Source organism: Pseudoalteromonas maricaloris (genome assembly GCF_024746855.1).
GTDB lineage: Bacteria > Pseudomonadota > Gammaproteobacteria > Enterobacterales > Alteromonadaceae > Pseudoalteromonas > Pseudoalteromonas maricaloris.
This window is the reverse complement of sequence record NZ_CP024625.1, coordinates 3,855,172-3,970,514: the sequence shown is the minus strand read 5'-3', so window position 1 is coordinate 3,970,514 and position 115,343 is coordinate 3,855,172. Positions and strand designations below refer to the sequence as shown.

Sequence of the window (115,343 nt, the reverse complement as noted above, 5' to 3'; positions counted from 1 at the left end):
TTGTAATCAATAGCATGTTGAGCAAAAAAGAAGACGAAAAGCAAAGCGATGCAATAGTAGTAATAAATATCCAAAAACTGGTTTGGGCTACTAGCAGTCAACAGAACAAACGCAAACAGTGCAATGCTATGTGGCAGCGCGTTGCGGGCTTTCTTTATAGCAGCATATCCGGTAATTAATGTGCCTATTCCCATAGGCAGCAGTACTGATGCAAGCGTTTTTGATTCAAAATGATCCAGTAACAAGACAGATATAAGGGTTGTTACACAACCAACGGTTAAGGCTGTTTTTCTCCTTTGTGTTAAAAAGCGTTTACATACATAACTCAATAAAAAGAATGAAACTATTAAGCTTGAGCAAAGAATAGTTAGCATCCTGATCCCATTGTATGGGTAACTATAATCAAACAATCCGCGTGATATTTCAGCAATTAATTGGATAACTGCGAAAAGCGATGCAACAGGGATGAATAGATTTTGCTTGGTGTTATTACTTTGGAAGGCTAATACAGATGAATAGATAAAACCGATAATTAAAATACCAAGCGGGATAAACACGGGTAGGTAGTGGTTTGTAAGATAATCCTTGGGCGTTTGATAATCGGTGATAAGCAACCTTTGTATAGGCGGATCAATCTGTAATAGCCTGTTATGTGAAGATAACTCGATGACTAAAGTATTGTGTTGTTTTATAAGGAGGCTGTCGGGTAAATAGAAGCTCTTATCTATGCGGCCGGCAACTTCATTTTTTGCTTCCTCAGCTGGCGAGCCATTGCGGCCGATCTTTACTCCATTAAGATAAACCGTCGTAGATGCTTCGGCTGACAAAACCAGTCCAAGAGGGCGCTCCCTAGGTTGCCCTGCGTTTGCCACATCGAAATGAACTTGTATCCAAACTAATGATTGCTTTGGGTCGACCTGATTGATTGACACCGATCCACAGTTTTCGACTTTTGTCAGTGTTCCCTGTGTATTTTTAGATACATCCAGACAGACAGATACTGATGAGATATGAACGGGAGAGGTTGAGGTGGCGTTTACCATTATTGAATAAAATAGACTTATCACCACACAAAAACGTAAAACGTGGCCAGCACAAATTGAAGCATGTCTGGAAAAAAGACAGGTGACACCCTGAAAAAACCCTACCGTTAGCATAAAAAAACCGACCGTTAGCATAAAAAAGCGAGCAAAAAGGAATTTCGTAGATATATTCAAACGCACATTCTATATAACTTTCAGACACATGACAGCACAACTACTGCGGTCTGGACATTTATTAAAAGGAAAAGCAGTTTTATGAAGCTTTTAAGGTGTTTAATTTTATTATTTGCTTTGTTTTCAGTCGTGGCATCAGCAAAGCAACCTGTTAATTTTGCGAACGTAGACTTCGAAGCATTACTCAAGCAGCACAACTTGCCCGGGCTAAGTGTTGCGGTAGTGGAGAATTACGAAGTGGCATTTATCGGCTCGTATGGGAAAAAGGAATATGGTACTGGAGAGAACATAAATCAGTATACCGCTTTTGGCGCAGCTTCTATTTCAAAAGTGATAACTGCCATCATTGCAACTCAATTATCGGAACAAAACAGACTGAATTTAGATGTGCCTGTAAACAATTACCTGCGGAGGTGGAAACTTCCTGAAAACAAATATACAACCCAACAACCCGTGACGTTGCGCCACTTGCTCAGTCATAGCGGTGGGGTAAATCAAAGCGGATATTCTGCTTATTTTACGGGAGATGACATACCTACTCTGGTTGAAAGCTTAAACGGTAAAAAGTTAAAGAAGCCTGAGGACCCTATTACTGTTCAATCCTCTCCTGGAAGCCGCTTTAGTTATAGCGGAGGCGGTTTTGTTATTGCGCAGATGGTTATTGAGGATGTGGTAGGGCAACCCATAGCTCAGATAGCGCAGAATATGCTTTTTGAACCAATTGGAATGACCAATAGCACCTTGCTGCAATACGGTAGTCCAAATTTCCCAAAGAATGTAGCAAAAGCGCACAATTTTGACGGTACACTTGCCGGTGGGACTGGGCTTCCTATCTATCCGCAAGTGGCTGCTGCGGGGATGTGGACTACTCCGACAGATATGGCAAAACTGATAATTGATTTTCAACGTGCTTTACGAGATGAGTCTGGAACAGTAATTTCACCAAGAGTTGCAAGAGAAACAACTAAAATTCAGACACTAAAAAAGGCGGGTGGATGGGGATTAGGTTGGATGAGGTATATGGCTGACGGAAACCTCGAGTGGTTTTCTCATTCAGGCTACGGAGCGGGGTTTGGCGGACAAGTGATGGCGACGATGGAGGGAGGGCAAGCAATTATCATTTTTGGCAACGGAGCACACAAAAGCCGTATCCCTGTTATTGATGCCGTAATTAGTTCCATAATTAGCGAGCGCAACTGGGGACGAGAAATCAATGGCTCTAAAATTGCGTCAAATAAATCTCAGCATTTGGATATGGTGGGGCATTATTACAATATCAACAGAGGCTTTTTTTCACCGTTTAATGAAATAGTTACCGTCTTTGTAAAAAATGGAAGGTTACTTTTAGATAACTCATTTGGCACTAGGATGCCATACGAACTCCTACCAACAGAGAATGGCCGTTATCGAATAGATCAGTTTGTTAGTGCCGAGATTGGCTTATACAAAGGCAATCTCGCATTTTTTCACAAAGATGCTGACAAACCTGCAACTGCGCTCACACGCATAACCAAGGACACCCAACCTCCTTTTGTGCATGCTAGGAACAGTGGATATAAAGTAGGCTTAAATGCGTATAAAAGCTGGGCCGCAGCATACCCGAATACGCTATTAACGCGAGCAGCGACGTTTGAAAGGCTTGCTACTCATGCCCGAGGTGAAGGGCGAAAACAAGAAGTGATAACGTTTTATCAGTTAGGTTTACACTTCCACCCTGATAACGAGACTTTCCAAGCAGGGCTGAGCGCACTGAAAGTGAACAAACAACACTGACACCCGCTGTTATCTACACTCACCATGGTTATGGCAGTTTCGACTTAGCATTGTACAAGATTGTTTATTATTCGTATCAAAAGCGCTTCTAAAACAAGGTAGCTGTTTGTGTTTGCTCATTTCTCGATACTAAAACTAGTGTATCGCGCACGGCAACGGGGGAACACTGTGCCCCAGGCTATTAATGCGGTAATGATGTCTGCGTGAGCTTGTTCAAATTGAATCTTAAACTAGTTACGTGTTGTGTTAAAAAATATTTAAACTTGTTTTGTTTTATTTAAATTTATTATGTGTTAGGTTTGCAATGCCTTAAATTTCAAGGGCTTTTAAATTTAATAAATGTATAAAGGACTAATATACAATGAAAGTATTAAACAAAGTTTTGGGTGCAACCGTTTTAGCGCTAGGTGTATCTACTGGGTCGGCTTCTGCTGCTGAAGTAAAAATCACAGAAGTAGATTATGGTAGTGTGATCATCCAAACTGCTGATGTTGTGTTAAACCACAGCCAAGCAGGCACTTTCTCTATGAATGTGAGCGAAAACCATTTAACGGTAAATGCTCAAGACTCTAATGGACGTAAGTTCCGCTGCGTAATGAATGGCACTTCAAGCTACAGCGATCCTGCTACTCTTGAAAGAGTAACGAACATCGCAGCGACTATCTCAGAAGGTGATAGAGTACAAATTGAGGTGCAAAAAAATGTATTACCTCAAGTTTGTCATGTTAAAAAAATGCTAAACTTCTAAGCTTTGCTATTTCGCAATGGAAAGTGTGCGCACCTTCCATTGCTTTAAGTACTTCTATATTAGCTATCTTGACTACGCAGTGATAAAAGCTTTGGCAAAGTCATGACGGCTATATCTTATTAAACCACTGAATTATACAATGACCCCACTAAAAGTTGATTCAAGTAGGTAGGCAATAAATAAGTATCCTCTCGATCCTTTCAATTTTTTGATGATTCTCACTTTAATTACCATATAGGCGATAAAGGGATTATATCTACCGCTTTTGCCAACCATCCTTGATACAGTGTAAATACCCGTTTGGTGTAAGCTTGCTGGTGATGAAAATCGAACGCGGCTTGATCGATGAAGCGCTCAACTAAGGTAAGCTGGGTGCGGTTTTCACTTTCATAAAGTTCAAAGCGTAAACATCCGACTTCTGCTCGAGTGGCTGGCAAGATCTCTTGGATTGCGTTAATACAATCTTGATAGTGCTCGGTTTTAGGTGTGATATGGGCGATAAAGTTGACGTTATTGTGGCTGTTGGCCATGGTATTTCTCCATAATGCGTTTAGTAACGGCGGTAACTGGGGCTGATAAAACATAGGCGGCGATGAACGAGGCCGGCCAAGCATTGGCAAAGGCATGCGCCCATCGCGTAGTAAAGTCTGCCACTAATCCCAAATTGATGTACGTAACCCATCCAGACACCATAAACGACAGGCACAATGACAGCAGTAATGTAAAAATGAGTTTTTGCATGTTTCCTCCTCTGGCTGTTGGTATGATTGTAGGGAGTTGCCAGCCGATCAGAATGGCAAAAATGGAAAGCTAAGATTGCGGAGATAACCATGCTAGATGACTTACGACTCTTTGTTGAGGTAAGCCGCCGAGGAAGTTTTGCCAAGGCGGCAGAAGACCTTGGCATAGGCGCGCCGACCTTATCTAAGCGGATGTTAGCGCTGGAGGAGAAACTCGGTTATCCGCTCTTACTGCGTAGCGCCAGAGGACTTACATTAACTAATCATGGTCAGGCGGTGGTGGATAAAATGGCGGAGTCTTTGCTCGCCTTGCAAGCGCAAAGTGAGGCGCTATCAACACTAGAAGCGTCCACTTTCCATCTGTTATGTCCGCAAAACTTAATGATTGGTCCTTTGTATAATGCGCTGCAATCGTTTCAGGCCCAGCATCCTGAGATCCAATTGCATGTGGAGCCTGCCAATAGTGTGGCCTTACTTAGCCAAAAGCGGTTTGATTTAACCGTCCGAGTTGGGGACCTGGATGATTCAAGCGTCTATCAAAAGCGGCTGGGGCAAATTGCGGTAAGAGCGGTGGTCGCCAAGGAAATTGCGACTACACAAACCCTGTTTTTGCCCTTTAAAGCATCGCAACTGCCTGCAACTGATGCGTGGCGAGCACTGCTGGCACAGTTTAGTCACGTCTCTTATGTGGGTGATATTACCTTAGTGCGTAAATTGGTAGGCTCGGCTAACGGTGCAGGCGTATTGCCGATGACAGAAATTGCAGCGTTGGCAGCGCAACCTCAAACCGCATTTAGCTATATCGGTGACTGCCAATTTATACGCAGCATCTACGCGCTTTGGCCAAATCAACGAACTCCACCGACTTACACCAGAGATTTTATTGAGTTACTGCAAATGCGGTGTCAGGAGCTTGATTATCTGCAAGGGGCAGTGATAGCTCTGTAAAGAACACCGCACAACCGCATTTATCCTAAGCTCAGATTGCGCTCAAAATGCACGATATCGACATCAGGCTTTAGCTTATAGAGCTGTGCTAAACGTCCGCCTGACTTGACCTTTTCATCCAGTGCTTCAAACATGTTTGAGGCTTCGATGCGTCTTACCAAGCTCTTGCGCTGAATGGGTTTGGCGATAATGGCTTCGATGGCGGTTTTGAGTTGCCCAATGGTAAATTGATCAGGCAAACAATAAACCGGGATCATGGAATATAACGCCTTTTGCTGCAGCCTTGCCTTGGCCTTTTCAATAATATGCTTATGATCAAAAGCCACAGCAAGATCTGGGATCTCGCTAAGATCCACCCATCTCACATCATCTACCGAGTCTATTTGCGTTGCCACTTGCTGAGGTGAAATCAAGGCGTAATAAACCAAGGTGACACTAAAGCCTCGCGGATCACGGTTGATCCCAGAAAAGGCCTGAAGTTGCTCTAGATATTGTGGGGCAACACTGGTTTTCTCTTTGATCTTACGCAGCGCGCTCATATCCGTGTTGTCATCCAGCTCAACATCAACAAACCCTCCTGGTAATCCCCAGCGGCCTTTAAAGGGAGCGTTAGCGCGTTTCACCAGCAGCACTTTTAAGCTGTCCTGCAAAATTGTAAATAACACGCTGTCTACCGTGAACAGTGGGTTTTGGTATTGGGTTAAATCGTAATCAGGGCTCATGATATTTTTAGTTTGTGTCTTTTAGACACAATAAACAATTGTAGTCAGTATGGCAAATATACTGAATATCCTTATGTTAAAAATAAACATTAAATGTCTTTTAGACATAAAGTTGTTGATTGATCAAAAAATGTTTGATACCTTATTTGTGTCTTAGGGACATTATTAAGGAAAGGTTATGAAAGTCACGAGTTATGAATTCTCTGGAAACAAAAAAGATGTTCAATATGAAGCATTTACCTTCTCAGGTGGGGAAGAGCATATTCGTTTCAAAGCATTTGATTTCCGTGATTGCGAAAAAGTTCAAATCACAGTCAGAGTAACCAATTCTTCTCATATCATGCGTTTACTGATGGCGGTGGATGCATTGAAGCGACTTTGTTTGGCGCGGACGCCGATAGAATTAGTGTTACCCTATTTCCCCTACGCGCGCCAAGACAGAGTATGCGTAACGGGTGAGGCGCTAGGTGCAAAAGTGATGGCGTCACTTATCAATCAACTGGCGCTAGACAAAGTCACCGTGTGGGATGCACATAGCGACGTTGTACCTGCACTCCTTGAGCGAGTGGAGAATGTTGAGCAAACGACATTGATATCGCAGTGTCCGGCTTTACAGCAACAGTTGCAGTGCGGTGCACTCAGTTTAGTTTCACCAGACGCTGGAGCGAGTAAAAAAACACTGAAAATTGCGCAGCATTTTGGTGGTGAGGTTGAGGTTATCCAAGCACAAAAAGTACGAAATCTTAAAACGGGTGAAATTGTACAAACGCAGGTACTTGGTGAGGTAAAAGGTAAAGATTTACTGATCGTTGATGATATTTGCGATGGTGGTAGAACCTTCACTGAACTTGCTAAGGTACTAAAAGCACAAGGTGCTAACTCAATTGCGCTTTACGTAACACACGGTATTTTCTCTCAAGGATTAGGCGTTTTTAGTGGACTGATAGATACCGTTTACACGACTAATTCGTGCCGTGATCAAGGCGACTTGGTCGAACACCACGATGTGCAACTCAACATGATTGAATTATAAGGAATATAGCCATGACAATTACCGCAGCAAGTATGCAAAAAGACGTGTATAAAGAATTTCACAGCCGCGCTTATCACCCTGAAGTGACAGAGGTTTATGCAAACTTTACCTCGCGCAGCGGCAAACTAAGCAATGTTGCAAATAACGATAAAGTGGCTTTTGTGGGGCTGCAGTATTTTATCAAAAGTTACTTACAAGAAGAGTGGCAAGACTTTTTCGCAGCAGACAAGCATACCGCCGTGGCAAATCATAGACGGATCATGACAGCAATGTTGGGCTATCCGGTGGATGTGGGTTATCTCGAGGCGCTACACGACTTAGGCTATTTACCGCTGAGGATTAAAGCGCTGCCAGAAGGGACTTTAGTGCCGTATCAGGTGCCGCCCATCACTGTGGTCAATACCAAGCCTGGATTTGAATGGCTAACCAATATGATTGAGACGGTCTTAAGCTGCGAAAACTGGCCAATCCAAACGAGCGCTACCACCTCAGTTGCATATTTAAAAGTGTTCCAAGAATTTGCTCAAAAAACCGGTTTACCTCCGGAGATCGTGCCGTTTCAGGGTCATGACTTTAGTTTTCGCGGTATGTTTGGTAAGCACGCAGCGGCTATGAGTGGTTTTGGTCACCTTGCGTCTGGCCTTGTAGGGACGGATACCATCCCTGCGGTACTATTTGCTGAAAAGTACTATGGCGCGGATGTCGACAAAGAGCTGGTTGGCTGCTCAGTAGATGCAACCGAGCACTCTGTAACCTGTTCTTGGATCCAAGAAGGTGAAATCGAGTTCTTCCAATATTTGATGCGTGAGCAGTCACCGACCGGGATCCTCAGTGTGGTCTCTGATACTTGGGATTTTTGGAAGCTAGTCACCGAGTATTTACCAGAATTAAAAGCAGAGATCATGGCGCGTGATGGCACTGTGGTGATCCGTCCAGACTCCGGAGATCCGGTGAAAATCCTGACTGGGTATTGTGTCTCACCAGTATCAGAATATAGCGAGTTGGTTGACTCTCAGCAGCAAGCGCAAGAAATGGCAATGACAGATGGCTTTGAAGCGTATCGTTGGCAGGGAAATTACTATTCAGTTGAACCACACCCAACGCAGCTGCAGGAGTGTGAAGTAAAAGGACTGATTGAATGTCTCTGGGATACCTTTGGTGGCACTGTGACCGATAAAGGCTTTAAATTGCTAGATGAGCATATTGGCGCAATATATGGCGATGCAATTACTCTTGAGCGTCAGCGTCAAATTCTACAGCGACTGATGGATAAAGGGTTTGCGTCTAAAGTGGTGCTTGGCATTGGCTCATACAGCTACCAATATGTCACCCGCGATACCCATGGCTCTGCGGTAAAAGCAACTAGTGTGGTTAAAAATAACCAACGTGTGGCAATTTTTAAAGAGCCAAAAACCGACAGCAAAAAGCGCTCAGCAAAGGGACTGCTGAAAGTAGAACGCGTAAACGGTGAGTTGATCTGCAAGGACAATGTGACCGAGGAAGAAGAAAAGCAAGGCTTGTTGGAAGTGGTTTTTGAAGATGGAGAGTTACTAAAAGAAACCACTTTGGGTGAGATCAGAGCTTTGATCAGCGCGCAAATTAGTTAGATTCCATTGTTGTTCTCATTGTCTTTTGGTCGCGATAGGTTCCAGCCATCGCGACTTTTGTGCTTCACAATTGTCCATCTAATAATTACAATCAGGACAAAAAGCGCCTCCCTATGTCTGACCAATATACAGTTTTATATGTAGAAGATGACCCAAGCAGTGCTGAGATCTTACGTTTATATCTGGCACAAGCGGATATGCAGGTTGTCCATTTCGATAACGCCCCAGATGCCCATAGGGCACTGCAAAATTTAACATTTCAACTCGCTATTTTAGATGTCATGCTACCCGGCGGTGATGGCCGTGAGCTACTAAAAGAAGCCGTTGCGCGCAACATTCCTACCATTATGGTGACCGCCAAAGTATCTGAAACTGATCGTCTTGAGGGGTTTGAGCTTGGTGCGGACGATTATGTATGTAAGCCTTACAGCCCACGAGAAGTGATCTCACGAGCAAAGGCACTATGTAAACGTAGCTATCGTGGTCAGCAGAGTGCCGCTTTGTTGTTTGATGGCTTAAGTATCCATCTTGAGAGCAAATCCGTAACGGTAACACAGCAAACACCAGCGTTAACGGCTGTGGAGTTCGAGTTATTACTGACCATGGCCAAGCAGCCGCAACAAGTATTTAGCCGCGCGCAATTAATCGAACAAGTATGGGGAAGTGATGCGCCTATTACGGATCGGGCAGTCGATACTCACTTGGCTAACTTGCGTAAAAAACTTGGCGACAGTAAGGCTGAGCCCAAGTTTATCGCCACTCGTTACGGGCAAGGCTATCAATTTATCGCGCGTAAGGTGTCTTCATGAAGCTAAAAACCAAGTTTACCTTACTTGTGGCGCTTTGTACTTTTGCGCTACTCGGAAGCTTTTATCAACTATCTAAAAACTCAGCCGAGCGCACTTTTTTAGCATTTAATCAGCAAAGTGCGGTAACGTTTGGTCATTCATTGCTTGATGATGATTTAGTGGAAGAAGCATTAGCTGGCAACACCTTCACGAGCCCAGAAGCGACGTTAACGTTTTTAGCATCAACCTTTCCTGAGCAGCTATTTATTTGGCGAGATGCTAACTCAACAGCGGATGTAAAGATCCTCAATCCCGATCTCACCATAGACTATGAGCAGGTAAAATCCGGTCATCAATTTTCTATCCATCATCCCGGTGTTGCGGCGTTTGTGGTGCAATTTAATGAGGCGCAATATGTGTTATCACCACAGGGTGAGTTGTTTTGGTTGCCTGAGGTATTGCTAGATAGGTCGTTTGAAAAGGAAGCGCTGCAGCAAGCTATGTTGGATGATTTTATGCTTACTTTGGTCATCTTATCGATTATTGCTGCATTACTTGCTTGGTTGGGGTCGTGGTACTTTTTGTCGCCACTTAAACAGCTCAAACGTAGCTTCAAGGCGATAGAGTCGGGCGAGTTAGACACCCGCTTAGCGCTAAAACGCCATGATGAAGTGGGTGAAATCATCAATAGTTTTAATAATCTTGCGGCTTGGCTACAAGGTTTGCATCAGCAATATAAACAAATGAACTCCGACTTATCTCACGAACTTAGAACACCACTTAACGGCATTCGTTCGCGCTTGGAGGCGATGGAAGACGGTATAGTGCCGATGGATAAGGCTCAGTTAGCGGTGATAACCCAAGACCTTCACAACGTTAATCGTATTATCGACGACTTGTGTTTGTTGTCATTAACCGAGTCAAAGCAGCTGACGTTGTCATCAACACGAGTAAATCTCTCTGAGCTGTTAACATCGACCTTAGTGCGTTACCAAGCACAGGCCGAAGCGCGAGGCGTGAAATTGGACGCAGAGATTCAAGAAGGTGTGAGCGTGACGCTTGATGCCGGAAGAGTCAGACAGATAGTGGTGAACTTATTAGATAATGCCTTTAAATATGGTGCTGATGGTGGTGTTGTGACCTTAAAGCTCAGCTATCAAGACGATGAGCTGGTGATTACGGTTGCTGACTGCGGCCAAGGTATGTCGCCTAATCAACTCGATCAGGTGTTTGAGCGCTTTTACCGTGCACAGGGGTCGCGCCACGATACATCCAGTTTGGGGCTCGGCTTACCAATTTGCCGTCAACTTGCCGAGTTGATGGGCGCGACATTGACCGCGACTAGTGCTGAAAATCAAGGCGCAAGCTTTTCACTTCGGTTTTCTCGACTAACTTGATAATTGCTTGACAATTGCTCGGCATAGTTAGCTCAACAACGACATCAACAGTTTGAGAGCAAGATTATGAGAGCAATTATTTTATCAGCATTAGCATGTACCACCGTTGGTTGTGGGATCACCGCGTCTACCGCGCCACAATCGCTCACTTTACCGATGAAGTACACCGAGAAAGGTCATGCCTATGTGATGGCAACGCTTAACCGTACGGTTACCCATCCTATGATTTTAGATAGTGCTGCGAATGTTGGTATTTTACCGGTTAATTTGAAAACAGCACTTGCCTTGCCAGAAGACAAGCTAAGCAAAATGGACGTACAAGGCGCAAGTGGCAGCTCAGAGCTAGTATTGGCAACGATAGACCACACCAGCGTCGGCCACTTAGCAGCAGAGTCGCTTCCATATGTATTTAAAGATATGACCCGCTTAGATGTGGAAGGCGTCTTGCCTGGAATTTTGGGGCATGGATATATGTCGCAATATTGTAATGTGTTTGATTTTAAAAATAATGAGCTGAGTTTGTATCAAGGGGCTTGCCCAAGTAGTGTGACACAAGGCTTGGAGAGTGAAAGTTTTAAAATAGATAACAATTTCATCAAGCTGACAGCAAGTTTTAATGGCGAAGAGGTAGACGCCGTGCTTGATACCGGCGCTCCAACCAACTACATCAACTCACACTTGGCCAATAAACTAACATTAACGCTGGGCGAAGAAGACATCAGCCGCGGGTTAAACGACCAAGCAACTAAAAAGGTGGCCATAGGATCACTGCGCTTTAGCTTAGGAGGCAAGGAAATCATCAATACCGAAAGTCACTTATCGGATATGCCAGTGTTTGAGGTGCTTGGATATAAAGACGAGCCGTTTATCCTACTTGGTTTAAGTAACTTTAATGATGATAAGCTCATTATCGACTACGCTGAGAACACAATTTACTTTTGATCCCAACGCTGCTGGCTTGACGCTCGACCAGTCAGTAGCTAATTAAATTTCATATTAATTTAGACAGTTATGGTGTTTACTATAGCGAATAGTTATTTGAATGATCATTCAAATAAAGTTAGTCTAGCACCCGATGAGTAGTTAACCTGAGGTTTGGATAAGGAATGAGCTAACTCTTTATTCTTAAGCTCACATTAAATTTTTTCCTTATCTAGCCAGAAAGTTTTTGGGGATAACAAGGCGAATTTACGCCCCAATAGCTGGCTATTGGAAGTGAATTCAACGCAGTTAGCGCTAAAACTGGCTGCTAGAAAGGCATTAATTATCCGCAGCTCAGGTTAGTTAACCTGAGGTTAGTTAGAGCTCAGGTTATACCAATACAAAATGCACCAAGAGGAGCAACTGATGACTGACTTTACAATCCATACCGTAGAATCTGCACCGCAAAAAGGTAAACCATTACTTGAGAAGTCCCAGCAAGCATTTGGACGTATTCCGAACCTTCATGGTGTAATGGCGGAATCACCAGAGCATCTGCATGGCTATCAAGTGCTACATGAGGCTTTTTTAAATAGCTCATTTAATAACGATGAAAAAACTGTGGTGTGGCAAGCGATTAATGTAGAACATGAATGTCACTACTGTGTGCCGGCTCATTCTGCCATCGCAAAATCAATGAAAGTAAGTGATGAATTGGTCAAAGCGCTGCGTGAGCAAGCACCACTTGGCGATGAGAAACTAGAAGTGCTGCGTGCCACAACACTTGAAATGCTGCGCGAGCGTGGCAAGTTGAGCGATGCACAAACGAAAGCGTTTTTTGCCGCAGGTTATACTAAACAAAATCTGCTGGAAATTATCTTAGCGCTAAGTCAAAAGGTTATGAGTAACTACGTGAATCATATCGCGCATACTCCGCTGGATGATGCTTTTAAAGCGTTTAGCTAATTAGTAGAGAGGCATTTATTTTGCTATAAGTGAGGCTGTTTTACATCCATAGGAATGACTGATGGACGTGTAAAAATATAGCTGAGTACGGCAGCCTCAGTTATCGCGACAGACCATACGACCCAAACTGGTGCACTACTAAAACTCAAAGCCACTAAACCAACACTCATGCCAACCGCAGCGCCAATCTTGCCTTTTATAGGGATCACCTGATGTTGCCGCCATGCAACCAGACTCGGGCCAAATTTGGGGTGGGTGAGCAGCCAATTTTCTAATTTGGGAGAAGAGCGGGTAAAGCAAGCGAGAGCGAGAATAAAAAAGATGGTGGTAGGCATAACAGGCAGTGCCATGCCGATAAAGCCGAGACCAACGAAGACGATGCCAGCAACATGAAGCCAAAAACAACGATTGAATAAGGGGATTTTTTTACGCATAGGCATCCTCATATTTCGGGAGTGCTGAACTGACAGCGCATCACGATGACCTGAGCCAACATTGTTAACCAGAAGCCAATTATTAAAAGCATATCACAGCGGCTGAAATTCGCGAATTTTCAACTAAGCTAAAGCAAAGAGATTATCAGTCGGACGTTAGTGTTTAAAATAGCGAATCTGATCTCAGGTTAAATACAAGGAAGTAGTGCGACTGAAACGTTGAGGGGCAAAGTATGCAAGTAAATTTAGAACGTCTTAAGTCTACCTTATTTGCGCTCGCGGAGTTCGGCTATAACCATGAAGATAAGGGAATTTATCGCCAAGGTTTTAGCAATGAGGATTTTGCAGCGCGTAAATGGCTGATGGAATGCGCACAAAGCGAAGGATTTGTGAGTCGTATGGATGGCGCTGGCAATGTGATTATTGAAATGACCAGCCCGGATATTGCAGCAAAACCCGCGGTGATCATCGGCTCTCATCTTGATAGCGTACCGGCAGGAGGTATGTTTGATGGAACCTTGGGCGTCATTGCGGGGTTTGAGTGTATTCGTATTTTAAAAGAGCACAATGTGCAATTAGATAGGCCGATTTGGGTCATCGGTACCAGCGAAGAAGAAGGGCGCTTTGGTGGCATGATCGGGGCGCAAGCGCTCACTGGAAAATTAACGCCTCACCAATTGCTCACAAGTCATGATGCGGATGGCTGTATGCTTAGCGATGCCATGCGTGCGCAAGGGTTAGACCCTATGGATGCACTGAATGCAAGACTGGAACCTGAGCAAATAAATAGTTTTTTTGAATTACATATAGAGCAAGGGCCCGTGCTTGATCAAAAAGGCATTCAGATTGGCGTGGTGGAAGGGATTTCAGGGGTATTTAAATGGATGGTGAAATTAATTGGGAAAGCCGACCACGCAGGCACAGCCCCCATGGAGATGCGTAGCGACGCCTTTATGGGGCTGGCTGATTTTGCTTACCAGTTAGATCGCATTATTGCAGAGGACGGTACGGATACCACGAGGATCACCGTCGGTAAGGCGGAATTAAAGCCGGGTTTTGCACATACGATTGCTGGAGAGGTGGATTTCACCATCGTTGCGCGTGATATGGACGAAACGGTGATGGAGAACCTTGAAATTGCCTGTCGAAAAGCGCTTTCAGCCATCGCTCGGAAACACCATTTAATGTTTGAATACGAGCAGGTGAGTTGGTTGTCTCCAATGAAGTGCACACCTGAGATGGTTGAATTTATTAGTCAACAGGCAGAGGCCTTGTCGCTGAATTATCAAATCATGCCAAGTGGTGCTGGTCACGATAGCCAATTTTTTTCAGAAGTGTGTCCCACGGGGCTGATATTTATTCCATCACTCAATGGCGTTAGCCATGCGCCAGACGAATGGAGTCATTGGCATGATGTTGAAGCAGGGAGTAATTTGCTGCTGCAATGTGTTCAAAAAAGAGCAATAGAAACAAAAGAATAAATGTAAATTGAGGAACAAGCTGGGTGGCGTTTTACTAGACAAATTTGATCCTTGGGCTAGTCTTTGTTACTACTAGAATAATGTGGATAGCAAAACTTGCGGCGAATTCGGACTTGGATAACCGCAGTTAGGGATTATGAGGATGTGGATCGCCCGAGTAGTAACCTTAGTCTTACTTGCTGCGAGCTTTAATGGGCTTGCCGCCTCGCTGAGGGTGAGCGATGAGGTCGTGACTGCTGGGTTTATTACGCTACACATTGAGCGCACAGGTCCACCTCTACAGCAATCAACACAGCTATCTATTCAACATCTTTCAGAACCTTACTCCCTCTCCCTTTCGCTTCAGCCGACTCAACAAGCGGTAACCATTAGTGGCTTGGCTGATGGTGATTATCTCGCTACCTTAGGTGGGCTCTCAGCTAACTCGGCACAAACGTCGGTCTCATTTACAGTCAAACATCATCAGTTAACGCTGGCGCTTGCACTGTTTGTATTGGGCTTGTGCTTATTTGTGCTGCTTGTAGGAATGATTGTGGTGGGTAATAAGCAAACGCACGATAAGGAAAGCGTATGATAAATGCTTCATTGGCGCTCGGTCTCGCCCTGGCGTTTGCTTTGCTATGGGTATTTTTTGGCTGGTGGATTGGCAGGCGCGTACAGTCACATAATGAATTTGCGCTGGCCGGTAGAAATGTTGGGTTGGCCTTTGCTTGCGCCACTGCGATGGCAACTTGGGTCACCAGTAACACCACTTTAGTTGCGCCACAGCTCACTTATCAGTTTGGTATTTGGGGCATGATTGGCTACGCCTGTGCCGCATTCGGATTGCTGCTATTTGCGCCGCTTAGCCAACGTATCAAAACTTTACTGCCCCACGGCTACACCAGTGGCGACTTTATGCGGTTGCGGTTTGGGCGTTTCTCTTGGTGGGTCTTTTTGCTGATCTCTTTCGTGTATGCCATGAGTTGGCTCGTTAGCTTAGGCATGGCCGGTGGCATTTTGCTACACACCCTAAGTGGCTTAGATTATCACCTTGGTATGTCAATTATTCTGCTGATGTGTGTGGTCTACACGCTGTTTGGCGGTCTAAAAGCGGTGATCGCCACGGACTTTCTACAGGCCATTATTATTTTGGTAGGTGTCGTCGGAATTGCCATTGTCGTGGCGATGAATGTTGGGCTTGAACCAATTCATCAAAAACTCAGTAGTGACCATCCTAAACTACTCGACCTGCTTTTTCCTGCTGCTGTGATGTTTTTGTTCAACAATATCTTTTTTGGTTTAGGAGAGATTTTTCACAGCAACGTATGGTGGTCAAGGGCGTTTGCATTTAAAGGTGGAGTGGGCAAAAAGGCGTATTTTATCGCAGGTCTACTGTGGCTACCGATCCCCATCGTGACAGGGTTTATTGCGCTGGCAGCGCCGAGTTTAGGCTTGTATCCCGCTAGCGCCGATATGGTGGGACCCTTGGTTGCAAGCCAAGTGCTCGGCTATACCGGCTCGATCATTCTGTTCATTGTGGTGTTCTCAGCGCTGGCATCGAGTTTGGACTCCTTGCTCGCCGCAACGTCAGATCTCATCAATCAAGATATTTACCTGCAATACATCAAACCAAAGGCGAGCGATAGCGAGCGCTTAAAAAGTGCTAAGTGGATTATTGTCATCCTCGGCGTCGTGACTTGGCTCTTGTGTTTACCAAAAATCGCCACGCTGGGTGCCTTGTTGAACTTCGCTGGCGCTTTTGTCGCCAGCACTATTTGGCCTATCGTATTTGGTTTGTACTTTGCGCGAATGACGGGAAATAGCGCTGGCTGGGCTATGTTGCTTGGTACGGTATCAGGTTTGATTGGGTATTTTTATATTGGTTTTTATGTCGCTGCATTAGTTTCTTGTGCGGTGTCGTTATTAATTTGTGTGATTGCTTGGCGTTTTAGTCAGCAATCATTCCATTGGCAAGCGTTGGGCACGCAAAGCAAAGTGGAGGATGTATGATCTCATTGGGCGCATTTTCTAGTTTAATTTGGCTGGCCATAGTGCTCAGTTGTTTATGTCCTGTTGTCCTTGTCGTTATGTTCCTTATTGATTTTAAAAAGAGGCAGTTATGGTAAGTGCGCAGCAAGTAGAGTTTAATCGAGCGCAACCGGATGTTTACGGGGATGCACATCCCAAAGCATTACTCAGAGCGATACAAGAAGACGGTGACAGGCTGCATTGTTTGGAGAATAAGCACATTATCAGTGTCGACCATCTTGACCGAGATGTGCTGATCCAGTTGTTTCGCCTCGCCGCGAAGTATGAAAGTAATCCTGCAAGGTTCAGCTCGCCGCTTAGTGGCAAAATTTTGATCAGTGCGTTTTATGAACCCAGCACCCGCACCCGTCTGTCGTTTGAAAGTGCATGGCACCGCTTAGGGGGCGACATTATGTCGATCACTGATCGCTCCTCAACGGGCATCGCGAAAGGGGAGTCGCTGCAAGATGTCGCTGAGATGTTCAATAATTATGGCGATTGTGTCGTCTTACGCGACACCTCAGTGGAGTCTATTGAAGAGATGATCCACAGCCTACGCATTCCAATTATCAACGCTGGTAATGGCATTGATGAGCACCCAACACAAGCGATGTCTGATCTCTACACTATCTTCAAATGGCGGCCGTCGTTATTACTCCCTGACAGTGAAGCTTTTAGTCCTATAAAAATTGGCGTGATTGGTGTGCCGAGCCAAATGCGTACGGTGCGTAGCCTGTTGAAAATGTTTACGCATTTTCCGCGCATTGTGGACGAAATATTCCTGCTCTACGACGAGAGTGTCGAGGAAGCGGTGTCGAGCGAGCAATTAGCCCAGCTAGAGGAGGCGGGGGTCAAAGTGTCTATCGGCCATGACTTGAACGCCGTTTTACCTGAGCTTGATGTGGTGTATATCAATTCCATTGCATGGGTTGGTGAAAGCTTCGAAACCTATGGAAAGTCATTTAAATTAAGTGCAGATTCCCCCTTTAAGCCCGATGCGATAGTGCTTCATCCTCTGGCTCGAGGTGAAGAGTTGTGCACCAGTTTAGATGCCACGCCACACAATTGGTATTTTAGTCAGGCACGTGGTGCCGTCTTTTTACGCCAAGCCTTATTGACCTGTATGGTGCAGCGCGCCAGTACTGTGATGGATGTGATTTAGGGAGATATTATGTGCGGAATTGCTGGTATTTTTTCAACGCAAGCGCAAACACAAATAGATAATCAATTATTGGTAAACATGGCAGCCATTCAACATCATCGTGGTCCCGATGGTTTTGGCTATAAACAAATGGCTGGCGTGGGATTTAGTCACGCCAGACTATCGATAATCGACCTCGACGAGCAACGAGGTCGACAGCCCTTTATTAGTTCTGATAAGCGTCTAATGTTGGCGCACAATGGTGAGTTTTACGATTACGCGCGGATCCGAGCTGAACTAGTAGCAAAAGGGGCAAGGTTCCAAAGTAAGAGCGACTCAGAAATTGCTATGCACTTATATCAGCAGCTTGGTCTCGATGAGATGCTGACGCATTTGCGCGGTGAGTTTGCGTTTGCGTTGTATGACCAACAAACCGATACGTTGCACTTAGTGAGAGACCGCTTTGGTATTAAGCCTTTGTACTACACCCAAACAGAAGACGAAATTGTGTTTGGCTCAGAACTGAAGGTGCTGTTTGCCAACCCTAAAGTTAAGCGCCGATTCTCAAGTGAAGGCCTATTTCATCAACTGATCCAAGTCATGGTGCCCGGCAGCACGGCGTTTGCGAATGTACATCAAATCAAACCTGGACATGTTGTTAGCATCACCAGAAGCGAACAAGGTTTTAGCATTGAAGATAGACCTTATTGGGATGTTAACTTTCCAACGGCGCAAACGTATTTAAATAGCAAAGATGAAGCATACTACATTGATGGCGTGCGCAAACAGCTGCTAGAAGCGGTGCAGTTGAGACTCACCGCAGACGTCCCGGTAGGCTGTTACTTAAGTGGTGGCATAGACTCATGCGCCATTTTGGGCCTGTCTTCAGCTGCGGCACAAGCACCAATTAAGGCCTTTACCATAGGCTTTGATAGTGCAGAGTACGACGAAACGCCAATTGCAAAACAGATGGCACAAGCCACCAAGGCTGATCATCATATTATGTCGTTAAGTGGCGACGAGCTATATGGCCATTTTGAGCGAACTTTATGGCATACCGAACGAACCATTTATAACACGCTTGGTGTTGCTAAGTATTTGATGAGTCAGCAAGTTAACGAGTCTAATTATAAAGTTGTGATGACCGGGGAGGGCTCCGATGAACTTTTTGCGGGTTATCCCGCATTTAGAAAAGACCTGTTTTTATATGGTTTAGATGAACTTGACGACACCGAAAAAGCCCAGTGGCAAACCATGCTGGAAGACAGCAATAAATTATTTAAGGGTGCCATGCTCTCCCGTGAGCAATACGATAGTGCAGCATTAGACGAAGTTGTAGGCTTTACGCCGAGCTGTTTACAGCCTTGGCTGTCATGCAGTCACTTTGCCCATCAACTCGTTGCCGCCGAACACAGAGAACTACTCACGGGTTATGACGCAGGCAAAGCAATCGCTGAGACTTTAGATGATGCCATGTTAGAGTCCCGTCATCCACTCGACAAAGCCCAGTATGTATGGATTAAAACCATGCTTGAAGGGCAAATATTAACTTGGGGTGGAGATAGGGTCGACATGGCCAATTCGATGGAGGCAAGGCCTGCCTTTTTGGATCATCACCTCGCAGAGTTTGCCTTTACTATTCCCCCGCAATATCGCATTAAAGACCGTAAAGAAAAGTATGTGTTACGTGAAGCGATGAAAGGGCTGCTGCCAGAAGTACTGTATGAGCGTGAGAAATTTGCATTTATGGCGCCACCGGCGCACTCAGATGAGAAAAAGTGGGCTGCAATGCGCGTGTTGGCTGATAAGTACTTGTCTAGACAAGCTGTAGAAGCCGCAGGTTTATTAGACTTTGAAGCGGTAAATGCGCTATTTGAGTTACATGATTCACCAGACGCCGATAATTCACTCAAAGTGCAATTAGATGCCGTGATCAATCATTTACTTGGTGTGCAAATACTCCACAAACAATTTATTGCCGCAGATTTACCACAATTTGCCGCCACTGAAGCGGAGCGCCTAGGTTGGAGAGCAGCCACAAACTAACGTTGGTCTTATTGGTATTACAGGAAATAAGGTAATAAAAAGGCGATGCACCAACTAGTGCATCGCCTTTTTGATTTAATACCTAAGATTAATCGCAAAGATTAAAAGTAATAACCGAAGTTAATATTGAAGCGACGCTCGCTTTCGTCACTATCGCCTGCGATTGAACCACCAATAAACGGCTGGTTTTTCGCATGAACTAGATCAACATAGGTGAAGAATGCACCCGCAGCGAGTGACACACCTGTGACATTCATCCAAGTGTCTTCGGAATTATCAGATTTGTCGTAAATAATACCGAAGTCGTTATAAAACTGCAGATCAGTAATTGGACCGAACTCAACTGGCAGATTGTACGCTACATTAAAGTTCGACATAGTGGCTTCTGCTGCGATGGAATCATAAAACGCATAAGCACCTACTGCCATACGGTTTACATCGTCAATATCGTACTGGTACTCACCGTGTTGTAGCTGTAAATTCCAAGGGCCAATGTTGCTATTTAAATGCAGTGCCCACGCGTTGTAATCACCTGCTCGGTCATTACCATCGTGAAGGCCACCGGCAAGGCCAGAGACGCCAATTTCAGTTGTGCCACCGTTGTGTTCAATATGATACGCGTAGCGACCAACAAAGGTGTTGTATTCCCCGATTGGTTGCGTTGGGTCGTCATAAACGCCATCGCCCGCTTTACGGAAACCCACCACGTCATAAGAGTAGCGATCACTGCGGTCATCCACGTAACCATCGACACCACCTAGCTCATCGTTTTTGAAAAAACCAAGGTCAAGCTGCCAATTGTCCGCTACTTTACGTTTAAATACCACGCCCATGTCGTGGTCGTCTTCAAGACCAATGTAATAGGTGGTGTTAAAGAACCAGTTGTGCGAGTTGTAAGGTGAGTTACCAAAAGGCACTTTAGTCATACCAACCTGAGCTTGCCAATGGTCGGCAAAGTCATAGTCTAGGTAAGCGTATTTTACCGCAGTCATATAGTCGAAAAAGCGGATTTCGGCATTTAAGCCAAAGCCACCGACATTGCCAGAAAAGTTTAATCTGAAAATATCGAAGTCAAAATCGCCGCCACGGTTCTTGTTGTCATCGTCATAAGACGTATGGCTGTAGTTTGTTCTGATCGCGCCACCGACTTTGATGGTCGGTTTTGTTTCAGCTGCTGCAACTTGAGTTTTAGTTTCAGCTTTTGCTTCGGCTTTTTCAGCCTTTGCGATTTTTTCCTGTTGTGCTCGCGCCTGCTCTTTTTGTTCTAGCTGCGTGAGTTTCTTCTGAAGTTCAGCCAATTGGCGCTTTAACGCATCAATTTCTGAGTTTTCGGCAAGCACTGAATTAGAGCAAAGTGCTATACCTAATCCGAGTGAGATGGTTGAAAGTTTTAACATAGTTGTCCCGTTGTTAAATAGTTGAGCGCAAAAACCTCTTACAAATTGTAGACCACCAAAGCTATCATTGCAGAAAGCAGATAAATTTTATGATCCTTGATTGAATTATCTATAGTAACACTGTGGTCTATCTGACCTCAAAGTTACCCAACATTTAACCATACCTAAGATGAATATAAGACGAACAAGTGATCACATTTGTATGTAATTCTTGCCCAATAGCCTATCCCTCACTATATTTTTACTATCTGTGAAATGGTGTTTATTCATGAATATATCGCAAAAATTAAAGCTGTCTTTCGCAACGGCAATTGCACTTCCTTTGTTAATCATTGCGGGGCTTATTATCAGTCAAACTAGGCAGCAGGGGATAGAGACTTTCTCGGAGCTCAGTGATCGAGAGGCGCTACAGGTTGAGAATGGTATCCAGATGTTTTTTGATGAAATTGCAAAAAACGTAGACTATTTAGCAACCCATGCGCAGGTCTTGAGTGCGCAGCAAGACGTAAAAACTTATATGGATTCAACCAGCACCACTCGACTTAATTCCAAAGCTGGAAGCAAAACAGAGCAAGCAGCATATTCGTTATTTGAGCACTTTGGTAACACGCATCCCGGCATTGCCTATATCTACATGGGAAATCAGCAAGGTGGTTATATTCAATGGCCTCTAGGTGAAGTGAATGCAAACTATGACCCTAGACAGCGTCCTTGGTATCAAACAGGACAATCAGGAAATGGCGAGACGATCCGCACCAGCGCTTATTATTGGGCGCCGGATGATATGGTGATTGTATCGACGGTAAAAGCGATAACTGCCAATGGTCAAACCGTGGGTGTCCAAGGTATGGATGTGTCACTACAAGGGTTGACCAAAATCATCCGCAATATCAAGTTGGGCGAGACCGGCTATTTAATGCTAGTGGAAGACACCGGAAATGTGTTGGTCGATGCTAAGTTCTCCGAACATAGATTTAAAAAGTTGGCAGACATTGCGAACGGCCGCTATCGTGAATTGGCTCAAAATAAGGATGGGTTATTTGAGCTCGAAATTAACGGGCAAGACTATTTTGCCAACATCTATACAGCACCCAAATTAGGCTGGAAGTTTATTGGTTTAGTTGAAAAAAGTGAGGTAATGGCTGCAGCCAATGCGATGACGCTGACGATATTGATTCTAAGTGCCGTCCTGATCACCGTATTTTTATTGCTAGCAAGTTATATTTCTAAGTTGATCTCAGCGCCCATTGTAGAAGTGAGTGATGGCTTAACTGAAATTTCGCAAGGCGGTGGTGATTTAACGCAGCGTTTAGACATTAAAGCTCAGGATGAAACAGGCAAACTGGCGACGAGCTTTAATTTGTTTTTAAATCTCATTGCTGAGCTGGTAACGCAAATTAATGAGTGTGCGCAGCAAGTTAATGAAACCTCACGACAAACCGCTTCTCAGTCTGATCAGCTCACGGGCGCTACCAGTCAACAACAGCAAGCGCTTGAAATGGCTGCCACCGCAATTAATGAGATGGCGGCAACCGCAAACGAAGTGGCGGCAAGCTGCGCCAATGCGGCTGAGCTGGCAGGACAAACTCAGCAAGCATCTGAGCTGGGCCAAAGGGTGATCACAGAGTCTGTCGAGAGCGTCACAACATTATCTGAAGTGATCAACAAGGCAACCGCAGATATCATGCAGCTCGACACCGAAAGCGAAAATATTATGTCGATACTCAGCGTGATCCGAGGCATAGCTGAGCAAACCAATCTTTTGGCATTAAATGCCGCAATTGAGGCGGCACGGGCAGGTGAGCATGGCCGCGGTTTTGCTGTCGTGGCCGATGAAGTGCGAGCGTTGTCGCAGCGTACCTCTGAATCGACGGAAGAAATCGCTTCTCAGCTTGATAAGCTTAGAAAAATGACAGAAATGGTGTCGGGAGAAATGAAGCGCAGCCTAACGCGTACGGAGCAAACGGTTGAACTGACAAACTCAGCGCAACAACAATTTAGTGAAATTACCCAAGCGATTGTCAATATTAGCGACCTTAACACGCAAATCGCCACCGCAGCTGAAGAGCAGCAACATGTTGCTGAAGACATTAATCGTAACGTGGTGGAAATTAAAAATGCCGCGGATAGCGTGAGTGATATCGCTGTGAATACCAATCAAAATGGCGTGAGATTACATTCATTATCGAGCACACTCACAGAGCTGGTGGGCAAATTTAAAGTATAGCTTTAGCCCAACCCTCACGTTCCATAAACCGTGAGAGCAACACTCTCACGGTGCTACCGCATTGGTATAATTGAATAACTTTCAAATTGGATGGATAACAGTTTACTCGTAGTATTTAAGTGGTAAGGTAGGCATATCATTGAGTTGACGTAGGAATCACCATGGAATTATCACCTTCAGTTTCAATCGAGCGCACTGAGTCCGGACTTGAGTATATTTGGGTCGACAGTGCATTTTGCCAAGCAAAGATCTTTTTACAGGGTGCGCAACTTACCGAGTTTACACCAGCAGGAAAAGGCAATTTAATTTGGGTTTCTGAGGCGGAAGATTACCTTGAAGGCAAACCGGTACGTGGTGGTATTCCAATCTGTTGGCCTTGGTTTGGCGTTCATAGCAAAGCGGATTGGCCAATTCATGGGGTTGCTCGCAAGCTACTTTGGCGCGCGCACAGCGTTGAAGAAAAAAGCGATGAAATTACCGTTAAGCTCACACTACCGATGACTTTAGTTGAAGCGCAATACTGGCCACACACGTCACAATTAGAGGTCGAGTTTGTGTTATCAGACAAGCTTGAAGTGCGACTGACCAATACCAATACTGGTGATGCGCCATTTACGCTAACGCAAGCCCTACATACGTATTTCCCAACGCCAGAAGTAAGTAATACCACGGTAGACGGGTTACAAGGCGCGAAATATATCGAGTTTGATGAAGGTCCATTTGAGCAAACCGAAGTGGTTGGCTTTGCCCGCGAAACCGATATGGTATACACCCAAGCAAGCCCAGTACAAACCATCAACACGCCTGCGGGCATTATTGAAGTAAAACGTGAAAACTCAACTTCTTGTGTGCTTTGGAATCCATGGATTGAAAAATCACAGCGTTTAAGCAACTTTAATGATGATGAATACCACAAGATGTTGTGCTTAGAAGCTTGTAACGTAATGGACGATGCCGTGCAACTTGCACCGGGTGAAAGCCATACCCTAAGTACTATCATCCGTTGGTTATAATTTCATATTCGCGGAGCACACCTTGCTCCGCTGAAACCCATAAGAATAAAAATTCTCCCTATGGAAAAGTCCACAATACTGGTTATTGACGATAACGCCGAAGTACGCCTCAGCGCCGTATTCTTTTTAGAAGATCAAGGTTTCAATGTAATTGAGGCGGCAACCTTAGAGCTTGCCAAACCACTGCTCAGCGCTAAGCAAGTGTCATTAGCCTTGCTCGATATGAACTTCTCCCGAGATACCACTTCAGGCAATGAAGGATTGGACTTTTTGCGCTGGCTACGTGACTCCAATCTTAATGTGCCTGTGATCTGTATTACCGGTTGGGGAAATGTCGCGTTAGCGGTGTCCGCAATGCAGCTTGGTGCGAGCGACTTTATCGAAAAGCCGTGGGACAATCAGCAGCTGCTGCAAGCCGTGCAGCAACAACTCAAAATATCATTAAAGCAAGCGAGTATCGTAGCAAAACACAGTGAGCGCGGCGCGTTTCAATGGCGCTCTCAGGCGATGCAATCTTTATATAAGCAGCTTGCTAAAGTAGCAAAAACCGATGCTCGGGTGCTGCTTACTGGGCCAAGTGGCGCGGGCAAAAGTCATTTCGCTCAGTGGTTACACCAACAGTCTAATCGTTCAGCAGGACCTTGGGTTGAGGTGAATATGGGCGCAGTGCCAGAGTCATTATTCGAAAGTGAGATGTTTGGTCACAGCAAAGGGGCGTTTACAGATGCAAAGCAGCATCGTGTTGGTCGTTTTGCGATGGCAAAGCAGGGCACATTGTTTTTGGATGAAGTTGCGACTATTCCACTGCCTCTACAAGCAAAATTACTGCGGGTGCTGGAAAATGGCAGTTATGAAGTTGTGGGTAGCAGTCAGACGCAACAAGCGGATTGCCGCCTTATTTGCGCAACCAATACCAATCTAGACGCTTTAGTGAAAGCTGGTGAGTTCCGAGAAGACTTATTATATCGCATCAACACGATTGTGATTGAAGTGCCGAGGCTCGCCGAGCGGTTTGGCGATATCGTGCCGTTGGCTGAGTATTTTGTCGCTAAATTCTGTGCGCAGTATGGTGAGCCAATTCGTGAACTTAGCCCAGCGGTTAAAGCCGCATTGATTGAACACGCTTGGCCCGGCAATGTGCGTGAGTTAAGTCACGTTATGGAGCGTGCCGTGTTAATGGCAGAGGGCTTGCAGATTGAGCTCAGTGACTGCCAACTACGCTTTACCGCCGCACCTAAAGTGACTAGTGATATGCCAAGCAAGACTTTGCAACAAGTGGAGCAAGAAATGGTGGAGCAGGCGATGCAACGGGCTCAAGGCAATGTCGCAGAAGCCGCTAAAATACTAGGGCTCACGGCTTCTTCTCTTTATCGGCGTTTGGAAAAATATGGCCTTAAAACATCTGGCTAGCGCCGAGTGGCGGCTTGGGGCCTACTGTACGCTGTTAACCATTAGCTGTACGGTTTTACTGACTTTACTGCTTCTGCAATTACAGCTTGGGGTAATGTGGGTGGCTGTCGTATCGGTGAGTGTATTGGGGTTATTGGGCGGGTTACAGAAAATACTGTTGTCTCACCTTAAACGTATTGCCATGCGTGCTAATTGGCAGCTAGAAGCGATTGCACAAAGTGACTTTACTCAAACCATTAAGCCACATTATACGGCGGGCGTGGTGGCTGAATTTGAACAGCGCTTGCTAGCCTTAAGTGCACAGCTGCACAGTCAAAAGCGCCGCTATCATAGTCAGCAGTTTATCATTTATCAGCTAATAGACAGCCTTAATACGCCTATTATGATGTTTGATGATAAGCTCAAACTTGCCTATGCCAATGGTGCATTTGAGTCGCTTTATCATCGCCCTTGGTTAGAGTGTAAGGGAATAAGTGCGGCTCAGTTTGGGCTGGTGCAACAAGATAATCACTGGCATTTTGCAGATACAGCGCAGCAATCTCGGTGGCAGCTACAAAGTAGTGAATTCTTTCAAGAGGGTAAGCAGTTTTCTTTACTTGTTGCACTCGATATTACTAAGGCATTACGTAAAAAGGAGCTGGCTGCTTGGCAACACTTAATCCGAGTAATAAGTCATGAGATCCACAACAGTTTGACGCCCGTCAGCTCCCTAGCGCAAACCTTATTAGCAAGAGCAAAGGACGAAAAAGAGCAGCATGCGCTAAGTGTAATAGGTCAGCGTTGCCAGCATTTACAACAATTTGTGAGCCAATACGCCAAAGTTACGCAAACCCCAAGGCTTGATCGGGAGTCAGTCTCCATCATGCTGTTACTGTCTTCTGTTGCTGCGTTATTTGAGGATACCGACATCCAAGTAAATTGCACCGTGAAGACGCTCCATCTCGATAAAGCCTTAATTGAGCAAGTGCTGATTAACTTAGTTAAAAATGCCATTGAGGCCAGTGGTGAAAATGCTAAGTTGACACTACATGCTTATTATCAGCAGCAACAAGCGGTGATTGGTGTACAAGACAATGGCCCGGGCTTTGCCAACCTAGATAACATGCTTACACCTTTCTATTCCACCAAAGAAGGTGGGCAGGGAATAGGTTTAACCTTTAGCCGCACCATTGTAGAGTTACACGATGGACAACTGAGTTGTCACAACACAGGCTCAGGAGGATTGATAAAAATCACTTTACCTTATTGATAATAATTATCATTAGCATATAATTAAAGCTCCTTCAAAATCTTGGCAAGGAGCTACCATGTTAGTCACTTATCTGTTGGCCAGCGGCTTTATTTTTATGGCGTATAGCTACTCCAAATCATTCAAACCACACGCGCACACCAAGGCAAAACTGGCGGTGTTATTGAGCGCGGGTTTTATTGCCGCGGCAAAATGGCAGGCGGGGTTGAGTTCAACCGTGGTATTTTTTGTGTTTGCAGTATCTCTTGGGGTACTTAGCTTGTTTATCACCCTTGCACAGCCACAAAAGCACTGAAAAATTACGCGCATTTAGAGCAACGCAGATCTTGCTTGCCTCAAAATAGACGTTTTAAGGTGTAACGTGCGCAAGAAATTGTTACTAAAAAGCACACTTTTTCTTTACATCTCTTGTTAAGCTAGCGCCACCGGATTTATATAGGAAAGGTAATGCGAGCGCTACTGATAATTTTTGTTGCTTTTACTAGCTTTGGTTTACAGGCAAAGTGGCAAACCATTAAAACCGAAAACTTCAATGTGCATTATCCTCAGGCGCTTCAGCAATGGGCGTATTCTGCAGCAAATGAGCTGGAGGTAGTGCGAGATAAAGTGCTGGCACAACAAGGTAGAGCCTTGAGTGAACGTGCTGATGTGATTATTTACGATCCAGAAAATACGGCCAATGGCTTTGCATTACCCAGCACAGATAAACCAATGATGGCACTGCAAGCAACGCCGCCTCAAGCTGATTCCGTCATCGCAAATAACACCAGTTGGCAGCAGTTGCTCATTTTGCACGAATATATTCATCTCGTTCATCTATCACAGCCTAGCCGTAATCAATGGCGACAACATCTCAGAGATTGGCACGATATTACCGACTTGCTCGATGCGGTATTACCGCGTTGGGTCAGCGAAGGCTATGCGACCTTGCTGGAGTCTAGATTAACGGGGCGAGGACGTTTGTACGATAACTACAGTGAGAGCATTGTGCGTTATTACGCGCAGCAAGGCGCATTACCGACCTATAGCGCTTTAGATAATGGCGACAAGTCTTACCTTTCCAATTCCATGGCGTACTTAGTAGGCGTACGTTTTCTAGCTTGGCTTGAGGATAATTATGGTGCACAGACGCTAGATGCCGTGTGGACAAGAGTGCAGGCGGTGGAATCACGCAGTTTTGAAACCGCATTTAGTGGTGCTTTTGGAGCGCCAGCCAGCCAGTTATATCGTCGCTTTGTTGTTGAATATAGCTATCAGGCTATGCAGCAAGAGCTGGCTTTGGTTCCGACACAGAGTGAGCTTTGGCAGCGGTTCGCATATGCTGCTCGAGATATCGCATTCTCTCCAGATGGCAGTCAGTTTTTGGTGGTGGAGCAAAATCGCAAACGCCAAGTCACACTCAATATCTACGAAAACAAAGAAAATGTAGAAGCCATTGAGCAATTTAATAAGCGCAACGAAGCAATATTAAATGCCGATCCTAAAGATATCGTGGATATCGCACCTGAAGTCTTTCCAAAAAAGCGACTTGCGCAGCTTGATGCTCACAATTTTGCTGGTATCTATTACCCCCAGTGGCTGAATGACAGCCATATTTACTTCGTTGCAAAAACGCCAGCTGCAGATGATACCTTTATCAATGATTTGTTTGTCTGGAAAATTGGTACTGGAAAGCCGAAGCAACTAACCGAAGGCGCGGGTATTCGTCGCTTTAGTATTGTTGATGCTAATACCATTATTGCGGAGGTGTCTCGTTTGGGTTACTCACAGCTAGTGACCATAGAGTTGGACTCAGGCAAGCAAGCGCCGATCACCACAAGCAAGCTTGGGGATGTCCATGACTTTCCTGTGCTCTCTAATAAAAAGACGATATTAGCCTATGTGCATGTTACTCCTAACAAACGCTGGCAACTTGTTGTTAAAGATCTTAGCCATGATACAACCGAAATCGTCTACTTACCCAAGTCACATCAATACCTTTCGGGGTTAACTTGGTCTCATGATGATGACAAGCTGTACTTTATTTCTGGAGTCGCAGGCCATTTAGCGGTGATGCGGTATGACGTGGTGAGTAAAATACTTGAAACCTTACCTGTGAGTGCTAAACCGCTTGAGCAAATTATTACCCATTCACAGCAGTTACTGGTGAGCTATGCGACCCCTGAAGGGGTCAAGGTTAACAAAATAGTTGCTCCGGCTTGGCGCACCGTGAGTGTGTTGGAGCAAGTGGATGAGGCTGAGCTACAAGAGCTGCATCCTCATCAATTACCTGCGGCTAAGATAGATCAAACCGCGCTGCCCAGCTCTGATTATTCTGTGTTCGAACAGTCTTATTCTGTCGCCTTATCAGGCGCATTAAATAGCGCCTCTTTTGATAGTTTGGGCGTGGCATTAAAAGGGCAGGATGTGCTGCGCCAACTTGCTTGGCAGCTTGGAGTCGAGAAAAGTATCAATAATGGCGCGTTGATGGGTGCATTCGCCCAATTCGAATATCGTCATGAAAACTGGAAAACAACGTTTGATGCTGGATATCAAGAGCTAGAAGCGGATAAGCAGTCTCACTCGCTACAAGCAAATACCTCGAATGAAAACAGCTTTAAGCAATTTGCTTTGTCATCTAGCTATCGTTTTGGTGAAGCATTGAATTACCTCGCTCCCGAATTGGGGGTTATTCGTGTGCAACATGGTGAAAAGACATGGAGCGGCGGGCGCTACGGCTTTAACGGTCGTGCAATGTGGGATACACAGCAGCATGGTGTAGCACTGCAAGTCTCTGCAGCTCAGTGGCTAGGTGAATTAGATGGTTTTGATTATCAGCTGAGTTTGTTCGCTAAAGCATGGCAAATTCCATTCTATGCATCGGTCGATAGCCGCTACAGCAGCGAATTGCCTTTATCTTTGGGTGGTGGATCACTTACCAGCACTAGTATTAGTAACAGTTTACACGCTGTCAGCGAACCGATGTTGCCGCATCTATTTGCAACGGGAAGCCGCTATTTAGGCTATGAATTTGCAACGTCATGGCAGCAGGGCAAACCTAAGTTATTTTATAAGCAGCATCAGTTAGATGGAGAAGTTATTGGGCAAAATTACGGTATTAAGATGCGCTTACCTTTGTCTCGAGTGATATTAGACAAGGCCGCTGATTTTGCTCCTGCAGGATTAACCGATTTACAGTTTAATGCTGGAGTGGGTCGCATTGAGGGGCGTAACATGGCTAATGAAAACCGTGTCTGGTTTAGTGTTTGGTATGAGTTGTAGATAATCGCTGAAGATTGCTGTCAAATAAGCGGGGGCGAGCCCCCGCAAATCATTTAGTTTGTTTATTCGAAGTTTAGGCTAGTTGTGATCTGCTACGATTTGCAAACCTGAGTAAGCATTATATCCGCGGATCATCACCCAATAACGCCCAGCCCCTTCATTTAGGCTGCAAGACTCAGTATTACCGGAGCGATAAGGACGACAAGTCCAATTACTGGTGGTGGGCTCTGCACCTTTTAGTACATACATATCAGCATCACCAGTGCCACCGCTAGTGTTAAATGTCACTGTATTTGCGCCAGCTGGCGCATCGTAATAGAAGAAAGTTTCACTGCCGCTAGCACCAGCAAGCCCCGTTTTTGCAACTCCCTTGATAAGCTTTTGCTCTTCACCTGGCAGCGTTACGGCAACTTGTTGTGTTGTTGACGCGGTGTCGCCATTACTATCTGTCACGGTGAGTTCTACGGTATAGCTGCCAGAGTTTGTGAAGCTATGTGAAGTTTGCGCGCCTGAAGCGGATGCGCCGTCACCAAACTGCCAACTATGCTGTGTAATAGAACCGTTTGGTGAGCTAGATCCTGAACCATCGAAGCTGCAGCTTAGGTCATTACAGCTGTAAGTAAATAACGCAACAGGCAATGGATCAGTAGTGCCATTATCACCAACAGGAATTTGGCCACCAAAGTGAGTAGAAACCTGAGGCCAAATTAAGCTAATTTTAGCGCCCTTATTGGTACAGCCACCTAAGTGGTGTAGCGCAACAACATTATTGGTTGAGGCTGCAAGTACTGGCGAACCTGACGAGCCACCAATAGTGTCGCAGTAATAGCCTATATCTGTGCCGGTACCTCGACCATTCGCCGTTGCTTGGTTAACAGAGCATAGTCCATTGGTGTCTTGATCAGACTCAATCGACAGTTCTTTAGGGTTACCTGAACCATGTTGAGGAATGTAAATACGCTCGCCCTGCGATGGATTACGCACATCTAAGCCGAAGTAACCAAACGGCTGAGCTTTAGCGAAATCATTGACGGTAAACAACGTATAATCTAGCGTATAATCTGTTTTAAGGAAGTCTTTACCTGTGATCTTAACCACAGTCTCGCGCTGACTGCCGTTACAGCTCGTGCTTTGATAATTAAACCATACCTCAGTATTTGCCAGCTCTGATGCGGATCCCACACAGTGATTATTGGTAAACATGCGGTTATCTGCACCAACACGCCAACCCGTACACAAACGACTGCCGTTCATAAGCAGTCTGGCGACTGGACGCGAGCGCTCGAATTCCACCGGGTGCGATTGCGCCCAGCACTGCACGTCTTTGCGTTCCATTGCGCCACAAGTTGACATGGGCGTCACATCGGTCAAGCCCTCAACAGTTGCTTGCCCTTCAGTACCATGATAGTAAAAATCGACTTCGGGTGTTTTGCCTGCATTACCTTGGCCTGGAGTATATTCAATGATGACTTTATCAGCAGAGACTGACATAGCAGAAAACTGTTTAACGCCGTCATCGCCGAGGCTTGGATCAACCGTTGCTGCGCGGAGGCTTCCTTGGGTGTATTCATAGCGCTCGCCACTATCCTCCGAGCGAACAACGAGTTTACCGCCGTTTGCAAGATTGAGGTTCTTAAAGTGTAGTTTGATGTAGCTTGCATCTGGGTGTGAAACTGTTTGCACAATGGTCTGTGTAGACGTTGAAGTATTTGTAGCACTGTTTTGAGTAATAAGTGGAAGGTTGAGATCGTACTTTTTACCAATCATTGCCTTGCTAGCTTTGCTGGTATACTCCATCATCTGAGCTTCTGTTAATGGCGCTTGTGCCATCGCGATACCAGATGCTAAACCTAATGCTGTGACAAGAATGTGTCGTTTCATTGTTATTCCTTTTGAGTGTGTGGTTATCCAACTTGAAATTAAAAAGTTGGGCGTCGTTCAATACCAAGCCTTGGGTGCACTGTAGAGCACGGCCAATGAGTGGTATGTTTTTTGAACATCCACACACCAAAATAGAAACAATAATGTGGTTTGTAAAGTTTTATATATATTATTTTAACATAAGTTTTACTTAACTTATGTCATTCTTTATTTTATATCCTCATTACGAACCAATAAATGGTTCAACATATTTTGCTTGGCGGTGTATAGGTCCTTTTTATACTGCTCTCTAGACTTATTGACTGCTTGCTCAAAGTATTCAGATGCGGTTTGGTATCTTTGCTCTAAATAAGCAATTTTCCCAAGCTCGACATAAACTTCCGGCAAGTAATGATAATTCAGCAATAAAGGCTCAATAAGTTTTTTGGCTTTTTTATAGCGCTGTTGCTTTATGTAGCTCGAAGCTAACGAGAGGGTATCGAAAGGGGAGGTAGGGCTTTTTTCAAGCTCCGCTAGGATCATATTCTTGAGATTAGTTTGGTCTTTGGGAATATAGTTAAGGTAATTCAATAATAAATTGGTGCTGGTGAGGTGATTGTTGAAGGCATAATCATAGATTTGCTTCGCACTATTTCTATCACCAACATGCTTATGTAACAGCGCGGCAATATTGATAGCTTCAGCGTCTCTTGGGGCGTATTTGAGCGCGGCAGACAACAAAGAATAACTCATATCATAGTCAGCTTCCAACAAAGCGGAAACGGCTAAATTGGTATAAAACTTTGCGACTAAATCTTCATACTGCGCATTCCCTGAAAATACACTATCCTGCTCAGGGAAATAATCAACAACAGTTCCGCTAAAGAAAAATCTGTTATTTAGAGTTGCTAATTCTTCCTTTGGTGTAATTAGTTTTGTCTTAAAATGGCTTGATGTGAGTACGAAATTTTGGTTCTTCTGATAGATGGGAAAGCTATCGACTTTGGCGTAACTAGTTTCAATACCGAGAATATTGGCATAGGCCTGAGATAATATAGCTAGAGAAATGCAATTTCCGGACTGCTGATTTAGCGACTCACTGGCTATGAATGTTTCGCCGTCGTAAGAAAAGTGGCCAATTTTTGCCTGAAGGAAATTACCAAGAATTTCGTCTTTGGTTACACTTTTACCTCTGAACCGCTCAACATAGGTTAATAAAGCTTCTTCTTCTTGCTTAGGTAAAGTGAAGATTTGTTGTTCTGAAGGAACTGATTTCAGCGCAAAAAGAGAGTGGTTGAATAGAGAAGTCACATCTACCTTCTGTCTCATGTCTGCTGTAATGGTGTGAGTGGAATTGCATCCGCTCAAGCCAATGCTAGTAAGTATAATGAGTAGCCACTTCATCGTAATTCCTTGTATTTATTTATATACACCTGTATTCCAGCCTTGCCATCTATTCAAAGTTGGATGTTAGGTGTTCAGTTGTATTTTAAAAGTTAGCTCTTAAAATGCGCGCCTTCAAAAATAAAACCTTAAAAATCATAAATTTACAATGTGTTTTTAAAGGTTTTACAGCACTTTAACTTTGCAACAATTTAGACATTTGGAGTTGGCATTGAGCGAATATTTACCGATCGTTTCTTCTTTCGTTTTGGTTTTAAGCTTTGTTCCTTTGATTAGGAAGATCCGTAAAAATCGCAGTGTGTCAGGTGTATCACTGTTAATGATGAGTTTTGGTGTTGCACAAAGCTCTTACTTTATTGCCTACAACGTTTTCTTTGAACGTTTTTTTATGGTGCTGCCTTTTGTTGTTACAGGTTCTTTAAGTGCACTTATTTTATATTATTTTATTCGGTACAACGCAAGCTCGAAACAGCGTAATCAATTAGCACTCTTGCTTGCTTTGTCGACGTTGCCATTTGGGCTTTTATTGGCAAAGGACATCGAAGCTGCTGCGTTGCTCAATGCGTTAACTTACTTAGGGCTAGTGATGAGTTCAATTCGCGTTATGCCACAAACCTATAAAACGATTAAAAGCGGTGATGTCTCTAACTTAAGCGCCAGGTATTTCTCACTGCAGTTTTTAGCGGGAGGAATTGGATTGGCTGCAGAGCTAAGTCTTGGTCATGTGAGTGTCGCTCACGTGTTGATGTTTGTGATGATTTTACTGACTAATGCCGCACAATTAGGTTGTATTCAGTACTATCGCTCTAAACCTGCTTTAGCTTAGTGATATAACCAGACAAAACAAGGGCTAGCAAATTGCTAGCCCTTAACGTTTTCGCTCATTTCACTCGCGTAATACAAAAGCTTTTGAGTTACGCTTCTAGCGCTTTTGTGATCATACGGTCGATATACGCTTTATGTGCCTTAGTTGCCTGATCGGCACCCCAAGCTGTGCTCTTATCCAAAATACTCTGCAGCTGGAATAGCGCAGCGGCTTTTGCCAAATTGTCGTATTTGCTCGCTTTGCTCAAGCCTGCGACATTAATCAAGCGAGAAACGTACTCTATTTGCAGGTTTTGGCTCAGTGTCGTTGCATTCTTATCAGCAACGAAAATAGCGGCGGTCAGGTTGTTCATCACCTCGTTTAGGCTGTATTCATTACCATAGTACTCAGAGTCGTTGATACGTTGTAATACATTCGCGTGTAGTACTTGGTCTATTACAGACTTTTGAATGCCAAGTACCATCATATGGACCCGGTTTGGAAGATATCACCTTGGTCAACGCCTAGAGGGGCGATGTGAGCTGCTGCGAGGTCCATTACGGAGCTTGCTATGATACCGTGTGTTTTTGACTTGTCGCGTACTTATTTAGGGCCCCACAAAAGATAAATTGCATCTACTGCCGTTACTCTCCGATCCCGGAGTGAATGCTCCGATTTCGGAATATCATCTGACTTTCGCAGTTACAATTTTTTTAACTTATTGAAATTTAAGATTATTGAATTTTGGCATAAATCTCGCTCTTAGCGCTTAGTCAGTTAGGAGGGGAAATGGATCTAGTCAAACCAGTGAAGCCAAAAAAAACCACACACTATATCGTTGTTGCCTGTTTAATGGCGGCGATAGTTGTTTATTTGCTGTGGCAACAATGGGCGCCTCATTCTAGTGTGATGCGCGCTGAAATACTGGTAGCGGAGGTGAAACAAGGTCCGTTTACCTTATCAGTAGATAGCTTTGGAGAATTACGTAGTGCTGAGCAGTTTTTATTAAACGCGCAAAGCGCGGCTATCGTTAAAACTATCCACCATAAAGCGGGCGCAATTGTGCACAAAGGTGAAGTGATCGCCGAGCTTGTGAGTCCAGACTTGGCGTTACAGGTTCAACAAGCCAAACAAGCTTTGCGTCAGTCGTGGGCAATAAAAGAGCAGCTGTTACTGACTCAACAACGGGAGCTGTTAAACGAACAAACACAGCTGATGCAAAAACAAGGCGCGCTAAAAACCTTAGTATTGCGTCACCGCGCGGAGCAAAACCTTGCACAACAAGGCATTATTTCCGCGCTGAACTTTGCCCAAACTGAAACCAGTTTGAGTACCTTACAACATGAAATCACTATGTTAGAACAGCAAGCTAAACAGCTTCAAGCACTGCATGGTTCGGCGCTTACACTTGCCAACGAAGAAATTAACATTCGCGAGCAAGAACTCAATAACTTGCTGGAAAAACAACAACAACTGGAGATTAAAGCCAGCACTTCAGGGATCATTGAGCGCATGCCTCTGGCGCTTGGGCAACGAGTCAATGTTGGTGATGAATTAGCATTGATTGGCTCTAACCAGTCGTTGGTGGCGGTATTGTCTGTGCCACAATCCCAAGTGCGCTGGGTTGAAACTGGGCAAGACGTGATGGTGAACATGCAGGCCAACAAAGTAAAAGGCAAAGTGCTCCGAGTTGACCCTGTGGTGACAAACAATAGTGTGGAAGTTGAGGTGAGTTTACCAAATACATTACCAAAGCAGGCACGCTCGCAGCTGAGTATCTCTGCCAGCATCGCCATTAAGCATCTTGCCAATGCCACCTATGTGCAGCGCCCCGCCAATGCCAAAGAAAATCAAACGCAGACCTTATTTGCCCTGACTAGTGATGATAGCGCAAAGCCAGTAGAAATCACCTTTGGTGCTTCAACTGGGAAATATATTGTTATAGATTCTGGCGTTGAAGCTGGGAGACGATTAATCATTTCTGATCTAGCCTATCTTGCCAGTCTAGATGAGACAATCTTATTAAAGTAGGAATATCAAAATGATAGTGCTTAAAAATATCAATAAAGTGTTCGAAACCGAAGAGCTGCAAACACACGCACTGAGAAATATTTCACTGGAAATAGCAAAAGGCGATTTTATTTCGATCTCTGGCCCCTCTGGTTGTGGTAAATCTACTTTGTTATCCATCATTGGTTTAATTGACCAAGCAACAAGTGGCAGTTATACGATTGGTGCTCATGATGTAACAACCCTGACGCTTGATCAGGCCGCTGAGCTTCGCAATGAGCATATTGGGTTTGTCTTTCAGGCCTTTAATCTCATTGATGAAATTTCGGTATTCGATAACGTCGCTTTACCCCTAAAGTATCGTCCTGAGAAGTTGAGTAAGGCTGAAGTAAAGCTACGAGTCGAGTATTGTTTACAAAAGGTTGGATTGTCGCATCGCGTTCAACACAAGCCAAATCAGTTATCAGGCGGGCAGCAGCAGCGTGTCGCGATTGCTCGTGCTTTGGTGACTGAGCCAAGCATTCTACTGGTGGACGAACCGACGGGTAACTTAGATTCGAAAAGTGGCGATCAGGTGATGCAATTAATCGCTGAATTGCATCAGCAAGGCACCACAGTTTGTATGGTGACACACGATCCACGTTATGCCGATATGGCTCCAAGGCAGGTGAAATTGTTTGATGGTGAGCTGTTAGGCACCGTCGCTTCTGCTCAATCTGTTAGTCAACGAGCATAGAGAGGGCACCATGCAAGTGTTCAACTTAGGCCGTGCAAATATTTACCATGTTAGTGTGGTGACTACGCTGAGTTGCGTATTCGTTGTGATGCTGGTAGCAATGGGGATGTTACATAGCCTGTATTTCTCACCTCTACCATACCCGGATTCAGAACGTATTGTTAAACTTGAATACCCGATGTTTGATGAAAATGGCAACGAGAGCAGCGAAGCCTTTAACTACCCATCATTGATGCATTTATACGAGCATAAACCTGCCGCAATGGAGCAACTGGCGATGGTGCATTATGCCGAGCAATTGCTTACCTCAGATGCTGATGCCCCTCAAGTTGAATCGGCTTATGTCTCGCCCGAGTGGTTTAGTATTTTTGATATGCCGCTTGCGATGGGGCGGGTTATTACCGAACCTGTCGATGAGAGCAGCCCTGTGGCTGTGCTGAGCTTTCAAGCTTGGCAAAACCACTTCAATGGCGATCCTAATATCTTAAATAAAACGCTGCGTCTGGATGAGCGGGAGTTTACGATTGTCGGGGTGGCGGCAGAGCGGTTTTATGAACCTAACTTAAAAAAGCTCACGCACAACACTGCGGTATGGCTACCTTGGCAATATAACCTAACTTTAGAGGAAGCAAAGCCGTACTGGTGGAACCGCTATGCGGTTAATTTGATGGTGGGTAAACTGGCTACAGGTGTGAAGCATGCACAAGTTAGCCTCTCACTTTCCAACGAAATGAACACACTTTGGCGCAGCAAAGTGAGCGATAGTGAGTATTTTGCGAAGTGGCATATTGGCATTCGCGCGGTGCCGTTGAAATCAATTATGCTCGGTAAGTCTCCCTTATTGTTATTTGGAATGTTTGTGGTATCGCTTGGCTTACTCGGTATAGCACTCTTAAATATCAGTAACTTATACCTTGCTAGACTCAGCCAGATCCAGCGCCGGCTGGCAATTCAAGCGGTGGTGGGAGCAAAAATAAGAGATATTGCGCTGATGCAGTGGTTACCGCTGCTAGCACTTTGCTCAGTATCGCTCGTGGTTGCAATTGGCGCGTCTTATGTTATTTGCCTGTGGCTACAGACAGAACTCGTGGGACTGTTGCCGCAAGCGCAGCTGATTTCGTTAACCTGGCAAAGTATACTTACACTGGGATTGGTCGCTTTATTGACGAGTTGCTTATTGTTGTTAGCTGGAATGTCAGCAATTCGCTTTCGTCACTTAACGCACATGCTAAAACAAAGTGGTAAGGGGAATGCCGTTGTTGTGAGTGCGCGAGTGCAACGGATCATGGCGGTGAGTCAGTTAAGTATTTCTATTATCTTGACCTTCTTCTGCTTTAATGTCGGTGTTGCTGCCATATCTCATCTCAACAATGCTTATGCGGTAGATCTCAAGAATAAATACGAAGTCACGTTTTATGCTCCTGACACAATGCCGAGAGACGAATACCGAGAAGTCATGCGTCAAGCCAGTGAAGCCCTAGGGAATACCGCAGAAGTAATCGCGGTGAGTCGAAGCCGTTCACCCATCGGGCAAGGCGTTGGCACTTGGTCATTGCAAGAAGTCGAGACGCTCGAACGCGTGCATCCGGTTGGCCGAGTTGTGGATAGTGGTTATCTTGAGTTTTTTTCTTTGCCGTTACTACAAGGTCAGTTTTTCGATAGTGAAGCGGTGCGCCGCGGTGAGCAGCAGTTAATTATCAATAAGACCTTTGCAGAGCAACTAGGTGGAGAGGAAAAGGCGCTAGGCAAGCGCTTGAGTTTTAACATTACAGACGAAGATGCAGCGTTTGAAATTATTGGTGTCGTTGCTGATTTAGCCGTGCCAGGCGAACCCGCACTGCCGCATGTGTATCGAGCAGTACAAGGAAGTAATACGGCGTTAATTAAGACTAAGCAGCCAGTTACTAAATCCCATTTTTTAGCGCTGCTTACACAAGTTCATCCAGCATTGAAAATCTTTAGTTTTAAATCACTTACTGCGCAGCGTGAGCAATACCTGTTGACCGATATCTTGGTTACCTATGGAGCACTATTTATCTTTGCGTTGGCGTTGTTGCTCGTGATTATTGGCCTGTTTGGTGTCTTTCGTTATAGCCAATCACTTAAGGTTTCTTATTACGGCACGAAAATGGTGCTGGGTGCCAAACACAGCGATCTAACTCGAGAGGATCTTAATACCCACTTTAAGCACATAGGTATTGCGTTAATGATCTCCCTGACAGGCTGTTTATTATTGTCGCCATACTTTCAGCAAACATTTAATGTGGCAGAGTTTTCGATTGCGGCTGTGGGGATAGTGTTGGTATCGAGTTCGTGTTTGTACTTTTCACTACAGCAAATACTGCGCAGGCCACTCAATGCATTAATCAACCCATCTGAATTAGTGAAGGGATAAGCATGACATTATGGCATAAGCTATTGAGGCGTTTGAGGTATAGGCTTAATCTAATGTTAGTTGTGTTATTGAGCGGCGCTTTCGCTGCTATGATGATGAGTATTGGCTTATCATGGCAAGCTTATCAGCCGCTACCTTATCCGCAAAGCGATAAACTCTTTTGGCTGCAAGGGGATATGTTAGATGAGCATCACAAGGCGATCATGGAAAATGCTATTTCCACGCCTGTTGCGTGGCAGCTTGCTCAAGACAAGCAATTGTTTGATAAAGCCTCCGCAGTATTGTATAGCCACAGCTTACTACGTGGTTCAGTGGTTGAGCCGAGGATTGAGACAACTTACGTCAGTGATGATTTCTTTTCGCTCTTTAATATTGCTTTAAAAGAAGGGAGGTGGTTTTCCCAAAGTAATGAGCTTGGTACAGCACCTAACGAAGTCGTTGTGACAGCGTGCTTTGTGCAGCAATATTTTCCTGATGAAAATATTATAGAGCAGAGCATTCAGCTAGATGATCGTCGTTATATCGTGGTGGGAGTGGTCGCGTGCGATGAGTCTGAACCACAGTTATATCAATCTAACCGCAGCAGTGAAGTATTCCTGCCGTTTACGCAGGTGATGGGTGACCGTATTACGGGTATGGATCATTTGGCGGTAAGAAGCGACTTATTTTTTGTAGGTCGTATAAAGCAAGGCAATGTACAGGCGCAGTTAACGCTTTTACAAGCACAGTTTCAAGTTGCCTTTGAGCAAGCTCAGTTAGAACAGGCGATATCTGGTCGTGCGACGCTCAGGTTTTCGTTGTTACCACTTGCAGATAAACTAAAAGGGCAGCTAAGAACAACGACGCAATGGTTATCACTTGCAGGCGTTGGGCTACTTGTCATTACCTTAGTGAATGCATTTTCACTCTACTTGCTAGACTTTAAAGCCAAACAAAACAAGCTGGCACTGGCTATTGTACTCGGTGCTAAGCGCGTTAATCTACAACTAGAGCAGTGGTGTTATATCGCCTTAATTTTTTTGTTTGCGTCATTGTTTGCTATAGGGGTAGCGAATGCTGGCGTTTGGCTAATGCAGTTTTGGGCAAAGGAGGCTTTAGCACACGCAGTTTGGCTAACGCTGCCTTGGTGGAGCTGCTTGTTGGTGGTTGTCTTTGCTCAACTCTGCGCATTGGTGTTTGTAAAACTGGCAATGTCTCAGGTGTCATTTAAGGATATTCGTAGTCAACTAAGTGGCTCAGGAAAGGGACAGGTCAAACAATTACCTAAGGCAATGAGCCAAGCCTTACTCGGATTGCAAATTGGTGTGGGTATAGTCACAATGAGCTTTGCATTTTGGCTATTGAGTTACTTTGGCGGGCAGCTAAATACCTCAAGTGGTTTTAACTCAAATAACCTTTATTTTGTTGAGTTACAGCAAAGTAACTACGATCGCAGCTCAGATGCTATTAAAGCAAGATATAATCAAGCGATGATAAACTTGTCGGCGCTTAGACAGCTCCCAAGTGTCGAGAGTGCTGCTCTAGCTGGCGTATTACCCCACGAGTTTGTATTTCTGGAGCCGCTAAGCTTAGTTGATGATGGCAGCGACTCAGTCGTTGCTTATTTACAGCTCAGCGGGCCCAATTACTTTAGCACCTCAGGCCTAAGATTTATTGCTGGTGGCGGATTCTCTGAGGATGACTTAGCTATCAATGGTTCGGGGAAAAAAGTGGTGCTCAATCAGCTTTTAGCACAGCGCCTTGGCGTAACAGCTGCAGATATCGGCATGACTATCTACGACAGAAATCAGCGCCCTATTACCCTTGTGGGTATTGTTGAAAACACCTTTAGGCATACCTCCCAAGCACAAACCTTGGCTTATCTACCTTTTAATTTTATTAGTGGAAATATTCTGGTGCGAGCCAAAGCGGGAGAGAAATTAGACTTGCATACGGTTACCGCCTTGTACAAGCAACAAAACCCAAGCCAATCTATTTTAAAGCTCGTCGATATTAAATTACGTATGCAGCAACTCAACAAAACAGCCAAGCTGAGCTTTTTAGCTGGGCTGATGATCGCACTGATGATGTTGATACAGGTAATTGCAGGTATGTATGGTTTGCTCGGCTACCTCGCCATATTAAATGCGCCAGTCTTTAATATTAAGCGTTTAGTCGGTGCTAAGGTACGCGATGTTCTTATTGAGCAGTGTTGGAGTCGGGCTTCTCTCGTGTTAGTCGCGGTGGTTATTGCTGTTTTCTTGTCTTTAGTTGTGGCGAGTATGTTTGACATCTTGAGTCCGCTGCTTGGGGTCTATCTGTTGTTCGCTATCGTATTGGTAGGCTGTATCGTTCTAGCGCTTGAGCTTCACCATGTCACTAAGCAGATCTAGGGTGAAAATGTGACAAAAAGCTGAGGAAATTGTTATGTAAATTGCAAAAGCCGTAATTGGAAAGGTCTTTTTAAATCAATGGTTTTGGTGATTAACTGTTTGAAATAACTTTATAATTCCCACTGTTTTTCGATAGTTATAAAAAGTTGTTCTAAAGGTGTAACAGATTCTTACAAATGTCACATCCGAGAACGCGCTAAACTTGGTACTATACGGTCAGAAAATTATCAATAGGTACTGTCATGCAAGCTAAAACTTTAAAATGGATTCTACCCTTTACCGTGCTTATAGTCGGTGTTGTCGGATTTATGTTCGTCAATGCCGTTGCTAAGAGTGAACCTGAGAAGCAAGAAGTCGATTCTCGTCCTGTTGTTGAAGTTGAAACTCTCGCTGCGCAAGATCACCAAGTTGTGATCCAAAGCTATGGCGAAGTAAAACCGCTAGAAAGTACACAACTTTCTATTCAAGTATCGGGCGAAGTTGAATTCTGGCACCCTAACTTTGTTGAAGGCGGTGTGGTACAAAAAGGCGAGGTGTTACTACGTATCGAGCAAGATAACTACGAAGCCGCGTTACTACAAGCAGAAGCAGAACTTGCCAGAGCCGAGGCGCAGCTTATCGAAGAGCAAGCACAAGCTGATGTAGCTGCTGATGAAGCAAGAAGATTTCCAAATAAAAAGCATACCGACCTATTTTTACGTAAACCACAGGTCATGAGCGCCAAAGCCTCAGTAAAATCGGCAAAAGCTGCACTGCAGCGTGCAAAGCGAGACCTAGAAAACTGCGAAGTTATCGCGCCTTATAACGCACTAGTGGTGAAAAAAGACGTTGGTCTTGGTCAGTTCGTTTCTATGGGTAGCTCAGTTGGTACGGTCAATAACATCGAAACTGCGGAAGTGATTATTCCTATCGCGGGTTTTGATTCTGTGTTTTTACCTGAGCGAGTGTCAGGCCTTGCCGCTACGGTTTATCAGCGTGGTGTGAGTGCTTTCACTCGTGAAGCGGTAATTGATAGAGATTTAGGTACTGTTGACCAACAAACGCGTATGAACAACTTGGTGGTGCGTATTAACGACCCGTACGGTCTTACAACGCGCCAGCCAGCGATAAAATACGGTACGTATGTACAAGTTAGCTTTGCGGGTAAAACGTTAAAACAAATCTACCGTCTACCTCAGGATATCGTGAATAATCAGTCGGTTTGGTTGCTTAATCAAGATAACCAGCTTGAGCCACGTAAAGTGCAAGTTATCCGCGAAGAGGGTGAGTTCTTCCTAATTGGTGATGGCATCACAAGTCGCGATAAAGTGGTCATGACACCACCTGAATATCCACAAAAAGGCATGGAAGTTAAAGTTGCTGGCACGGACTCCTCATCAAAGCCAAGTAGTCAGCCGGAAAAGCTGTAACAGCAAGGAGCGACCATGAGTGATATAGAAAAAACATCGCAGCGCGGTATTATCGCTTATTTTGCGAATAATACGGTAGCGGCAAACTTGTTGATGGTCTTCATACTGATAATGGGTTTTATCAGTTATATGACTATCCAAAGGCAAATGTTTCCAAACTTTGAGATCAATTATGTGACGGTGTCAGCCGTGTATCCTGGCGCGTCTCCTCAAGAAATTGAAGAGGGGATCTTGATCAAAATTGAAGAAGCATTAAAAGACGTTACAGAAATCAAAAAAGGGGTTTACCGTGCCGCTAGAGGCAGCGGTAGTGCGCAACTTGAAATCTATAAAGATGAAGACCTAACGGAAGTAGAAGATAAAATTCGCTCGCGTGTGAATAGTATCGCGACCTTCCCAGCGTCCATGGAGCCTGTGCAGGTTCAGCTTATAGAATTTCGTCAAGACGTGGTGAACATCGCGCTGGCTGGTAATCTACCCTTGAATGCCCTCAAGCCAATTGCCAAAGAAATCGAAGATGAATTATTAGAAATTCCAACGATTTCACTGGTTGACCGTTCAACCCCTGATTACGAGATTGGCATTGAAGTTGATCCAGATGCTCTGCGCCGCTACAACCTAACGATTAGTGATGTAAGTAGCGCAATTAGACGTTATTCGACCAACATTTCAGCAGGTCAAATCAGGACCGAATCTGGCATTATTGCAGTGCGTGTTGAAAATCAAATGTACCGTGGTAATGAGTTTAGAAACATTCCTGTTAAGGTCGGTGATAACGGCGCTAAAATTTATCTTCAAGATATCGCAGAAATTAAAGATGGCCTGACTGAAGGTGAATATTACTTCCGTTTGAATGGTGAAAATGCGGTATTCCTGTCGGTTAAAGCGACCAAAGACCAAAATATGATCCCAATCGCGAAAGCGGTACATAAATATATCGAAGAGAAAAACGCTAAATTACCCGCAGGCTTAAGATTAGAACCAATCGTTGATATGACGTACTACCTGAACGCTCGACTCGAGATGATGAAGAGCAATATGTTACAGGGGGCGTTACTTGTCGCAATCATGCTGACTATTTTCCTACGCTTCAAATTAGCGCTATGGGTAATGATTGGTTTGCCGGTGTGTTTCCTCGGTGCGTTCCTATTTATGCCAGCACTTGGGATCAGTATTAATATTGTATCGCTGTTCGCCTTTATCATGGTACTTGGGATCGTGGTGGATGACGCCATCGTCATAGGGGAGTCCGCCTACTCCGAAATTGAACGCAAAGGCCACAGCGTTAAGAATGTGGTAATTGGCGCTAAGCGTGTTGCAACGCCAGCAACTTTCGGTGTATTAACAACCATTGCTGTGTTTGCACCTATGTTGTTCTCATCTGGTCCTGAAAGTGCATTCTTTAAGTCAATCTCGGGCGTTATTATTCTGTGCTTGGTATTCAGTTTGATTGAATCCAAATGGATTTTACCAGCGCACATTGCTCACACTAAGATTAAACCACTACGTCCAAACAGTCGTCGTGCTGCATTTAACAAGAAGTTCTTTGCATTTGTAAACGGACCATACAGACGCTTTATTCAGCGCTGTGTTGACTGGCGCTGGACCGTATTATTAACTTTTGTGGCGATGCTGGTATTTAGCTTTAGCTTAGTGACTTCGAATTTAGTGCGCTTTATTCCGTTCCCTAAGGTGCCTGAAGATTATCCAAAGATCGAAATTACCATGAACGACAACGTATCAGACGAGCAGACCATTACAGCGATGCAGTCTATTGAGTTAATGGTACGCAATGTCGATAAAGAGATTGCTCAAGAGTTCGGTCAAGGCATGATTAAGGATGTATATTCTTGGAACCAAAGCCGCACTAAGGGCTCGGTGTTATCGACATTAGTTGATGAAGAGCAAAGACCATTTACGGCTTTTGAACTTGCACGTCGTTGGCGCGAGGCAATGCCAGAGATCACCGCAGTGAAATCAATCATTGTGTATGACAGTGTTGGCGATCAAAGTGGTGGTGAGGGTGAATTTGGTTATCGCTTGCTAGGTTCTGATATCGAGACCCTCAATGCGGCGGGCAGACAGCTTATTTCTATGTTGCAGCAGCAACCCGGGTTATTTGATATCAGCTCGAGTATTGACCCTGCAAGTAAAGAAATGCAGATCGCGCTTAAGCCAGTGGCTTATGAGCTTGGCTTGCAACTTGCTGATGTTGCGATTCAGGTTGGTAATAGTTTTTACGGTGGCGAAGCACAGCGTGTTATTCGTGATGGCGAAGAGATCAAAGTGATGGTGCGTTATCCTGAACTAGATCGTAAAGCTTTGGCTTCACTTAAGCGTACTATCATCACAACGCCAAAAGGCAAAGAAGTGATGCTAGGCGATGTCGTAGAGTTTACCGAGAAGCCGGGTATCAATTATATTCGTCGTGAAGATGGCTTTAGAACGGTATATGTATACGGTAGCATCGATGAAGAGCTGATTGAGCCAGATGCCGTGGTTAAGAATATCGAAGAAAATATCTTACCAGAGCTACTAAAACAGTTCCCAGGCGTAAAAACTAAGCTAGGTGGCAGTGTGGAAGAGCGCCAAGCACAAACCAGTGAGCAGATCTTATTCTTTGCCGCAGGTATGTTGATGGTTTATATCCTATTGGCTGTGCCGCTGAAGAGCTATGCGCAACCGCTTATCGTGATGTCGGTTATTCCGTTTAGCTTAGTTGGCGCGCTATGGGGTCACTTAGTGTTTGGCTTAGATATGAGTACTATGTCTATGTTTGGACTAGTAGCCGCCGCAGGGGTCGTGATCAACGACTCATTGGTAATGACGGACTATATCAACCAAGCACGTGCCGAGGGCGTTAAGCTTAAAGAGGCAGTTATTGAAGCGGGTTGTGCACGCTTTAGGGCAATCACGCTAACCTCTATCACGACGTTTGCTGGTGTAATGCCAATCATCTTTGAAACGAGTCTACAAGCAAGATTTGTTATTCCGATGGCGGTATCACTTGGGTTTGCAGTGCTATTCGCAACGCTTATCACGCTGGTGTTAGTGCCGGCCCTATACATCATCTTAACGGATATGCAGGGTGCGGGTTCACGCTTAAAAGCGAAGATCAGACGCAAGCCTAAATCTGGCGATAACCAACTAGAGAAAGCAGAAGCTTAGAAACTCTCGTTTACACTCAATAATATAAAGGCCGCGCAGTGATGCTCGGCCTTTTTCTTTGTGCGCTGGTATGGCTCTTGAATCATGATACACTGGCGAAAAATAACGAATTTAGGATGACAACTGGTGATGGAAAAAACTCAACCGCTAGCCAAAAAGCAGCCGAAATCCTTGCTGCACCATAATCATGAGCGTATCGACAACTACTACTGGATGCGTGATGACGAGCGTAAAAATGCTGATGTGTTGGCACACCTCAAAGCAGAGAATGATTACTGTGAAGCGCAAATGACGCCTCACCAAGCGCTGCAAACCCAGCTGTTTGAAGAAATGAAAGGTCGTATCGTAAAAGACGATAGCTCAGTGCCCGCAAAAGATGGCAACTATTGGTATGTGAGTGAAGTGAGCGGTGATGAGGAATATGCTAGGTATTATCGCGCATCACAAGAAGATTTGTCGGATAAAAAGCTTCTGTTAGACATTAATCAGTTAGCCGCTGGCAACGAGTTTTATGACATTGGTGATATTACTGTAAGCCCAGATGAGCAACTGCTTGCCTATAGTGAAGATACCGATGGGCGTCGAATTTACACCATCAAGTTTCTTGATTTAAACACCAATACATTACTACAAGACGTGCTGTATAACACGGAAGGTCAGGTAATTTGGGCGAACGACAATAAAACCGTATTTTATGTCAAAAAAGACGAGCAAACGTTGCTCGGCTTCCAAGTGTATCGCCATGTGTTGGGAACGCCACAAAGTGATGATATTTTGGTGTTTGAAGAGCAAGATCGCCAATTTTATATGGGATTGGGTAAAAGTCGTGACGAAAGCGCTATTTATATCTATCTCGCAGCGACGGAAACGAGCGATCAGTTAATACTGGATGCAAACGATCCTTGCGGTGAGTTTAGTACCCTTATTCCAAGAGAAATTGGCCATGAATATGGTCTTGAAAAAATGGGAGAGTTCTTTTACATCCTGAGTAATAAGAATGCTAAAAACTTCCGTTTAATGCGTGCAACAGCGGCAACCGTTGGTGATGTCGAGCAATGGGAAGAGTTGGTTGCCCATCGCGACCATATACTATTAGAAGGCTTGGAGCTGTTCAATAGTCACTTTGTGCTGACTGAGCGTGAACAAGGGCAGATCCGTTTTGTTGTCCACGATTATCAAGGGCAGAGCTATCACCTTGGATTTGATGATGCTTGTTATTTTGCCACGGTTGGAAATAACCCTGAGCCAAGTTCAAGTAATATTCGTATCCACTATTCGAGCATGACAACTCCAAGCTCAGTATACGATTGTGACTTAACCACAGGTAAGAAAACGCTTAAAAAGCAGCAGCAAGTGTTAGGTGATTTTAAACCAGAATATTATCACTCTGAACGTTTGCACATAACCGCCAGAGATGGCGTTAAAGTCCCTGTATCTTTGGTCTATCGCAAAGATAAGTTTAATCAAGACGGCAGCAATCCACTATTGCAGTATGGCTATGGCTCTTATGGTATTACTATCGACCCTAACTTCTCTAGTCAAATTCTAAGCTTGTTAGATAGAGGATTTGTATACGCGATTGCGCATATTCGAGGTTCTGAGATGCTTGGTCGTGAATGGTATGAGCAAGGCAAAAAAGCGCATAAGCAAAATACCTTCAACGACTTTATTGATGTTACCAAGGCCTTGGTTGAGCAGGGCTACGGCCATAAAGACAAAGTGTTTGCATCAGGCGGAAGTGCAGGTGGCCTGTTAATGGGTGCAATTGCAAACCAAGCTCCAGAGCTGTATTTAGGGTTAGGCTGCCATGTGCCTTTCTTGGATGTGTTAACTACCATGTTGGATGAGTCAATCCCATTGACCACCAACGAGTATGATGAATGGGGTAATCCGAATAATGAAGCGGACTACCAGAATATTTTAGCGTATTCACCGTATGACAATATTGAAGCCAAAGCCTATCCAAATATTCTAGTCACCACAGGTCTGCACGACTCGCAAGTGCAGTATTGGGAGCCCATGAAGTGGGTTGCTAAGCTTAGAGAATATAAAACGGATGATAATGTACTGATCTTTAAAACCGACTTGGAAGCGGGTCACGGTGGTGCCTCAGGCCGATTTAAAAGCCTACATGAAAGAGCGCTAGAAATGGCATTCTTTATCAGCTTATTGAATGGTAGGTCGTAGCGACAAAAGATCGCGAGGTGAACTCGCTCCTACAAGAGGAAAGCCTAGGTAGGAGCTGGCTCTGCTTGTAGGTCGGAGCTTTAGCTCGACTTGTACATCCTGACGTTAGCTCGAAAAAAAGCGATAAAAGCTCGCGAGGTAAACTCGTTCCTACCAGAGGAGAACCTAGGTAGGAGCTGGCTCGCTTGTAGGTCGTAGCTTTAGCTCGACAAAAAAGCGATAAAAGCTCGCGAGGTGAACTCGCTCCTACCAGAGGATAACCTAGGTAGGAGCTGGCTCTGCTTGTAGGTCGTAGCTTTAGCTCGACTCGTATACCCTAACCTTAGCCCGACAACAGCGAGATAAAAGATCGCGAGGTGAACTCGCACCTACCAGAGGAAAACCTAGGTAGGAGCTGGCTCGCTTGTAGGTCGTAGCTTTAGCTCGACTTGCACATCCTGATGTTAGCTCGACAAAAAGCGATAAAAGCTCGCGAGGTAGACTCGTTCCTACCAAAGAAGAACCTAGGTAGGAGCTGGCTCGGTCGTAGCTTTAGCTCGACTTGTACATCGCAGCCTTAGCCCGACCTAACCGTCTATCTTAGTTTAAATACGCTTTAAGCATCCACACTAGCTTTTCTTGCTCTTTGATGTAGTCGCTCATTAACGCAGCAGTCCCTTCATCTTCGGCTTCGCCCGCTTGCGCTAAAATTTCACGCTGCATAGAAATAAGCGTTGTGTAGCCATCAAGCAAGGTTTCTAGTGCTTGTGTACCATTGCTGATCCCTTTTGCTTCTTGAATTTTACTAGTTTCCAAATAATCAGAAAACGCATGCAATGGGTTGCCTTCAATCGTCAAAATACGCTCTGCGATTTCGTCGACCTTCTCAAGCAAAAGCGTATAAATTTCTTCAAATTTTAGGTGTAGTTCAAAAAACTCACGACCTTTGATGTTCCAGTGAAAACCACGGGCATTCATATATTGAATTTGGTAGCTACTTAGTAGCGTATTAAGTGACGTTACTAGTGCTTGGCTCTTAGCTTTGTCTAAACCGATAGAATTAATGTTTGTCATGCGATGCTCCTTGTTGATTCACAGTCAGTATGGCGCAACCTTAGGTGATTGCCCAATGATTAAAATCAAAGTGTTTAATCGGAAAAATCAATCAATAAAATAAAAACATATCAAATATTAATACAATATGACGTTGGGATGAGCGTGGTAAAAAACAAGATGAAACCCCAAAAAGCGCTCAAAAGTAACAAAGTGACATGAATACTTGGCGGGAATAAAGCTTGCCAACTTTTCCCAAAACTTTACCAGAGCGCGTAGTTTTTGATCTAAGACAAGTGTTTAATCTCGTTCGTATTTTGGCGGTTTTAAACTTGATTTAGGTCAAAATATCGCCGCATCATAAGCGCATAATCATTTCATCAAGACACAAAAAACGCGGTGTCTACTACTTGAGGAAATGAGTATGAAAGGCAAAACAAAATCAGAACATAAAATGGAACTCGTCGTCGTTGTTATCGCTTTAGTGGCTTTTGTTGTTGGGCTAGTGGGTCACTTAGCTGGCGCAAGCATCGCAAACTCAGATACCTTTGGCTATATTGCAGCGCCAGTACCGTTATTAGTTGGCTTGATCGCAGTGATTGCTTACAAAGTAGCTGCAAGCGCAGAGCACTAAGGCCTCTCTAACAGCTCGCAGATATAGTCCATTACCGCACGGGAATATATTAAGCTGGTATGGCTGAGATGAAATACTTTGTGCTCGGCCATGCCACTGAGCTTGGTTTCTTCTAACAACACAGTGCCATCCGACTGGCTACCTTTTTGTAGTAGTGGCATTAGTCCGATGGGTAGGTCGCCGGCAATACTGTAAAGCTTGGCGTCGAAAGGCCAATCTTGATTGTTAGATAATAAAAACTCCACACTGTTTTTTAACAGTAGCTCCAGTCCTTTGTCGTGCATATGCTTGGCAATGGCACTGCCTTTATGTGGTGTCCCTAAGGTCACCACTTTTTTTACTTGCTTGCTCGCGGCAGAACCTCGTTCTAAATATGCTCTTGCAACTAAGCCTCCCATGGAGTGGCAAACGAGGGCGGCGGGGCGATCGCCAACGAAAGTATCAATAGCGGCGCAGATCTCATCAATATCTGGCGTTAACGTGTTATAGCTTAAATTGAGAATACGGTAGCCCGATTTACCTAAGCGAGCGCTAAGCGGCCGCATCACAAAGCCAGACATATACAAGCCATGCAGCACCACAATACTCTCGATGTTGGCGCTCGCGGTAATATTGAGTGGAATAGGAGAGTGGTTCATGCCGCCCCTTTAAACTTGAATACTTCTAAGCCTTGCGCGAGTGTACCACCCCCACTTGAATACTTGATGTATAAATCAATCCAAATTGAAAAATTATTATCCTAGACCCTGTGATCTTGGCTAATCAAATTGCCACTCTTGCTTGTAATCGTACCTAAAGCCAATGGAGATGGAGTCCATATCGACTTGGTTGTCGAAGGACTTGTTCAAATACTCCAAGTGCACTCTGAGCGGCGGTGTTGGTAGCCACTCAAGTGTCACATTGTAGCCATCGAAGCTTTGATTAAGCGGGTCATGACTGCCGTAACCGTCATCAAAATCAAAATATCCGGTTTTGAGTTTATAGTGTTTTGCGAGTTGATAGGCCAACGAAAGATCAAAGGTGTGGCCTTGTCGAGAATCAAGTGCGCCCACGCGTTGATAGTCTTTGTCCTGATACGCCATGGCAGCGTAAAAGCGGGAGGTAAATTGATAAGCCAGCGCACCAGACCAAAGTTGGTTTTCGCCAATATGCTGCTCGTTATCGTATACATCGTTTTGTTGATAAGTAATCGCTGCGTGTAAACCTGCGTTATCGTAACTTAACCCAGTGTTGAATAAATCCGTTTGGTTATCGCCTTTGTCACCATTAAATTGGCCTGCGGCGATAAACGTCATCGGCCCCAATTCGTAGCGGTAAGTAACTAAATTATCAACGAAAAAAATACTCTCTGGATCGTAAGCAAATGGGCTGCTGGCGTGATTAAAAATATCAACGTATTCGGCAATAAACAGATACTGTGCAGGCCTTTGTTTGCCAATGCCAAATCGACCATACGGTGTACCTAGCGCAGTATAAGCACGGCGTGACTTGCCAAAATTTCCTTCATTGGCGAGATCGATGCCCCATTCACCATGAAGTTCGGCCTGCCAGCCCGGCATAAATTCATGAGTCACTTTAATCCCTGCGTGGGATAAGGCATCACGAACATCCCAGTTACTTGCGTCATCTTGATTGATTACGCCAAATGTCGGGCGTATTGTGGCATAGGTTTGGAGCGTGGTTGAGGGCTCGGTAGGTGGTTTTACAGGGTCACTTTGTGGTGTTGATTTTGCCACAGGAGCTGCGGCCTTTAGTTCGCTATTTTGCGTCATAAACCGAGCTTTAAGCTCAGCCAATTGCCGCTCAAGATTTTCAATGTCGGCCATGGTGACAGGGCGTTCGGCTGCCAAAGCTGCTGAAGAAGTCAGTAAACAGGCTAGGCCAATCAGTGCGTTTGAGTTGCTCAAAGTAAAATTCATGGTTTTTACATCGCTCAGTTGCCAATAATCGAATTATAGACAACACTTTTGATATTCGAGCACTTTTTATTCAGGCTGTTGAATATGAAGATCCGCACTAAGTTCTCTGTGACTTCTGCCATAGTGATCTTATTGATCATCACCACGACGACGCTTTCTACTTACTGGTTTGTTAGCGATTCGGTAAAAACCAAAACCCATGCCTATGTAACGGATAGCACGCAATTGCTGGCCGTGAGCATAGAAAATTGGCTGGCCGGTAAAGCAACGCAAATTAATGTGATAAAAAGTCAGTTAGAGCAAAACTTTAGCGATGATCACTTTCAACAAGCACTGAATACACCAGTGTTTAAAAAGGAGTTTCTGCTGGCTTTTGGTACTTTGGCTAATGAGGAAGGGCTCAGGTCGAACAACCCCGCTCGCAAAAATCCTCCGGGCGTAGATTTTAGAGAGCGAGCTTGGTATCAGCTTGGTAAAAACCAAAATAAAACCGTTTATACCAGTCCATATACTGACGCGGCGACAGGTGAGTTATTGCTGTCGGTGGTATCTCCCATTGTAGTGAGCGGTAACTTTAAAGGGGTAATTGGGGGAGATTTAAGCCTAAAAACCATTGCCAATAGTGTCAATCAGGTTAACTTTGATAACACGGGCTATGCCTTTTTGGTCGACAAGTCTGGTAATGTCATTTCTCATCAACAGGCCGAATTTAACGGCAAAAAACTGCAACAGGTATATCCAGCTTTACGCTTAGATAGCGTAGATAAGTTGCAAGAAGTGGATACCAAAGAAGGCAAAAGGTTGTTTTACTTACATTCGCTTGATAACACCTTTGGTACGGACTGGTATTTGGCGGTATTAATCGATAAATCAAAAGCCTATAAAACATTAACCGAAATTACAATAAACTCCCTGATCATTGCTATTTTAGCCGTGGCTATTGGAGTATTCTGCGTACGGACGTTAGCAATTCACTTACTCCAACCATTACGGGATTTGGAATCTGCAATCACTGGCATGGCAAGTGGAGGCGGTGACTTAACTCAGCGCTTAAAAATCGTGAACGAAGATGAGTGCGGCACGGTAGCGCGACAATTTAATTTGTTCTTGGGCTTTTTGCATGGGTTAGTAAGTAACGTAAAAGAACGTGCAGACGAAGTGGTGATAAGCAGTGATGCCGCCAAAGAGTTGTCGACACATTCCTCACAGAAACTTGATCAACAAGTTAGCCTAATTGAAAACCTCGCTACCGCGATGAATGAAATGAGTACTACCTCGACCGAAATCGCGGGTAACGCGCAGCAAGCCGCAAGCTCTATCACCTCGGTAAATGAAAAGACCTCCGAAGGGCAAGAGATATTCTTTAAAGCGCGAAGCCAAATTAATGCTTTGGCTGACGATATTACTGCATCGTACGAGCTAAGTACGCAACTTGCAGAATATAGCCAAAATATTGAGAATATTCTTTCGGTCATTAATGGTATTGCAGAACAAACCAATCTACTGGCACTTAATGCTGCAATTGAAGCCGCACGTGCAGGAGAGCAGGGCCGAGGTTTTGCAGTTGTGGCCGATGAAGTGCGCTCTCTAGCATCAAAAACACAGGAATCTACCACCGAAATTAAATCCATGATCGACCAGATCCAAGCCTCGTCCATTCAAGTTCAGCAATCTATGGGAAGTAGCCGAGATAAAACCCAGCAATGTGTGTCACAAACCGAGCAAGCGACACACATGCTAGAAGAAATCTCAGAAGCAGTAAAAGAGCTTATGGATCGCAATATTCAAATCGCAACCGCCATCGAAGAGCAAAGTGTGGTGATTGAAGAAATCAATAAAAATACAATACATATCAACGATATTAGCGTGGAGGTCGGCAGCTTTTCAGACAAACAATATAATGCCAGCGAAGAACTCGCTAAAAACGCCCATGAACAAGAAGCGCTGCTGTCCAAATTTACGTTGTGAGTTCTTGAGTTTGAATAATTCACTCAACTTGTGAGTGGATTATTCAAGGCGAGTAAATTCCCTATTGCGCTGCTAATGTCTAACAAAACGCCTTGTGAATCTGTTAGTAAGCTAACTCCATGTTCCGAGTTCAATTTAATTGTTATTTTATTGCTCTAGAAACCAAGCTGGCCATATCAGTGATTTCCATATCTCCCATATCTGCAATTAAGTGTAGATGTGTGATGAAGTCCACTTTTTCAATATTCTCGGGTAGACAGTTGCCATCCATGAAAGGTGTGATGGAGGGGGAATAAGTCGCCTGTTAGCTGTTCTGTTCACAAAGCCATCAGCAATGAAGCTGTTTGCAAGGGTTACAAAAACTATCAGCATAGCCTCCTAATTCGCAGTGCAAATAGTTTTGTGGGAGGCACCCGCCGAGAAGTTATACTTTCTGGGTGTGATTGATGGGCGCCAAAACCCGGTCAGGAGGACGGGCTGACTTTACTCATAGCAGCGATACATAGGCAAGTATTTTGAGAGTGATACGTGAATTAAACAGAATTCATAGCCATTAACCCAATCCTGTCAATTTATAGTAGAATAGCCAACTTAGTGATGAGGTACTGCTGCTGTATTAAAAGCGTTTAGTACCCTATGTTGTATCCTACACTTATTTCACGCTCCGTACGAACGAGGTTATGGTGTGTGAGTTTGGCAAGGTGTTCAACATATGAGCTTTTAAAGTTAATTAATACAGGTGGTTATAATGGCAATACAGTGGTTCCCAGGGCATATGAATAAAGCGCGCAATGAGATCAAAGAGATCATGCCGCAGATGGATGTCATTATTGAAGTGCTGGATGCTCGTATTCCATACAGTAGCGAAAACCCGATGGTAGGGCAGTTACGTGGTGACAAGCCTGTTATCAAAATCATGAATAAAGCGGACCTTGCCGATCCTGAACTGACCAAGCAGTGGATGGAGTATTTTGAACGCGAGAGCGGTGTAAAAGCGCTGGCGTTTGGTCATGATAAGGCGAATGAAGTACAGCGTATTAATGCGCTTTGCAAAAAGCTTGCACCTCATAAAGTGGGTCAAGATAAGCAGCTAAAAGCCATGATCATGGGTATTCCAAATGTAGGTAAATCGACGCTTATCAATACACTTGCTGGCAGAATTGTTGCAAAAACAGGTAATGAACCAGCGGTAACTAAAGCGCAACAGCGTATTAAGCTTGAAGACGGCATTATGCTTTACGATACGCCGGGTATGTTGTGGCCAAAGGTTGAGAACGAAAACTCGGGCTATCGTTTGGCGGCAACGGGTGCTATTCGCGATACTGCTATCAATTATGAAGAAGTGGCGAGTTACACCGCTGAATATCTGCTAGGTGCATATCCAGAGCTTTTAAAAGCACGTTACAAGCTCGACGAATTACCGGACTGTGACTGGACATTTATCGAGATGGCTGGCCGCAAGCGCGGTTGTGTAAAGGGTGGCAATCAGGTCGATACGCATAAGATGTCGGAGATTTTAATCAACGAACTGCGCGATGCTGTTATCGGGCAGATCACGATGGAAACGCCGGAAATGCGAGAGTCGGAAGAAGAAATGGTTGCTGAGTTACGAGCACAAGCTGAGGCTAAAAAGGCCGCGCGTGAAGACGAAAAACGTCAGCGCCGCGCAAGAGCGCGTAAGAATCGCCGCTAAGCGGCGAATTTGGTTTGATTCCGGCCTTGTTTGGCACGATAGAGCGCGGCATCGGCGCGCTTTATAAAACCATCTTCTGATTCATCAATATGGTATTGTGCAACGCCAATACTGACTGTCACTTTGACCTCACATTCCGCTTGCTCTAGTGCAACATGGATCTTCTCAGCAATCGCAATTCCTTGCTCTAACGTCGCTTTGGGTAGCAATACCATAAATTCTTCACCCCCCCAGCGGCACAGCAAACCGTTGTTTTCTATCTGGCGTTTACATACGTTGGAGAAACATTGCAGCACTCTGTCGCCTACCACATGGCCATGTTGATCGTTCACTTGTTTAAAGTGGTCAATGTCCATCATCAACATCACTACTGGGGTTGATTGGGTACGCGCTTTCGCTAAATGGTGCTGAAGCTGTGGCTCAAAGGCTTGACGATTAAAGGTATCGGTGAGTTTGTCGTACTTCGCCATTTTTTCTAAGCGTTTTTGATAGTGATTAAACGTCAACTGCGCCACGGCTAATATTAATAGGGTGACGAGGCTCCCTACCCATAAATTGGTTGTGAGTATGTCGCTTATTCCACTGGATTTATCTATTGTTTGCTCAACAATTAAATACCAGCCTATAGAGTCCAAATAGCGCGAATGGACAAACTCGGCATGGTCGTCGGTTTCCAACCGAAATTGATATTCAGATTGATTGAGTAGCGCCGTTGCTTGGGTTGGAAAACGATCATGAATACTGGTGCCAGATAGGGTCTGATCGTTAAAAAATAAGAGCCTGCCTTTGTGGTCAATAAAGTACAGTTTGCGTGCGTAGCTGGCTTCGTATTGTTCAATTAAATTGTGTAAATCAGCCAATAAGATACCAACCCCAACAACGCCAATTACATCGTTGTTTTGCTTTATTTTATGATTGACGTAAACAATGGCTTCATTGTTATCTCTTGGGTCTATATCAACATTGAGCGCATAGTCAGCATCGCTATGCAGGCTTTCTCGGTACCAATCGTTTTGTTTGGCGCGAATGTCTAACTGCTGGGTGTTACCATCAAAGTGGTAATAAGTGAGGCTCTTGTCATCCACTAAAAAGCTTGTTTTTGCGTGATGTAATGATCGAGTATCTTCTAAGTAGGTGAAAATAAGCGTAGGGTCTTGCTGTGAAGACGTTAGCCAACGTTTAATAAAGACATTATTTGCCATTTGCTGAGAAACAATGATTGGAGCTTGAAGCCGTTTTTGTATATCTAAATCAATCAGATGGCTGGTGAGTGGCAGAGCATCATCGCTCACCCCTTTATACAACGATTGTTTAGCATGCTCGATACTTATCCAACTGGTGAAAATAAACCCTACCAGCAGCAGCAGGCTTAACAACATGTTATAACGGTAGCGTCGAGCGTTCATATTATTGTTATTTTTGGAAAAATAGAATGATACGGATTCTAGTAAAAGAAAACGATTACACGACATTACAGCTGAACAAACGCTGATAGAAAATGTAGGCATAAAAAAAGCCCTGAGCAGGGCTTTTTGATTCATATCTACCGTCACCGATATGAGCAATGTAGCAAGTAAAAAGTGGTTGCCAGTGATACACATCAAGGGGCGTTGTAGCACATCACCGACAACACGATTCAGGGTCGAATCAGCAAGAGTATGTCCTCTTGTTGATATTGATTATCAATTAGATTAGCCGTTAGGTCAATACCTTTTTGAAAATAATTCTCATTAATGTTTGTGCAGCTGTTTTTCGGTAAGTGCTGAAAATAGATATAAATTTTGGGCATAAAAAAAGCCCTGAGCAGGGCTTTTTACGTTCATATCTACCGTCACCGATATGAGCAATGTAGCAAGTAAATTGTGAGAATAAACTTAGTCAGGTTTAGGGGCGACTGAATTAAGCTCATTCAAGCCATTAACGTTGGCCAGCCGTGTTTCAGGGTCGAGAAACAAACTAGAGTACTAATGCCAATCTCAAGGTAGCGAGTACATCAGGTAGACAGGGCTTTACAACTATCAACCTTACTAACTGAGTTGGCGAAACAACACGTTGCCGTCTTGTTGATAGTGATTATCAGTTAGATCTAACGATGAGTCAATACTTTTTTGAAAATAATTCTCATTAATATTAATGTGGCTGTTTTTCTAGGAAATACCGAAGTAAAAATAAATTTTGGGCATAAAAAAAGCCCTGAGCAGGGCTTTTTGATTTCATATCTACCGTCACCGATATGAGCAATGTAGCAAGTAAAAAGTGGAGTTAGCGTCGAAATACGAGGAGCAATGCAAGTGCCTGCTAACGTCCTTGGTAGTTGTGGATACCAGCCTTGTTTCGGGTCAAGAAACTATTGTGATAACAAGTTGAGCCGTCACTCTCGCCTTGTTGATAGTGATTATCAATTAGATTTGAGGGGCTGTCAACGTTACGTTTGAAAATAATTCTTATTTAGATCTAAGTGGTTGGAATTACACCAAATTTAAATTTATTGAGTGTATTGTTTTATTAATGTGATGGTTTTTGGTGTGTTGTATGTCTTATTTCTGCTTATTCTAGGGGGCAAAGTATTATTCTATATTGAGCCTTGTAGGCTCACCGTTTCCAGAGCTTCAGAGAAAAGCTCGGTTAATTCACCATCCACATCTTAGATATTTTGATTAACGCAGCGGTCATACTTTCGCTTCACTCGTTATTTATTTCCTCACTACTTTTGGTTTTGTGCATATTGCTCATGATTTTTATGCACAAAACGCGCTTTACTCAACTTAATCAACTTATTTCCGCAATCTATGGTTAATTGAGGGTTAACAATAAGCTCGTACTTGATAGCAGGTTGTAGTCGCTAGTCACAATACGTTTAAGACAAATGAGTACAGAGCAATGAGAACAACAATAATGAAGCCAGTTGCAGCAATGTCATTAATTGCAGTAACTGCTTGCCCCGTTTTGGCACAACAAGATGAAGCACTAGCCAGCAAGGTTGCAAAGCTAGAAGCGCAATTAAAGGAATTACAGTCCAATAAATCACTGAACCTTGAGTTTGGTGGGCGTGTACAACTCGATTTTAACCATTTTAGTGGTGCATACAGCGCTGATAATGAGGGTAATGCCGCCAGCGACTTTTTTCCGCGTCGGATCCGCACCTATGTAGAGAGTGATCAAGGCGATTGGGAGCATAAGTTGCTACTCGATTTTGCTGAAGGCGATGCCGAGATAGTCACAGTAAGAGTGCGTTATACCGGCTGGAACAACGGCCCGCGCTTTCAGTTTGGTAAATTAAGAGAAGATATCACCCTGAATGCGCTCACCAGCAGCAAACACATCAATACGATAGAGCGCAGTTCCATCGCTGATACGTTTTCCCCTTACTTTCGTTGGGGCGCATCAGCTTATCAATATTTTAAAGATTCCGGTTTTCGCTATGCGTTAGGGGTATATAAAAACGACGCTTTTGGTGCATCTGGGCGTGACCAAGATGACCGTCTGGCACTTGCCTATTCGGGGCGTTTGACTTGGTCGCAACACACTCCCGGTAAAACCCTGCATTTAGGTGGTTGGGGTTCGTACCGTGATATGGGCGGTGCAACGCTGGGTAATCGCCTTGCTCGCGGTGAAGTACGCGAAGCCAAAGTGCGCCTCGTGGATTATGCTGCAGGCGGTGATGTAGTTGCCCTTGATAGCATGTCACAAGCCGGGTTAGAGCTCGCTTATCAACATAACGCCTTTATGCTTGAGGCCGAATATGCCACACGCAACTTAGATACCCTCGACCCTACTTCTGCTTTAGATGGGGGAGATATTTCGGGTTATCACTTGTCTTTGAGCTATTTCTTGACCGGTGAACACAAGCAATACTCCGCAGGCTCTGCGGTATTTAAGCAACCTAAAGGGGTAAAAAATGCGTGGGAGTTGGTTGCACGTATTTCCAGTATGGATGCTGAAAACGCCAACCAAGGCACGCAAGTCGACGCCTACACACTGGGCGGCACCTATTACCATTCCAGCAGCTTAAAGTTCATGGCTAACCTTGTCTATGCGGATGTTTCAGGAGCTGGAAGTACCGCGTTGGTTGGTGACGAAGATTCAGGATTTGGTTTTGCTGCACGCTTGCAGTATCTATTTTAACGGGAGCAGGTTATGAAGTTTGCATTAAAGCATCTCAAGTTAGCAATGGCTGGTGTAGCAATGATGTCTACTCAGGTATTAGCGGATACCCACTTTTTAATTCCCGGCGGTCCAGGTGGTGGCTGGGATACGACGGCTCGAGCTGTGGGTGAGGCGTTGGTGAAATCAGGGCTTGAGTCCAATGCGTCGTTTCAGAATATGTCAGGCGGTGGTGGCGGCCGTGCTATTGCTTATTTGATTGAATCGGGCAATAAAAAAGGCGATATGTTGATGGTTAATTCAACGCCAATCGTGCTGCGCGCGTTGTCGGGTAAGATCCCCTATAGTTATCGTGATTTAACGCCCGTTGCCAGCGTAATAGCCGATTATGGTGCATTCGTGGTGCGTGATGATTCGCCTTTTAAGAGCTGGAAGGAGGTGATTGCTCGTCTAGAAGTAAACCCGGGCTCTGTGACCGTTGCGGGTGGTTCTGCTCGCGGCAGTATGGATCATCTCGTTGCAGCACAAGCAGTAAAAGCGGCAGGCGTTGACGGTCGCAAGCTGCGTTACATTCCTTACGATGCCGGTGGCAAAGCCAAGGCCGGTTTATTGTCTGGCGAGGTGAAGATGCTCTCGACCGGATTAAGTGAAGCGCTCGACATGGCAAAAAGTGGTCAGGCGCGCATTCTTGCTGTTACTGCGCCAGAGCCTATCGCGGACTATCCAGAGATCCCAACCCTGAAGTCTTTAGGCTATGACATGGAATTTGTTAACTGGCGTGGTTTTTTTGCGGCTCCGGATCTCCCTCAAGCAAAACTCGACGAATATACCGTGAGATTACAAAAACTGGTGCAAAGCAAAGAGTGGGAAGCGGTGCGCGCACGCAACGGTTGGTTGAATCTATTTAAGCCACAGCACGAGTTTATTGAGGCGCTAGAGGCACAAGAAGCACAGCTGAAAGTGGTGATGGAAGAATTGGGTTTCGTTAGACGCTGATTAAATTAAATAGGTGGTTGCAGTGAGGTTACTGCATCACCTAAAAGTGGGTAATTCACTATGTTAAACCGAGAATTGTTAGGCCCAGTGCTGTTTTTAATTCTGTTTTCACTCTATGCGGTATCTGCTTGGCAAATCCCGATTATGCCTTTTGAAGAGTACGAGGCGGTAAACTCAGCAACTTTGCCTAAGGTATACGCGCTGATTGGCATTGTTGTTTGTCTTTTGTCGATTGCCGCAACACTGTTTAAAGGCGTCCCTGCACCTGATACACGTGAAAAAGCAGAGACTACCTCCAAGGCAACCATAGCCCAATGTGCAGCACTGATTGTATTGATGCTTATCTACAGCAGTGTGCTTGAAGAACTCGGGTTTATTGTTTCGACCATTTTGTTTTTAGGCTGTGGCTTTTTAATTATGGGTGAGCGACGTAAGCAAATTTTGTTATTGGCGTCAGTACCTGTGGTTATCGTGTTTTGGGCCATTATGACGCAGCTACTTGGGATCTATCTGGTTCCAGGTGATTTTTGGAGTTAAGCCATGTTAGACGGTATTTTAGTTGGCCTGTCCACGGCCTTTATGTGGCAAAACTTACTGTACGTAATTGTTGGCTGCTTTGTCGGTACGTTTATCGGCATGTTGCCCGGCTTAGGGCCAATCACGGCGATTGCGTTGATGATCCCTATCACTTACAACATCGGTGCCGACTCCGGTATGATCTTAATGGCGGGCGTATATTACGGCGCAATTTTTGGTGGCTCGACTTCCTCTATTTTGATTAACGCTCCCGGTGTAGCTGGTACTGTGGCATCGTCATTTGACGGCTATCCAATGGCAAAACAAGGACATGCAGGCAAGGCTTTGGCTATTGCCGCTTATGCTTCATTTACTGGCGGAACGATTGGTGCGTTGATGCTTATGATAGCCGCACCACTGCTTGCAAAAGTGAGCTTAAGCTTTCAGTCTCCAGACTATGTGATGTTGATGTTTTTGGGCTTGACTGCGATTGCTGCTTTTTCTGCAAAAGGGCAATTTTTAAAAGCCATGATGATGACCGTATTTGGCTTGATGTTGTCGACGGTGGGAATAGACCCTTCATCTGGAACTGAGCGTTTTACCTTTGGTCAGGCGGACTTGCTAGACGGCGTAAGCTTTTTGTTGGTCGCAATGGCAACCTTTGCATTGTCTGAGGCACTGATCAACGTGATCCGTCCTGAAAAAGCTAATCAAGGTTCGAATGATGATGACACCCCCGTTATTGGCTCAACAAAACTATCTGGCGCTGAAGTGAAAGAAATGGCGCCAGTTGTGGGGCGCTCTTCAATTTTAGGATTTATCATTGGCGTATTGCCGGGGGCTGGCGCAACGATTGCGAGTTTTATGGCTTATGCGACAGAGCGAAATTTGGCACCCAAAGCCATTCGTGAGCGTTTTGGGCGTGGTGAAATTCGCGGCTTAGCGGCACCTGAGTCGGCAAACAATGCTGCTTGTACTGGGTCATTTGTGCCCTTGTTAACGCTTGGGATCCCGGGGTCTGGCACCACTGCGATTATGTTAGGGGCGCTGATTGCTTATGGTATTCAGCCGGGCCCTACGTTAATGCAGGACAATCCTACGGTATTTTGGTCGGTAATTGTAAGCATGTATTTTGGCAACATTGTACTGCTGATTTTAAATTTGCCACTGATCCCTTATTTTGCAAAGGCTTTGACTCTGCCACGCTCGGTCCTCACGGTGATGATTTTATTCTTTAGCTTGATTGGCGTTTATCTGGTGTCATTTAATACCTTCGATTTGTTTATGATGGTGGGTTTTGCCTTGGTGGCGGTGGTGCTGAGATTATTGAGTTTCCCGATGGCACCTTTGCTCCTTGGGTTTATTCTTGGCGATATGATCGAACGTAATTACCGCCGCGCCATGATGATTTCGGATGGCTCTATTAGCTTTATTTGGGAGAGGCCATTAACTTTAGGCATATTTGCGCTTGCCATGTTAGTGTTGTTGATCCCATTAAAAGAGTACTTCCAGCAACGAAAAGTTGCGCAGTAACCCAGCAGTGAGGAAATACGTGTGTCGCAATCACAAAAATTAGCACGCAGACCAAAACGCTTAGAAACGCGACTGATCACTTGGGTTGTGGGCTTGTGTGTGATCCAAGCATGCTTATTTACCGCGTTGGTGTATCAGGTTATTACGCAAAGCTTACACCAGGAAGTGGGAGAAAAAGCCTTGGCTTTGGCTAAGGCGGTGGCGGTTCGTGAAGATGTTATAACGGCACTCATAACAGATAGGGATAGCTCACAGATCCAACGCCTCAATACTAATGTTGAGCTGCTGCGCCAGGCAACTGGCGCAGATTTTATCGTCATTGGTGACACCGAAACGCGACGTATTGCCCACCCCGATGAGCAAAAAATTGGTCGCACTATGGTCGGAGGGGATAGCCAAGCCGCATTGTCTGGAGAGAGTTATATCTCAACGGCACAGGGCAGTTTAGGTGAATCTATTCGCGGCAAAGTGCCTGTGTACTCTCCCGCTGGTGAGGTGATTGGTTTAGTCTCGGTAGGCTTTTTAGTGCAATCCGTTGAGTCGTTGGTGTTGCAGCGCAGCATTGCCGTTTTTGTTGGAGCTGCAGCGGTGTTACTGCTCAGTGTCATTGCCGCAATTTGGATTGGTCGACGTGTCCGCCAAGCCATTTTTGGCCTGCAACCAGATGAAATCGGGCGCTTATTTGCAGAGCAAGAGGCGATACTGAATACCGTACGCACGGGGATTATCGCGCTCGACCCCGATGGCCGTGTGCGCCGTTTGAATCAACGTGCGTGCGAAATTCTCGACAAGCCTCGTGGCTTGAGTAAGCAGGGTTTACACCTGAGCGATCTGTTGCCAGAGCATAGCGACTTCTTGTTGCATAATCCCAATCGCCCTTTGGTTGGTTTCGAGCTATTTGTTGCTGACAAGCGTTTGGTGTTATCGCGGTTTGCGCTGCAAGTGCAAGGTCAACACGAGGGAATTTTACTGAGTATGCGGCCCTCCGATGAACTAGAGTACGTGTCTAAGCAGCTCACTAAAGTACAGGCTTTTGCAGAACTGTTGAGAGTGCAAACGCACGACTATTCAAACAAGTTAAATACCATTGGCGCGCTTATCCAAATGGCGCAATATGACAAAGCGATTGAGCTGATAGGTCAAGAAAGCCAAGGCTCACAAGCGCAAATTGAAAACCTTCTCACTTATATACAAGAGCCAGTGATCGCGGGCTTATTACTCGGTAAATACCATAAAGCACGAGAGCATAATGTGGCACTCGAGGTGAGTTCCGACAGTGCGCTGTGCGCTATCCATCAAAAAGAGATGTTGGAACGAATAGTTTCAATATTAGGTAATCTCATTGATAATGCCATCGAAGCGGCGAGAACGACGGCACAGTTGCGGTCTGCCAAAGTGGTCGTAACAGTGGATGAAACGGTTCAGGATATTATCTTTGATGTTGAAGATAGCGGCACTGGACTGATTGGTAACGTCGAAGAGGCGTTTACGCCGCAGTTTAGTACTAAGTCCGGCGACCAACATGGTGTTGGCTTATATCTCGTAAAAACAAATCTTGATTCCTGCCACGGAACCTTAGAGGTTGGGGAGTCTGAATTACTTGGTGCAAGGATCACGGTCTTTATTCCCAAGCAAGTAAAAGAGCAATAACAATGACTTATTCTGTGGTGATCATCGAAGATGAAGTAGCTGTGGCACAATTATTAGCGCAATACCTAGTGACACCGGCAACACCAAGTAGCGCAAGGCAAGGGCAATATCGGGTGGTGGCCAGTAGCGACAATGTTTCTACCGCGACGGTACTGTTGAGTGCGATACAAGCCGACTTAATTTTATTGGATATTTATCTACCCGATGGCAATGGCCTTGAGTTTTTAAAGATGCTACGCGAGCAAGGCTGTAAAAGCGAAGTGATGCTGATCACCGCAGCAAAAGAAGTGGCGACGCTAGAAAAGGCGATCCGTCTGGGAGTTTGCGATTTTTTAGTTAAACCGCTGATCTTGGAACGGCTCGACCTCGCACTCGCCCGCTTTGAAGCACGTCAGCAGTGTTTGGATGGTGCCAATGAAGTGACGCAATCTATGGTCGACACCTTATTTGGTAGTGAACAGGCGAGCGTACAAAGTACGGCTAGACTACCTAAAGGCGTTGACCCACTTACTTTGGAAAAAATTCGTACGGCATTTCAAAGCCAGCCCAAGCAGGTGTTTACAGCAACCCAAATGGGAGAATTGGTGGGGGTGAGTCGCTCAACCGCTCGGCGCTATTTAGAGTTTTTGGTTAGTATAGAAGAAGTAAAAGCCGACCAAAGCTACGGTAGCATTGGCCGACCAGAGAGAAGCTATCATTTAAATTAAGGGTGTGCCTGTAGTGACTGCCATGGGATCACCGGCGCATCATTGCTGCTAGGGCGAGTGAATTCGCTGAGATAAGGTGTGGGTCCCGTGAAGAAACCGGTGTTACGTAAGTAAAAACGGTTTTGCTCCTCACCACCTTGATAATCTAAACGCGATCCTTTCCTGGCGGTGGCGTCATAAGTGAATTTAGCCTGATTCAACTCAACCCAGTTACCTTGGGTGTCACGCAAAAACTGGCGGTTATAAAATGCCTTACGCTCAAACTGTCCAGCTTCGGGTAAAAAGTTTTCCAAAAAGCTATGCGGTCTTGCAACATAGGTGTTGGTTTCAGGGCGGCTAAAGGCTGCGATCAGCTTCCATTGACCGGTTTCCGGCGCATAAAAGTAGCCACGATATTCAGTATGGCCTTCATAAGTCGTACTAGGCTCGATATTGACTAAAAAGCGATATGTCGTATCCGGTTGCCAGTTATAACGTAAATAGCTTTGCCCACCAGAACCTTCATTGCCAAATTCACCGACGTAAACGCCTTCGCCTTTAGCGAGTAATTTGATTTTAAGATTGTCAGGAATTGTGCTCGGATCATCGGTTTGGTACGGGCTCCAAACCGAAAATAGCACGCGACGCTCGGTGGGTGAGTTTACCTGAATACCAAAGTAACCTTCGCCAAAACCATTCGCCATAAAATACGAACCTTGTGGATCATAGCCAGATGGCACCGTTACTTCGTTGTAAAACCAGTTATAGTCCTTTTTGTCAGGTACGGTATAGGAAAGGTGTACTGAAGGGCCGCGACGACCCCAGTAAAAGTCTTCTTTGACATAGTTAGGCGCGGGGGTCATGGCCTCACCATCGAGACTGAGCCCGGTAATGGCAGGGAAGGTACTGTTTCGCCCATTGGCTAAGGTGTCACCGGCTATTTGGACGGTTTGATAGCCAACTTGCGTCACGATAAAGTCACCGACTTTTACCTTAGTCGGGCTTTGTCTATCGAGGTTAAGCGTCACTTGTTTATTGTTATGCGTTACCAGCAATGTACTTGGTGCACTTGGTTTCTCTAGGTGTAAATAGAGGGTGTAGGTGCCAACGTTATTAGCATAAAAATAGTGATTAAACCTGAGTTGCTTATCTTGCCATGGGGCAATTCCGGCTTGAGTTATATATTGCCTGCTGGCGTCAATATCGTTGTTGACCCAGGCGTTACCGTAACTGCTGATATAAGCCTCTTGTGCTGAGGCAAATAGTGAGGCGCACAGCAGTATCGGTGTGATTATTGTATTCTTCATCTTAAGTTCCTTGAATGGGGCGCGTTGCCCCATGTTGATTAGAAAGAAGTGTTAATGCCTAAACTGATACTGCGGCCGTAACGGCTCAAGTGGCTCACTTGCTCTTGGGTTTTAATGTATGACCATTGACGCTCATTGGTGAGGTTAGTCACGTTTAGGTCAATTCGTGTCTTTTCAGTAAAATTATAGCTGGCACTGAAATCAAACTGACCATAATCCGCTGCCCATTCCGGGCCGCCCCATGCATCTGGATACTTCAGGTAATCATCTCGCCAGTTGTAAGCGATACGCGCTTGGTAGTCATCCTTTTCATAATAGATAACCGCATTGTAAGAATGCTCAGACATACCAGCGAACGGTAGCTCGTCTTTTTCGGGGTCGTCGTATTTACTATCCGTAAATGTGTAGTTGATTTGCATACCTAGACCATCAAATGGTGCCGGTAGCAATTCCTCAAATGACTGTTGGTAAGCAATTTCGAAACCTTTGATCTCTGCTCCCGCTTCTGAACGTGGCGATACTTGGGTAAATTCCGGACCGTCAACTTCAACGCCGTCTTTTATGAATTTCCCCACTTTTATCGTGCCAACACGTCCCTGAGCGATAACAGATTTAATGTCTTTGTAATAGGTTGCAAAGGTGAGCGCACCATAATCAGAGAAGTACCACTCTAGTCCCAAATCAATTTGGTCAGCTCTTAGTGGCTTGATACCAGGGTTGGCAAGATTAAGTTCAAACTTACTGAAATTAATTGAGCTATATGGAGTTAGAAAATCGATGCTAGGTCTGGTGATAACTTTAGCCGCGCTGGTTCTAAATAACAGTGAGTCTGTTATTTCTAACTTAAAATTCATGCTAGGCAGTACATCAGTGTAGTCATCTTCTACGTATGAATCGGAGTAATAATCGGCAATATCCCCTTCTATGCGATAGATAATGTCGCCATCTTCGTCTTCTTCTACGTTGTATACTAGACTTGGGTAATCAAAAACATAGCCATCAGAGGTGATCTCGGTTTTGATTGCTCTTACGCCTAGGTTTAAGTTGTAAGGCATTTCCGACAGCTCGCCGACTAGATTGGTCTCTAAATAAAGTGCAAACGTTGACTCAGAAAGCTCGTAGGAATCTTTGGGGCTCTTGGAAGCTCTAATTTTTTCATCTGCGGCTTGGGCATTAATAGATTGATAAAAAGCATAGAGTTTGTCGTAGTCAAAGCTTGCCCACGGCGCAGGGTGCATGCCTGGCTCACCCTCTAAGAAATTATCAAAGTTGGCGGGTACAAGTACATCAGCGGGGAGTCTAAATAAGTTAAGGCCACCGAGCTTTTCTACGCTTGAGTTATCAAAGCTATCGTAATCTGAGTTTTTAAAATAAGCCCCACCATTACTGAACATCGAAGGGTTATTTGACTTGCTCACATCTCTAGCTTTAGATTGCTTACCGTAATGAAAGCCAAACTTGATGTCTTTGACAAATTCCCATTCTGGAATAAATGTCCCTTCGAGCCTTAACTCTTCAACATCACTGATCACTTCCGTGCCATAGTTGTAGCTGTAGTGAGCACCAAAGGGTTGATCGGCATTAAGTGCTGGCGACATAGTCACATCTGGCAGGAGGTTGTCACCGGTTTGATCTATGGTGATGGTATCAACAAAGCCACGCGCCACGATGTAGCGGTTATCGCCATCATTGATCCGCTCGGCACGGGACTTAGACACATCAAATTCAAGCGTTAGATCGCTGGTAGCATACCACTTGAAGTTAAGACCGGCCTGCCAAGTGTCGGTATTGCGAGGCTCAGAGACGTTCAGTAGCTCAGCCATCGCACCATCGACTAACTCAATGTAGTTGACGTTGCCATCTTCATTGAATTTTAACTCACCTACTGCAGGGATCCCGGGCGTCCAAGGTTCATCATAAGTGACGAATGAGATTTGATATTTTTCACCGTCGGTTTTGTAACTTGAGTATAAGCTATCAAAGGTGACATCAATATCATTCGTTGGGCGCCATTGTAAGGCGAGGCTTGCACCAATGCGCTCACGTTCGTCTTGCCAGTTCGAGTAGCGTACATATCCTGGGATCATTGATGGGTGTACTTTCTCGCCCTCATCTAGCTCACCATTTCGGTTACTATCAACAGGGACTCGCACGTCGGTATTTTCTTCAGGATCGTAAAACCCTTGTCCCTCGTAGGAGTCTTCGCGTTGTGTTCGCTCTGAATAAACGGCGGTGAATAGCGCGCCAAAGGTATTGTCAAAAAAGGTATCACTAATTAGGAAGGAGGCTTGAGGGTTGGTATCGCCGGTACGTTCTTCGTAAATGGCTTTGGCACTTCCGGCGAGGGTAAAGCCATCCATATCTAACGGTCGGCGGGTTTTTATATTGATGACTGAACCAATCCCCCCCTCTTGCGTTTGTGCTTGTGGTGACTTGTACACTTCTAATGCTTGAACCATCTCAGGCGCAATTAAATCGAAGTTAAAGTCACGGCTAGTGTGCTCTGATGCCATTCTACGACCATTGATGGTGGTAACGTTAAAGTCCCCGCCAAGGCCCCGCACAGTGACGTTTTGTCCTTCACCTGCGTTACGGGTAATGGCGATACCCGTCATTCGTTGTAGCGCTTCAGCAAGGTTTTGATCTGGAAACTTACCAATGTCTTCGGCAACGATGGCATCCATTACGCCGACGGCGTTTTTCTTGAGAAAGAGTGACTCTTTGATACTAGAACGTACACCACGTACTTCAATTTTCTCGACTTGTTGCTTGGCTTTATCTTGCTCGTCGGATCCGCTGTTCTGTTCTGTTTCCTGTGCGTGCGCATATTGGGACAGGGCACAGCTCACGGCCAATCCCACAGCACACAATTTTAGAGTGTGTTTCATCTTGTTGTCCTGTTGAGTGTTGTTATTATTGCGCCCGCTTTACGGGCGCTTATTCAGGCATTGATAGCATTTGCTATAGATAACGTATTTAACCTTTGGTTAGTTATGTAACAATGCCTAGTGGTGCTGCAGTGCGCCATGTGCCCCTGGTGAAATCCGGGAAGTCCTTGCTATTACTTCTGTCTGCAACTGAGTCCATTGAAAGAGGGAAGACCGCTGACCAAGCAGCTGCGTCGTAAACATCCTGATCTAGCGGTTCGCCATTACGAAGGCAGTAAATAATGCGCCAGAACATTAAGAAATCCATGCCACCATGGCCGCCGTTGCGCTCTGCTTCAGCCCCCATTTTTTGCCAAAGTGGATGGTCGTATTTGCCGTACCAATCATTCATATCGTAATCCCACTCGTGAAAGCTCTTACTCCCGCCGTTTTCAAGCGCGATGCGGTTGGGGAATCCTGCAAATACGCCGTTAGTACCTTGAATTAAATTGTGGCGGGAGTAAGGGCGTGGGGTAGTGGTATCGTGCTGTACCATAATCGAACGACCTTTGATGGTTTTAATGATGCTAGTGTTCATATCTCCAGCAATATAGTTCAGTTGGTTACGCTCATGATTTGCTGGGAATTCTCGTTTGGCATAGGCTGCCCGACCCAGTGCTGGTGAACTCATAGACGAGATATAGTCGAAACGATCGCCACGGTTAATATTCATATATTGAGAAACCGGGCCTAAACCATGGGTTGGGTAGAGGTTACCGTTACGTTTGGTATGCCAATGTGTGCGCCATGAGCCAGTTTTATGCTCAATTTCTTTCATTTGCCAACGAAGTTCATGGATATAAGCTGCTTCACCGTGCAGTAACTCACCGAATAGCCCTTGGCGAACCATGTTTAATACCATCAGCTCGTCGCGGCCATAGCAAACGTTTTCCAGCATCATGCAATTCTTTTGCGTGCGCTCTGCGGTATTTACCAATTGCCACGCTTCTTCTATCGTTACTGCCGCTGGCACTTCAACCAAAGCGTGTTTGCCACTTTCCATTGTGTCTACCGCCATAGGCGTATGCCATTTCCAAGGTGTAGAGATGATCACAATATCAATGTCATCGCGCGCCAACATGCGGCGATAGTCCATATCACTCTTGCCGTAAGTCGCAGGCTTGGGTAAACCCTTGTCGACAACAATTTTAACCGCTCTATCGACGACTTCTTGGTGTGTATCGCAGATGGCCTTGATCTCGACACCGTCAAGATGGCAAAAGTGTTTTACCGCGCCAACACCACGTTGACCCACACCAATAAAGCCCACTCGCACGACATCCAGTTTCGGTACGACTAGACCTTGAACTGAATTTCCTTGTGGCTTTGGTGTAAGCGGCGTCTTATTATTGTTACTTGCGCAGCCAACCACTGCGCTCGTTGCTGCGATAGCAGCCATTGATTGAAGAAATCGCCGGCGGTTTAGATCACCCATAATAACCTCTTAGTTGTTCACTCTTATTGTTAAAAACGAAATGTTATTTTTTGGTTATTATTACGGCAGTTTTATTTTGAACGCAAGAAAAATATCTTTCACATTCTTTCGTTTGTGTTTCGGTTTGTTTCCGAATTAACTTTAAATCATTATAAAACAGATGTTTGTGTTTGTTTTTGTTTAAAGTTAAAAAAATAAATTGAAAGCAAATGAAAGCTGTGTAGACTAAATTTAACCAAAACGAAAGGAGGTGTCATGCTGAACACCATCGAAAGACGCCACGAAATCGTTCAACTCGTTGGTCAAACGGAACGAGTAGAAGTATCCGAGCTGGCAGAACAATTTGGTGTATCAACCGTGACGATCAGAAATGATCTCAATGCCTTACATGATAAAGGGTTGTTGGTTCGCTCTCATGGTGGTGCCGTTGCGAGTTCTAGGTTAACCAAAGAGCTCACCATAACGGAAAAGCACGATCATCATCACCAAGTGAAAGTCGAGCTTGCAAAGTTGGTGGCGGGCCTTATAGGCAATAATGAGTCTATTATTCTGGACTCTGGAACCACCACAGAAGAGGTTGCGAAGCAGCTTACTGAACATCAACAGCTAGTGGTGATGACCAATGGTCTTAACGTGGCGCAAGCACTCGTTGCAGCTGATGGCGTTGAAGTGTTGATGACCGGAGGCTCACTGCGTAAAAAGTCGCTGTCGTTTTATGGCAGCCACGCAGAAGATCAGCTAAAGCAATATCACTTTGACCGTTTGGTGCTTGGTGTTGATGGGTTTTCTGTTGATGTTGGTGTAACAACACACTTTGAGCCAGAAGCCGCGCTTAACCGCGAGATGTGTAAAGCTGCAAAGCAAGTCATAGTGGTGACGGACTCCAGCAAGTTCGATCGTAAAGGTGTACATCGTATTATCGCCTGCGAAGAAATTGACGTTTTGGTAACGGACAGTGGTATTCCAGCTGATATTCATCAGCAATTGGTTGCCGCCGGAATTGAGGTACATTTAATAACGTCTTAAGAGGTGATCATATGCGGCGTTTCCAAGCCCTAATCGAAGCCAATAAATCAGGGAAAAACTCAGGCATTTATGCCATTTGCTCAGCTCACCCTTGGGTGCTGGAAGCGTCGATAAGATATGCCAAGCAGGAAAATACGCTGCTATTAATTGAGGCCACGGCCAATCAGGTTAACCAATTTGGCGGTTACACCGGGATGCGTCCCGCGGATTTTATTGCCAAAGTCGAAGAGATGGCCGACGAGCTTGGTTTTGATAAGCAGTTACTGATTTTTGGCGGTGATCACTTGGGACCAGTCTGTTGGACGAGTGAAAATAGCCAAGCCGCGATGGCCAAAGCGTGCGACTTAGTCGCTGAATACGTGAAGGCCGGTTTTAAGAAAGTTCACTTAGATGCCAGTATGCCCTGTGCTGACGATCCTGACGCGTTAAGTGATGATATTGTCGCTGATCGCGCTGCCTTGTTGTGTCAAACTGCGGAAGCCGCCGCGATTGCGACGTTTGGTCGTAGTGATATTGTTTATGTGATTGGTACTGAAGTTCCTCCTCCAGGTGGAGCTGATGAACAGATTGACAGTCTTCAGCCGACCAGCCAAGTTGCTGCGCAAGAGACCCTAGCTTGCCACCGTGAACTCTTTGCAAACAAAGGATTAACGGATGCGTGGCAACGCGTGGTTGCGATGGTAGTGCAGCCGGGTGTTGAGTTTGATAATACCCAAGTATTTGACTACAAACCGAATGAAGCAAGTGCACTAAAAGACTTTATTCGTACCGTTGACCGTATCGCTTTCGAAGCGCATTCGACAGATTATCAAACTGCAGGCGCTTATCAGTCGTTGGTTGCTGATCACTTTGCCATTTTGAAAGTCGGACCTGAGTTGACCTTTGCGCTGCGTGAAGGGTTATTCGCGCTTCACCATATTGAAAAGCAATTACTACCCGATGTTCATAGTCAGTTTATTGAGGTAGTGGACGAGGTCATGCTGGCAGAGCCTACGAGTTGGCAGCGTTTTTATCACGGCGAGTCACAGCAACTCCGGTTCTTGCGCCAATTTAGCTTTAGCGACCGTATTCGCTATTACTGGCATCAAGAAGCGGTGCAAAAGGCGTTAGCAACGATGCTCGAAAACCTAGCGCGGCAGACTTTACCATTGCCGCTTATCAGCCAATATTTTCCAGAGTTATATCAACAAGTACGCCGTGGTGAAATAGAAAGGGACGCCAAAGCCTTGGTGATTGCCAAAATTCAACGTGTTGTGGCTCGCTATTCAAATGCGTGTTTTGCCATGGAGAAAGCGTCATGAACACTTTGCTAGGACACGAAATTGCGCAATTAAAAACACGAAATGCCTATTGGACAGCAAAAGAGATCACCCAGCAGCCGCAGATGTGGCAAGAGACCGCCCAATTAGTCGCGAGCATAAAGCCTAGGCTTTTGGTGGAGTTAGCTCCTTTTCTAGATGACCCTGATACTCAGGTTATTTTGACGGGGGCGGGTACATCCGCTTATATCGGTGACGCTATCGCCACTCATCTTAATACACACATGCGCCAAAGTGTGCGGGCTGTGAGCACAACTGACTTAGTTGCTGCACCAAGGCAATACCTAGCGACGGATAAACCGTGCTTATTGGTTTCCTTTGCTCGCTCTGGTAATAGTCCAGAAAGTGTTGCGGCCGTAGAGCTGGTAACACAGCTGGTTAGTAACAGTCAGCACCTTTTTATCACCTGCAACCGTGATGGAAAGTTGCATCAAGCAGCTCAGCAGACAAGCAATGCAACAAGTATATTGCTACCAGAGCCTACGCTTGACCAAAGTTTTGCAATGACGAGTAGCTATTCGTCAATGATGGTCGCAGCGCTACAACTTTTTGCAGTGGATGACGGCTCCGTGGATAAGTTGATCAATGCAGCGCAAAGCATGTTAGCTGCAACAGAACAGCAAAATATCCGTGCATTTGCACAACAACCATTTGAACGTTTGGTGTATCTAGGCTCAGGTTGCTTACTGGGATTTGCAAAGGAAGCTGCGCTAAAAATGCTTGAGTTATCGGCAGGCCAAGTAATGAGCGTGAGCGAGTCACCGCTTGGGTTCCGTCATGGTCCAAAATCACTTATCAATAGCAAAACTGTCGTGGTATGTTTTATCTCAAGTGATGGTTATACCAGCTTGTACGATCAGGATTTAGTTGCTGAATTGCAGCGTGACGGTACAGCCATGACGGTGCATTCACTTTGTCCTAAAGTGCCACCACTAGAAGACGTGTGGCAAGGGTTACTGTATATGTTATTTGCACAGCAGTTAAGTTTCTATAAAGCGCTGAGCCTCGGCATTTCACCAGACAATCCTTGCCCGTCGGGGGAAGTGAATAGAGTTGTGCAAGGCGTAGTCATTCATCCATTTGGGAGTGAAGTATGATTTATGGAGTGGATGTTGGCGGGAGCAAAATTGAAATAGCGGTGTTTGATGAAAAGCTACAACGCTTAGAGTCTTGGCGTGTGGCGACACCAAAGCACAGTTATGAGGCGTTTTTGGCGCAAATCGTCACTTTGGTGCAGCAAGCCGATGACAAATATGGTTGTAACGGACAGGTTGGTATTGGTATGCCGGGGATAGTAAATGCGCAGCAGCGCGTGCTATCAGCAAATGTCCCTTGCGCCAATGGCAAAGAAGTTAAGGCTGATCTTGTTGCACAACTTGAACGGCCCATCGCTGTGGAAAATGACTGCCGTTGCTTTGCGTTATCAGAGGCCAGTCTTGGAGCCGGTAAGCAATATCAAAAGGTCTTTGGGGCAATAATAGGCACCGGTGCTGGAGGCGGATTTTGTATTGATGGCGCGTTGTATAAAAGTGCCCAAGGGATCGCCGGAGAATATGGCCACCATCCGCTTTCTGCGGTGTTACAGCAAAAATATCACCTGCCTATTTTAGCGTGTGGCTGTGGACTGCAAGGGTGTTTAGAGCGCTATGTTGCAGGGCCAGGGCTTGCCGGTTTGTATCAACATTTCACTACGCGAACACTTACCTCAGAACAAGTTATCACAGCGATGCGGGCTGGAGAAAGTGAAGCTCGCCATGCTTTTAATTGTTATATGGATCTGTTGGGCTCGGCGTTTGCAAATTTAATCAAAGCATATGACCCAGAAGTTATCGTGCTTGGCGGTGGTATGTCGCTTATTGATGAACTTGTAGAGACGCTCCCAAAAGCCATCGAACCTCATGTGTTTTCAGCTGTATCAGTGCCAGATATTGTTAGAGCCAAGCATGGTGATGCGAGTGGCGCATTGGGTGCGGCATTACTTGGGAGTAAAGTAAATGCTTGAGCAGCTTCGTTATATTCAGCCCCGTCGTATCTATACCCCTACCAGCGTCCTTGAAGCGCACGTTGCGGTAATAAAAGGTGAGCGTTTTCACGCGATTATTCCAGCGGCGGAAGCGCCTGATAATACCGAGTCTTATCCCAAACTCGACATGTGGCCTGGGTTAATTGATTTGCATATTCATGGCCGCGAGGGCTGTGATGTTATTGATGGCAAACTCTCCAGTATCGAAACCATTAGCACCTCGTTGCTCAAACATGGCGTCACTGGTTTTTTGGCAACCACGGTGACGACTACATGGCCACAGACTATTGCCGCGATGAAGGTTATTGGAGCCGCCTATAAGCAAAAGATGCCGGGCGCTCAGGTGTTGGGCGGATACAGTGAGGGCTTATTTTTTAGTGAAAAACACAAAGGTGCCCATAACGAAGCTTTCTTTAAGCCGTTAGACGAAGCCTTAATTGATGAAATGATTAGCGCGGCTGATGGTGCGCTTAAAGCGGTGGCACTCGCGCCCGAAAAGGCTAATGGCGTTAAGATGACACAGTACCTAAGTAAACATGGGGTGCGGGTGATGTTAGGTCATTGTGATGCGGATTTTGCGCAAACCAATGCCGCTCTAGCACATGGTGCCTGCGGCGGGGTGCACGTGTTTAACGGCATGCGCGGCATTCATCACCGTGAACCTGGTTGTGCTGGTGCGTTGTTACTTGATAGCCAAGCCTTGGTGGAAGTGATTGCCGATGGTATTCATTTACACCCTGCGATTTTACAGTTGATCTACCGCCTCAAAGGTCAGCATAAGGTGGCCTTGATCAGTGATTGTATTAATGCTGGTGGCCTTAAAGATGGTGAATATCAATTGGGTGAAATGCCAGTTGTGGTTAAGGATGGCGTGGCGAAAACTCACAGCGGCAGTTTGGCCGGCAGTACACTAACACTTGAAAAAGCAGTGAAGAATTTAGCAGAATTGGCCAACATTCCGCTTCTAGAAGCCATCAATATGGCAAGTTTAGTACCCGCAACTTATTTAAATATGGACAATGAACTTGGTAGCATTGAAGTGGGTAAAATAGCGCATTTTTCTTTGCTAGATGATGCCTTCCAAGTCCAGCATGCCAACTTGTTCGGAAAGCAGATATTTTAAGCAAAAACCCAAGCTCACCGCCCTGAAATTGACAAAATACAACTGAATTTTCTTAAATACAGCGGCCTAGCAGTAAGCGATACGGTAAAAATGGGTCGCAAAGTTTCGCATTAGAAACTTTTTCGCGAATTGATTGCATTTTAGACGACTTCAAGGATGATGTTCGCTACAAGAGGTGATATACTCCCGCCGAATAATTTTTCTACTTTAAATAGAGTAAAACAATGGCAGATTTATCGAAATACAGAAACATTGGTATTTTCGCGCACGTTGATGCGGGTAAAACTACCACCACTGAGCGTATTCTAAAGCTTACTGGTAAAATCCACAAAACTGGTGAAGTACACGACGGTGAGTCTACTACTGACTTCATGGAGCAGGAAGCTGAGCGTGGTATTACAATCCAATCAGCAGCGGTAACTTGTGAGTGGAAAGGCCACCGTTTAAACGTTATCGATACTCCTGGACACGTTGACTTCACAGTAGAAGTATACCGTTCACTAAAAGTACTTGACGGTGGTATCGGTGTATTCTGTGGTTCTGGTGGTGTTGAGCCACAATCAGAAACTAACTGGCGTTATGCGAACGAATCAGAAGTTGCTCGTTGTATCTTCGTAAATAAACTAGACCGTATGGGTGCAGACTTCTACCGCGTAGTTGGTCAGGTTGAGAAAGTACTTGGTGCTAACCCACTAGTGATGACGCTTCCAATCGGTATCGAAGACCAGTTCTGTGGTGTTGTAGACGTACTTGAGAAAAAAGCATACGTTTGGGATGACACAGGTCTTCCTGAAAACTACGAAATTACTGACGTTCCAGCTGACATGGTAGACAAAGTTGAAGAATACCATGAGATGCTAGTTGAGTCTGCTGTTGAGCAAGACGACGACCTAATGGAAGCGTACATGGAAGGTGAAGTACCTTCTATCGAGCAAATCAAAGCGTGTATCCGTAAAGGTACTCGTGATCTAGCGTTCTTCCCAACTTTCTGTGGTTCAGCGTTCAAAAACAAAGGTATGCAACTTGTACTTGACGCTGTTGTAGATTACCTACCTTCTCCTACAGAAGTTGAGCCCCAGCCACTAACAGATCCTGAAACAGGTGAGCCTACTGGTGAAGTAGCTACTGTTGACGCTGATGCACCACTTAAAGCGCTTGCGTTCAAAATCATGGACGACCGTTTTGGTGCACTTACGTTCATCCGTATCTACGCAGGTCGCATGAAGAAAGGTGACACTATCCTTAACTCTGCAACTGGTAAAACAGAGCGTATCGGCCGTATGGTTGAGATGCAAGCGGACGAGCGTACTGAACTTACTGAAGCACAAGCGGGTGACATCATCGCTGTTGTTGGTATGAAGAACGTTCAAACTGGTCACACACTATGTGATCCTAAGCACGAGTGTACACTTGAAGCGATGATCTTCCCTGATCCAGTAATCTCAATCGCTGTTGCACCTAAAGATAAAGGTGGTAACGAGAAGATGGGTATCGCGATCGGTAAGATGGTTGCAGAAGATCCTTCATTCCAAGTTGAGACTGATGAAGATTCAGGTGAAACTATCCTTAAAGGTATGGGTGAGCTTCACCTAGACATTAAGGTAGATATCCTTAAGCGTACATACGGTGTAGACCTAATCGTTGGTCAGCCTCAGGTTGCTTACCGTGAAACTATCACACAAGAAGTTGAAGATAGCTACACGCATAAGAAACAGTCTGGTGGTTCTGGTCAGTTCGGTAAGATTGACTACCGTATCAAGCCTGGTGAAGTTGGTTCTGGCTTTACGTTCAAGTCTACAGTTGTTGGTGGTAACGTTCCTAAGGAATTCTGGCCAGCAGTTGAGAAAGGCTTCAAGTCAATGATGGACGAAGGTGTACTAGCGGGCTTCCCAGTACTAGACGTTGAAGTTGAGCTATTCGACGGTGGTTTCCACGCAGTTGACTCGTCAGCAATCGCGTTCGAAATCGCTGCTAAAGGCGCATTCCGTCAGTCTATCCCTAAAGCGGGAGCACAACTTCTTGAGCCAATCATGAAAGTTGACGTGTTCACGCCAGAAGACAACGTAGGTGACGTAATCGGTGACCTTAACCGTCGTCGCGGTATGATCAAAGACCAAGAAGCTGGCGCAATGGGCGTTCGTATCAAGGGTGAAGTACCACTATCTGAAATGTTCGGATACATCGGTCACCTACGTACTATCACGTCTGGTCGTGGTCAGTTCTCAATGGAATTCTCACACTATGCACCATGTCCAGCAAACGTTGCTGACGCGGTAATCGCAGCTGAGAAAGAGAAAAAAGCAGCTAAGTAATTAATTACTTATTTTGCATGAGAAGGTCGCCTTTGGCGGCCTTTTTTATTTTTAAATTCAATTGGTTATAAGTTAAATACCCTGTCTAAAAGTCGTCACGATTATTTCATGTTTTATTAATTTTAAAGTTCTTGCTTTAGGAATATTAGCACTTTATCATTAGCTTTTCTTCAATAAATAGAGTCACATTATTGCGTCGTGGGCTCAAATTTGATTGTGGTTGGGTAAATAAAGGAGATACTCAATGAGAACTTTAGAGCTGGAAATAAACTGGCTTTTCTATGTACTGGCACTGTCCCTTATCTGGCTGGGTAATGAACTGTTTTTCATTTTAGATACTCCCTCATCATTATTGCAAATAGTTACACTTACCTTACTATTTTTTACCCTAACAATATTGATACTGTCACTAACCGGAAAGCGTTTTCTGCATATAGATAAGGCGGGGGTTAGCTATAACTTTTTAGGTAAAACCCATTATATCCATACGGAACATATTCAGGCGATTAGGTTGCGCTCTTTAGGTATTGTAAGTCTTCCCGAGGTATATCTTGATGATGGTCGTATTATTCGCTTCTTTAGCTGGAAAATGAATCGCGATGAGCTTTTAAAAGCAGAAAGTTTGGTCAGATAAGGTGTAATAAAGGAAGTGCAGGTGAGGGTTTCACCTGCTCAAATTTAAAGGTTTCACACCAATTGCATTAATGCAATTGGTATTACTTTTCATTCAGCCAAATTGCGGCTTGTTTTGCAAAGTAAGTCAAAATGCCATCCGCACCAGCACGCTTAAATGCTAGTAGAGACTCCAGTACAACAGGCTTCTCAGCCAACCAGCCGTTATCAATCGCAGCCTTATGCATGGCGTATTCACCGCTGACTTGGTAAGCAAATGTTGGTACTCCAAACTCATCTTTAACGCGTCTGACAACATCAAGGTATGGCATACCTGGTTTTACCATCACCATATCAGCACCTTCTTGTAAGTCCAAAGCCACTTCACGTAATGCTTCGTCAGAATTAGCAGGATCCATTTGATAGGTTTTCTTGTCTGCACCTTTTAGGTTGCCTGCAGAGCCAATCGCGTCGCGGAAAGGGCCATAATAACTCGATGCATACTTGGCAGAGTACGCCATGATACGAGTATGGATAAAACCGCACTCTTCAAGTGCTTCACGAACAGCGCCAATTCGGCCATCCATCATATCGGAAGGGGCGACGATATCGGCACCTGCCTCTGCATGCGAAAGCGCTTGTTTGACTAATACTTCCACGGTTTCTTCATTCATGACATAACCATCTTCATCTAAGATACCGTCTTGACCGTGGACTGTGAATGGGTCTAATGCAACATCGGTGATCACACCAAGCTCAGGACATGCTGCTTTAATAGCACGTACCGCTCTTTGTGCAATCCCTTCAGGGTTGTATGCTTCCTCAGCTAGTAACGATTTTTGTTCCGCCGGTGTTACTGGGAATAAGGCGATGGCAGGAACCCCTAGCTCTACTAGTTGCTTGGCTTCCTCAACTAATAGATCAATAGATAAACGCTCAATACCTGGCATTGATGGGATAGCTTCACGCTTAGATTCACCATCCAATACAAATACTGGATAGATTAAGTCATTAACCGTTAGCGTGCTTTCGCTCATTAGACGTCTTGAAAAGTCATCGCGACGCATTCTGCGCATGCGAGTTAGGGGGAAAAGATCGAGTCCTGATTGAGCCACGTTAGTTCTCCTGATTGGGTTTGAAAGTAACAACACGATTACGACCTTGCTGTTTTGCTTGATACAAGGCTTTGTCCGCATTGTCAGTGTAAAGCTGTGGGTTATGTGGATCGCTAACCACTGCACTATAAACGCCTGCACTGGTGGTCAACTTAAGCGTATCTTCACCAAATTTGATATTGAGATCTGCTGTAGCCACTCTCAGGCGTTCAGCTACTCCGACAGCACCTTCTTCTGGGGTGTTTGGTAGTAGCAAAATAAACTCTTCACCACCATAGCGGAACACTTCATCATGTGGTCGCCGCAAGTGTGATTTTATTAAGTTGGCAAATTCGCAAATTGCTTGATCACCAGCCAAGTGACCATATTTGTCGTTAATTTTTTTGAAGTGATCGATATCAAAAATAACAAGGCTCAATACTGTCTGCTCTCGTCTTGAACGACGTACTTCCATCTGTAAACGCTTGTCGAAATAGCGCCGGTTCTTCACTTTTGTGAGTGGATCTTCCATGTTCATGCGCTCGAGCTCTCGGTTTTTATCCTCAAGTTCCCTTAATGTGACTTGAAGCTCAAAAGTGCGTTCCTCAATGTTGGACTCTAAGTCGTACTGGGCCTGTTCTTGTAGTTTAAGCTTTTCTTTTAATAGGGCATCTTCAGCTTGAGTATGAGCTAGCCGTTGCTGTTGCTTGGCCAGCTTTTCATCTCTTTGAAATATATATAGACGTATGAGCAGGTAACTCAGCAACGTGGCTTCAACGACAAAAATACCAAAGTAACCCAAATGGCTCAAAAAGCTGCCGGACTGAACCCCCAGCTCAACCGTAAACGGGTAGCTAATTACGATAAAGTGGCAGAGTGCGATTGCAATTAAGATATTTCGACTCTTGTGGTTAACACGAGCGAGCGTATAGATAATCAATACAGAGACAATAAAGCTGATGCTAAGCGCTAGCAGGAGAGACTGAGAAACAGGTAAAAAAGCAATGAGCAGAAACAAGCACAATGTCGCTAGAATGGCCTTTCTTTTCGTCAGCTTTGGGTGCGCAAGCAGTGACTTTCCAGAGCAATAACTCAAAGCGGGCAACAGCAGTGCGCTGAGCAATAACATCATCATGCCTTGACCATACTGTTGAAACCACTGCCATGAAGAGTAAAAATATCGATAACCAAAGCCATAGATATGTGCATTGAAAAGCCATACTGTAGCGATAAACAAAGTGGCACATAAAAAGTAACCTTTTTTTGTAACACAATAGAGCGTGGCATTGGTTAGGGCGAGTGCTAGTACAAAGCCTGCTAAAATTCCAAAAATAAGATTAAATTTACTCTTAAATTGGAGGTATTCATTCGGCTCCCAAATTGCAAGAGGAGCCGTGATAACCCCCTCATCACTGATCTGTAAGTATAAATGGCTTTGCGTTTGTGGCTGCAGCTCAAGCGGAACAACTAGAGATTCATACTTTAGTGGTCGCTTAATCAGTGGCAAGGCATCGCCCATATCTAAGCTGAATATTGGATGGTTCGGCCTGACATGATAGGCAGTTACCGCATCGATGAGATTATTGTTTATACTTACCAATACTGGCGTGAGCGAGTTATTAGTATTGTGCAGCGCTATTTTTAGCCATAAGTACTTTGCTACAGGTCGAAGGCCTGTGGGGATTTGGGTGCTGCTATGCCATTCGACAGGAGCCGCAAGCAGTTCGTTTAACGATGCATATTTACTCAGTGTGTAACTTAGCTTTACTTGGTGTTCTACCTTAAATGACTCTGAAATAGTGACGGCAGAAAATACAGCAGAGCTGTATATCAATATAAGTAAAGACAACACAATGCGCATTACTGGCTTTACCTCACAAACAGCTGTTTAAAATTAGCCGAAGTCGTGCTCATCACTTCCGTGACAGGACATTGTTTTAGGTGTGCAATTTGTTCAGCCACATAAGATAAATACATTGGTTCATTGCGGCGAGACTTGGGCTTTGGGCTAATTGTTCTAGGTAGTAGGTAGGGCGCATCAGTTTCCAACAGCAAACGGTCTAGGGGGATGTACTGGATTAGATCTTGTAGTGCTTGGCCTCTACGTTCATCGCAAACCCAGCCTGTGATGCCTATCATTAACCCATAGTCCAAGTAACGTCGTAGTGCGTTATGGTCACCAGTAAAACAGTGAAGTACTCCATGAACGTTAACTTCTTGCAGTAACGAAAATAGCGCATCGTGCGCGTCTCTTTCATGCAGATACACTGGATAATCAATAGCTTCTGCTAACTGCAGTTGCGTCAAGCATACGCTTTGTTGTATCGGCCTTGGTGAAAAGTCGCGATTAAAGTCCAAGCCACATTCACCAACAGCAATAGCCCTGTTGCTACTTTTTAAAAGAGTGAGGAGATCATCGTAGAGCGTGTCAGGTGCATCTTTTGCGTCGTGAGGGTGGACACCTGCTGTACAATAAAGCTGGTATTGCTCAGCGAGTGAAATACTTTGTTCGCTGCTTGTTAAATCGCAGCCAATGGCGAGCATAGATTCTATGCCAGCGTTTTTGGCTCTAGCAATTACCTCGGCCAAATCGGATGAAAATTGCGAGCTGGTGAGGTTTACACCAGCATCGAACATCGTGTTCATCAGTTAACTCGTTTAACTCGCGTTGTACGGTTTGAGCCCGCTTTCTTCATTAAAAAAGAGCCAAAAGACGCGCGTTCAATAATTAATGTGTCTCCTTCATTGGCGAAAAAAGTTTCTGAAGAAACTTGCCTCCATACTTGACCATTGTCTAAGGTGAATACCATTTTATCGCGGCCTTGAGTGGTTGTTTTTACGAGTTTAGCTGTAATTTCTTCGATTTCTTCGCTTGCCGCTTTAACTTTATGCTCTAAACCAAAGCCATCTTCTTTCAATTCTGCTTTTTTTTCATTGCGCACTGTGTTTATTTTATCTTTGTTTACAGGCGCTTTGCTTGAATGTGTTTCCGTGATTGGTTTATTAGCAATCACATTGTCGTAGCACATGAGTCGTTTAAAATCATTTTCAATCAGAGTACAAGCTTGTAGTGCTTGCGTATTTATCGGCTCTGCGGCGCATAAAGAGGAAAATCCTAGTGCGAACAGTATCATGGTTTTTTTCATTGTTCTGACTCCTGTTGTTTTGGTTTGGCGCTGTAAAATTTGGCTAGAATGAGTCCTAGTTCAAACAAGAGTAGCATAGGGAGTGCCAATAGAGTTTGAGATAGAACATCTGGTGGAGTTAAAAACATTGCGATGACAAAAGCACCAACGACAACATAAGGTCGTTTCTCTTTTAAGCTCGCAGGGGTTGTCATGCCACTCCAACATATAAGCATGATAGCGACGGGAATTTCAAAGGCGATGCCAAAAGCAAAAAATAGCTTAAGGATAAAGCCAAGGTAACTGCTAATATCCGGTGACAATGTCATCATCTCAGGCCCCACACTGGTAAAAAAGCCAAGTATGATAGGCATGACAACAAAGTAACAAAATGCTATTCCGCCATAAAATAACAATACACTTGAGAGTAATATGGGGATAAGCATACGTTTTTCGTGTTTATATAAACCGGGTGCGATAAAGCCCCACACCTGATGCAAAATAAAAGGCACAGCGGCAAATAGTGACACAAAAAGCGTTAATTTAAACGGAGCAAAAAACGGCGCTGTAACATCTGTAGCTATCATGGTTGTGTTGCTAGGCAAGCTATTTACAAGCGGTGCAGCAACGAAGGCATAGATATCATTGGCGAAGTACACCAAAGCAACAAAGATAACGAAAACGCTCAATAACGCTCTCATTAAGCGGTTTCTTAACTCAACAAGGTGAGCTATAAATCCACTTTGGGCTGATTCTGTCATGTAACTTGACTCGTACGAATATAATTCCAGTTAGATATAACAAAAAGGAGCTGTTTGGGCGTCTAAATTACCCAAAACTAGCCTTTGACTGAACTATCTAACTGCTAGATTGATTAGTCTTTGTTTTTATTATTTTCGGTTGATTTATAAGAATGTCTGACTGATTCAGCCGCATCTTGTAACTCTTGAACGGATTGCTTGAGTTCGGGGGCCAAATCTTGCATTCCCTGTTGTTCCGCTTTCTTCAAGTTATTATGTAGCTCGTGAACACGTAATTCTTCACTCACTTCAGCCTTGACTGAATTGGCGACAGATTTTACCGTTTTTATCCATCTTGCTACGGTGCGGATTGCAACGGGAAGACGTTCAGGGCCAAGTACAATTAGGCCAACGATAAGAACGACCACTAACTCCCACATACCCATGCTGAATTACACCTTATCTTTTTCTTTCTCTGATACCGGTTGTGCTTGCTCAGTTGTTGTATTTTTTAACTTTTCAGGCTCAGCGTCAGTCGCAGTTTGCTCATCCGATACCGCCTTTTTAAAGCCTTTAACTGCACCACCCAAATCACTACCAATACCGCGTAGTTTTTTAGTTCCAAATAACAAAACAATGATGGCTAAAATAATAAGTAATTGCCAAATACTGATCCCACCGAATCCCATAATAACTCCATTGATACTTACTGCTTATGAATAATGATTATACGCCTAGCGAGCAAAAAATCACCCTGTTTTACGCCATGCGCCAATAAATACTAGCACGGCAATAATCGCAAGTAGGCTACTTGCGACAGGCTTGTCAAAAATAAAGCTCAATCCCGATATAATTGCAAAACTGCTCGCTGCTAAGCCCAATAATAGAGGCTTAGTCGCAGTATCTGCTTTTTGTGTGACAGCTGGAGGGGGGCGGCGCTTAAGATTTTGGTAAATCAAATCTGGCAGTTCAGGCATTTTTTCAGCCCAAAATGGTAAATTCGCATATAGCTTTTTCGCCACCGCGAGAGGGCCAACTTGTTCTTGCACCCAATGCTCTAAAAAAGGTTTGGCCGTTTTCCACAGGTCTAACTGCGGATAAAGTTGGCGCCCTAGGCCTTCTACATACAGCAGGGTTTTTTGCAATAATACTAGCTGTGGTTGCACTTCCATGTTGAACCGTCTTGCCGTATTAAACAAATTTACTAGCACATGACCAAAAGAGATTTCTGCAAGCGGTTTGTTAAAAATGGGTTCGCATACAGTGCGAATGGCAAACTCAAACTCTTCTACGCAGGTATCTGCAGGAACCCAACCAGAATCCACATGAAGTTGCGCTACTTGGCGGTAATCACGATTAAAAAAGGCGATAAAGTTTTCGGCCAAATAGCGTTTATCTTCGCGGTTTAAGGTGCCGACTATGCCGCAATCTATACCAATATACTTAGGATTATGAGGATTTTCACGAGAGACAAAAATATTGCCAGGATGCATATCTGCGTGGAAAAAACTGTCACGGAATACCTGTGTGAAAAAGACTTCCACGCCGCGCTCGGCCAGCAATTTCATATTGGTGCCTTGTGCTAACAAGGCTTCGGTGTCTGAAACCGGAATACCGTAGATGCGTTCCATCACCAGCACGTTTTTACGTGAATAATCACTATATACCTCAGGGATATACAGTGAATCTGAGTCTTCAAAGTTGCGTCTGAGTTGAATTGCGTTCGCGCCTTCTCGCATCAAGTCTAGCTCGTCGAGTAAGGTTTTTTTGTATTCCCTAACAACTTCCACTGGGCGCAGGCGTTTTCCTTCGCTGAGTAAGTTGACAACGATTTTAGCGAAACGCTCCATTAAAGAGAGGTCTGCATGGATTTGTTTCTCGATATCGGGACGAATAACTTTGATCACGACATCTTTTAACTCATCTTTGTGTTGTAGCTTGGCTGCATGTACTTGCGCTATCGAGGCTGAAGCTAGCGGTTTTGATTCAAATTCAGCAAAGTATTCATGAATATTGTCGATTTCTAGTGCTTGCTCAATGAGCTTTTGTGCCATCGCGGGGTCAAATGGTTGAACTTGATCCTGCAAAAATGCAAGTTCTTCAGCAATATCTGGTGGTAGTAAATCTCGACGGGTTGAAAGCATCTGGCCGAACTTGATCCACACCGGCCCCAAAGTTTGTAATGCCAGACGTAGGCGTGTGCCTACTGGTTTGTCTTTATGTTTGTTGCGTAGCCAAAACAAACTCGCTCGAGCGAGTTTACCGTACCAAGGCTGCTTATGCGCAGGGACGATTTCGTCTAAACCATAGGTTAAAAATGTTTTGGTGATCTGATGCAAGCGAAGTAAAGACAACCTAATTTCCTTTGTTTTGCTGAAGTAATGCGCTGAGGCGTTGATTTAAGCTTTCGACTTGATTGTTTAATGTTCTCACTTGCTGCTTAAACTGTTGAAACTCGAGCGGGTGAGGCGCAACCTTCAACTCATCTTGAAATAACCCAGTTAGGGTTGCCTTGGCTACCTGTCCATCTTGCTTTGCGCGATGCGCCAACTTATGAAAAGCATCTACGGCAACTTGTGCGGGCCCATCACCGACATATTTGGCGAGGTGTTCCGCCCAATCAATATCAAGTGTTGCTAATGCATTACTATATAGTTGTGCGAGCGCCAAATCCCCTTCAAGGTCGAGCTTATCTTGACGGATAAGCGCAGTGAGTTGGCTTGGATCTTTGAGCTCAAGCAAGGTTGGTAAATCGGCACTAATTGAACAATCGGCTTCGCCATCAAAAGGACATAAAACGTGAATGTTAATGCCTGTGTAAGTCACAGCTAAACAAGTATTTTGATCTCGAATATCAACACTGAGCACTTTGTGTTGGCCTTTACTTAGCACATGCTTTAGCTCAGGCGAGAGTTTAAGGCCTTTGTTTAAAGCCGTCTCAAGTACGGCGCCAAGTAATGAAGCTAACACAGCAACTCCTAGAATTTAAAGCCGCGATGAAGGGCGACGATGCCTCCGGTCATATTTTGGTAGTCAGTTTGTTCAAAACCGGCTTCATCCATCATGGATTTTAGCGTTTCTTGATCTGGGTGCATGCGAATAGATTCTGCAAGGTAGCGATAAGACTCACTGTCATTTGCAACTAATTTGCCCATTGCAGGTAATAGTGTAAATGAATACATATCATACAGCTTTGCCAGCGCCTCGTTATCGGTCTTTGAAAATTCAAGTACCAGTAAGCGTCCACCTGGCTTTAGTACTCTGTACATTGAGCGCAATGCTTTATCTTTATCAGTTACGTTACGTAAACCAAAGGCAATAGTGATGACATCAAAAGTATTATCGTCAAATGGCAGCATTTCTGCGTTCATTTGAACGTATTCAATATTGCCAACAAGTCCCGAATCGCGTAATTTTTCGCGGCCTACTTTAAGCATTGAGTCGTTAATATCACCTAAAACAACTTGTCCTTTATCACCAACTAATTCGCTAAATCTTGCGGTTAAATCACCCGTACCGCCAGCAAGATCAAGTACTTTGTGACCAGCGCGTACACCAGAGCAGGCAATAGTTTGACGCTTCCACAAACGATGGATACCGAATGACATCAGATCATTCATGATGTCGTATTTTGCAGCTACAGAATGAAATACGTCTGCAACCATAGAGGCTTTTTTGTCGGTCTCGACTGTTTTGTATCCAAAGTGGGTAGTATTGTCTTGTGACTCTTTCATGTGGGTTCCATCATTACTCTGCAACTATGGTTGCTAGTGTACTTGATTGGTAGCCGTAGGTGCAATTTCTTATCCGTGTTGTATTGTTGAAAATGCAAACAAAAGAGGATATTGCGGATCAGTGACTAATATAACAGTGTTGGCCGAGAGAATGTGCTTTCTGTGCAGCGTAACCTGCGCGTTTTGCCAACATATTAAAGTCTTGCTCTGGTGCAAGTTGGGCTATCCCAAGGGCCAGAGACACATTAGGTAATGGAATTTTCCCTTTCGCGCTGACAAACTTTAATCGCTCAACACCTTTACGCACTTTTTCCGCGATAACACTCGCGGTATCTAAATCTACATCGGCAAGGATAACCGTGAATTCTTTTTTACCGGTGCGACCAGGTAAGCCGCTTTCAACGACATAACGTTTGATATTATTGGCGATACGATTAAGCACAACTTCACCCACAACATCACCAAACCGCGTTGAAAACTCGTCAAGGTTATCAACTTGTATAGAAAGCGCACAGACGGATTTTTGCTGCGATTGCCATAGGGACACTTTTTGATGAAGATAGTGACGCTTATAAAGACCCGTTTGTGGGTCTAATAAGTGTTGTTTACGCAAGTCGAGTAGTAACTTTTGATTACGTTCATAATCTAAACGCGATTTTATTAACGCTTGTTTAAATTGTTTGTGCTGTTTTAGCAATAGCTCAGTTTGTTTGGTGAGTGTTGATAGTGCGCGCTTACTCTTTTGAATGTTGTGTTCATCTAAATTATGCACACATTGACTGACTTGTTGGGCAAAGCGAATAACCTGCTTTTGTGAGGTTTCTGCATTTTCGTGTAATTCAGTCACCAAAGAATCAACACCTTCAAGCAATTCAGATTGTGTTTTTTGTCCTTGATCTAGAAACTGATAGTAGAGTTGCTCAATGAATACACAGTCTATTTTTGTGTGCGCTTTGATGGCTTTGTTGATGGCACAGTCGAGATCTTTGTTCGTGGCGCTAATATGGGTATAAGCAACCTGATAATTTAAAGGCGTAGGCGGCAAATGATGTTGCTCTAAAAACAGGCACACCTGTGTCATTTTTTCTTGGGCAACAGCCATGGGATCATGGAACATCATTTCATTTACCACAACAATTAATTATCAAACGTTAATGAACTACCACCAGCTCCTTCGGTGTAACTCTTGTCCTAATTGCACTAGACCTACATTAATCTGTATCGTCCGAATTTAAAAGTAAAAAATTTGTCTTTGAAATAGAAAATTTACATTTTTTTGTTGAATTGCTGATTTTCTCATCAATTTTTACTAGGTTGGGTAAATTGTATTCGATCTGAGATATTCGTGATTCTATCGAATTAAGTTGCATCTGTTACGGGACTCTCCTACTTTGACTAGCAGAAAGTTCATTTCACCATAACAAAGCTCAGAGCGATGGATAATCATTATTTTTTGGCTACTTTACCGCGAACTGAGTAACAACAAAGTATTGAGGAAGTCAGCGTGTTATCACCAAAATTAAAGCTGTGGACTAAACGTTCAAGCGTCGCCGTTTATTTAACTGTCGCCTTATCTGGTTGTGCTATTACCGGAACTGACAATAACGCTGAGTTTACTCAAATAGCTGGCAGCGTTATGAAATTTAGAAGTGATAACAATGCCTATGGTCGCAGTGATACAAAAGCAGAGTTTCTGCTACCAAACCTCAGTGCAGAAAAGTTGGCGACCACAAATCAGCAGCGTCTACAGTTTTTGGCTCAGCTCGATAATATCGACACTTCAGCGCTAAGTGAGGAAAACCAAATCAATCTCACGATATTGCGTGCACAAGTGCAGAATAACGTCGATGAATATCGGTTTCATAGCCATTATATGCCGCTCACCTCGGAATACGGTTTTCATTCCGGTCTGTCTTTTATGATCTCGAGTCATGACTTTAAGAAACGTGCTGGTTACGAGCTATATTTGGCACGTTTGCAGCAGGTTCCACGCTATTTTGAGCAAAATATCGACTGGATGAAAGAAGGTATAGCGGTTGGCTTGACTCAGCCGAAAGCGGTGCTTGAAGGTTATGAAAGTTCTATCGAAGCTTATATCGTTGATGATGTGACAAAATCCGAGTTTTATGGCCCGTTTACACAAAACCAAGCGGGTTTGCCTGATACCGAATTTAAAGCACTGCAACAGCGTGCCAAAAAGATTATTAAAGGCGATGTGATCGCAGCGTATCAAGATTACCTTAATTTCTTTGTCAATGAGTATCGTCCTGCGGCGAGAACTGAAATTGGAATTTCTTCGACACCAAATGGTGAGGCGTTTTATGCGAATCGAGCGAAATACTATACCACCACGAATATGACGCCTAAGGAGATCCACGAACTTGGTCTCAAAGAGGTGGCTCGGATCCGTGCGGAGATGGAAAAAATTATTAAAAAAGTAGGCTTTAAGGGATCTTTTGCCGACTTTGTGCAGTTCTTAAGAACCGATCCACAGTTTTATGCCAAAACCCCCGAAGCGTTACTTAAAGAAGCTGCATATATAGCAAAGAAGATGGATGCTCAGCTACCTAAGCTATTCCATACATTACCAAGAAAGCCATACGGCGTCGCCCCAGTACCTGCGAGCATTGCGCCTAAATATACGACTGGGCGTTATTCGGGGGCACGCAGTGATACTGATGCAGGCTACTATTGGGTAAATACCTACGCACTGGATAAGCGCCCGTTATACGTATTAGAAGCATTGACTCTACATGAGGCCGTGCCTGGTCACCATTTGCAGATCTCCTTGAATGCCGAGCTTGATTACCTACCGGAATATCGTCGTAACGAATATATTTCAGCTTTTGGTGAAGGGTGGGGGTTATATTCTGAATTTTTGGGTATCGAAGCGGGGTTCTATCAAGACCCTTACAGTGATTTTGGTCGTTTAACCTACGAGATGTGGCGAGCGGCTCGTTTGGTTGTAGACACCGGCATGCATATGTTTGGCTGGAGCCGCGAACGAGCGATGAACTTTATGAAAGACAACACTGCCTTGTCCTTACATAATGTTAAAACGGAGACTGATCGTTATATCTCGTGGCCAGCTCAAGCACTGTCATACAAAATTGGTGAACTAACCATTAAGCGGCTACGTCGCAAAGCGGAAAAAGCACTGGGTGATCAATTTGATATCCGTGAATTTCACCACCAAATCTTACGTCATGGCTCTGTGCCATTATTTGTGCTTGAAGAGCAAATCGACAAATATATTGAAACCACGATGAATCAAGCGCGTAAGTAATCGAGATTATCCCTCTAATAAAAAAGCCCAAAGTAGTAACCTTGGGCTTTTATCATTTTATTAGCCTAAGCTAGTTTAGTTTACAAAACTAATAATTAGCTGATATACATCGTCGGTCGTTCGGCATTTATTGGCATTAATGATGAGCTGTTCACCTAAGTGTAGTGCTCGCTGTTGTACCGCTAAGCGCGCGTCTTCATCTTCAATCGCATCAATGTCTGCAACATGTGCGAGACCAATGGTGCGGCGGATCAATTCACACCCACAATAACCAACCGCGTCTTGCAGTACCTTAGTGAGGAAGTATTCCGCATAGCCATCTGCTTGCAATGAGAGATCGCGTGTTTGTGTTTTCGCCAGTTCAAGCCAAGTGGCATAGAAGTTAGATAGGGTGGTGGCGATATTATCGAGTAAATACACCTGCATATTTCGACGTTTTGGCAGAGCGTTAATACGAGCATGTTGGGCACAGTAGTTAAGCAGTAAATTGCCGATAAATGAGCCTAAATCAAAGCCTATGGGGCCAAAAAAGCCAAACTCTGGATCGATTAGCTTAGTGTGCTCTGCGTCGACGAAAATACTGCCTGTATGGACATCACCGTGAAGTAAAGTTTCTGGTGCATTGAGAAATTGGGCTTTGAGTTTTGCCACTTCAACTAATAACGTCTTATTTTTTCTCAGTATTTCCACAGACGATTGCAACGCCTCTGGAAAGTTGTTTCTTTCAGCATCGCGGTATGGGTCGTCAAAGAATAAATCTTCTGTGATTGCGCATAGCTCAGGATTAGTAAACTCGGTGACTAGGGCTTTCTTTTCACTCGGTGTTAAATAAAAGCTTGAGTGGTAAAAGCTGGTTTTTGCTAGATAATTTGCGACGTCTTTGCTGAGCCTTGTAAAGGTGTTCGCTTGGTTTAATTCACTGCGTAAAATGCGTAGATGACCAAGATCTTCCAGCACAGTTAGTGCTAACTCCGTATTATGGTGCAACACTTTTGCTGTGGTATCTGGGCAGATCTCACCATGGCGCTGTAATACACTGGCTTCAATTCTGGCTCTGTCTAACGTCAGTGGCCAGCTCTCACCCACACATCGAGCGTAAGGCAAAGCTTGCTTGACGATGATGCTATTTTCTTGCGTATCTTGTACGCGGAAAACCAAATTCAGATTGCCATCACCAAATTCATAACAAGATAAGGTTGCATCTTTATCAAAGAAGCTTCCTAAATTAGTAATGTAATCAATAACTTTTTCTGCATCAAATTCAATGTAGCTCGACATGTTTCAGCACCTTGTGGATATTTGCTGTTAGCATTCTATATTTTTAAGTGTTTAGATGTCTATACTTCTTTATATCTTGATGTAAAATATCATTAGTACACTTTGAAAGAGCGGGATGTCATGAAAACCTTAATTGCACGTAGTCTTAAATTTGAATCGGGCGTGGTACAGGTATTGGATCAATACTTACTGCCACATCAACAGGTGTGGCATGAATGCCGCGACGTTGCGACGATGAGCGAGCTCATTCTGACACTTAAGGTTCGCGGCGCTCCGCTTATCGGTTTAGCGGCAAGTTTGTTAATTGGTTATCTCGTCGAACAAGGAGAAGATAAAGACGCAATAGCCCGTTCGATAGATGAACTTGAGGCCACGCGCCCTACTGCGGTGAATTTAATGCACTGCATGGCGAAATTGCGTGAAGCGTTGCAAGCGATTGATTGGCAACAACAAGTGATCACAACCGCTGAACAGTTATTTGAAGAAGACACTGCGTTATGCGACCGTATGGCAAACATTGGTGCGGAGCTTGTGAATGCGGGAGACAATATTCTTACTCACTGTAATACTGGCGCGCTGGCAACGGCCGGTGTAGGCACCGCTCTTGGCGTAATCTATCATGCTGCAAAACAACATGGTGACATTCATGTTTGGGTTGATGAGACCAGGCCACTGTTACAAGGTGGTAGGCTTACTGCGTTCGAGCTAGATACATGGCAAATCCCATACACGCTAATTTGTGACAATATGGCTGCGAGTTTAATGGCGGCGGGTAAAGTCGATAAAGTCTTTGTGGGGGCAGATAGGATTGCGGCAAACGGTGATTTTGCGAATAAAGTCGGCACTTATAATCTCGCGGTGTTAGCCCATTTCCATAATATTCCTTTTTATGTGGTTGCCCCGATCACAACATTAGATCGCAGTTGTCCAAATGGCGCAGCCATTCCAATCGAACAACGCGCCAAAAGCGAAGTAACAGGTGTCAGTGGTAGTTTTGGTGATTGCCAATGGGCACCCAACAATGCTGAGGTATACAACCCAGCATTCGATGTTACACCAGCGAGTTTGATCACCGGATGGGTGTTAGATACGGGGTTGTTTACGGGTGATGATGTTGCCCTAGGTGTATTTTCACAAAGTTAAACATTTGTAATTACTTTAACTACTCGTAAATCAAAAATCTTGTTAAAATGTACCCATTTTGTGCTTCGATATAAATGGAGAAAGTAAAACAGGATGAAGAAGTTTATTGCTTTGATGTTGTTGCCCTTAGCTGCTAAGGCATTCGCTAAACAGGAAATACCACTAGAGTCGTTTAGTAAAGGTAGTGAGTTTTCCGATGTAAAGATATCACCTAACGGAGAATATCTTAGCTTTATCACAAAAAGGGAAGGTAAAAACACATTAGGTTTTTTACAACTTGATAAATTCAAACTCATTCACGCCGTGCGATTCAATGACAATGCTCAAATTGGCCGCTATGAATGGGTGAATGATGACCGTGTGGTATTAGAAAAGGAATATATTAGAGGCTGGAAAGATCACCCTGAGTTTCATGGTGAGTTATTCGGCGTAAATGTAGATGGAAGCCGTGGTAAATATTTGGTGGGTTACCAAGGTGAGGGACAAACGGGGTCTCGTTTGCGCAAAGCTACCCCGCTGTATGGCACATCTTATATTCTTGACCCTTTGGTCAATGACGAAAACAAGATGTTGATTGTGACCTATCCTTGGACTGGCTCGAAAGAGCCTACTACACGAGTTTACGAGGTTAACGTTCATACTGGTGTCAGACGCAAAGTGACAAATTCTCCAAAAAAAATGGGGCGCTTTTTGACCGATCACCAAGGAGAGGTTCGCGCCGTTGTGTCTGAGGATGATGATGGCAATTCATTAGTGTTCATCCGTGAAGAAGCAGGCTCAAAATGGGCTGAGCTCACATTAGAAAACAACTTAGATGATTTCTGGATGCATGGATTCGATAAATCTGGAACGTCAGTTTATCTTTCAGCATCTACGGCTGGTGAGCCCATGGCCTTCTATAAATTAGGCTTAGAAAGCAAAAAACTTACTCATGTTTTTCAAGATAAAGTGGTTGATCCAACAAAAGTATGGATAGATCCGATTGATAAATCCCCTTTCGCTATTGAACTAGACCCCGGATATCCTACCTATGCATTTATTGATGAAAGTGCTGATTGGAGTCAACGCTTAAAGTCTCTGATAGCTTCGATCCCTGGAAATCAAATACGTATTGTAAGTAGCACGAGAGATGGTGGACAAGTGGTTGTATTCGCAAGCAGCGATACCAATCCTGGGGATTATTACCTTTATGATAGTAAAGCCAACAAAATGAAATATCTGGCGTCTGCAAGAGGCTGGATTAAACCAAATCAAATGTCTACAGTCGAGCCTGTTAAATTCACAAGCCGTGATGGACTTACTATTCATGGATATCTCACAACACCAATAAACGCAGAAAAGAAAAACCTTCCTCTGATTGTTATGCCTCATGGTGGACCTCATGGGCCAAGAGATTATTGGCAGTTTGACCCTGAGGTACAAATGCTAGCGAGCAGAGGAATGGCTGTATTACAAGTTAACTTTCGAGGTTCTGGTGGTTATGGAGATGCATTTGAAGTGCTTGGCTACCAAAAGTGGGGCAAGGAAATTCAATATGACATCATTGATGGAACCCGTGACTTAATCTCCAAAGGTATCGTCGATAAAAAGCGGATTTGTATTATGGGGGCAAGTTTTGGCGGTTATTCTGCATTGCAAAGCGCAATATTAGAACCCGACTTATTCCAATGTGCAGTCGGTGTTGTTGGTGTATACGATTTACCACTGATGTTTGAAGAAGGTGATGTTGCTCAGCGTAGCTCAGGGGTCGCATATTTAGAACGTGTACTTGGTACCGATGAGAAACAGTTAAAGGCATTTTCTCCAAGCTATAATGTCGATAAGCTTAAGGTTCCTGTCCTTATCGTACATGGTGGTGAGGACCAAAGAGCGCCAATTGAACAAGCGGAATCTTTAATTGATGCACTGAAAAAGGCTGATAAGTCTTATCAGTATTACTTACTTGAAGATGAAGGGCATGGTTTCTATAAACCGGAACATCGTCTGAAATACTTTAAGAAAGTGCTCGAATTCCTAGAAGAACCTCTGCAGTTATAGTTTTTATGGAAGTGAAGGAAGAGCTACTTAGAACTTTGTAATTTAAAGCTATATTAGCTACAGTTTTGTTTCTGAGCATCGCAGCATGCTGTTGATTACTCTGTAGTATTTAAGTATGTAACGCCTCTATGGTACTGACTTGGTGCTGATCACGTTGAATTTGCGTGCTAATAGCCTGCTATTGGCACGCAAATGCGTTTTGCTTACCGCTTTTTTCGTGAAGTAGTCACAAAATCTTCATTTTATTTTTGGGGACAAGCTGTACTACTATGGGGATTTTGAAGTAAGGAAAGTCGCTAATGAAGGGATGGTTCATTATTGGTGTGGTTGTACTGGCCTTATGCAGTTGCCACTCTATTCAGCCGCAAAAAACCTACATCCATATAGTTGCAAGTTGCCCCCCTCAGGTGTTTGAACAATTGTTTATCGATACGACAGATAGCTTAGTTATATCGCCCTCTGAGGCTGAAATTCCTACCGGCATGCACACAAATACTTTGCTTTTTTCACCGCTAACAATGTCGTGGGATGTGGTGGATAAACTTTTGATTGAGTTGGATAACGCTGGATTTAAGTTTCAAGCAGATTTTTTCGGTAAATATAATCACGCTTATCGTGATAACCATATCGGTGTGTATTTTGTTGAAGGTTGCGAGCCTAACATGAGTAAGCAAGTACTCACAGCGCTTCGTTAGCACTGTGAGTATTTAGACTTGTATTAATCAAGTAATGGAAACTGCTTTGCAATTTCAGAGTCCGTGCTTTTTGCAACCCAACCCTCTTGATTATTGAATAGGCGAATGGCGGTAAATTCTGGATCGCTACCCATATCGAACCAATGAGGCGTATTTTCTGGTACTGAGATTAGGTCACCTTGCTGACATAAAACTTGGTAAACCTTATCGTTTAAGTGTAAGCAGAATAGCCCTTGTCCTTTAACAAAAAAACGTACTTCATCTTCGCTATGAGTATGTTCAAAAAGAAATTTTTGTCGCAACTCCGAGGCACTAGGGTTGCCCTTTGCGAGTGAAATCACGTCGACAGTTTGATAACCACCTTGCGTCTTTATTCTTTCAATATCGCTCTGGTAGGCATTAATAATGTCGTCTTGTGACATTTCAGCTGTGATATCGGTGTTAGCCTGCCATTGTTCAAAGCGTACGCCTTGCTCTGCGAGCAAAGATGCGATGATGTTTGCGTCTTGCTCTTGTTGCAAAGCTTGGCTTGGATTCTGTACTTGGTAGATAGTCAGTTGACTCATGAAAATGCCCCTTCATCAAAATGGTCAAAGCTTGATATAACTGGATGTTCAGGTGATGTTGTTTGTGCATCTCTAAACAGTTGTAATGTGTGCATACCAGCGGCCTTTGCTGCGTCTAGCTCGGCAACAATATCGCTTAAAAAGAGGATTTGCTCTGCTTCATACGGTAGGGCTGCAATAATGTTCTGATACGACGAGACTTCCTGCTTGGCACCCACTTTAGTATCAAAGTAGTCGCTAAATAGCGGGCGAATATCACCATAGTCTGAGTGCGCAAACAGTAGCTGCTGCGCTTTCACTGAGCCCGACGAATACACGTAGAGGTCGCGGCCGTTCGTTTTTTGTTGTGTTAAAAACTGGTAGGCATCTTCATACAAATGCCCGGTAAAATCGCCATTTGTGTAGCCAAACTGCCAAACGAGACCCTGCAGCTGTTTTAATGGCGTGATTTTTTTATCCGCGGCGATCCACTCAAGTAGTGCGGCAATCACGGTATCAATATCAGCGTTAGCATTATTCAATTCTGCTCTGACGGCACTAATTTGCTCGGCAACGGCGGTGTCATGCTGATGGTCGCGAATAAATTGCGGTAAATGCGCAGCGGCATACGGGAATAGTATCTCTTTAACAAATGAGATACGGGTAATTGTCCCTTCAATATCTGTTAAAATGGCTTTGATCATTGGCGCCCCTCCAATTTAATGCGTTCTAATTCGCAGGCAAATAAAAACTCTAAGCCCTCAATATGACGACGAGTTTCTTGCACTGTACGGCCCACTGCGTATAACCCGTGACCTCGGATCAATACACCGTGTATAACCGGTGTAGTTTGATGAGATTGCGCCACGCGCTGTGCTAGCCGCTCTATATCCTGATCGTTATCAAAAATAGCAATGGATAAGGTTTCTTCATGCGATTGAATGCCAGACAGTGACTTTTGCATTTCATAACCACAGATCTGAAATTGCTCGCCTTGAATAAACCGTGATAACACAGTCGCAGCAACGGAATGAGTGTGTAATATACACTGTGCACCCACGCATAATTCATATAATTTTAGGTGCAATGCAGTTTCGGCTGAAGGCTTGCCACTACCGGCAATGATGGTGCCTGTGGCGTCTAATTCCAGAAATTGTTCTGGTGTTAATTTACCTTTATCAAAGCCGCTGGCCGTGACAACAAAGCCAGAGTCTGTTTTGATAGAGAAATTACCACCAGTCGCGGGAACCCAGCCTTGCTGAGCAACCCAAGCTCCTGCGTCGATAAGCGCGAGTTTTGCGGCTTGTGTGTGCATAGTTAACACCTATAAATTAAATGCGTTTGGACGGCTATACATCTATTTTGAGCAATGATAGCATCCACTCACGATTAGCACCATAAGAAAGAGAGTGTTGCAGTGAAAAGTAAGTTACCTCAGGTTGGAATTAGTATATTTAGCCAAATGACGGCATTAGCGAACGAGCATGGTGCGATCAACTTATCGCAAGGCTTTCCGGAGTTTGATGCGCCTGATTACCTAAAATCGCAACTGAGCCACTATGTTAGCGAAGGTCAAAACCAGTATTCGCCTTCTGCCGGCGTACCGAGCTTGCAAGCACAAGTTGCGGCATTAATTGAACGTCGCTATCAGGTGAGTGTTTCAGGACAAGAACAGATCACGGTGACCTCGGGTGCAACGGAAGCACTCTTCGTGGCAATTCAGGCAATAGTATCTGAAGGGGACGAAGTTATTGTATTCGATCCAGCTTACGACTCTTATGAGCCTGCAATTGAACTCGCTGGCGGAAAAGCCGTGCATATTGCATTGACTGCGCCGCATTACCAAATTGATTGGCAACAAGTCGCAGTGAGTATCAACCCAAATACCCGTGCTATTATCATCAATACACCGCATAACCCGTCGGCTAAAACGCTGAAGCCGTCAGATTTAGAGCAACTAAAACAGCTGCTAAATCAGCATGACTTGTTATTGATCAGTGATGAAGTATACGAACATATTACCTTTGATGGTTTGCCCCATCTGAGCGCATTAACTGATCCAGCATTGTTTGAGCGTGCGTTTGTGATCTCTAGCTTTGGTAAAACCTTTCATAGTACAGGCTGGAAAATGGGTTACTGTGTGGCGCCAAAGCAAATGACTGTTGAATTTAGAAAAATCCATCAGTATGTAACGTTCTCAAGTTTCACTCCGGCACAACTTGCATTGGCTGATATGCTTGCTGAACACCCTGAGCACGTTGATGAGCTGAGTGGATTTTATCAACAAAAACGCGATGTTCTGGTTAAGGCGTTAGCGTCAAGCCGATTTACTTTGTTGCCAAGTGAAGGCACGTATTTTTTGCTGCTTGATTATAGTGATATTTCTGATTTAGATGATGTTGCTTTTTGCCGTTATTTAGTCGAGCAGGTTGGGGTGGCTGCTGTACCGCTCAGCGTTTTTTATCAGCAAGCGACCCAAGACAAAGTCATTCGATTGTGCTTTGCTAAGGAAAACCAGACATTAGAAGAGGCTGCAAAACGCTTATGTCAACTTTAACCGTTACCCTTGTTCAAACAGATATCCAGTGGCTTTCACCTGAGGCCAACTTTACCCATATTGAACGTTTGCTAGAAAATGTCGAGCCAAGCGATTTAATTTTGCTACCAGAAACATTTGCTACCGGCTTCGCCGTAAAAGAGCCGGATGTTGAGCGCTATGCTGATGCAGCCATCGAGTTTTTACAGCAATGTGCTCAGCGCTTTCAGGCTGTTGTAGCAGGCAGCGTACTGGTTCCGCAAGGAGATAAAAAGGCCAACCGTATGGTGTGGTGCCAGCCGGATGGAAAGATACTTCATTATGACAAAAGACACTTATTTTGTTTGGGTAATGAAGGTGATTTTGTCGTTGCTGGTGAGCATCGTGAAGTGTTCGAATTAAAAGGCATTAAATTCTTACCGCAGATCTGCTATGACTTACGTTTCCCAGTATTTCAGCGTAATCAGAACGATTATGAGGTTATGATTAATATTGCAAACTGGCCAGCGGCACGCCGAAATCATTGGGATACTTTACTGGCTGCTCGTGCAATCGAGAATCAGTGCTTTGTGCTTGCGGTAAATCGCGTAGGTGAAGATGGGTATGGCACCGCGCATAATGGTGGTACAAAAGCGATTGACTTCAATGGTAATAGTCTTGTTTCGGCAGCAGATGACCAAGCAGAAGTTATTACCGTAAAGCTAAAACTGAGCGACTTGCAACAGTATAAAGCTAAATTTCCAGCCCATCTCGATGCGGATAAATTTACGCTGGCATAATACACATTGGTACATGCATAACATGCCCAACTAAAGGCTTAGTTGGGCATGATTTAACTATCAAAGATCAACAGGTTCTAAGATGCATTATATTGATGCACAAGCAATTCACCTTCTCTGCTAGTGGAACTATAATCATTCTTTGATAAACGGAAATAGCTCAACTGGGTACGCATTTCATGGGCTTGCTCAGCCATTTGCCTCGCCGCTGCCATCGTTTCTTCGGTAATTGCAGAGTTTTCTTGAATAAGATCCGTTAGCCTTTGCACCACCAAGTCCACTTCTTTAATGGCTTGTTGCTGCATTGAAGTCGACTCATTGATTTTAATGATGTTGTTATTTACATCACTCACGGCACCAACGATTTGTTGCAGCTTTTCACCGGAACTATTGGCAAGCTCAGTACCTTGCTCTACCTTCTGATTACTGTTAGAGATAATTTCTTTAATTTGCTTTGCTGAAGCGGCGCTACGCCCTGCCAGCTCTCGTACTTCGTTTGCAACGACAGCAAAGCCACGGCCATTTTCTCCCGCTCGTGCCGCTTCAACGGCAGCATTTAGTGCCAGCAGGTTGGTTTGAAACGCAAGTCCATCAATCACCGATACAATCTCATTAATGTCTTTACTGGCTTTGTTCACTTCAATTATTGCAGCTACGGTTTGGGCAGATAAACTGCCTCCTTCTTTGGCTATGTTTTCTGCGTTTGTTGCTAGTCCTACGGCATCACCAGATTGGTTTGAAACCTTAGTGAGTTCATCTAACATATTGCCGGTGCTGGCACTGGCTTCTTCTAAGTTTGCTGCTTGCTCTTCTGTGCGTTGGCTGATTTCGGTGTTACTTGCCGCTATTTCACCGGCACTTTGAGCAACATAATTTGCTGCGGCTTGGATCCCTTCGATTACACTGGTGAGTTTTTTAATTGTGGTATTGGTGTCATTCTGAAGAGACTTAAACACGCCAAAATATTCACCCTTTACTTGGTTACTTAAGTCACCTTGAGCAACGTTAGCCAACACACTGCTGACTTCGGAGATAGCCCCAGAGACCTGTAAAGTCGAGTCATTTACATTCTCTTTAAGTTGTTGCAGTTGACCTTGTAGTGGCAACTCTATTTTTTGACTAAAGTCTCCTTCGGACATTGCGCCCATTACGCTGCCGAGTTCTTCAATGACTTGATTGAGGTTCTCGACCGAACGGTTAATATCACCTTTGAGATTATCGAGCTGACCAGACATCGCAGATTGAATGGTGCGGTCAAATCGACCATGGCTAATAGCCATCATCACCGTAGAGATTTCCGAGATAGCAACATCAACGGCGGTCACAGAAGCATTGATATTATCTTTAAGTTGCGCGAGCTGACCCGTTGCTGCTACGTCCACTTGTTGTTTAAAGTCGCCGTTGCTGACGCCAGCCATCACAGTGCCTATTTCTTTCATTACTCTGTCTAGGTTTGCCATGCTGGAGTTGATATCTTGTTTTAAGGTATCTAATTGGCCTGCGAGAGGGGCATCGAGTTGCGCAGAAAAGTCGCCTTGGCGTAGTGCAGACATAATCGTGCTGATACCGTCAATCGCACTGCTAAGGCTGCGTACGGAATTATTTACCGAATCTTTAAGTTGCGCTAATTTTCCTTTAGCGGGCACGGTGACTTGTTCCTTAAAGTTACCTTGCTCAATATTGGTCATCACATGAACAATACCGTTCATAGTCGAATTAATCGATGCCAAAGAATCGTTAATATTATTTTTGAGCTTTTCTAAATCGCCAGACATGGGGGCATTAAGTTTGGTATCGAAGCGACCATTTGCCATATCAATGGAAATTTCGTTGAGCTCAGAAATCGCTCGACTTAACGTATTGGCACAGTGGTTAGTGGCTTCTTTTAGGGTTTCAAGCTCGCCCCGACACGGTACTTTTATGCGGTCGTCAAACTTACCCGAGGCCATTTGATTCATGACGCGATTAGCCTCAGTGATAGAAAGCTGTAAGGCATCCAGTAGTGAATTAAATGCCTGTGCACTGTTGCCTATTTCATCGTGGCTACGAATGGGCGCTCGCAATGAAAAGTTGCCTTCCTGCTCAACTGATTTCATGGTTTCTACCAATTCGTGAACAGGTTTGGTAAGCGTTTTTGAGAACCAGTAGGCGACTATCAGTACTAACACTATAGTGACCGCTAAAATAATCATCAGGTATTGAGAGAGCGAGGTGATAGAAGCAAATGCTTCCGCTTCGTCAATTTCGGCAAGCAGTGCCCAACGGGTATTAAAGACTTCCACCGGTGTATAGGCAGACAACACGGCCTCGCCGTTGTAGTCTTCAATAACCTGTTGTCCAGATTGATTATTTAATGCTTGAGAGACTGCAAGCGTGGCTACCTTGCCGCGTTCAGGGTATCGAAATGAATTCACCACGGAATGATGTTGTGGATCTAAGAATGAGTCTGAACGCATCAGGCCCTCAGGGCCGACTAGGTAGGTTTCACCACTTTCTCCCAAGCCTTCTCGCTCGGTCATAATGGCATTGATGGCATCAATAGATAGCTGTGCAGCTACAATTGCAACGGTTTGGCCATTCACCACGATAGGTTTGGCAATAAAACTAGCGGGTGCATTATAGGAGGGGAGGTATTGTTTGTAGTCTGCGAAAGCGCTGATTGTCGGATCCGTTGAGTCCTTCAGTTCTCGATAAAGAGAAGCTAGATTACTATTGGCATAAGGACCCGATTCTAGTGACGTAGCAAAATCAACCTCTTTAAATACAGAATAGACAATATTTCCATTACTTGGGTCAATGATAAAGATATCGTAAAACTCATAAATGTCGGCGATATTAAGCATATATGGATGGTAACTGCGGTGAGCAAGGTCATAACTATCTAAGTGACCGGTTTCAATAAATTTGTATTTTTCACCAACTGGGTAGGGGTTGCTTGCTAAGTAACGTGCTTGCAGCGCAAGCCCAGACTCTGAAATGTTACCAATGAGCCTTGCTGTGCTCGTATCTTCGGGGTTTTCTTGATTGAATTTAGGTACGAACACTTCATCATAAAATCGAGATAATTTGGCATAGTTAATATCGGCCTGAGCGCTAGGAAAGCTAGTAATAAACTCTTGTGCAATCACAGGAAGCAATGGGTTTGCTGTAAAGGCATCGAGTTTATCCTCAACGGTCTTAAAGTAGCGATTAACCGCGCTTTTTTTGATCTCACTAACGGCACCAAGTTGTGAATATACTTGCGCTGTCATGGCATTCGATGCGGTATTAAGTGCGATGGAAATAATTACTATTAACGGCACGAGCGCGACGATTAGAAATGCAAAAATCAGCTTTTTAGTTAAATTAAGAGAGTTAAAAAATTGCGAAAACCCAGACATAACCTAATTCCCTGTTGCTATGGAAGTACCTATAACAGCATAGAACAGTATTGATTAAGATCTAGACAAAAAATAAAAAACCCGGCTATCTAGATAGCCGGGCTTGTAAACTTAACGTTTCACGCTTCAATCGTGCTACGTATTAGTGTTTCCAATGGTAGGTATGGGCCTTTTCTTCCATATACTCAGCAGTTGCTGGATGCATTTGGGTTTGCGCGCCATTTTCGAAGAAGAAAGGCTGACGTTTATTGTCATAGTTGCCGATTTCATTCATGGTTGCCGCATCGTAGACACGGCCATTGATCACGGTGTAGGCAACTTTCTCCGAATCACGGATGTTAGACAGCACATCACCATCTATGATGGCAAGATCGGCGAGTTTTCCTTGTTCAATCGTACCAAGGTCACGGTCCATACCTAGATATCTTGCACCGTCGATTGTACCGCTGCGAAGCGCCTGCCAAGGTGTAAACCCGCCTTGTGCCATAGACCATAATTCCCAATGTGCAGCTAGACCTTCACGCTGGCCGTGAGCACCAATGTGTACAGTCACACCCTTATCGCGAAGCTGTTTTGCGGTTTTGGCGACATTGATATGGTTATAGTGACGTTCAGGTGCTTTGCTTGGACGAATTGATCTTGGCTTTACCACATACTCAGGAACGAAGCTCATTAAGCGCTCGTTTTCCCATACATTTGTGTGTTGATACCAGTATTCTTCGCCAGAGATACCGCCATAGGCCACAACAAAAGTTGGCGTAAAACCAACGTTTGTTTGTCCCCACATTTGTTCGATATCAGAGTAAATATTCGGGATCGGCAGGGCATGTTCAACACCGGTATGACCATCGACTATCATGTTCATGTTGTGTTGGAATTTTGAACCACCTTCAGGCACAACCATGATTTCCATGTTCTTCGCCGCTTCCAATACTTGCTGACGTGTCTCACGGCGAGGGTGGTTGTAACTCTTCACTGAAATAGCGCCAGCGTCTTTTAGGCGTTTAACGTGGAACTCTGCGTCTTCAAGGTTACTGATTGGTGTTTTATAACCCGGCGCGTGGCCAGCATATAAAATACGTCCAACAGAATAGGTGCGTGGCGCGACCGTTAAACCCGTTCTTTGTAGTTCTGCCATAGAAAATACCTCGGCAGAGTTATTTGATGGATCATGGATAGTCGTCACACCAAAGCTAAGGTTAGAATACTGATTCCAGTTTTGCTGTGGCTGTAGGTTATAGCTACCGTAACTACCATGCGCGTGGGCATCGATAAGGCCTGGGATCACGGTTTTACCGCTAATATCCATTACTTTAGCTGTGCTAGGAACGTCTAGCTCACCTTGCTTACCGACTGCAACGATGCGATTCTCTTTGATTAGGATCACACCATTGTCGATGATTTCTTGTTCGTTCTCAGCGTTACGCATGGTCACTACTTTACCGCCAACTAGCGCAATCATACCTTCAGGTTTATCTGCTTTTTGCTCAAAACTCAAGTCGATGCCTTCAGCGGTTAGCTCGTCGGTGTTGTCAGATGCACCATCGACGAAAGCGAAAGTGTCAGTCAGTTTGCGCTGATAAAGTGTGGGACCAAATGCCCAAGTTAGCGCGCTGCTGTCTGCTTTCCAATTTAGGAAATCACCAGAGTACTTTGACACTTGCTTAACTGGGAAAGCTTTCTCACCCTTGTTAATGGATAAGGTTTTACCTGTACTGGTAAAAGGTGCAACAAACGTATTGAAATGCTCGATAAATGCAACGTATTGACCATTTGGAGAGACTTTAAAGTCAAAGACATAATCACCTTTGAAGTGGCTACGTTCTTCTTGACCATTGAGGTTAACACTTTTTAGTTCGCGATGTGTTTCATCACTCATGGTGGAGAAGTAAATGCGCTCAGAGTCGGCTCCAAAGTGCGGGTTGTCACCGCTTTTAATAATGCGTTTTGCTTCACCGCCGTTGGCATTAACTAGATAAATCCCTGGATGCATTGACCAGTCACCGCTTAGCAAGTAGCCACCAGTTACCTTTTTAAATAGCACGTTTTTGCCATTTGGTGAAAAGCTAGGTGATATATAGTGACCGGGTTCTTGGGTGATCACTTTACCTTTACCACCGTTTGCAGATACAACACGTATTGCGCCTAAGTCTTTATCACTCCAAGTTGTGTAAACAATAGACTTGCCATCGCGAGAATAGCTTGGGTAGAACTCAAAGTGGTCAGTTTGCTTAGTGAGGCGTTTTACTTTGCCTGACGCAATGTCTTTTACGTAAAGGTAGCCAAGCGCTTGGAATAGTGCAGTTTCACCATCAGGAGAAATTTGAGACCAGCGTGCAAGTTTGACTTTAAAGGTGTCAGGTGCGACATCTACCGCAAAGCGTAGTGCCGGTGTGATTTGTTTTTCAGCGACAACGCGAGTAGGGATGACGTTGACCTCGTGCGATGCAATATTGACGCGGTTGAATACCCCTTTCGCCCAAAAAACGAGGGATTTACCATCCGGCGTGTAAGCAAAAGAAGGCGTGTTGCCATGTGCGCCATTGGCTTCTTGTAAATCGCGATCAAGGCCAGCATAAACACGAGTTTCGACCCCAGAGTGTAGATCTTTAATATACAAAGCACCGATCATTTCATTGCCGTTATCTTCGCGTTTAACAAACGCAATAGATTTACCATCAGGACTGACAGTTGGACGAATAGCACCCCCAGCACCACGGATCACGGTCTCTTCTTCACCGGTTGCTAAATCCCAACTACGAATTTCGAAAACAGCGTCGAGCGAGTTTTTGTTATATTCCCAGCGCACGCCAGAGGTCGCATCAACTGAGTAATAGATTTTCTTGCCATCGTGAGAAAAAGCGGGTTCTGCAACGTTCTTTTGCGATTTTGCACCATGTAGACGCTCACGGACCAACACGCCTTTACCACCGCTGATGTGATACATACGAATAGAGCCACCTGGGATGGTACGCCCCGTTACTTGACCTTGCTTAACTGCAATGTATTGACCATCCGGCGACCATGCGGGGTTGTGAACAATATTATTCACTTCTTTTGACACCTGACGCAGGTTTTGGCCATCTACGTCCATCACCCACAGGTTATCGCCACCTGCGCGATCGGAGATAAATGCGATGTGTTTACCATCAGGCGAAAACTTAGGTTGAATGTTCCAGCCCATGTCGGATGTTAAGGCAGTTGCTTTACCACCGCCAATTGGCATGATGTAAAGGTCGCCAAGCATATCAAAGACGATGCTTTTACCATCAGGGCTAACATCTAAGTTACTCCATGTGGTTTCGTTGGTATCGATGGTGATGGTTTGCTTTTCACCTGGAGGGTTGAGCACATCCCAGCCTTTGGTTGACTTCTCTTCTGTTTGCGTGGCTGTAACGGCATCATCAGCGCTGGCTGGCTGAGCCAAACCGATCACAGCAGCACCAATAGCAATGGCTAATGGTGATTTAAAAAATGACATAGATGTTCCCTTAATTTTATAGTTATTGCCCAAGGCGAGCGGTTTGCCTCGGTTAAATTAGCGTTAATGTAAATGCTCACTAAGCATGAACAAGTTTTATTATGATGTCGAACAACATGCGTTTAATGACGCTTAACCCATTGCCTCTTTACGAACGAAGTGGAGATATGCCGCGAGACTGTCTTGCCATAGCGTCATGGCTTCTGTGAGCTCATCATGGCAAGATTTACCATCCAATAAACGGCGCTCTGCTTTTTTCAAGTTTGAGCCATAGCGATTAAATCCGAGTTGTAAGGCGGTGCTGGCTTGACGATGAAGCTGTCTGATGCATTGATCTTCGTCCTGCTCTAATAGCTGCTGAATATGGATGAGTTTATTACGAGCCGACAACACAAACTCGTTGTAAATCGAAGAGACTTCATCTTCACTAAATCCAGATTTTAGGGCGTTTACAGCCGTTTCATCGTATAGGATATCGGGCAATTCTACGCTGACATTGGCCTTTTTCGGAGACTGCGACTCACTAAGCGCTTGGCGTAATTTCTCTTGCTTTATCGGTTTGCCAACAATATCGCGAATGCCGAGTGCCAAGTATTCTTTTACCTCATCTGGACTGAGGCTGGCAGTAAAGGCTAGAAAAGGGGTTCGTTTGTTTTTATGCTCACAATTTTGTAGCTGCTTTAATACTTCTTGCCCGGAAAGATCGGGTAAGTTCATGTCTAACAACACCACATCGAAATGGTGCTGTATTAGCATCTCGATGGCGCTTTTACCATTGGTTGCCAATTTAACCTTATGCTCATCTTCTGCCATAAACTCAATAGCGATTTTTTGGTTGAGATCCAGGTCTTCTACCAACAGTACTTTCAGACCAGTGATACAATTATCGTGCTGCGGGCGCTGCTCCACTAAGCTCAGTTCACCAATGTTTAGCAGTAAATCAAAACTGAATGTACTGCCTTTGTTAAGCTCACTTTGAATATCTAGCTGTGAATTCAGACGGTTGAGTAGGCGACTGGTAATGGCAAGCCCCAAGCCTGTGCCACCCTTAACTTTACCCGCACTACTTTGCACGTATGGCTCGGTCAGTTTATTAATATCTTCACTATCAATACCTGGCCCTGAGTCCGTGATACTAAAGCGCACTTTATGCTCAATTTGTTGGTCTTTTAAAATCTCAACTTTGAGCTTTACTTCCCCTTTATCAGTGAACTTAATAGCATTACCAACGAGGTTGATAAGAATTTGTCTCAGCTTTTGTTGGTCAAAGTAATAGCACACCTGATCGGGCAGCTCGTACACCAATTCAAAGTGCAGCTTCTTTTGCTCCGCAAGCGGGCTTAACAATAAGCAAAGGTTTTGTAGCCAACTTCTAAGCTCAACGTCCTCTTCGTACAAGGCTTCATCACTTTGCTCCAAACTGGCGTAGTCTAGTACTTTATCAATCAGTAAGTTTAGCGATTCAGCAGAGTTTACGATGGCCTCACAGTAGGCCTTGTTGCGACTATCTCTGGTGCGTCCCAGTACGAGTTGGGCGCTGCCTAAGATGCCGTTAAGCGGAGTCCGTATCTCATGACTGATCGTTGATAAAAACATACCGCGTAGCTCAAGGTCTTGTTGAGCCTTCAATGCTAATTTATTAAGGTTTTGTTCTCTTTGCTCGTTACATAACAGCGCCATACCTGTTGCATAAAAAATAGGTGCAAGAACGCCATTGAAGAAAATAGTGATGGTAAACCAGTTCTCTTTGAAAAGCGTGAAATGCGTTACTTCTCCCATTAATAGGGTTCTGCCGGTAAATATCACCAATATAATAAGTAAAATGGTGATATAGACTATGCTGCCGTTAGGGTATTTATTTCGTGCAAAGCGGCTAAAGAAATAGAGCAGGAGTGTCGCTTCAGCTAAGTGTTGTAAGTCCGAGATAAGGATCCTATCTCTCAAGTTTGGAGAGAAAATACTGCTGTACATCAACAAAATGAAGAGCCCAGCAGTAACGCCGAGAAACACTTTAAAAGATGGGCCTTTAACCCCTAAAAATTGCCTTATCGCCATGCAGTGGATAATGGAAGCCGCAAACAGCAAGGTATTAGCAATGGGAATAGTTTCCCAGTTGTCAAAATAGCCGTGTAATGCAAAGGAAGAAATCGCACAGAGCAAAACCAGAGGGTAAAAAATATAGAGCAGCGTTCCGGGTGTGCTTTTATTTGCTCGCCACGTTAAAAAGGTAAGGAGCGCCATCATTGCTGTCATGACGAGACTAGTTAGGTAGAGGGTTTTTGGGTCGAGCATGTACCTAAGGCTGCTTTCAGTTGCGAAAAACTTAGCATAGAGGTATTCGCCAAGGCAGTAAAGCCTGTATGACGCAGAAGCCTCGATATCGCGATGTCAGCGCTGTCTTTCCCCCACTGACTTGCGTCAGCAGGTTAAAGACAGATGAAGCTTAGCGGATCTCGTCAGGAATATTCTGCTGAGCCCACGAAAGGAGTTCGATACGGTTACGACATTTGGTTTTACGAAATGCACTGTACAAATGCGTTTTCACCGTATGTGGACTGATATTTAGCTCTTCAGCGATCTCTTTGTTTTTCGCACCCTTACTCATCAGCGCGATAATTGCTTTTTCTCGCTTAGTGAGTTTCACAGGTTCGATATCACCTTCGGTTAGTTTATGTAATGCATCTTTATTAAATTGCAGCATGCGATTTAACACATTACACATCACGTCACGGCGATACCACAGTTGATCTTCAAGCAACAAACGGATCCCTTTCATTAGCACGTCGGCATTATCTGTCGTGTAGAAGACACCACGAATCCCGCTTAGCAGCGCACGATTGGCCAGCTCTGGGTTTTCATCTAAGTTGAATAGTACGATATCGCATTTGACTTTGAGGTTGACTAGTTGTTCTTTTAATTTACCCCAAGAATCGTTCACTGCGGTTTCGATGAAAAGTAATCGAGTGCCTTCAGGCACATCTGAGATATCAGTTCCAGTTGTAACATCCAACCCTTGGGTTTTTAACAAAGGTTGTAACACATTGATACCAATGGTGTTAACCGGTTCTTTATCTAATAACAAAAAAGCACTACTGCTCATTTTAGGACACACTCTAATTTTTCCGATTTCTCAATGCTAACATGGGATTCAGACCTTTTGTATTAGAATTTTTAGTACAAGATAGAGAAATCCGCTATATAACAAAGTGAAATAATAAATCGAAATTATGTACAGAATATGTATTGAAATGTAATTTGTTGAAATAAGTAAGCTTTTAGCATTTTCTGTTAATAACTTACTTATTTACATTGCTTAACAGAGAATAATCTAAACTGGTACTTTCTTCGTATTTTGATAAGGCGGCCAGCCCATTTCTTTTCCAGCTAATACATGTAGATGAAGGTGATATACGGTTTGACCACCGTGATCATTACAGTTCATCACTACACGATAACCATCTTCTGCAAAGCCGTGCTCTTTCGCTAATTTGGCTGCAACAACATACAAATGACCAACAAGATGAGCATTTTCTTCAGTCACGTCGTTGATGGTCGCAATTGCTGTTTTAGGAATAACTAAGACGTGAAATGGCGCTTGTGGATTAATGTCTCTAAACGCGAGTGCTTGTTCATCTTCGTAAACGATGTCTGCTGGGATCTCTCGATTAATAATTTTGGTAAAAATAGTTTCTGAACTCATGGTCCTTCCTTATCTGCATATTGAATTGCTCTAGCATAGCTAACTCTCGAGGAGACTCAATAGATTTGATGCGTTATCCCGCTGCGCATCAATTAAAAGGGTAGAGATATAAGCAGGTATGCAGTAATCTCATCAAGGTATAATGATTTGGTACTCACGAAGGAGTGAATAGATGCGCTTAAAATATACGCTTGCGACCGCTGTTTTACTGTTGTCACCGCTTTCACAGGCCGCGTTGCTAAGTTTTCCTGAAGAAATTATTCCCTTGCAAGTTGATGATAAAACCATTGAACACTCATTCTTCTCCAAAGTGCGAGAGTTGGACTTAGCAAAAGGTGAGTATGCGGTCAAAATGCGTTACACCGACTTGTATGAAGTGGGCTATGACGACCACGAAACCATAGAGTCGAAGCCATTTTGGGCAAAAGTAAGTATCGATCAAGACGGCGAGTATCAGGTTGAATTTAACCGACCTGACAATGTGGTTGCGGCAAAGGCATTTGCAGATCAGCCGTTGATTATGTTGCAAGCACCCAATGAATCGTTAGCGACAACATTGGTGGTGACGCAAGAAAGACCAAGAGTAACGACAACGATAGCAAGTGAGCATTCAACACCCACTGCACCACGTTATTCAACGCCAAGCACTGCCACACGAGCAATTACGCCAGCACCTGTAGCGCCTAAATCAGCACATCCAGATGTGGTTGGCATGTTGGACTATTGGTGGCAACAAGCAACCCCAGAACAAAAACGGTTGTTTTTAGAAAAAATAAAGGGCAATTAAGCCCTTTATCTGAATACGTCTTAATGTGATCTGTTAGTCTTTATTAACGGAGCTCAATCAAATTGGACCGTTGTGTATGTGCCGGAAACGAACCCGCAGGCGTAACTCGTTTTCGGCCCAAAAAAAGCTAGAAAATTTTGCTCAAAGGGGTATCAACGGTTCTGAGCGAATATTGCTTAGTCAGCATAAATTCGACGATATGTTTTAAAAATGGTGAACGAGTTCTCATTGAGTTAGCTCTAAAAAAACTGTATTTATATACAGCGCAGCCGTATTTCTCCTATAGTCAAGAAAACGACCCATTGGGTCGATATGAAATTGTTAGGTATCAGAAGGAGCGAAGATGAAGTTTGAATTTGGAGATCTATATAAATTTATAGTATCTCTAGGTGTAGTGTTGATAACCCTATCTATTTTGGCTCCTTGGTTGTTTCTAAAGGAGCCTTTCGATCTATTCCGACCAGAATCAGAGATAAACGCACTATCAGATGTGGCCAAGGCGGTAGTAATTAAAGGACAGTATGCCGTTTCGTTTATTGTTAGCTTTATTCCATGGTTCTCCTCAATCGGTTCTATTGTGGGAATGATATTTATCTTCCTTGGCTTGAAAAACTGGAGGAAAAACCAGCTTCATCTTGATGAACAAACAAGGCTCGATGTCGAAATAAAAAAGCAGTCACTTCGCGATGCAACCAAAGATGAAATAGAAGAAAAAGAAACATCAGAGTATGAAAGTCTTCAGGTTGCAGAATCTGGAAATTCTGAGTCCTACATTGTTAATTCATTTAGATTGCAATACTCAAAAGTGGAAGAGCTTGTCTACGTCAAGTTATCAAAGGTATATGGTAATAAGTTCGACGTTAGTCACAACAAAATGGTAGCGAACGTTGAATTGGATATATTGCTTCGTGGTAAGGCCCTGTTAACTAGGGACTATATAGTTGAAGTTAAATATATAAGAAAGGGGTTTAATTTCGGCTGGCTTCGGGAAGTATATTTAAAAAATATTTATGCGAAGAGCGTATATTCTCAGGTGACAAACAGGCTGCCTAATACACTTCTCCTCATTATTATTGATTCAGAGGCTTACAATGAAGAAAAGTACAATCGATTAATAAATCGACTTACTGCAGAGTCTGAAGGTCGAAAAGGAAAAGACCAAGTTTGCATAATTACGAAACAAGAGCTTATGAGCATTGATGATAAAGCGCTTGAAGAAAGGTTGGCAATCTATGCCTAACAAACGCAAGCGCGCGGAACAATCTTCCGCTGCGCTCCAAATTGTCCGGTGTTGCGGACGTTAGCTTTCATCGAACATCTATCAAGGATTCAGGTAATAAATGTTTATAAAAATAGTTAAGACGTTTTTGATCGCACTGTCTTGCATAATCACACTAGGAGTTGTTAACGCTTATGTGTTCGTTCCTGACCTTCAGCGACATGGCGAGATCGTGGCCTATCGAGGAGGGGGAAGCGCAGTTAATTATGAAAAATTAAATAAAACTGGCTGTACCGCCCTTTCAATAAAAGCATCAAACATCAATTCTGTTGAGAACACACTAGAAGCAGTGGCTTCTTCCGTTGCAGCCGGAGCTAACGTAATTCATCTAAATGTTCACAGAACTCGTGATGATCAACTGGTTGTTTTTCATGACTGGACGTTAGATTGTGCTACAAACGGGTCTGGGCCGGTACATAAAGCATCATTTGAGCAGTTGAAAAGTATTGATGCAGGATATGGATATACGTTTGATGATGGTGCGACTTTCCCATTTAGAGGAAAAGGTTTTGGGATCTCTAAGTTAGAGGCGTTTTATAAACGGTATCCAAAGCATGAGTTTTGGTTAAACCTAAAGGATAACGACATACGTTCATTCGAAACTCTATATGAGTATCTATCTGGAAAAAAATCTAGCCATATTGTAATTACCTCTTCAAAAGGTATGGAGTGGTTTCGAAACAAGGATTCATCTTTACGGTTAGCAAGTGTTGGTAGTGTAAAGAGTTGCGGAATAAATTATCTTTTAGTTGGATGGGCAGGATTAGTTCCTGAGTCCTGTAGGAACACCATTCTTTTTATACCTCCCTCGATGACAAAGTATTTTTGGGGCTATCCTGAACGCCTAGCATCAAGATTACAAAGCTATGGTTCGGATGTTTATCTATGGTCTCGACATGAATCGATCACCCAATCCTACGATGACGTTGTCGCATCGGGTATTGGAGTTATTACTAGTGATCTTGATTTTATTCGTGCAACACAAGCTAACAAACGCGTCAATCAGGGCGCTCGCTAGCTCGCGCTTATTACGCGGGCATTTTAGGCTAATAGGCAATACATCTGATATAATCGTTCATAGAACTTCAAAATTTAAAAATAGAACTTCTAAGTGCTTTACAGGGCGAAAGGCTTCATCTATAGTTCTCTTGTACTTCAATGAACCAAAAGAGAACTCCTATGAACGCATATATATTACGTTGTAAACCACACGGCTTTAACCGTGAACAAGAATTTCTTGATGGGCGCATCAGCATAGGCTGGCCTTGTGGCACTTCTTTAGCTAACAAATCTCGTGAAGAAGTTGCTAAAACTCTGGCTGGAAGATATGCAGACTTATCAGAAATTTCGGTTTCTATGGTGAATTTGTTTGTAGATATGCCTGCAAACTCAATTGTATTAACACCTTCAATTTCAAATAAAGCACTGATACATATTTTTAAAACAACGAGTGTGTATCAATATGACTCTGATGCTGACCAAGAAGATGTTGGTAATCCACACTATGTAACTGTCGAGTTATTGAAAACAGTTTCTCGCGCAGATTTACCGCCAGCGGTAATACGTTCTTTATCTGGTGCTCGAAAGACCTTATCTCAGATATCTCAGCACTATGATTTGTTAGACGATTACATCGTGTCTGGCTTTGAAGCAGAGTCGGCTCCTGAAGTCACGTGTTCAGGAAATAAAGCAGAAGCGTTGAATGTTCTCTATGAGCTATTAGCTAGTGAAAACGAAACAATTCGTTTAAATGCTGCAATTGCTATCCTAAACAATGAGAAAAATTAGCCTAACAAAGCCATTAAACCAAGGACCTAAAACGTTTTTATCCAAAAACGAGCTAGAGCGAACGTCTACTGTTCGCTCATAACTGCAGGGTAGGTGAAATATCAACCTAATCATCAAGGCTGTAGAGTCAGATATGAGCCACTACACTTTAACAATTAAGTTTATATTTTGATTCGGCCTACTTTTCGAAAGCACGCTTCATAAAGTTAGGTGTTGCTAATGCACCTTTATGAATACCTGTGTTGT

At 44.3% G+C, this 115,343-nt stretch carries 90 protein-coding genes and 1 pseudogene (2 of these 91 only partly in view); 54 read left to right on the top strand and 37 right to left on the bottom strand.

The features are described from left to right. Positions 1 to 1,217: the 5' portion of a hypothetical protein gene (locus tag CTT31_RS17590; protein WP_260491669.1), read on the bottom strand. It extends 7 nt beyond the left edge of the window; only the first 1,217 of its 1,224 coding nucleotides appear in the window; it begins with the start codon at positions 1,215 to 1,217; the stop codon falls past the left edge of the window. 81 nt (positions 1,218 to 1,298) lie between these two features. Between CTT31_RS17590 and CTT31_RS17585 the strand changes: the two genes are divergently transcribed. Together CTT31_RS17585 and CTT31_RS17580 are read left to right on the top strand one after the other, a co-directional pair. After that, the gene (locus tag CTT31_RS17585) at positions 1,299 to 2,990 is read left to right on the top strand and encodes a serine hydrolase domain-containing protein (protein WP_260491668.1); all 1,692 of its coding nucleotides are present in this window, start codon (positions 1,299 to 1,301) and stop codon (positions 2,988 to 2,990) included. Positions 2,991 to 3,351: 361 nt separating this feature from the next. Continuing rightward, the gene (locus CTT31_RS17580) at positions 3,352 to 3,738 is read left to right on the top strand and encodes a hypothetical protein (protein WP_017218270.1); all 387 of its coding nucleotides are present in this window, start codon (positions 3,352 to 3,354) and stop codon (positions 3,736 to 3,738) included. 227 nt (positions 3,739 to 3,965) lie between these two features. On the opposite strand, the gene CTT31_RS17575 is transcribed toward CTT31_RS17580, so the two are convergent. Continuing rightward, on the bottom strand, positions 3,966 to 4,268 hold the full coding sequence (locus CTT31_RS17575; RefSeq protein WP_260491667.1) for a putative quinol monooxygenase: 303 nt from the start codon (positions 4,266 to 4,268) through the stop codon (positions 3,966 to 3,968). Next, positions 4,249 to 4,479: a DUF2798 domain-containing protein gene (locus tag CTT31_RS17570; RefSeq protein ID WP_010606951.1), complete on the bottom strand. Its 231-nt coding sequence runs from the start codon at positions 4,477 to 4,479 to the stop codon at positions 4,249 to 4,251. The genes CTT31_RS17575 and CTT31_RS17570 overlap by 20 nt, the downstream gene beginning before the upstream one ends. An 89-nt stretch (positions 4,480 to 4,568) precedes the next feature. On the opposite strand from CTT31_RS17570, the gene CTT31_RS17565 reads away from it, so the two are divergent. Continuing rightward, positions 4,569 to 5,426: a LysR family transcriptional regulator gene (locus CTT31_RS17565; protein WP_260491666.1), complete on the top strand. Its 858-nt coding sequence runs from the start codon at positions 4,569 to 4,571 to the stop codon at positions 5,424 to 5,426. 20 nt (positions 5,427 to 5,446) lie between these two features. Here CTT31_RS17565 and CTT31_RS17560 read toward each other — a convergent pair whose 3' ends face one another. Beyond that, positions 5,447 to 6,148 carry an NUDIX hydrolase gene (locus CTT31_RS17560; protein WP_010376576.1) on the bottom strand — a complete coding sequence of 234 codons (702 nt, stop codon included), beginning with the start codon at positions 6,146 to 6,148 and terminating at the stop codon, positions 5,447 to 5,449. 178 nt (positions 6,149 to 6,326) lie between these two features. On the opposite strand from CTT31_RS17560, the gene prs reads away from it, so the two are divergent. The 6 genes from prs (at position 6,327) to CTT31_RS17530 (ending at position 12,860) form a co-directional block, all read left to right on the top strand. Further along, on the top strand, positions 6,327 to 7,181 hold the full coding sequence (gene prs / locus CTT31_RS17555) for a ribose-phosphate diphosphokinase (RefSeq protein WP_260491665.1): 855 nt from the start codon (positions 6,327 to 6,329) through the stop codon (positions 7,179 to 7,181). Positions 7,182 to 7,192: 11 nt separating this feature from the next. Further along, a complete protein-coding gene (locus tag CTT31_RS17550) occupies positions 7,193 to 8,788 on the top strand; it encodes a nicotinate phosphoribosyltransferase (RefSeq protein ID WP_260491664.1) in 1,596 nt (531 codons plus the stop codon). 113 nt (positions 8,789 to 8,901) lie between these two features. Continuing rightward, entirely contained in the window at positions 8,902 to 9,597 is a 696-nt protein-coding gene (locus CTT31_RS17545; protein WP_260491663.1) for a response regulator transcription factor, read from the top strand. Continuing rightward, complete coding sequence (locus CTT31_RS17540) at positions 9,594 to 10,973, top strand: sensor histidine kinase (protein WP_260491662.1); 1,380 nt, start codon at positions 9,594 to 9,596, stop codon at positions 10,971 to 10,973. The genes CTT31_RS17545 and CTT31_RS17540 overlap by 4 nt, the downstream gene beginning before the upstream one ends. A 66-nt stretch (positions 10,974 to 11,039) precedes the next feature. Continuing rightward, complete coding sequence (locus CTT31_RS17535; RefSeq protein ID WP_260491661.1) at positions 11,040 to 11,915, top strand: retropepsin-like aspartic protease; 876 nt, start codon at positions 11,040 to 11,042, stop codon at positions 11,913 to 11,915. A 405-nt stretch (positions 11,916 to 12,320) separates the two neighbouring features. Further along, positions 12,321 to 12,860: a carboxymuconolactone decarboxylase family protein gene (locus CTT31_RS17530; RefSeq protein ID WP_088532102.1), complete on the top strand. Its 540-nt coding sequence runs from the start codon at positions 12,321 to 12,323 to the stop codon at positions 12,858 to 12,860. Positions 12,861 to 12,883: 23 nt separating this feature from the next. Here CTT31_RS17530 and CTT31_RS17525 read toward each other — a convergent pair whose 3' ends face one another. Further along, positions 12,884 to 13,294: a YbaN family protein gene (locus CTT31_RS17525; RefSeq protein ID WP_211858862.1), complete on the bottom strand. Its 411-nt coding sequence runs from the start codon at positions 13,292 to 13,294 to the stop codon at positions 12,884 to 12,886. A 233-nt stretch (positions 13,295 to 13,527) separates the two neighbouring features. Here CTT31_RS17525 and CTT31_RS17520 point away from each other — a divergent pair, with 233 nt between their 5' ends. From CTT31_RS17520 to asnB, 5 genes are all read left to right on the top strand, one after another. Beyond that, the gene (locus CTT31_RS17520) at positions 13,528 to 14,775 is read left to right on the top strand and encodes a Zn-dependent hydrolase (RefSeq protein ID WP_017218281.1); all 1,248 of its coding nucleotides are present in this window, start codon (positions 13,528 to 13,530) and stop codon (positions 14,773 to 14,775) included. Positions 14,776 to 14,917: 142 nt separating this feature from the next. Next, positions 14,918 to 15,349, top strand: coding sequence for a hypothetical protein (locus CTT31_RS17515; RefSeq protein ID WP_045964009.1), 432 nt, complete (start codon positions 14,918 to 14,920; stop codon positions 15,347 to 15,349). Continuing rightward, positions 15,346 to 16,767: a sodium:solute symporter family protein gene (locus tag CTT31_RS17510; protein ID WP_130127176.1), complete on the top strand. Its 1,422-nt coding sequence runs from the start codon at positions 15,346 to 15,348 to the stop codon at positions 16,765 to 16,767. Before CTT31_RS17515 ends, CTT31_RS17510 begins: the two co-directional genes overlap by 4 nt. A 109-nt stretch (positions 16,768 to 16,876) precedes the next feature. After that, a complete protein-coding gene (locus CTT31_RS17505) occupies positions 16,877 to 17,947 on the top strand; it encodes an aspartate/ornithine carbamoyltransferase family protein (protein WP_010376561.1) in 1,071 nt (356 codons plus the stop codon). 9 nt (positions 17,948 to 17,956) lie between these two features. Beyond that, positions 17,957 to 19,972, top strand: a complete 2,016-nt coding sequence (gene asnB, locus CTT31_RS17500; protein WP_260491660.1) for an asparagine synthase (glutamine-hydrolyzing) — start codon at positions 17,957 to 17,959, stop codon at positions 19,970 to 19,972. Between the two features lie 101 nt (positions 19,973 to 20,073). On the opposite strand, the gene CTT31_RS17495 is transcribed toward asnB, so the two are convergent. Beyond that, complete coding sequence (locus tag CTT31_RS17495; RefSeq protein WP_045964013.1) at positions 20,074 to 21,369, bottom strand: porin; 1,296 nt, start codon at positions 21,367 to 21,369, stop codon at positions 20,074 to 20,076. A gap of 268 nt (positions 21,370 to 21,637) precedes the next feature. Between CTT31_RS17495 and CTT31_RS17490 the strand changes: the two genes are divergently transcribed. The 6 genes from CTT31_RS17490 (at position 21,638) to CTT31_RS17465 (ending at position 30,529) form a co-directional block, all read left to right on the top strand. After that, positions 21,638 to 23,596: a methyl-accepting chemotaxis protein gene (locus tag CTT31_RS17490; RefSeq protein ID WP_045964015.1), complete on the top strand. Its 1,959-nt coding sequence runs from the start codon at positions 21,638 to 21,640 to the stop codon at positions 23,594 to 23,596. Positions 23,597 to 23,757: 161 nt separating this feature from the next. After that, positions 23,758 to 24,609 (top strand): D-hexose-6-phosphate mutarotase, encoded by an 852-nt coding sequence (locus CTT31_RS17485; RefSeq protein ID WP_010376554.1) that lies wholly within the window; start codon positions 23,758 to 23,760, stop codon positions 24,607 to 24,609. Between the two features lie 60 nt (positions 24,610 to 24,669). Next, positions 24,670 to 26,019 carry a sigma-54-dependent transcriptional regulator gene (locus CTT31_RS17480; RefSeq protein ID WP_260491659.1) on the top strand — a complete coding sequence of 450 codons (1,350 nt, stop codon included), beginning with the start codon at positions 24,670 to 24,672 and terminating at the stop codon, positions 26,017 to 26,019. After that, positions 25,997 to 27,268 carry a sensor histidine kinase gene (locus CTT31_RS17475; protein ID WP_260491658.1) on the top strand — a complete coding sequence of 424 codons (1,272 nt, stop codon included), beginning with the start codon at positions 25,997 to 25,999 and terminating at the stop codon, positions 27,266 to 27,268. Before CTT31_RS17480 ends, CTT31_RS17475 begins: the two co-directional genes overlap by 23 nt. Before the next feature lie 58 nt (positions 27,269 to 27,326). After that, positions 27,327 to 27,563 carry a hypothetical protein gene (locus tag CTT31_RS17470; RefSeq protein ID WP_222241808.1) on the top strand — a complete coding sequence of 79 codons (237 nt, stop codon included), beginning with the start codon at positions 27,327 to 27,329 and terminating at the stop codon, positions 27,561 to 27,563. Positions 27,564 to 27,715: 152 nt separating this feature from the next. Continuing rightward, complete coding sequence (locus CTT31_RS17465) at positions 27,716 to 30,529, top strand: TolB-like translocation protein (protein WP_260491657.1); 2,814 nt, start codon at positions 27,716 to 27,718, stop codon at positions 30,527 to 30,529. A 78-nt stretch (positions 30,530 to 30,607) separates the two neighbouring features. On the opposite strand, the gene CTT31_RS17460 is transcribed toward CTT31_RS17465, so the two are convergent. After that, positions 30,608 to 32,410, bottom strand: a complete 1,803-nt coding sequence (locus CTT31_RS17460) for a PKD domain-containing protein (protein ID WP_211858853.1) — start codon at positions 32,408 to 32,410, stop codon at positions 30,608 to 30,610. Between the two features lie 207 nt (positions 32,411 to 32,617). Continuing rightward, positions 32,618 to 33,793, bottom strand: coding sequence for a tetratricopeptide repeat protein (locus tag CTT31_RS17455; RefSeq protein ID WP_260491656.1), 1,176 nt, complete (start codon positions 33,791 to 33,793; stop codon positions 32,618 to 32,620). 211 nt (positions 33,794 to 34,004) lie between these two features. Between CTT31_RS17455 and CTT31_RS17450 the strand changes: the two genes are divergently transcribed. Continuing rightward, complete coding sequence (locus CTT31_RS17450; RefSeq protein WP_045987867.1) at positions 34,005 to 34,619, top strand: PQ-loop repeat-containing protein; 615 nt, start codon at positions 34,005 to 34,007, stop codon at positions 34,617 to 34,619. Between the two features lie 88 nt (positions 34,620 to 34,707). Here CTT31_RS17450 and CTT31_RS17445 read toward each other — a convergent pair. Next, positions 34,708 to 35,094: pseudogene (locus CTT31_RS17445) on the bottom strand (zinc-dependent metalloprotease); the annotation flags it as partial. A 293-nt stretch (positions 35,095 to 35,387) separates the two neighbouring features. On the opposite strand from CTT31_RS17445, the gene CTT31_RS17440 reads away from it, so the two are divergent. From CTT31_RS17440 to CTT31_RS17410, 7 genes are all read left to right on the top strand, one after another. After that, positions 35,388 to 36,629 (top strand): efflux RND transporter periplasmic adaptor subunit, encoded by a 1,242-nt coding sequence (locus CTT31_RS17440; protein ID WP_260491654.1) that lies wholly within the window; start codon positions 35,388 to 35,390, stop codon positions 36,627 to 36,629. Between the two features lie 10 nt (positions 36,630 to 36,639). Further along, positions 36,640 to 37,344 carry an ABC transporter ATP-binding protein gene (locus CTT31_RS17435; protein WP_039493341.1) on the top strand — a complete coding sequence of 235 codons (705 nt, stop codon included), beginning with the start codon at positions 36,640 to 36,642 and terminating at the stop codon, positions 37,342 to 37,344. 10 nt (positions 37,345 to 37,354) lie between these two features. Continuing rightward, positions 37,355 to 39,739 (top strand): ABC transporter permease, encoded by a 2,385-nt coding sequence (locus tag CTT31_RS17430; RefSeq protein ID WP_260491653.1) that lies wholly within the window; start codon positions 37,355 to 37,357, stop codon positions 39,737 to 39,739. A gap of 53 nt (positions 39,740 to 39,792) precedes the next feature. Further along, positions 39,793 to 42,111, top strand: coding sequence for an ABC transporter permease (locus CTT31_RS17425; RefSeq protein WP_260491652.1), 2,319 nt, complete (start codon positions 39,793 to 39,795; stop codon positions 42,109 to 42,111). A gap of 242 nt (positions 42,112 to 42,353) precedes the next feature. After that, positions 42,354 to 43,520 (top strand): efflux RND transporter periplasmic adaptor subunit, encoded by a 1,167-nt coding sequence (locus CTT31_RS17420; protein ID WP_130127164.1) that lies wholly within the window; start codon positions 42,354 to 42,356, stop codon positions 43,518 to 43,520. 15 nt (positions 43,521 to 43,535) lie between these two features. Beyond that, complete coding sequence (locus CTT31_RS17415; protein ID WP_260491651.1) at positions 43,536 to 46,688, top strand: efflux RND transporter permease subunit; 3,153 nt, start codon at positions 43,536 to 43,538, stop codon at positions 46,686 to 46,688. A 129-nt stretch (positions 46,689 to 46,817) separates the two neighbouring features. Continuing rightward, a complete protein-coding gene (locus tag CTT31_RS17410; RefSeq protein ID WP_260491650.1) occupies positions 46,818 to 48,875 on the top strand; it encodes a S9 family peptidase in 2,058 nt (685 codons plus the stop codon). A 579-nt stretch (positions 48,876 to 49,454) separates the two neighbouring features. Here the strand turns inward: CTT31_RS17410 and CTT31_RS17405 are convergent. Next, entirely contained in the window at positions 49,455 to 49,928 is a 474-nt protein-coding gene (locus CTT31_RS17405) for a Dps family protein (RefSeq protein ID WP_010376518.1), read from the bottom strand. 403 nt (positions 49,929 to 50,331) lie between these two features. On the opposite strand from CTT31_RS17405, the gene CTT31_RS17400 reads away from it, so the two are divergent. Beyond that, on the top strand, positions 50,332 to 50,541 hold the full coding sequence (locus CTT31_RS17400) for a hypothetical protein (RefSeq protein WP_010376516.1): 210 nt from the start codon (positions 50,332 to 50,334) through the stop codon (positions 50,539 to 50,541). On the opposite strand, the gene CTT31_RS17395 is transcribed toward CTT31_RS17400, so the two are convergent. Continuing rightward, positions 50,538 to 51,179, bottom strand: coding sequence for an alpha/beta fold hydrolase (locus CTT31_RS17395; protein WP_039493352.1), 642 nt, complete (start codon positions 51,177 to 51,179; stop codon positions 50,538 to 50,540). The two genes, CTT31_RS17400 and CTT31_RS17395, sit on opposite strands and share 4 nt — an antisense overlap. A gap of 120 nt (positions 51,180 to 51,299) precedes the next feature. Next, positions 51,300 to 52,460 carry a porin gene (locus CTT31_RS17390; RefSeq protein ID WP_211858844.1) on the bottom strand — a complete coding sequence of 387 codons (1,161 nt, stop codon included), beginning with the start codon at positions 52,458 to 52,460 and terminating at the stop codon, positions 51,300 to 51,302. A gap of 84 nt (positions 52,461 to 52,544) precedes the next feature. Here CTT31_RS17390 and CTT31_RS17385 point away from each other — a divergent pair, with 84 nt between their 5' ends. After that, a complete protein-coding gene (locus tag CTT31_RS17385) occupies positions 52,545 to 54,428 on the top strand; it encodes a methyl-accepting chemotaxis protein (protein ID WP_260491649.1) in 1,884 nt (627 codons plus the stop codon). Between the two features lie 748 nt (positions 54,429 to 55,176). Then, a complete protein-coding gene (ylqF, locus tag CTT31_RS17380; protein ID WP_039493363.1) occupies positions 55,177 to 56,121 on the top strand; it encodes a ribosome biogenesis GTPase YlqF in 945 nt (314 codons plus the stop codon). Here ylqF and CTT31_RS17375 read toward each other — a convergent pair. Continuing rightward, on the bottom strand, positions 56,118 to 57,527 hold the full coding sequence (locus tag CTT31_RS17375; RefSeq protein WP_260491648.1) for a sensor domain-containing diguanylate cyclase: 1,410 nt from the start codon (positions 57,525 to 57,527) through the stop codon (positions 56,118 to 56,120). The two genes, ylqF and CTT31_RS17375, sit on opposite strands and share 4 nt — an antisense overlap. A gap of 1,489 nt (positions 57,528 to 59,016) precedes the next feature. On the opposite strand from CTT31_RS17375, the gene CTT31_RS17370 reads away from it, so the two are divergent. The 6 genes from CTT31_RS17370 to CTT31_RS17345 are packed head-to-tail and all read left to right on the top strand — an operon-like array spanning position 59,017 to position 65,627. Further along, positions 59,017 to 60,246, top strand: coding sequence for an OprO/OprP family phosphate-selective porin (locus tag CTT31_RS17370; RefSeq protein ID WP_239979876.1), 1,230 nt, complete (start codon positions 59,017 to 59,019; stop codon positions 60,244 to 60,246). Positions 60,247 to 60,258: 12 nt separating this feature from the next. Next, complete coding sequence (locus CTT31_RS17365) at positions 60,259 to 61,221, top strand: Bug family tripartite tricarboxylate transporter substrate binding protein (protein ID WP_017218314.1); 963 nt, start codon at positions 60,259 to 60,261, stop codon at positions 61,219 to 61,221. Between the two features lie 60 nt (positions 61,222 to 61,281). Next, positions 61,282 to 61,758: a tripartite tricarboxylate transporter TctB family protein gene (locus CTT31_RS17360; RefSeq protein ID WP_211867298.1), complete on the top strand. Its 477-nt coding sequence runs from the start codon at positions 61,282 to 61,284 to the stop codon at positions 61,756 to 61,758. Between the two features lie 3 nt (positions 61,759 to 61,761). Beyond that, positions 61,762 to 63,270 carry a tripartite tricarboxylate transporter permease gene (locus CTT31_RS17355; protein ID WP_010606897.1) on the top strand — a complete coding sequence of 503 codons (1,509 nt, stop codon included), beginning with the start codon at positions 61,762 to 61,764 and terminating at the stop codon, positions 63,268 to 63,270. Positions 63,271 to 63,291: 21 nt separating this feature from the next. Then, entirely contained in the window at positions 63,292 to 64,920 is a 1,629-nt protein-coding gene (locus CTT31_RS17350) for an ATP-binding protein (protein WP_260491647.1), read from the top strand. 2 nt (positions 64,921 to 64,922) lie between these two features. Continuing rightward, the gene (locus CTT31_RS17345) at positions 64,923 to 65,627 is read left to right on the top strand and encodes a response regulator (protein ID WP_069021687.1); all 705 of its coding nucleotides are present in this window, start codon (positions 64,923 to 64,925) and stop codon (positions 65,625 to 65,627) included. On the opposite strand, the gene CTT31_RS17340 is transcribed toward CTT31_RS17345, so the two are convergent. From CTT31_RS17340 to CTT31_RS17330, 3 genes are all read right to left on the bottom strand, one after another. Then, a complete protein-coding gene (locus tag CTT31_RS17340; protein WP_260491646.1) occupies positions 65,624 to 66,913 on the bottom strand; it encodes a DUF3472 domain-containing protein in 1,290 nt (429 codons plus the stop codon). The two genes, CTT31_RS17345 and CTT31_RS17340, sit on opposite strands and share 4 nt — an antisense overlap. Before the next feature lie 38 nt (positions 66,914 to 66,951). Then, a complete protein-coding gene (locus CTT31_RS17335) occupies positions 66,952 to 69,801 on the bottom strand; it encodes a TonB-dependent receptor (RefSeq protein WP_260491645.1) in 2,850 nt (949 codons plus the stop codon). Between the two features lie 103 nt (positions 69,802 to 69,904). Continuing rightward, positions 69,905 to 71,275, bottom strand: coding sequence for a Gfo/Idh/MocA family oxidoreductase (locus CTT31_RS17330; protein ID WP_045964720.1), 1,371 nt, complete (start codon positions 71,273 to 71,275; stop codon positions 69,905 to 69,907). A 255-nt stretch (positions 71,276 to 71,530) separates the two neighbouring features. Between CTT31_RS17330 and agaR the strand changes: the two genes are divergently transcribed. The 7 genes from agaR (at position 71,531) to CTT31_RS17295 (ending at position 79,712) form a co-directional block, all read left to right on the top strand. Further along, positions 71,531 to 72,301 (top strand): transcriptional repressor AgaR, encoded by a 771-nt coding sequence (gene agaR / locus CTT31_RS17325; protein WP_017218322.1) that lies wholly within the window; start codon positions 71,531 to 71,533, stop codon positions 72,299 to 72,301. 11 nt (positions 72,302 to 72,312) lie between these two features. After that, entirely contained in the window at positions 72,313 to 73,602 is a 1,290-nt protein-coding gene (locus CTT31_RS17320) for a D-tagatose-bisphosphate aldolase, class II, non-catalytic subunit (protein WP_260491644.1), read from the top strand. Next, on the top strand, positions 73,599 to 74,717 hold the full coding sequence (locus CTT31_RS17315; protein WP_260491643.1) for an SIS domain-containing protein: 1,119 nt from the start codon (positions 73,599 to 73,601) through the stop codon (positions 74,715 to 74,717). The genes CTT31_RS17320 and CTT31_RS17315 overlap by 4 nt, the downstream gene beginning before the upstream one ends. Further along, positions 74,714 to 75,622: an ROK family protein gene (locus tag CTT31_RS17310; protein ID WP_017218325.1), complete on the top strand. Its 909-nt coding sequence runs from the start codon at positions 74,714 to 74,716 to the stop codon at positions 75,620 to 75,622. Before CTT31_RS17315 ends, CTT31_RS17310 begins: the two co-directional genes overlap by 4 nt. Further along, positions 75,615 to 76,766 carry an N-acetylglucosamine-6-phosphate deacetylase gene (gene nagA, locus CTT31_RS17305; protein ID WP_017218326.1) on the top strand — a complete coding sequence of 384 codons (1,152 nt, stop codon included), beginning with the start codon at positions 75,615 to 75,617 and terminating at the stop codon, positions 76,764 to 76,766. The genes CTT31_RS17310 and nagA overlap by 8 nt, the downstream gene beginning before the upstream one ends. A gap of 224 nt (positions 76,767 to 76,990) precedes the next feature. Further along, on the top strand, positions 76,991 to 79,078 hold the full coding sequence (gene fusA, locus CTT31_RS17300; protein WP_017218327.1) for an elongation factor G: 2,088 nt from the start codon (positions 76,991 to 76,993) through the stop codon (positions 79,076 to 79,078). 244 nt (positions 79,079 to 79,322) lie between these two features. Next, complete coding sequence (locus CTT31_RS17295) at positions 79,323 to 79,712, top strand: hypothetical protein (RefSeq protein WP_017218328.1); 390 nt, start codon at positions 79,323 to 79,325, stop codon at positions 79,710 to 79,712. Between the two features lie 82 nt (positions 79,713 to 79,794). Here the strand turns inward: CTT31_RS17295 and hemB are convergent, their stop codons facing one another. From hemB to CTT31_RS17240, 11 genes are all read right to left on the bottom strand, one after another. Next, positions 79,795 to 80,805 carry a porphobilinogen synthase gene (gene hemB / locus CTT31_RS17290; RefSeq protein WP_026001016.1) on the bottom strand — a complete coding sequence of 337 codons (1,011 nt, stop codon included), beginning with the start codon at positions 80,803 to 80,805 and terminating at the stop codon, positions 79,795 to 79,797. A 1-nt stretch (position 80,806) separates the two neighbouring features. Beyond that, positions 80,807 to 82,645 (bottom strand): sensor domain-containing diguanylate cyclase, encoded by a 1,839-nt coding sequence (locus CTT31_RS17285; protein ID WP_017218330.1) that lies wholly within the window; start codon positions 82,643 to 82,645, stop codon positions 80,807 to 80,809. A gap of 8 nt (positions 82,646 to 82,653) precedes the next feature. Beyond that, complete coding sequence (locus CTT31_RS17280; protein ID WP_017218331.1) at positions 82,654 to 83,430, bottom strand: TatD family hydrolase; 777 nt, start codon at positions 83,428 to 83,430, stop codon at positions 82,654 to 82,656. Then, positions 83,430 to 83,930, bottom strand: coding sequence for a hypothetical protein (locus CTT31_RS17275; protein WP_017218332.1), 501 nt, complete (start codon positions 83,928 to 83,930; stop codon positions 83,430 to 83,432). Before CTT31_RS17275 ends, CTT31_RS17280 begins: the two co-directional genes overlap by 1 nt. After that, positions 83,927 to 84,670, bottom strand: coding sequence for a twin-arginine translocase subunit TatC (gene tatC / locus CTT31_RS17270; RefSeq protein ID WP_026001017.1), 744 nt, complete (start codon positions 84,668 to 84,670; stop codon positions 83,927 to 83,929). The genes CTT31_RS17275 and tatC overlap by 4 nt, the downstream gene beginning before the upstream one ends. Before the next feature lie 113 nt (positions 84,671 to 84,783). Beyond that, positions 84,784 to 85,095, bottom strand: a complete 312-nt coding sequence (gene tatB / locus CTT31_RS17265) for a Sec-independent protein translocase protein TatB (RefSeq protein ID WP_010376473.1) — start codon at positions 85,093 to 85,095, stop codon at positions 84,784 to 84,786. A 6-nt stretch (positions 85,096 to 85,101) separates the two neighbouring features. Further along, complete coding sequence (gene tatA / locus CTT31_RS17260; protein ID WP_017218334.1) at positions 85,102 to 85,338, bottom strand: Sec-independent protein translocase subunit TatA; 237 nt, start codon at positions 85,336 to 85,338, stop codon at positions 85,102 to 85,104. Between the two features lie 60 nt (positions 85,339 to 85,398). Next, positions 85,399 to 87,003, bottom strand: coding sequence for a ubiquinone biosynthesis regulatory protein kinase UbiB (gene ubiB / locus CTT31_RS17255; RefSeq protein WP_017218335.1), 1,605 nt, complete (start codon positions 87,001 to 87,003; stop codon positions 85,399 to 85,401). Between the two features lies 1 nt (position 87,004). Continuing rightward, on the bottom strand, positions 87,005 to 87,619 hold the full coding sequence (locus CTT31_RS17250) for a ubiquinone biosynthesis accessory factor UbiJ (RefSeq protein ID WP_017218336.1): 615 nt from the start codon (positions 87,617 to 87,619) through the stop codon (positions 87,005 to 87,007). Positions 87,620 to 87,627: 8 nt separating this feature from the next. Next, a complete protein-coding gene (gene ubiE / locus CTT31_RS17245) occupies positions 87,628 to 88,383 on the bottom strand; it encodes a bifunctional demethylmenaquinone methyltransferase/2-methoxy-6-polyprenyl-1,4-benzoquinol methylase UbiE (protein ID WP_010376465.1) in 756 nt (251 codons plus the stop codon). Positions 88,384 to 88,501: 118 nt separating this feature from the next. Further along, a complete protein-coding gene (locus CTT31_RS17240) occupies positions 88,502 to 89,503 on the bottom strand; it encodes a GGDEF domain-containing protein (RefSeq protein WP_211858832.1) in 1,002 nt (333 codons plus the stop codon). A gap of 384 nt (positions 89,504 to 89,887) precedes the next feature. Here CTT31_RS17240 and CTT31_RS17235 point away from each other — a divergent pair, with 384 nt between their 5' ends. After that, positions 89,888 to 91,669 carry a DUF885 domain-containing protein gene (locus CTT31_RS17235; protein WP_039493407.1) on the top strand — a complete coding sequence of 594 codons (1,782 nt, stop codon included), beginning with the start codon at positions 89,888 to 89,890 and terminating at the stop codon, positions 91,667 to 91,669. Between the two features lie 75 nt (positions 91,670 to 91,744). Here CTT31_RS17235 and mtnK read toward each other — a convergent pair whose 3' ends face one another. Continuing rightward, positions 91,745 to 92,947: an S-methyl-5-thioribose kinase gene (gene mtnK / locus CTT31_RS17230; protein WP_260491642.1), complete on the bottom strand. Its 1,203-nt coding sequence runs from the start codon at positions 92,945 to 92,947 to the stop codon at positions 91,745 to 91,747. A gap of 120 nt (positions 92,948 to 93,067) precedes the next feature. Between mtnK and mtnA the strand changes: the two genes are divergently transcribed. From mtnA to CTT31_RS17215, 3 genes are all read left to right on the top strand, one after another. Then, positions 93,068 to 94,090: an S-methyl-5-thioribose-1-phosphate isomerase gene (mtnA, locus tag CTT31_RS17225; RefSeq protein ID WP_260491641.1), complete on the top strand. Its 1,023-nt coding sequence runs from the start codon at positions 93,068 to 93,070 to the stop codon at positions 94,088 to 94,090. A 93-nt stretch (positions 94,091 to 94,183) separates the two neighbouring features. Then, entirely contained in the window at positions 94,184 to 96,127 is a 1,944-nt protein-coding gene (locus CTT31_RS17220; RefSeq protein ID WP_211858829.1) for an alpha/beta hydrolase family protein, read from the top strand. 299 nt (positions 96,128 to 96,426) lie between these two features. After that, positions 96,427 to 96,822 carry a hypothetical protein gene (locus CTT31_RS17215; protein ID WP_211858828.1) on the top strand — a complete coding sequence of 132 codons (396 nt, stop codon included), beginning with the start codon at positions 96,427 to 96,429 and terminating at the stop codon, positions 96,820 to 96,822. 23 nt (positions 96,823 to 96,845) lie between these two features. Here the strand turns inward: CTT31_RS17215 and CTT31_RS17210 are convergent, their stop codons facing one another. Genes CTT31_RS17210 through CTT31_RS17200 form a run of 3 tightly spaced genes read right to left on the bottom strand, consistent with a single transcriptional unit; the run spans position 96,846 to position 98,682 of the window. Beyond that, positions 96,846 to 97,388 (bottom strand): 1,2-dihydroxy-3-keto-5-methylthiopentene dioxygenase, encoded by a 543-nt coding sequence (locus tag CTT31_RS17210; protein ID WP_095728830.1) that lies wholly within the window; start codon positions 97,386 to 97,388, stop codon positions 96,846 to 96,848. Next, positions 97,385 to 98,071 (bottom strand): acireductone synthase, encoded by a 687-nt coding sequence (mtnC, locus tag CTT31_RS17205; RefSeq protein WP_260491640.1) that lies wholly within the window; start codon positions 98,069 to 98,071, stop codon positions 97,385 to 97,387. The genes CTT31_RS17210 and mtnC overlap by 4 nt, the downstream gene beginning before the upstream one ends. After that, the gene (locus tag CTT31_RS17200; RefSeq protein ID WP_010376449.1) at positions 98,068 to 98,682 is read right to left on the bottom strand and encodes a methylthioribulose 1-phosphate dehydratase; all 615 of its coding nucleotides are present in this window, start codon (positions 98,680 to 98,682) and stop codon (positions 98,068 to 98,070) included. The genes mtnC and CTT31_RS17200 overlap by 4 nt, the downstream gene beginning before the upstream one ends. Positions 98,683 to 98,784: 102 nt before the next feature. Here CTT31_RS17200 and CTT31_RS17195 point away from each other — a divergent pair, with 102 nt between their 5' ends. Next, entirely contained in the window at positions 98,785 to 99,924 is a 1,140-nt protein-coding gene (locus CTT31_RS17195) for a methionine aminotransferase (protein WP_312026956.1), read from the top strand. Beyond that, the gene (locus CTT31_RS17190; RefSeq protein WP_260491639.1) at positions 99,912 to 100,682 is read left to right on the top strand and encodes an amidohydrolase; all 771 of its coding nucleotides are present in this window, start codon (positions 99,912 to 99,914) and stop codon (positions 100,680 to 100,682) included. Before CTT31_RS17195 ends, CTT31_RS17190 begins: the two co-directional genes overlap by 13 nt. 77 nt (positions 100,683 to 100,759) lie before the next feature. Here the strand turns inward: CTT31_RS17190 and CTT31_RS17185 are convergent, their stop codons facing one another. The 5 genes from CTT31_RS17185 to CTT31_RS17165 all read right to left on the bottom strand — a co-directional run bounded on the left by CTT31_RS17185 (position 100,760) and on the right by CTT31_RS17165 (position 111,243). Beyond that, entirely contained in the window at positions 100,760 to 104,062 is a 3,303-nt protein-coding gene (locus CTT31_RS17185; protein WP_260491638.1) for a methyl-accepting chemotaxis protein, read from the bottom strand. A 142-nt stretch (positions 104,063 to 104,204) separates the two neighbouring features. Beyond that, positions 104,205 to 107,543 (bottom strand): amidohydrolase family protein, encoded by a 3,339-nt coding sequence (locus CTT31_RS17180; protein ID WP_211858822.1) that lies wholly within the window; start codon positions 107,541 to 107,543, stop codon positions 104,205 to 104,207. Between the two features lie 132 nt (positions 107,544 to 107,675). After that, the gene (locus tag CTT31_RS17175) at positions 107,676 to 109,835 is read right to left on the bottom strand and encodes an ATP-binding protein (RefSeq protein WP_039493436.1); all 2,160 of its coding nucleotides are present in this window, start codon (positions 109,833 to 109,835) and stop codon (positions 107,676 to 107,678) included. Between the two features lie 151 nt (positions 109,836 to 109,986). Beyond that, positions 109,987 to 110,643 (bottom strand): helix-turn-helix transcriptional regulator, encoded by a 657-nt coding sequence (locus CTT31_RS17170; protein ID WP_010376437.1) that lies wholly within the window; start codon positions 110,641 to 110,643, stop codon positions 109,987 to 109,989. A gap of 228 nt (positions 110,644 to 110,871) precedes the next feature. Further along, a complete protein-coding gene (locus CTT31_RS17165) occupies positions 110,872 to 111,243 on the bottom strand; it encodes a histidine triad nucleotide-binding protein (protein WP_010376435.1) in 372 nt (123 codons plus the stop codon). 172 nt (positions 111,244 to 111,415) lie between these two features. On the opposite strand from CTT31_RS17165, the gene CTT31_RS17160 reads away from it, so the two are divergent. The 4 genes from CTT31_RS17160 (at position 111,416) to CTT31_RS17145 (ending at position 115,097) form a co-directional block, all read left to right on the top strand. Next, positions 111,416 to 112,030: a DUF2057 domain-containing protein gene (locus tag CTT31_RS17160; protein WP_260491637.1), complete on the top strand. Its 615-nt coding sequence runs from the start codon at positions 111,416 to 111,418 to the stop codon at positions 112,028 to 112,030. A 343-nt stretch (positions 112,031 to 112,373) separates the two neighbouring features. Further along, on the top strand, positions 112,374 to 113,270 hold the full coding sequence (locus tag CTT31_RS17155; protein WP_260491636.1) for a hypothetical protein: 897 nt from the start codon (positions 112,374 to 112,376) through the stop codon (positions 113,268 to 113,270). 100 nt (positions 113,271 to 113,370) lie between these two features. Next, positions 113,371 to 114,327, top strand: a complete 957-nt coding sequence (locus tag CTT31_RS17150) for a glycerophosphodiester phosphodiesterase family protein (RefSeq protein WP_260491635.1) — start codon at positions 113,371 to 113,373, stop codon at positions 114,325 to 114,327. Positions 114,328 to 114,488: 161 nt separating this feature from the next. Beyond that, positions 114,489 to 115,097 (top strand): hypothetical protein, encoded by a 609-nt coding sequence (locus CTT31_RS17145; RefSeq protein ID WP_260491634.1) that lies wholly within the window; start codon positions 114,489 to 114,491, stop codon positions 115,095 to 115,097. A 178-nt stretch (positions 115,098 to 115,275) separates the two neighbouring features. Here the strand turns inward: CTT31_RS17145 and speE are convergent, their stop codons facing one another. After that, a protein-coding gene (gene speE / locus CTT31_RS17140) for a polyamine aminopropyltransferase (protein ID WP_010378188.1) crosses the window boundary here: on the bottom strand, positions 115,276 to 115,343 show its final stretch. It continues 793 nt past the right edge of the window; the window shows 68 of its 861 coding nt (coding positions 794-861); its start codon lies off the right edge, out of view; the stop codon is at positions 115,276 to 115,278.

What these genes read in the sequence shown, in the direction of transcription:
- CTT31_RS17560 (WP_010376576.1), bottom strand. Translation starts at nt 6,148, where the DNA reads ATGAGCCCTGATTACGATTTAACCCAATACCAAAACCCACTGTTCACG.
- CTT31_RS17155 (WP_260491636.1), top strand. Translation starts at nt 112,374, where the DNA reads ATGAAGTTTGAATTTGGAGATCTATATAAATTTATAGTATCTCTAGGT.
- ylqF (WP_039493363.1), top strand. Translation starts at nt 55,177, where the DNA reads ATGGCAATACAGTGGTTCCCAGGGCATATGAATAAAGCGCGCAATGAG.
- CTT31_RS17375 (WP_260491648.1), bottom strand. Translation starts at nt 57,527, where the DNA reads ATGAACGCTCGACGCTACCGTTATAACATGTTGTTAAGCCTGCTGCTG.
- CTT31_RS17410 (WP_260491650.1), top strand. Translation starts at nt 46,818, where the DNA reads ATGGAAAAAACTCAACCGCTAGCCAAAAAGCAGCCGAAATCCTTGCTG.
- CTT31_RS17240 (WP_211858832.1), bottom strand. Translation starts at nt 89,503, where the DNA reads ATGATGTTCCATGATCCCATGGCTGTTGCCCAAGAAAAAATGACACAG.
- CTT31_RS17435 (WP_039493341.1), top strand. Translation starts at nt 36,640, where the DNA reads ATGATAGTGCTTAAAAATATCAATAAAGTGTTCGAAACCGAAGAGCTG.
- CTT31_RS17425 (WP_260491652.1), top strand. Translation starts at nt 39,793, where the DNA reads ATGTTAGTTGTGTTATTGAGCGGCGCTTTCGCTGCTATGATGATGAGT.
- CTT31_RS17330 (WP_045964720.1), bottom strand. Translation starts at nt 71,275, where the DNA reads ATGGGTGATCTAAACCGCCGGCGATTTCTTCAATCAATGGCTGCTATC.
- CTT31_RS17465 (WP_260491657.1), top strand. Translation starts at nt 27,716, where the DNA reads ATGCGAGCGCTACTGATAATTTTTGTTGCTTTTACTAGCTTTGGTTTA.
- CTT31_RS17490 (WP_045964015.1), top strand. Translation starts at nt 21,638, where the DNA reads ATGAATATATCGCAAAAATTAAAGCTGTCTTTCGCAACGGCAATTGCA.
- CTT31_RS17275 (WP_017218332.1), bottom strand. Translation starts at nt 83,930, where the DNA reads ATGAAAAAAACCATGATACTGTTCGCACTAGGATTTTCCTCTTTATGC.
- CTT31_RS17145 (WP_260491634.1), top strand. Translation starts at nt 114,489, where the DNA reads ATGAACGCATATATATTACGTTGTAAACCACACGGCTTTAACCGTGAA.
- CTT31_RS17285 (WP_017218330.1), bottom strand. Translation starts at nt 82,645, where the DNA reads ATGCGCATTGTGTTGTCTTTACTTATATTGATATACAGCTCTGCTGTA.
- CTT31_RS17280 (WP_017218331.1), bottom strand. Translation starts at nt 83,430, where the DNA reads ATGAACACGATGTTCGATGCTGGTGTAAACCTCACCAGCTCGCAATTT.
- CTT31_RS17405 (WP_010376518.1), bottom strand. Translation starts at nt 49,928, where the DNA reads ATGACAAACATTAATTCTATCGGTTTAGACAAAGCTAAGAGCCAAGCA.
- CTT31_RS17345 (WP_069021687.1), top strand. Translation starts at nt 64,923, where the DNA reads ATGACTTATTCTGTGGTGATCATCGAAGATGAAGTAGCTGTGGCACAA.
- CTT31_RS17160 (WP_260491637.1), top strand. Translation starts at nt 111,416, where the DNA reads ATGCGCTTAAAATATACGCTTGCGACCGCTGTTTTACTGTTGTCACCG.
- CTT31_RS17430 (WP_260491653.1), top strand. Translation starts at nt 37,355, where the DNA reads ATGCAAGTGTTCAACTTAGGCCGTGCAAATATTTACCATGTTAGTGTG.
- CTT31_RS17575 (WP_260491667.1), bottom strand. Translation starts at nt 4,268, where the DNA reads ATGGCCAACAGCCACAATAACGTCAACTTTATCGCCCATATCACACCT.
- CTT31_RS17310 (WP_017218325.1), top strand. Translation starts at nt 74,714, where the DNA reads ATGATTTATGGAGTGGATGTTGGCGGGAGCAAAATTGAAATAGCGGTG.
- CTT31_RS17340 (WP_260491646.1), bottom strand. Translation starts at nt 66,913, where the DNA reads ATGAAGAATACAATAATCACACCGATACTGCTGTGCGCCTCACTATTT.
- CTT31_RS17185 (WP_260491638.1), bottom strand. Translation starts at nt 104,062, where the DNA reads ATGTCTGGGTTTTCGCAATTTTTTAACTCTCTTAATTTAACTAAAAAG.
- asnB (WP_260491660.1), top strand. Translation starts at nt 17,957, where the DNA reads ATGTGCGGAATTGCTGGTATTTTTTCAACGCAAGCGCAAACACAAATA.
- CTT31_RS17335 (WP_260491645.1), bottom strand. Translation starts at nt 69,801, where the DNA reads ATGAAACACACTCTAAAATTGTGTGCTGTGGGATTGGCCGTGAGCTGT.
- CTT31_RS17400 (WP_010376516.1), top strand. Translation starts at nt 50,332, where the DNA reads ATGAAAGGCAAAACAAAATCAGAACATAAAATGGAACTCGTCGTCGTT.
- mtnK (WP_260491642.1), bottom strand. Translation starts at nt 92,947, where the DNA reads ATGTCGAGCTACATTGAATTTGATGCAGAAAAAGTTATTGATTACATT.
- CTT31_RS17220 (WP_211858829.1), top strand. Translation starts at nt 94,184, where the DNA reads ATGAAGAAGTTTATTGCTTTGATGTTGTTGCCCTTAGCTGCTAAGGCA.
- CTT31_RS17385 (WP_260491649.1), top strand. Translation starts at nt 52,545, where the DNA reads ATGAAGATCCGCACTAAGTTCTCTGTGACTTCTGCCATAGTGATCTTA.
- CTT31_RS17150 (WP_260491635.1), top strand. Translation starts at nt 113,371, where the DNA reads ATGTTTATAAAAATAGTTAAGACGTTTTTGATCGCACTGTCTTGCATA.
- prs (WP_260491665.1), top strand. Translation starts at nt 6,327, where the DNA reads ATGAAAGTCACGAGTTATGAATTCTCTGGAAACAAAAAAGATGTTCAA.
- CTT31_RS17540 (WP_260491662.1), top strand. Translation starts at nt 9,594, where the DNA reads ATGAAGCTAAAAACCAAGTTTACCTTACTTGTGGCGCTTTGTACTTTT.
- CTT31_RS17580 (WP_017218270.1), top strand. Translation starts at nt 3,352, where the DNA reads ATGAAAGTATTAAACAAAGTTTTGGGTGCAACCGTTTTAGCGCTAGGT.
- CTT31_RS17215 (WP_211858828.1), top strand. Translation starts at nt 96,427, where the DNA reads ATGAAGGGATGGTTCATTATTGGTGTGGTTGTACTGGCCTTATGCAGT.
- CTT31_RS17460 (WP_211858853.1), bottom strand. Translation starts at nt 32,410, where the DNA reads ATGAAACGACACATTCTTGTCACAGCATTAGGTTTAGCATCTGGTATC.
- CTT31_RS17420 (WP_130127164.1), top strand. Translation starts at nt 42,354, where the DNA reads ATGCAAGCTAAAACTTTAAAATGGATTCTACCCTTTACCGTGCTTATA.
- CTT31_RS17530 (WP_088532102.1), top strand. Translation starts at nt 12,321, where the DNA reads ATGACTGACTTTACAATCCATACCGTAGAATCTGCACCGCAAAAAGGT.
- CTT31_RS17550 (WP_260491664.1), top strand. Translation starts at nt 7,193, where the DNA reads ATGACAATTACCGCAGCAAGTATGCAAAAAGACGTGTATAAAGAATTT.
- CTT31_RS17175 (WP_039493436.1), bottom strand. Translation starts at nt 109,835, where the DNA reads ATGCTCGACCCAAAAACCCTCTACCTAACTAGTCTCGTCATGACAGCA.
- CTT31_RS17480 (WP_260491659.1), top strand. Translation starts at nt 24,670, where the DNA reads ATGGAAAAGTCCACAATACTGGTTATTGACGATAACGCCGAAGTACGC.
- CTT31_RS17365 (WP_017218314.1), top strand. Translation starts at nt 60,259, where the DNA reads ATGAAGTTTGCATTAAAGCATCTCAAGTTAGCAATGGCTGGTGTAGCA.
- mtnC (WP_260491640.1), bottom strand. Translation starts at nt 98,071, where the DNA reads ATGATCAAAGCCATTTTAACAGATATTGAAGGGACAATTACCCGTATC.
- CTT31_RS17535 (WP_260491661.1), top strand. Translation starts at nt 11,040, where the DNA reads ATGAGAGCAATTATTTTATCAGCATTAGCATGTACCACCGTTGGTTGT.
- CTT31_RS17360 (WP_211867298.1), top strand. Translation starts at nt 61,282, where the DNA reads ATGTTAAACCGAGAATTGTTAGGCCCAGTGCTGTTTTTAATTCTGTTT.
- CTT31_RS17585 (WP_260491668.1), top strand. Translation starts at nt 1,299, where the DNA reads ATGAAGCTTTTAAGGTGTTTAATTTTATTATTTGCTTTGTTTTCAGTC.
- CTT31_RS17525 (WP_211858862.1), bottom strand. Translation starts at nt 13,294, where the DNA reads ATGCGTAAAAAAATCCCCTTATTCAATCGTTGTTTTTGGCTTCATGTT.
- CTT31_RS17210 (WP_095728830.1), bottom strand. Translation starts at nt 97,388, where the DNA reads ATGAGTCAACTGACTATCTACCAAGTACAGAATCCAAGCCAAGCTTTG.
- CTT31_RS17515 (WP_045964009.1), top strand. Translation starts at nt 14,918, where the DNA reads ATGTGGATCGCCCGAGTAGTAACCTTAGTCTTACTTGCTGCGAGCTTT.
- CTT31_RS17315 (WP_260491643.1), top strand. Translation starts at nt 73,599, where the DNA reads ATGAACACTTTGCTAGGACACGAAATTGCGCAATTAAAAACACGAAAT.
- agaR (WP_017218322.1), top strand. Translation starts at nt 71,531, where the DNA reads ATGCTGAACACCATCGAAAGACGCCACGAAATCGTTCAACTCGTTGGT.
- CTT31_RS17565 (WP_260491666.1), top strand. Translation starts at nt 4,569, where the DNA reads ATGCTAGATGACTTACGACTCTTTGTTGAGGTAAGCCGCCGAGGAAGT.
- CTT31_RS17190 (WP_260491639.1), top strand. Translation starts at nt 99,912, where the DNA reads ATGTCAACTTTAACCGTTACCCTTGTTCAAACAGATATCCAGTGGCTT.
- CTT31_RS17520 (WP_017218281.1), top strand. Translation starts at nt 13,528, where the DNA reads ATGCAAGTAAATTTAGAACGTCTTAAGTCTACCTTATTTGCGCTCGCG.
- CTT31_RS17170 (WP_010376437.1), bottom strand. Translation starts at nt 110,643, where the DNA reads ATGAGCAGTAGTGCTTTTTTGTTATTAGATAAAGAACCGGTTAACACC.
- CTT31_RS17510 (WP_130127176.1), top strand. Translation starts at nt 15,346, where the DNA reads ATGATAAATGCTTCATTGGCGCTCGGTCTCGCCCTGGCGTTTGCTTTG.
- CTT31_RS17440 (WP_260491654.1), top strand. Translation starts at nt 35,388, where the DNA reads ATGGATCTAGTCAAACCAGTGAAGCCAAAAAAAACCACACACTATATC.
- CTT31_RS17390 (WP_211858844.1), bottom strand. Translation starts at nt 52,460, where the DNA reads ATGAATTTTACTTTGAGCAACTCAAACGCACTGATTGGCCTAGCCTGT.
- CTT31_RS17475 (WP_260491658.1), top strand. Translation starts at nt 25,997, where the DNA reads ATGGCCTTAAAACATCTGGCTAGCGCCGAGTGGCGGCTTGGGGCCTAC.
- CTT31_RS17370 (WP_239979876.1), top strand. Translation starts at nt 59,017, where the DNA reads ATGAAGCCAGTTGCAGCAATGTCATTAATTGCAGTAACTGCTTGCCCC.
- tatA (WP_017218334.1), bottom strand. Translation starts at nt 85,338, where the DNA reads ATGGGATTCGGTGGGATCAGTATTTGGCAATTACTTATTATTTTAGCC.
- CTT31_RS17570 (WP_010606951.1), bottom strand. Translation starts at nt 4,479, where the DNA reads ATGCAAAAACTCATTTTTACATTACTGCTGTCATTGTGCCTGTCGTTT.
- CTT31_RS17200 (WP_010376449.1), bottom strand. Translation starts at nt 98,682, where the DNA reads ATGCACACACAAGCCGCAAAACTCGCGCTTATCGACGCAGGAGCTTGG.
- CTT31_RS17485 (WP_010376554.1), top strand. Translation starts at nt 23,758, where the DNA reads ATGGAATTATCACCTTCAGTTTCAATCGAGCGCACTGAGTCCGGACTT.
- CTT31_RS17505 (WP_010376561.1), top strand. Translation starts at nt 16,877, where the DNA reads ATGGTAAGTGCGCAGCAAGTAGAGTTTAATCGAGCGCAACCGGATGTT.
- ubiE (WP_010376465.1), bottom strand. Translation starts at nt 88,383, where the DNA reads ATGAAAGAGTCACAAGACAATACTACCCACTTTGGATACAAAACAGTC.
- CTT31_RS17545 (WP_260491663.1), top strand. Translation starts at nt 8,902, where the DNA reads ATGTCTGACCAATATACAGTTTTATATGTAGAAGATGACCCAAGCAGT.
- CTT31_RS17295 (WP_017218328.1), top strand. Translation starts at nt 79,323, where the DNA reads ATGAGAACTTTAGAGCTGGAAATAAACTGGCTTTTCTATGTACTGGCA.
- CTT31_RS17495 (WP_045964013.1), bottom strand. Translation starts at nt 21,369, where the DNA reads ATGTTAAAACTTTCAACCATCTCACTCGGATTAGGTATAGCACTTTGC.
- nagA (WP_017218326.1), top strand. Translation starts at nt 75,615, where the DNA reads ATGCTTGAGCAGCTTCGTTATATTCAGCCCCGTCGTATCTATACCCCT.
- tatB (WP_010376473.1), bottom strand. Translation starts at nt 85,095, where the DNA reads ATGGGTATGTGGGAGTTAGTGGTCGTTCTTATCGTTGGCCTAATTGTA.
- CTT31_RS17470 (WP_222241808.1), top strand. Translation starts at nt 27,327, where the DNA reads ATGTTAGTCACTTATCTGTTGGCCAGCGGCTTTATTTTTATGGCGTAT.
- CTT31_RS17165 (WP_010376435.1), bottom strand. Translation starts at nt 111,243, where the DNA reads ATGAGTTCAGAAACTATTTTTACCAAAATTATTAATCGAGAGATCCCA.
- CTT31_RS17180 (WP_211858822.1), bottom strand. Translation starts at nt 107,543, where the DNA reads ATGTCATTTTTTAAATCACCATTAGCCATTGCTATTGGTGCTGCTGTG.
- CTT31_RS17320 (WP_260491644.1), top strand. Translation starts at nt 72,313, where the DNA reads ATGCGGCGTTTCCAAGCCCTAATCGAAGCCAATAAATCAGGGAAAAAC.
- CTT31_RS17415 (WP_260491651.1), top strand. Translation starts at nt 43,536, where the DNA reads ATGAGTGATATAGAAAAAACATCGCAGCGCGGTATTATCGCTTATTTT.
- CTT31_RS17455 (WP_260491656.1), bottom strand. Translation starts at nt 33,793, where the DNA reads ATGAAGTGGCTACTCATTATACTTACTAGCATTGGCTTGAGCGGATGC.
- fusA (WP_017218327.1), top strand. Translation starts at nt 76,991, where the DNA reads ATGGCAGATTTATCGAAATACAGAAACATTGGTATTTTCGCGCACGTT.
- CTT31_RS17395 (WP_039493352.1), bottom strand. Translation starts at nt 51,179, where the DNA reads ATGAACCACTCTCCTATTCCACTCAATATTACCGCGAGCGCCAACATC.
- CTT31_RS17355 (WP_010606897.1), top strand. Translation starts at nt 61,762, where the DNA reads ATGTTAGACGGTATTTTAGTTGGCCTGTCCACGGCCTTTATGTGGCAA.
- tatC (WP_026001017.1), bottom strand. Translation starts at nt 84,670, where the DNA reads ATGACAGAATCAGCCCAAAGTGGATTTATAGCTCACCTTGTTGAGTTA.
- mtnA (WP_260491641.1), top strand. Translation starts at nt 93,068, where the DNA reads ATGAAAACCTTAATTGCACGTAGTCTTAAATTTGAATCGGGCGTGGTA.